The sequence below is a fragment of the Acidaminococcus sp. HCP3S3_G9_1 genome, assembly GCF_052122455.1.
GTDB lineage: Bacteria > Bacillota > Negativicutes > Acidaminococcales > Acidaminococcaceae > Acidaminococcus.
This window is the reverse complement of record NZ_JBQKCH010000007.1, coordinates 1-115,343: the sequence shown is the minus strand read 5'-3', so window position 1 is coordinate 115,343 and position 115,343 is coordinate 1. Positions and strand designations below refer to the sequence as shown.

The 115,343-nt window shown below is 56.8% G+C and carries 92 protein-coding genes, 2 pseudogenes, 1 CRISPR repeat array and 1 other annotated feature; of the genes and pseudogenes, 8 read left to right on the top strand and 86 right to left on the bottom strand.

The genetic code is table 11. The features are described from left to right. Positions 1-144: 144 nt before the first annotated feature. Complete coding sequence (trpS, locus tag ACTQY1_RS06190) at positions 145-1,206, bottom strand: tryptophan--tRNA ligase (protein ID WP_288311403.1); 1,062 nt, start codon at positions 1,204-1,206, stop codon at positions 145-147. A gap of 201 nt (positions 1,207-1,407) precedes the next feature. Between trpS and sstT the strand changes: the two genes are divergently transcribed. Further along, positions 1,408-2,670, top strand: a complete 1,263-nt coding sequence (sstT, locus tag ACTQY1_RS06185; protein WP_022487764.1) for a serine/threonine transporter SstT — start codon at positions 1,408-1,410, stop codon at positions 2,668-2,670. A 36-nt stretch (positions 2,671-2,706) separates the two neighbouring features. Here the strand turns inward: sstT and ACTQY1_RS06180 are convergent, their stop codons facing one another. The 12 genes from ACTQY1_RS06180 to purE all read right to left on the bottom strand — a co-directional run bounded on the left by ACTQY1_RS06180 (position 2,707) and on the right by purE (position 15,516). Then, on the bottom strand, positions 2,707-3,717 hold the full coding sequence (locus tag ACTQY1_RS06180) for a bile acid:sodium symporter family protein (protein WP_022487765.1): 1,011 nt from the start codon (positions 3,715-3,717) through the stop codon (positions 2,707-2,709). Between the two features lie 47 nt (positions 3,718-3,764). Continuing rightward, positions 3,765-4,008, bottom strand: a binding site (T-box leader). Positions 4,009-4,119: 111 nt separating this feature from the next. Continuing rightward, positions 4,120-5,514, bottom strand: a complete 1,395-nt coding sequence (gene mgtE, locus ACTQY1_RS06175; protein ID WP_022487766.1) for a magnesium transporter — start codon at positions 5,512-5,514, stop codon at positions 4,120-4,122. Positions 5,515-5,604: 90 nt separating this feature from the next. Continuing rightward, positions 5,605-5,937 carry a hypothetical protein gene (locus ACTQY1_RS06170; RefSeq protein ID WP_022487767.1) on the bottom strand — a complete coding sequence of 111 codons (333 nt, stop codon included), beginning with the start codon at positions 5,935-5,937 and terminating at the stop codon, positions 5,605-5,607. Positions 5,938-5,973: 36 nt separating this feature from the next. Next, positions 5,974-7,203 (bottom strand): class I SAM-dependent rRNA methyltransferase, encoded by a 1,230-nt coding sequence (locus ACTQY1_RS06165; RefSeq protein ID WP_279126028.1) that lies wholly within the window; start codon positions 7,201-7,203, stop codon positions 5,974-5,976. Positions 7,204-7,623: 420 nt separating this feature from the next. After that, positions 7,624-7,953, bottom strand: coding sequence for a hypothetical protein (locus tag ACTQY1_RS06160; RefSeq protein ID WP_308664379.1), 330 nt, complete (start codon positions 7,951-7,953; stop codon positions 7,624-7,626). A gap of 356 nt (positions 7,954-8,309) precedes the next feature. Next, on the bottom strand, positions 8,310-9,821 hold the full coding sequence (locus tag ACTQY1_RS06155; protein ID WP_302158094.1) for an IMP dehydrogenase: 1,512 nt from the start codon (positions 9,819-9,821) through the stop codon (positions 8,310-8,312). Between the two features lie 148 nt (positions 9,822-9,969). Then, positions 9,970-11,253, bottom strand: a complete 1,284-nt coding sequence (gene purD / locus ACTQY1_RS06150) for a phosphoribosylamine--glycine ligase (RefSeq protein WP_022486991.1) — start codon at positions 11,251-11,253, stop codon at positions 9,970-9,972. Between the two features lie 13 nt (positions 11,254-11,266). Beyond that, positions 11,267-11,866: an IMP cyclohydrolase gene (locus ACTQY1_RS06145; RefSeq protein WP_441369188.1), complete on the bottom strand. Its 600-nt coding sequence runs from the start codon at positions 11,864-11,866 to the stop codon at positions 11,267-11,269. Positions 11,867-11,881: 15 nt separating this feature from the next. Then, a complete protein-coding gene (gene purN, locus ACTQY1_RS06140; RefSeq protein ID WP_022486989.1) occupies positions 11,882-12,493 on the bottom strand; it encodes a phosphoribosylglycinamide formyltransferase in 612 nt (203 codons plus the stop codon). Next, positions 12,486-13,541, bottom strand: a complete 1,056-nt coding sequence (gene purM / locus ACTQY1_RS06135; RefSeq protein ID WP_441369179.1) for a phosphoribosylformylglycinamidine cyclo-ligase — start codon at positions 13,539-13,541, stop codon at positions 12,486-12,488. Before purM ends, purN begins: the two co-directional genes overlap by 8 nt. Before the next feature lie 12 nt (positions 13,542-13,553). Further along, positions 13,554-14,996, bottom strand: coding sequence for an amidophosphoribosyltransferase (gene purF / locus ACTQY1_RS06130; RefSeq protein WP_022486987.1), 1,443 nt, complete (start codon positions 14,994-14,996; stop codon positions 13,554-13,556). Between the two features lie 16 nt (positions 14,997-15,012). Next, on the bottom strand, positions 15,013-15,516 hold the full coding sequence (gene purE / locus ACTQY1_RS06125; protein WP_022486986.1) for a 5-(carboxyamino)imidazole ribonucleotide mutase: 504 nt from the start codon (positions 15,514-15,516) through the stop codon (positions 15,013-15,015). A 374-nt stretch (positions 15,517-15,890) separates the two neighbouring features. On the opposite strand from purE, the gene ACTQY1_RS06120 reads away from it, so the two are divergent. Further along, positions 15,891-16,364: a hypothetical protein gene (locus ACTQY1_RS06120; RefSeq protein ID WP_441369178.1), complete on the top strand. Its 474-nt coding sequence runs from the start codon at positions 15,891-15,893 to the stop codon at positions 16,362-16,364. Between the two features lie 205 nt (positions 16,365-16,569). Here the strand turns inward: ACTQY1_RS06120 and ACTQY1_RS06115 are convergent, their stop codons facing one another. Further along, a complete protein-coding gene (locus ACTQY1_RS06115) occupies positions 16,570-18,942 on the bottom strand; it encodes an endonuclease MutS2 (RefSeq protein ID WP_022486726.1) in 2,373 nt (790 codons plus the stop codon). A gap of 2 nt (positions 18,943-18,944) precedes the next feature. Continuing rightward, positions 18,945-21,410 carry a DUF3656 domain-containing U32 family peptidase gene (locus ACTQY1_RS06110; RefSeq protein WP_441373925.1) on the bottom strand — a complete coding sequence of 822 codons (2,466 nt, stop codon included), beginning with the start codon at positions 21,408-21,410 and terminating at the stop codon, positions 18,945-18,947. Positions 21,411-21,699: 289 nt separating this feature from the next. Here ACTQY1_RS06110 and ACTQY1_RS06105 point away from each other — a divergent pair, with 289 nt between their 5' ends. After that, a complete protein-coding gene (locus tag ACTQY1_RS06105) occupies positions 21,700-23,364 on the top strand; it encodes an EAL domain-containing protein (protein ID WP_441369176.1) in 1,665 nt (554 codons plus the stop codon). A 271-nt stretch (positions 23,365-23,635) separates the two neighbouring features. Here ACTQY1_RS06105 and ACTQY1_RS06100 read toward each other — a convergent pair whose 3' ends face one another. The 22 genes from ACTQY1_RS06100 to mraZ all read right to left on the bottom strand — a co-directional run bounded on the left by ACTQY1_RS06100 (position 23,636) and on the right by mraZ (position 44,227). Then, positions 23,636-24,496, bottom strand: a complete 861-nt coding sequence (locus ACTQY1_RS06100; protein WP_154487258.1) for a protease inhibitor I42 family protein — start codon at positions 24,494-24,496, stop codon at positions 23,636-23,638. Positions 24,497-25,186: 690 nt separating this feature from the next. Then, positions 25,187-26,050, bottom strand: coding sequence for a hypothetical protein (locus tag ACTQY1_RS06095; protein WP_441369175.1), 864 nt, complete (start codon positions 26,048-26,050; stop codon positions 25,187-25,189). Further along, positions 26,040-26,552, bottom strand: coding sequence for a hypothetical protein (locus ACTQY1_RS06090; protein ID WP_022488215.1), 513 nt, complete (start codon positions 26,550-26,552; stop codon positions 26,040-26,042). Before ACTQY1_RS06090 ends, ACTQY1_RS06095 begins: the two co-directional genes overlap by 11 nt. Then, positions 26,530-26,856 carry a hypothetical protein gene (locus ACTQY1_RS06085; protein ID WP_022488216.1) on the bottom strand — a complete coding sequence of 109 codons (327 nt, stop codon included), beginning with the start codon at positions 26,854-26,856 and terminating at the stop codon, positions 26,530-26,532. The genes ACTQY1_RS06090 and ACTQY1_RS06085 overlap by 23 nt, the downstream gene beginning before the upstream one ends. After that, positions 26,843-27,310, bottom strand: coding sequence for a hypothetical protein (locus tag ACTQY1_RS06080; protein ID WP_022488217.1), 468 nt, complete (start codon positions 27,308-27,310; stop codon positions 26,843-26,845). Before ACTQY1_RS06080 ends, ACTQY1_RS06085 begins: the two co-directional genes overlap by 14 nt. Next, positions 27,307-27,726 carry a type II secretion system protein gene (locus ACTQY1_RS06075; protein WP_022488218.1) on the bottom strand — a complete coding sequence of 140 codons (420 nt, stop codon included), beginning with the start codon at positions 27,724-27,726 and terminating at the stop codon, positions 27,307-27,309. The genes ACTQY1_RS06080 and ACTQY1_RS06075 overlap by 4 nt, the downstream gene beginning before the upstream one ends. A 48-nt stretch (positions 27,727-27,774) precedes the next feature. Continuing rightward, a complete protein-coding gene (locus ACTQY1_RS06070; RefSeq protein ID WP_154487270.1) occupies positions 27,775-28,968 on the bottom strand; it encodes a type II secretion system F family protein in 1,194 nt (397 codons plus the stop codon). Positions 28,969-29,119: 151 nt separating this feature from the next. Further along, complete coding sequence (gene nrdR / locus ACTQY1_RS06065) at positions 29,120-29,584, bottom strand: transcriptional regulator NrdR (RefSeq protein ID WP_154487272.1); 465 nt, start codon at positions 29,582-29,584, stop codon at positions 29,120-29,122. Between the two features lie 19 nt (positions 29,585-29,603). After that, the gene (gene ftsZ, locus ACTQY1_RS06060; RefSeq protein WP_022488222.1) at positions 29,604-30,725 is read right to left on the bottom strand and encodes a cell division protein FtsZ; all 1,122 of its coding nucleotides are present in this window, start codon (positions 30,723-30,725) and stop codon (positions 29,604-29,606) included. Between the two features lie 144 nt (positions 30,726-30,869). Continuing rightward, entirely contained in the window at positions 30,870-31,196 is a 327-nt protein-coding gene (locus ACTQY1_RS06055) for a small basic family protein (protein ID WP_022488223.1), read from the bottom strand. Further along, the gene (locus tag ACTQY1_RS06050; RefSeq protein ID WP_154487274.1) at positions 31,193-31,885 is read right to left on the bottom strand and encodes a DUF881 domain-containing protein; all 693 of its coding nucleotides are present in this window, start codon (positions 31,883-31,885) and stop codon (positions 31,193-31,195) included. Before ACTQY1_RS06050 ends, ACTQY1_RS06055 begins: the two co-directional genes overlap by 4 nt. Before the next feature lie 13 nt (positions 31,886-31,898). Continuing rightward, positions 31,899-33,092, bottom strand: coding sequence for a cell division protein FtsQ/DivIB (locus tag ACTQY1_RS06045; RefSeq protein WP_154487276.1), 1,194 nt, complete (start codon positions 33,090-33,092; stop codon positions 31,899-31,901). Position 33,093: 1 nt separating this feature from the next. After that, complete coding sequence (locus ACTQY1_RS06040) at positions 33,094-34,026, bottom strand: D-alanine--D-alanine ligase family protein (protein ID WP_441369174.1); 933 nt, start codon at positions 34,024-34,026, stop codon at positions 33,094-33,096. 2 nt (positions 34,027-34,028) lie between these two features. Then, a complete protein-coding gene (gene murC, locus ACTQY1_RS06035; protein WP_022486901.1) occupies positions 34,029-35,414 on the bottom strand; it encodes a UDP-N-acetylmuramate--L-alanine ligase in 1,386 nt (461 codons plus the stop codon). A gap of 13 nt (positions 35,415-35,427) precedes the next feature. Beyond that, positions 35,428-36,537, bottom strand: a complete 1,110-nt coding sequence (murG, locus tag ACTQY1_RS06030) for an undecaprenyldiphospho-muramoylpentapeptide beta-N-acetylglucosaminyltransferase (protein WP_022486902.1) — start codon at positions 36,535-36,537, stop codon at positions 35,428-35,430. After that, positions 36,534-37,907, bottom strand: coding sequence for a UDP-N-acetylmuramoyl-L-alanine--D-glutamate ligase (gene murD, locus ACTQY1_RS06025; RefSeq protein WP_302157333.1), 1,374 nt, complete (start codon positions 37,905-37,907; stop codon positions 36,534-36,536). The genes murG and murD overlap by 4 nt, the downstream gene beginning before the upstream one ends. A 266-nt stretch (positions 37,908-38,173) precedes the next feature. After that, complete coding sequence (gene mraY, locus ACTQY1_RS06020) at positions 38,174-39,136, bottom strand: phospho-N-acetylmuramoyl-pentapeptide-transferase (RefSeq protein ID WP_308664425.1); 963 nt, start codon at positions 39,134-39,136, stop codon at positions 38,174-38,176. After that, a complete protein-coding gene (locus tag ACTQY1_RS06015) occupies positions 39,130-40,512 on the bottom strand; it encodes a UDP-N-acetylmuramoyl-tripeptide--D-alanyl-D-alanine ligase (protein ID WP_288311203.1) in 1,383 nt (460 codons plus the stop codon). Before ACTQY1_RS06015 ends, mraY begins: the two co-directional genes overlap by 7 nt. Next, positions 40,505-41,998 carry a UDP-N-acetylmuramoyl-L-alanyl-D-glutamate--2,6-diaminopimelate ligase gene (locus ACTQY1_RS06010; protein ID WP_441369173.1) on the bottom strand — a complete coding sequence of 498 codons (1,494 nt, stop codon included), beginning with the start codon at positions 41,996-41,998 and terminating at the stop codon, positions 40,505-40,507. Before ACTQY1_RS06010 ends, ACTQY1_RS06015 begins: the two co-directional genes overlap by 8 nt. 118 nt (positions 41,999-42,116) lie before the next feature. Further along, positions 42,117-42,533, bottom strand: coding sequence for a septum formation initiator (locus ACTQY1_RS06005; RefSeq protein WP_022486907.1), 417 nt, complete (start codon positions 42,531-42,533; stop codon positions 42,117-42,119). A gap of 28 nt (positions 42,534-42,561) precedes the next feature. Beyond that, a complete protein-coding gene (gene rsmH, locus ACTQY1_RS06000; protein ID WP_022486908.1) occupies positions 42,562-43,491 on the bottom strand; it encodes a 16S rRNA (cytosine(1402)-N(4))-methyltransferase RsmH in 930 nt (309 codons plus the stop codon). Positions 43,492-43,807: 316 nt separating this feature from the next. Then, on the bottom strand, positions 43,808-44,227 hold the full coding sequence (mraZ, locus tag ACTQY1_RS05995; protein WP_229778381.1) for a division/cell wall cluster transcriptional repressor MraZ: 420 nt from the start codon (positions 44,225-44,227) through the stop codon (positions 43,808-43,810). 468 nt (positions 44,228-44,695) lie between these two features. On the opposite strand from mraZ, the gene ACTQY1_RS05990 reads away from it, so the two are divergent. Next, complete coding sequence (locus ACTQY1_RS05990) at positions 44,696-44,917, top strand: DUF1858 domain-containing protein (protein WP_022486910.1); 222 nt, start codon at positions 44,696-44,698, stop codon at positions 44,915-44,917. 84 nt (positions 44,918-45,001) lie between these two features. Here the strand turns inward: ACTQY1_RS05990 and pyrE are convergent, their stop codons facing one another. The 18 genes from pyrE to cas3 form a co-directional block, all read right to left on the bottom strand. Next, complete coding sequence (gene pyrE / locus ACTQY1_RS05985; protein WP_154487286.1) at positions 45,002-45,574, bottom strand: orotate phosphoribosyltransferase; 573 nt, start codon at positions 45,572-45,574, stop codon at positions 45,002-45,004. Continuing rightward, complete coding sequence (gene pyrF / locus ACTQY1_RS05980) at positions 45,575-46,294, bottom strand: orotidine-5'-phosphate decarboxylase (RefSeq protein ID WP_022486612.1); 720 nt, start codon at positions 46,292-46,294, stop codon at positions 45,575-45,577. 12 nt (positions 46,295-46,306) lie between these two features. Further along, positions 46,307-47,245 carry a dihydroorotate dehydrogenase gene (locus ACTQY1_RS05975; protein WP_022486613.1) on the bottom strand — a complete coding sequence of 313 codons (939 nt, stop codon included), beginning with the start codon at positions 47,243-47,245 and terminating at the stop codon, positions 46,307-46,309. After that, entirely contained in the window at positions 47,239-48,006 is a 768-nt protein-coding gene (locus ACTQY1_RS05970) for a dihydroorotate dehydrogenase electron transfer subunit (protein WP_022486614.1), read from the bottom strand. Before ACTQY1_RS05970 ends, ACTQY1_RS05975 begins: the two co-directional genes overlap by 7 nt. A 3-nt stretch (positions 48,007-48,009) precedes the next feature. Beyond that, positions 48,010-51,216, bottom strand: coding sequence for a carbamoyl-phosphate synthase large subunit (carB, locus tag ACTQY1_RS05965; RefSeq protein WP_022486615.1), 3,207 nt, complete (start codon positions 51,214-51,216; stop codon positions 48,010-48,012). A gap of 1 nt (position 51,217) precedes the next feature. Continuing rightward, on the bottom strand, positions 51,218-52,294 hold the full coding sequence (carA, locus tag ACTQY1_RS05960) for a glutamine-hydrolyzing carbamoyl-phosphate synthase small subunit (RefSeq protein WP_154487292.1): 1,077 nt from the start codon (positions 52,292-52,294) through the stop codon (positions 51,218-51,220). Next, entirely contained in the window at positions 52,282-53,574 is a 1,293-nt protein-coding gene (locus ACTQY1_RS05955) for a dihydroorotase (RefSeq protein WP_154487294.1), read from the bottom strand. The genes carA and ACTQY1_RS05955 overlap by 13 nt, the downstream gene beginning before the upstream one ends. After that, a complete protein-coding gene (locus tag ACTQY1_RS05950; RefSeq protein WP_075580585.1) occupies positions 53,558-54,514 on the bottom strand; it encodes an aspartate carbamoyltransferase catalytic subunit in 957 nt (318 codons plus the stop codon). Before ACTQY1_RS05950 ends, ACTQY1_RS05955 begins: the two co-directional genes overlap by 17 nt. A 228-nt stretch (positions 54,515-54,742) precedes the next feature. Beyond that, the gene (locus ACTQY1_RS05945; protein ID WP_441369172.1) at positions 54,743-54,937 is read right to left on the bottom strand and encodes a DUF3298 domain-containing protein; all 195 of its coding nucleotides are present in this window, start codon (positions 54,935-54,937) and stop codon (positions 54,743-54,745) included. 90 nt (positions 54,938-55,027) lie between these two features. Then, positions 55,028-55,321: a PdaC/SigV domain-containing protein gene (locus tag ACTQY1_RS05940; RefSeq protein ID WP_441369171.1), complete on the bottom strand. Its 294-nt coding sequence runs from the start codon at positions 55,319-55,321 to the stop codon at positions 55,028-55,030. 2,071 nt (positions 55,322-57,392) lie between these two features. Next, positions 57,393-60,594: direct repeats of the CRISPR family, unit length 29 nt; unit sequence AGGATCATCCCCGCATGCGCGGGGTCCAC. A gap of 38 nt (positions 60,595-60,632) precedes the next feature. Then, a complete protein-coding gene (gene cas2e / locus ACTQY1_RS05935; protein ID WP_302575741.1) occupies positions 60,633-61,514 on the bottom strand; it encodes a type I-E CRISPR-associated endoribonuclease Cas2e in 882 nt (293 codons plus the stop codon). Further along, a complete protein-coding gene (gene cas1e, locus ACTQY1_RS05930) occupies positions 61,511-62,464 on the bottom strand; it encodes a type I-E CRISPR-associated endonuclease Cas1e (RefSeq protein ID WP_441373924.1) in 954 nt (317 codons plus the stop codon). The genes cas2e and cas1e overlap by 4 nt, the downstream gene beginning before the upstream one ends. Further along, complete coding sequence (gene cas6e, locus ACTQY1_RS05925; protein WP_441369169.1) at positions 62,461-63,132, bottom strand: type I-E CRISPR-associated protein Cas6/Cse3/CasE; 672 nt, start codon at positions 63,130-63,132, stop codon at positions 62,461-62,463. The genes cas1e and cas6e overlap by 4 nt, the downstream gene beginning before the upstream one ends. Further along, the gene (gene cas5e, locus ACTQY1_RS05920) at positions 63,129-63,818 is read right to left on the bottom strand and encodes a type I-E CRISPR-associated protein Cas5/CasD (protein ID WP_441369168.1); all 690 of its coding nucleotides are present in this window, start codon (positions 63,816-63,818) and stop codon (positions 63,129-63,131) included. Before cas5e ends, cas6e begins: the two co-directional genes overlap by 4 nt. Further along, positions 63,815-64,900 carry a type I-E CRISPR-associated protein Cas7/Cse4/CasC gene (gene cas7e, locus ACTQY1_RS05915; protein ID WP_302575735.1) on the bottom strand — a complete coding sequence of 362 codons (1,086 nt, stop codon included), beginning with the start codon at positions 64,898-64,900 and terminating at the stop codon, positions 63,815-63,817. Before cas7e ends, cas5e begins: the two co-directional genes overlap by 4 nt. Next, the gene (gene casB / locus ACTQY1_RS05910) at positions 64,893-65,486 is read right to left on the bottom strand and encodes a type I-E CRISPR-associated protein Cse2/CasB (protein ID WP_279126113.1); all 594 of its coding nucleotides are present in this window, start codon (positions 65,484-65,486) and stop codon (positions 64,893-64,895) included. Before casB ends, cas7e begins: the two co-directional genes overlap by 8 nt. Then, positions 65,483-67,144, bottom strand: coding sequence for a type I-E CRISPR-associated protein Cse1/CasA (casA, locus tag ACTQY1_RS05905; RefSeq protein ID WP_441369167.1), 1,662 nt, complete (start codon positions 67,142-67,144; stop codon positions 65,483-65,485). The genes casB and casA overlap by 4 nt, the downstream gene beginning before the upstream one ends. Continuing rightward, on the bottom strand, positions 67,141-69,879 hold the full coding sequence (gene cas3 / locus ACTQY1_RS05900; protein WP_441373923.1) for a CRISPR-associated helicase Cas3': 2,739 nt from the start codon (positions 69,877-69,879) through the stop codon (positions 67,141-67,143). Before cas3 ends, casA begins: the two co-directional genes overlap by 4 nt. A 1,028-nt stretch (positions 69,880-70,907) precedes the next feature. On the opposite strand from cas3, the gene ACTQY1_RS05895 reads away from it, so the two are divergent. Then, positions 70,908-71,855 (top strand): Abi family protein, encoded by a 948-nt coding sequence (locus ACTQY1_RS05895; RefSeq protein ID WP_022486610.1) that lies wholly within the window; start codon positions 70,908-70,910, stop codon positions 71,853-71,855. 617 nt (positions 71,856-72,472) lie between these two features. Here ACTQY1_RS05895 and ACTQY1_RS05890 read toward each other — a convergent pair. The 3 genes and pseudogenes from ACTQY1_RS05890 to ACTQY1_RS05880 form a co-directional block, all read right to left on the bottom strand. After that, positions 72,473-72,670 carry a hypothetical protein gene (locus ACTQY1_RS05890; protein WP_154487304.1) on the bottom strand — a complete coding sequence of 66 codons (198 nt, stop codon included), beginning with the start codon at positions 72,668-72,670 and terminating at the stop codon, positions 72,473-72,475. 810 nt (positions 72,671-73,480) lie between these two features. Further along, positions 73,481-73,783, bottom strand: a pseudogene (locus ACTQY1_RS05885) (sugar phosphate nucleotidyltransferase); the annotation flags it as partial. A 52-nt stretch (positions 73,784-73,835) separates the two neighbouring features. After that, positions 73,836-73,907 (bottom strand): annotated as a pseudogene (locus tag ACTQY1_RS05880) (hypothetical protein); the annotation flags it as partial. A gap of 513 nt (positions 73,908-74,420) precedes the next feature. Here ACTQY1_RS05880 and ACTQY1_RS05875 point away from each other — a divergent pair. Next, positions 74,421-76,475 carry a transglycosylase domain-containing protein gene (locus ACTQY1_RS05875; protein ID WP_022488164.1) on the top strand — a complete coding sequence of 685 codons (2,055 nt, stop codon included), beginning with the start codon at positions 74,421-74,423 and terminating at the stop codon, positions 76,473-76,475. Positions 76,476-76,607: 132 nt separating this feature from the next. Here the strand turns inward: ACTQY1_RS05875 and ACTQY1_RS05870 are convergent, their stop codons facing one another. The 21 genes from ACTQY1_RS05870 to ACTQY1_RS05770 form a co-directional block, all read right to left on the bottom strand. Beyond that, positions 76,608-77,984: a pyruvate carboxylase subunit B gene (locus tag ACTQY1_RS05870; protein WP_022488163.1), complete on the bottom strand. Its 1,377-nt coding sequence runs from the start codon at positions 77,982-77,984 to the stop codon at positions 76,608-76,610. Between the two features lie 120 nt (positions 77,985-78,104). After that, positions 78,105-79,280, bottom strand: a complete 1,176-nt coding sequence (locus tag ACTQY1_RS05865) for a M20 family metallopeptidase (protein WP_022488162.1) — start codon at positions 79,278-79,280, stop codon at positions 78,105-78,107. A 13-nt stretch (positions 79,281-79,293) separates the two neighbouring features. Then, complete coding sequence (locus ACTQY1_RS05860) at positions 79,294-79,836, bottom strand: hypothetical protein (RefSeq protein WP_441369165.1); 543 nt, start codon at positions 79,834-79,836, stop codon at positions 79,294-79,296. A 31-nt stretch (positions 79,837-79,867) separates the two neighbouring features. Further along, a complete protein-coding gene (mmuM, locus tag ACTQY1_RS05855) occupies positions 79,868-80,818 on the bottom strand; it encodes a homocysteine S-methyltransferase (RefSeq protein ID WP_441369164.1) in 951 nt (316 codons plus the stop codon). Positions 80,819-80,861: 43 nt separating this feature from the next. Next, a complete protein-coding gene (locus ACTQY1_RS05850) occupies positions 80,862-82,253 on the bottom strand; it encodes an alanine/glycine:cation symporter family protein (RefSeq protein WP_399508478.1) in 1,392 nt (463 codons plus the stop codon). A 110-nt stretch (positions 82,254-82,363) separates the two neighbouring features. Continuing rightward, positions 82,364-83,554 carry a Zn-dependent hydrolase gene (locus ACTQY1_RS05845; protein WP_154487306.1) on the bottom strand — a complete coding sequence of 397 codons (1,191 nt, stop codon included), beginning with the start codon at positions 83,552-83,554 and terminating at the stop codon, positions 82,364-82,366. Between the two features lie 447 nt (positions 83,555-84,001). Next, complete coding sequence (locus ACTQY1_RS05840; RefSeq protein WP_441369163.1) at positions 84,002-87,574, bottom strand: PolC-type DNA polymerase III; 3,573 nt, start codon at positions 87,572-87,574, stop codon at positions 84,002-84,004. Positions 87,575-87,595: 21 nt separating this feature from the next. Beyond that, complete coding sequence (locus tag ACTQY1_RS05835) at positions 87,596-88,273, bottom strand: MgtC/SapB family protein (protein WP_441373922.1); 678 nt, start codon at positions 88,271-88,273, stop codon at positions 87,596-87,598. An 82-nt stretch (positions 88,274-88,355) separates the two neighbouring features. Beyond that, positions 88,356-90,071, bottom strand: a complete 1,716-nt coding sequence (locus ACTQY1_RS05830) for a proline--tRNA ligase (RefSeq protein ID WP_154487308.1) — start codon at positions 90,069-90,071, stop codon at positions 88,356-88,358. 2 nt (positions 90,072-90,073) lie between these two features. Further along, on the bottom strand, positions 90,074-91,141 hold the full coding sequence (gene ispG, locus ACTQY1_RS05825) for a flavodoxin-dependent (E)-4-hydroxy-3-methylbut-2-enyl-diphosphate synthase (protein WP_022487001.1): 1,068 nt from the start codon (positions 91,139-91,141) through the stop codon (positions 90,074-90,076). Between the two features lie 8 nt (positions 91,142-91,149). Continuing rightward, complete coding sequence (gene rseP / locus ACTQY1_RS05820) at positions 91,150-92,166, bottom strand: RIP metalloprotease RseP (protein ID WP_022487000.1); 1,017 nt, start codon at positions 92,164-92,166, stop codon at positions 91,150-91,152. 12 nt (positions 92,167-92,178) lie between these two features. After that, positions 92,179-93,333, bottom strand: a complete 1,155-nt coding sequence (locus ACTQY1_RS05815; RefSeq protein ID WP_022486999.1) for a 1-deoxy-D-xylulose-5-phosphate reductoisomerase — start codon at positions 93,331-93,333, stop codon at positions 92,179-92,181. Between the two features lie 11 nt (positions 93,334-93,344). After that, positions 93,345-94,175, bottom strand: a complete 831-nt coding sequence (locus ACTQY1_RS05810; RefSeq protein WP_441369162.1) for a phosphatidate cytidylyltransferase — start codon at positions 94,173-94,175, stop codon at positions 93,345-93,347. Positions 94,176-94,187: 12 nt separating this feature from the next. After that, positions 94,188-94,979 (bottom strand): isoprenyl transferase, encoded by a 792-nt coding sequence (locus ACTQY1_RS05805; RefSeq protein WP_441373921.1) that lies wholly within the window; start codon positions 94,977-94,979, stop codon positions 94,188-94,190. Between the two features lie 66 nt (positions 94,980-95,045). Beyond that, positions 95,046-95,219 carry an indolepyruvate ferredoxin oxidoreductase subunit alpha gene (locus ACTQY1_RS05800; protein WP_075579919.1) on the bottom strand — a complete coding sequence of 58 codons (174 nt, stop codon included), beginning with the start codon at positions 95,217-95,219 and terminating at the stop codon, positions 95,046-95,048. 232 nt (positions 95,220-95,451) lie between these two features. After that, positions 95,452-96,015, bottom strand: a complete 564-nt coding sequence (frr, locus tag ACTQY1_RS05795) for a ribosome recycling factor (RefSeq protein WP_022486996.1) — start codon at positions 96,013-96,015, stop codon at positions 95,452-95,454. Further along, the gene (gene pyrH, locus ACTQY1_RS05790; protein WP_279126187.1) at positions 96,016-96,741 is read right to left on the bottom strand and encodes a UMP kinase; all 726 of its coding nucleotides are present in this window, start codon (positions 96,739-96,741) and stop codon (positions 96,016-96,018) included. Positions 96,742-96,939: 198 nt separating this feature from the next. Further along, on the bottom strand, positions 96,940-97,821 hold the full coding sequence (gene tsf / locus ACTQY1_RS05785) for a translation elongation factor Ts (RefSeq protein ID WP_022486994.1): 882 nt from the start codon (positions 97,819-97,821) through the stop codon (positions 96,940-96,942). 42 nt (positions 97,822-97,863) lie between these two features. Further along, the gene (rpsB, locus tag ACTQY1_RS05780; protein ID WP_022486993.1) at positions 97,864-98,613 is read right to left on the bottom strand and encodes a 30S ribosomal protein S2; all 750 of its coding nucleotides are present in this window, start codon (positions 98,611-98,613) and stop codon (positions 97,864-97,866) included. A 670-nt stretch (positions 98,614-99,283) separates the two neighbouring features. Continuing rightward, a complete protein-coding gene (locus tag ACTQY1_RS05775; protein ID WP_441369161.1) occupies positions 99,284-100,477 on the bottom strand; it encodes an alanyl-tRNA editing protein in 1,194 nt (397 codons plus the stop codon). Next, a complete protein-coding gene (locus ACTQY1_RS05770; RefSeq protein WP_308664210.1) occupies positions 100,458-101,456 on the bottom strand; it encodes an elongator complex protein 3 in 999 nt (332 codons plus the stop codon). Before ACTQY1_RS05770 ends, ACTQY1_RS05775 begins: the two co-directional genes overlap by 20 nt. Before the next feature lie 204 nt (positions 101,457-101,660). Here ACTQY1_RS05770 and ACTQY1_RS05765 point away from each other — a divergent pair, with 204 nt between their 5' ends. Further along, entirely contained in the window at positions 101,661-102,686 is a 1,026-nt protein-coding gene (locus ACTQY1_RS05765) for a branched-chain amino acid aminotransferase (RefSeq protein ID WP_288310628.1), read from the top strand. Positions 102,687-102,789: 103 nt separating this feature from the next. On the opposite strand, the gene ACTQY1_RS05760 is transcribed toward ACTQY1_RS05765, so the two are convergent. Genes ACTQY1_RS05760 through ACTQY1_RS05730 form a run of 7 tightly spaced genes read right to left on the bottom strand, consistent with a single transcriptional unit; the run spans position 102,790 to position 113,084 of the window. Continuing rightward, positions 102,790-103,860, bottom strand: coding sequence for a glycosyl hydrolase family 18 protein (locus ACTQY1_RS05760; protein ID WP_441373920.1), 1,071 nt, complete (start codon positions 103,858-103,860; stop codon positions 102,790-102,792). Between the two features lie 4 nt (positions 103,861-103,864). Then, the gene (locus tag ACTQY1_RS05755) at positions 103,865-105,751 is read right to left on the bottom strand and encodes a glycoside hydrolase (protein WP_441373919.1); all 1,887 of its coding nucleotides are present in this window, start codon (positions 105,749-105,751) and stop codon (positions 103,865-103,867) included. Continuing rightward, complete coding sequence (locus ACTQY1_RS05750) at positions 105,741-107,606, bottom strand: glycosyltransferase (RefSeq protein ID WP_441373918.1); 1,866 nt, start codon at positions 107,604-107,606, stop codon at positions 105,741-105,743. Before ACTQY1_RS05750 ends, ACTQY1_RS05755 begins: the two co-directional genes overlap by 11 nt. Before the next feature lie 2 nt (positions 107,607-107,608). Beyond that, positions 107,609-109,555: a polysaccharide deacetylase family protein gene (locus tag ACTQY1_RS05745; protein WP_441373917.1), complete on the bottom strand. Its 1,947-nt coding sequence runs from the start codon at positions 109,553-109,555 to the stop codon at positions 107,609-107,611. A 23-nt stretch (positions 109,556-109,578) separates the two neighbouring features. Then, positions 109,579-110,469 carry a polysaccharide deacetylase family protein gene (locus ACTQY1_RS05740; protein WP_441373916.1) on the bottom strand — a complete coding sequence of 297 codons (891 nt, stop codon included), beginning with the start codon at positions 110,467-110,469 and terminating at the stop codon, positions 109,579-109,581. Position 110,470: 1 nt separating this feature from the next. After that, positions 110,471-111,775: a nucleotide sugar dehydrogenase gene (locus ACTQY1_RS05735; protein WP_441373915.1), complete on the bottom strand. Its 1,305-nt coding sequence runs from the start codon at positions 111,773-111,775 to the stop codon at positions 110,471-110,473. Positions 111,776-111,788: 13 nt separating this feature from the next. After that, entirely contained in the window at positions 111,789-113,084 is a 1,296-nt protein-coding gene (locus tag ACTQY1_RS05730) for a hypothetical protein (protein ID WP_441373914.1), read from the bottom strand. Between the two features lie 398 nt (positions 113,085-113,482). Between ACTQY1_RS05730 and ACTQY1_RS05725 the strand changes: the two genes are divergently transcribed. Continuing rightward, positions 113,483-115,156, top strand: coding sequence for a sensor domain-containing diguanylate cyclase (locus ACTQY1_RS05725; protein ID WP_441373913.1), 1,674 nt, complete (start codon positions 113,483-113,485; stop codon positions 115,154-115,156). Positions 115,157-115,343 lie beyond the last annotated feature (187 nt).

Genomic DNA, 115,343 nt, shown 5'->3' with positions numbered 1-115,343 from the left:
CCATCTGACAGCAACGGTGTAGGGGCGTGCCGCAGGCCCGCCCTTCCCGGCCGCCGGTTTTTATACGTTCCCAGGAACCCGCCCGAGCGGGTTCCTTCCATCAGCCAGTGACCAGTGACTGTAAACTGGCCCGAAGGGCACTGCTTACTTCAGCAGATTGTCATCCTCGAAGTAGTTGATTTTCATGGCGGCGCGGACTTCGGACAGGGTCTGGGCGGCTTTGGCCTCGGCCCGGGCGGTGCCTGCCTTCAGGATGTCCACCACTTCCGGCTTCCGGGCTTCCCAGTATTCCCGGCGTTCCCGGATGGGCTTCAGTACGGACTGGAGCACTTCGTTCAGGAACCGTTTGATCTTCATGTCTCCCAGGCCGCCCCGCTGGTAATGGGCTTTCAGCTCATCCAGGTTGGCGTAATCGGGCAGGAAGGCGGCAAAATGTTCCGGTTTGCTGAAGGCGTCCAGATAGGTGAACACCGGGTTCCCTTCCACATGGCCGGGATCGCTGACCTGGATGTGGGTGGGATCGGTGTACATGCTCATGACCTTCTTCTTGATGGTGTCCGCATCATCGGACAGGTAGATGCAGTTCCCCAGGGATTTGGACATCTTGGCTTTCCCGTCCAGCCCGGGCAGCCGCAGGCAGGCCTTGTTGGAGGGCAGCACAATATCCGGTTCCGTCAGGGTTTCCCCGTAGACGCTGTTGAACTTGTGGACGATTTCCCGGCACTGTTCCAGCATGGGTTTCTGGTCTTCCCCAACGGGCACGTGAGTGGCATGGAAGGCAGTGATGTCCGCCGCCTGGCTCACCGGGTAGCAGAAAAAGCCCAGAGGCACGCTGGCTTCAAAGTTCTTCTGCTGGATTTCCGCCTTCACAGTCGGGTTCCGCTGTACCCGGGCCACGGTCACCAGGTCCATATAATAAGTAGTCAGTTCAAACAGTTCCGGGATCATGCTCTGGATGAAGATGGTGGCCTTCTCCGGATCGATGCCCACTCCCAGGTAGTCCAGAGCCACCTGGAGCACGTTCTGCCGGACTTTTTCCGGGTTTTCCGCATTGTCGGTCAGGGCCTGGGCATCGGCGATCATAAAGTAGATTTCGTCGAATTTGCCGCTGTTCTGGAGCAGCACCCGTTCCTGAAGAGAGCCTACAAAATGGCCCACATGGAGATGACCGGTGGGACGGTCCCCGGTCAGGATGATTTTCGTCATAATGATTCCTCGCCTTCTGCTGTGATCAAAAGCTGCGCTTTTTTTTGAATACTATGTATAACTATACTATGAATGGCGCTTTTCTTCAAGGCCCCGGCTTCAGTCCACCCCGAAAAAACACTTGTGTTTTGATTGTGAATTCATTATACTTATGTACGGTGATTTGTCATTATTTTCTAAAACCTAGAAAGGAAGTCAACTATGAACTCTACAATCCGTAAACTTCGTAAAATCCCATTGATCAACCAGATTGCCGTAGGCCTTGTGATCGGCATCCTGATTGCTGTGTTCCTCCCTGGCGCCGTGCCGGTGGTGGGCATCTTCGGCGACCTGTTCGTCCGTGCCCTCAAAGGGGTGGCTCCCCTGCTGGTCTTCATCCTGGTGATGAACGCCATGGTCCAGCGGAAAGAAGGGGGCGAAACCCAGATGAAACCCATCATCACCCTCTATGTGATCGGCACTTTCGCCGCTTCCATCGTCGGGGTGACCCTGTCCTTCCTGTTCCCCCAGACCCTGATGCTCCAGCTGGGGAATTCCAAGGTGAATCCCCCCAGCGGCATTGCGGAAGTGGTCCACAACCTGGTGCTGAACATCGTGGACAATCCTCTGAACGCCATCCTGAACGCCAACTACATCGGCATCCTGGCCTGGGCAGTGATCATCGGCCTGGCCCTCCACAAGGCTGCCAGCCCGGAAACCAAGCATGTGCTGGAAGACCTGTCCGCCGGCATCACCAAAGTGGTCACCTGGGTGATCCATTTCGCTCCGTTGGGGATCATGGGCCTGGTGACCCAGTCCATCAGCGCCAGCGGCCTGTCCGCCCTGATTTCCTACTTCAGCCTGCTGGGGGTGCTGCTGGGGTCCTATTTCCTGGTGGCCCTGGTGATGAACCCCATCATCGTGTACCTGAACGTCCGCAAGAACCCCTACCCCCTGGTCTGGGCCACCCTGAAGGAAAGCGGCATCTACGCCTTCTTTACCCGTTCTTCCGCCGCCAACATCCCGGTGAACCTGACCCTGTGCAAACGGCTGGGGCTGAACCCGGATACCTACACCATTTCCATTCCCCTGGGAGCCACCATCAACATGGCCGGGGCTTCCATCACCATTTCCGTGCTGAGCCTGGCAGCCGCCCATACCCTGGGAGTAGCCGTGGATCTGCCCACCGCCCTGCTCCTGTGCATTGTTTCCACCGTGGGGGCCTGCGGAGCATCCGGTGTGGCCGGAGGTTCCCTGCTGCTGATCCCCGTGGCCTGTGCCTCCTTTGGGATCAGCAATGACATCGCCATGCAGGTGGTGGGGGTTGGCTTCATCATCAGCATCATCGAAGACGCCTGCGAAACCGCTCTCAACAGCAGCAGCGACGTACTGTTCACCGCCACCGCCGAATACGCCAGAAGGGCCCGGATGGGGACTCTCAAGGCGGAGGATATGGTGCCGAAAGAGATTGAAGAGGAAGAATAAAAAATTGGGGTGTGAAAGAATTCACACCCCAATTTTTTATTTTGCTCTCACCATGGCCGGCTTCAATTCCCCTTCCTCTTCGTACTGGGAATCGAACCGTTCATTCAGGTAATTGGTGTACAGATAAGCCAGGACAGCACCGGAGATGTTGTGCCAGGCGCTGAAGATGGCTCCCGGTACCCCGGCCATGGGCATGGAGGCGAAATGGGCCTTGGCCAGGCCGGTGGCCAGACCGGAATTCTGCATCCCCACTTCGATGGACAGAGCCACCATCTGTTTCCAGCTCATGCCGGTAAGTTTCCCAATGGCAAAGCCCAGCAGGTACCCCAGCACATTGTGGAGCATCACCACCAGCAGGATCAGTCCGGCACTGCTTAAGATGGCGTTCCGGCTGGCCCCGATGATCCCGGCGATCAGGAAGCTGATGACCATGCTGGAAACGGCGGGCAGGTAATCCACCGCTTCTTTGGCGAACTTGGGGAAGAAGTTCTTCACAGCCAGGCCCACCCCGATGGGTACGAACACGATCTGAAGGATGGAAACGAACATGCCCACCGGATCAAAGGAGATCTGCTTGCCCACCAGAAGCCAGGTGAGCAGCGGAGTCATAAGAGGGCTGAGCACCGTGGAGCAGCTGGTCATGGTCACAGAGAAAGGCACATCCCCATGGCTCATGAAGGTGATCACGTTGGAGGAAGTGCCTCCCGGGCAGGTGCCCACCAGCACCACCCCAACGGTCAGAGCCGGATCCAGATGGAAGGCTTTGGACAGCAGGAACGCCAGGAAGGGCATAACGAAATACTGGGCGCAGACCCCGAAGAAAATGTTCTTGGGCTGTTTCAGCACCAGGGCAAAATCATGAAGGCTGGTGGTCATCCCCATGCCGAACATAATGATTCCCAGCATTACACTGAGAATGGACACCCCGTAGGCCTTCCCCAACACCCAGGCAAAAGCGTGGGGGGCAAAGATCCCGATGCCCAGGAACACCACGGCGATAACGCCGAAATACTTGCCGATCAATCCGCATACTTTCTTCAAATCCATTTTCCTCATCCTTTCTGTTTCCGGAAACAAAAAAGCTCCGTCCCTGTAAAAGGGACGGAGCATGCTCCGCGATACCACCCATATTCCCCCGGGCCTTCCGGCCTGGGAGCACTCTGCAACGTACCAACATACGCGTTTCCACTAACGGGGATCAGCCGTCCGGACTTAATTTTGCTTCAGTCCGTCTCTTCCGGGAGGATTTTCCTTTCGGCCAGGCCGCCGGTTCACACCATCCACCGGCTCTCTGGAGGCACGCATCCAGAAAGTACTCTTTCCCATCATCAGATTTATTTATGAAGTTGTTTTGCTCTTCCTTGAAAAGCATGCCCTTATCTTACGAGGATAAGGGCATTTTGTCAAGAAAATATCCACGATATAAGAAAAACTTTTTAAGAGCAGGGATTATTGTAACAAATATGGCAAAAACAGTTTGGCCAGGCCCAGGAAAATGAAGAACCCGCACACATCGGTAAAGGTGGTGATGAAGATACTGGAGGCCACGGCCGGGTCGTAGTTCAGGGCCTTCAAAACCACCGGCACCAGGAAACCCACCAGGGCCGCGATCATCAGGTTGCAGATCATGGCCACCAGGATAATGAGCCCCAGGGCCAGGTTGTGGTTCATCCACACGATCACCGCTCCGGCGATCACCCCGTTTACCAGGCCGTTGATGAAGCCCACGGCAATCCCCCGGAGGATCCGGAGCCCGTTGCCGTGGAGCTTGATGTCCCCCAGAGCGAGGCCCCGGACCACCACAGCCAAAGTCTGGGTCCCGGCATTGCCCCCCATGCCGGCTACAATGGGCATGGCGGCAGCCAGAGCCACCACCTGGCTGATGGTGTCTTCGAACAGAGAAACCACCGAGGATGCCAAAAACGCCGTCACCAGGTTGATCAAGAGCCAGGGAAGCCGGAGCTTCACGCTTTCCAGCACCGTGCTGTCCACGTCTTCTTCCTTGCTGACACCGCCCATTTTCAGCATATCTTCGGTGTTTTCTTCTTCGATGACATCGATGATATCGTCAACGGTGATGATCCCCAGCATCCCTTTCCGTTTGTTCACTACCGGGATGGCATGGAGGTCGTATTTGGATACCAGACGGGCCACGTCTTCCTGGTCCGCTTCCGGCTCCACGGAAATCACATTGTCCTCCATGATGTCGTTTAAGGTGTCATAGTTCTTGGCCACCAGCAGTTCCCGGAGGGACACGGTACCCACCAGCTGTTTTTTCTCATTGAGCACATAGAGGATGTTGAGTTCTTCCGTCTTGGGGGCGATTTCCTTGACCTTTTCCAGGGCCTGGCTCACCGTAAGAGAATTGCGCATGGAAATGTATTCGGTGGTCATGATCCCGCCTGCGGTGCTTTCCCCATAGCCCAACAGGTTTCGGATCACTTCCTGGTCGCTGGATTTCATCAGCTTGACCAGTTCCTTCCGCCGGTTGGCGGGCATGTCTCCCAGGATATCCACGATATCGTCCTTGGACATGTGCTGGAAAATCCGGATGATCTTGTTCAGATCGAACAGTTTCATGATCCGGACCTGGAGTTCATCATCGGCCTGTTCGATGATTTCAGCCATCTGCTGGTCCGGCAGGATGGTGGCCAGGAACACGATATCGCTGTCGCTGGCTTCTTCCAGGGCATAGGCCAGGTCGATGGGGTGGGAATCTTCCACCAGCTTCAGGACCGCGTCCTTGTCTTTCCGGTTCAGGGCGGAAATCAGTTCATTTTCTACCCGTTCTTCCAGTTCTTCCTGTTTTTCTTCTACAGAATGGTTTTCTTTCTGTTCATCCATGCTGCACACTCTCCCCTCATGAGTCCCCGTCCTCCCCGGGGCCTTTATGGTGGGAAAGGCTGACCTTCCCCGGTCAGCGTTCCCCCGCTTTTACTTCCGCGTCAATGCCACGTCGTCCGACGAAAGCCATCCCACGGCGCCGTCAAAGCGGATGCATAGATTGTAGACTTTGTTTTCCACCGCGTTCCGGGTCTGGTTGATGGGTACAAAAATGGTCCCTTTGGGATAGAACCCCAGGGTCAGGCTGTCCTTGCCCGGCTCTGCGTAAAAGGGGACCCCGTTGCGGGTGGTCATCATGATGATTTTAGACTGCTGGAACCGTTCTTCCGTGGTGGAAGCATGGGCGGTGCCGGACAGTACCGGCAGGGCACCCACACTGACCAGGGAACAGAAGGCCAGAGCCAGGGTGATTTTCTTGAACATGGGACACCTCATTTCTCAGGAGGATGCCGCAAGGGCTTACACCACCTGGAAGATATAGAATTTCAGATAATCGGTTTCCGGCACATTGTACAGGATCGGGTGATCCGGAGCCTGCTGCCGGGCTTCCACCTGGCGCAGGGAAACCGCTGCATCCCGGGCCGCTTCGTGGAGCATTTCCACAAACAGCTCGCTTTTCATGAAATGGCTGCAGCTGCAGGTGGCCAGATAGCCTCCCCGGGGCAGCAGCTTCATGGCCTTCAGGTTGATTTCCTTGTATCCCCGGAAGGCGCTTTTCACTGTGTGGCTGCTTTTGGTGAAGGCCGGGGGATCCAGGATGATGAAGTCGAAGGGATGCTGCTTCTTTTCCTCCAGCTCCGTGAGATAGTCGAACACATTGGCTTCCACAGTCTGGATTTTGTCTTCCAGGCCGTTGAGGGCAAAGTTTTCCCGGGCCCGCTTCAGGGCTTCTCCGGAAATATCCACCGCCGTAACGCTGGCCGCTCCCCCTTTGGCTGCATTGAGGGCAAAGGGACCGGTGTGGGTAAAGCAGTCCAGTACATGTTTGCCGGCACAGATCCGGGATACCGCCAGCCGGTTGTATTTCTGGTCCAGGAAGTAGCCGGTTTTCTGGCCGTTCACCACATCCACCCGGTACTTGAGGCCGTTTTCCGTGATGATGGGCATCAGGTCCTTTTCCGTCAGGGTGCTACCAGGGATATCCGCAATGCCCTGGCCTTCCGTCAGGCCTTCCAGTTCCCGGATTTTCACATCGTTCCGTTCGTAGATGCCCTTTACCTCTTCTCCCATGGCCCGGAGCAGCTTCAGCAGCAGGGTGAAGATCATGGTTTTCCGCTGTTCCATGCCAAGGGAAAGCACCTGGGCCACCAGCACGTCATTGAACCGGTCCACGGTGAGCCCCGGGAATCCATCCGCTTCTCCGAAGATCAGCCGGCAGTCTTTGAAATCTTCACCGGGCATGACGGTTTTCCGGTAATCCAGGGCGTACTGGATCCGCCGTTCGAAAAAAGCTTCGTCGAACCGGTCATTGGCGTTCCGGGAAAGGAGCCGGACCCGGATCTTGGAATGGTCGTTGTAGAAGCCGGTGCCGATGTATTTGCCCTTCTTCTCGCTGACCACGTCCACCAGGTCCCCGTTTTCCACAGGGCCGGCAATATCCAGCACTTCGTCTCCGAACACCCAGGGATGCCCGCCCCGGGCCATTTTTTCCCCTTTGCGGGTAATGGTCACTTTCGTATAGTCACGCATGCGCTTCTCCGTCCTCCCGGTAAATGTCGTATAGTTTATTGTACCATATGTAACGGGTGATGGGAACGGGTTTTGGTATGCAAAAAAGGTGCTGTTGCAGGAGCAACAGCACCTTAGTCAGCGGTCCACGGTCAGCTGTCAGCGGCCAAAGGAAGGCAAACCCATCCGCATTTGCCTTTGAACACAGCCCTCCGGGCGGCCGGGATGGGCTCGCCTGCGGCAAGCCCCTACGCCGTTGGGGTCAGGGGATTTCCTTCGGTCCCCAGGGCCCTTTGTTCTCCCACACTCCGACTCTGACGGCGTAGGGGCGCGCCGAAGGCACGCCCTTCCCGGCCTCCGGTTTTCTCCATTCAACAAAAATTTGCCTGCAAATTTTTTTCATCCGGCTGTTGACCGTTGACGGGGCTGCCAGACATCCCTTTACCTCCCAAATATCCTGTCGATCAGCCCCTGGATCCCGCTGGGGTCCTTTTTGGGCTGGGGCTGGGGCGCCGGGGCCGGGGCGGCCGGGGTCTCCTGTTCCCGGGCCTTCCGGGTGTTTTCGTCCAGCTTCCCCACCTGCTTTTCCAGGCTGGCCAGGCTGTTTTTCAGATTGGTGTCATCGTACCGGGTGCCCACAATGTCCCGTTTCATGCTCCGGACTTCCTTTTCCAGCAGCAGCTGCTGGCTGTCCAGCCGGAGATACAGCCCGAAAGTGCACAGCAGATTCCCCGCCAAAAGCCCCACCACGATTTTCTGGAACCCAGTCATACCACGCCTCCTGAAAAAATTTTCCCCATTGTAGCACAATGGACGGTCAACGGTCAACAGCCAAAGGAAGGCAAATGCATCCGCATTTGCCTTTGAACACAGCCCTCCGGGCGGCCGGGATGGGCTCGCCTGCGGCAAGCCCCTACACCGTTGGAGTCAGGGGATTTTCTTCGGTCCGCAGGACCCGTTGTTCTCCCACACTCCGACTCTGACGGCGTAGGGGCGCGCCGAAGGCACGCCCTTCCCGGCCGCCGGTTTTCTCCATTCAACAAAAATTTGCCTGCAAATTTTTTCATCCGGCTGTTGACCGTTGACAAAAAAGGGCTGTTGCTCACGCAACAGCCCTTTCACCCGCATCATTTCGGATAATTGGAAGAAGAATTCTCTTTCAGCAGCACATCGTGTGCCCCGCCTTCCACCAGGCTGGTGGCGGATACCAGGGTCAGTTTGGCCTTTTTCTGCAGTTCGGGGATGGTGAGAGCCCCGCAGTTGCACATGGTGGACCGCATCTTGGAGATGGTCAGGTTCACGTTGTCTTTCAGGCCGCCGGCGTAAGGAACGTAGGAATCCACCCCTTCTTCGAAGGACAGCTTCTTGTCCCCGCCCAGGTCATACCGCTGCCAGTTCCGGGCACGGGCGGAACCTTCGCCCCAGTATTCCTTCATGTAGGTGCCGTTGATGTTCACCTTGTTGGTGGGGGATTCGTCGAACCGGGCGAAATACCGGCCCAGCATCAGGAAGTCGGCGCCCATGGCCAGAGCCAGGGTCATGTGGTAGTCGTACACGATACCGCCGTCGGAGCAGATGGGCACATAGATGCCGGTTTCCTTGTAGTATTCGTCCCGGGCCTTGGCCACTTCGATAACGGCAGTAGCCTGGCCCCGGCCGATCCCCTTCTGTTCCCGGGTGATGCAGATGGAGCCGCCGCCGATACCGATCTTCACAAAGTCAGCACCGCATTCTGCCAGGAACCGGAAGCCTTCCGCGTCAACCACGTTGCCGGCCCCTACCTTGACGGAATCACCGTATTTGTCCCGGATCCATTTCAGGGTCCGTTTCTGCCATTCGCTGTAGCCTTCGGAAGAGTCGATGCACAGTACGTCCGCACCGGCTTCCACCAGGGCCGGTACCCGCTGTTCATAGTCACGGGTGTTGATGCCGGCGCCTACCACATGGCGTTTCTGGCTATCCAGCAGTTCCAGGGGATACTGTTTGTGGGTGGAATAGTCTTTCCGGAACACCATGTACATCAGGTTGCCCTCTTTGTCGATAATGGGCAGGGTGTTCAGTTTGTGTTCCCAGATAATATCGTTGGCCTGTTTCAGGGTGATGTCGCTGCTGCCGACCACCATGTCAGCCACCGGAGTCATGAAGTTCTTGACCTGATCTTCCATGTTCATCCGGCTGATCCGATAGTCACGGCTGGTAACGATCCCTTCCAGATGGCCGTTCTTGCTGCCGTCGCTGGTAACAGCCATGGTGCTGTGACCGGTTTTTTCCTTCAGAGCCAGTACATCGGCCAGGGTGCTGTCCGGACGCAGGTTGGAATCGCTGACCACGAACCCGGCCTTGAAGCTCTTGACCCGGGCCACCATGGCGGCTTCGCTTTCGATGGTCTGAGACCCGTAGATAAAGGAGATGCCCCCTTCCCGGGACAGGGCGATGGCCATGTTGTCGTCGGAAACGGACTGCATGATAGCGGAAACCAGGGGAATATTCAGGGTCAGAGCCGGTTCTTCACCCTTTTTAAATTTCACCAGCGGAGTCTTCAGACTCACATTTGCCGGAATGCATTCGCTGGAAGAATATCCAGGAACTAAAAGATACTCGCTGAAAGTATGGGCAGGTTCATCATAGATAAAAGCCATTGTATATCCCCCTTTGAAATATTTTTCTCATTTTAGCACCAGTCTGTCACAAATGCAACAGGTTTTTCTGGTCTTTTCCTTCAGAAGTCTATCTGTTACGGAAACAGACCGCAGGGGCTGGAATACTTCTGCGGTCTGTAACATCATCTTATTTCGTCTTCAGCCGGCGGAGGGCTCTCCAGGCAATGTCCTGGCGGAAATGGGCCCCGTCGAAGTGGATCTTGTCCACCGCGTCATAGGCTTTCTGCTGGGCGGCAGGGATGCTGTCAGCCACAGCAGTGACTCCCAGCACACGGCCTCCGTTGGTGAGGATCTTCCCGTCCTCTTCCCGGGTGCCGGCGTGGAACACCACCACGTCTTCCATGGCTCCTGCAGCCTTCAGGCCGGTAATGGGCAGACCCTTTTTGTAGGATCCGGGATAGCCGCCGCTGGCCATGACCACGCACACGGCGGACTTGTCGCTCCATTCCACCATTTCAGGCTTCAGGGTGCCTTTGGCGCAAGCCACCATGATCTCTGCCAGGTCGCTTTTCAGCAGGGGCAGCACCACCTGGGTTTCCGGATCCCCGAACCGGGCGTTGAATTCCACCACCTTCACGCTGTCCCCTTTAATCATGAGACCGGCGTACAGGCAGCCGGAATAAGGCCGTCCTTCCTTGGCCAGGGCGTCCACAATGGGCCGCAGCACTTCCTTCACGGTCTTTTCCTTCAGGGCGTCGGTCATTACCGGTGCCGGGCAGTAAGCCCCCATGCCCCCGGTGTTGGGCCCCTGGTCTCCGTCGTTCACCCGTTTATGGTCCTGGGCAGCCAGCATGGGCACAATAGTCTTCCCGTCGGTGAAAGCCAGGAGGGAGGCTTCCTCCCCTTCCATGAACTCTTCGATGACCACCCGGTTGCCGGCGCTGCCGAACTTGTGGGCACCCATCATTTCATCCAGGGCATCCAGGGCTTCGTCCTTGGTCATGGCCACCACGACCCCTTTGCCGGCAGCCAAGCCGTCTGCCTTGATCACAATGGGGGCGCCTTTTTCTTCCACAAAGGCTCTGGCATCTGCCAGGTTGTCGCATACTTTAAAGAAGGCGGTGGGCACTCCGTACTTCTCCATCAGTTCCTTGGAGAAGATCTTGGAGCCTTCGATTTCCGCCGCTTTGGCACTGGGCCCGAAAATGGTCAGACCCCGGGCGTTGAACACATCCACGATGCCGGCCACCAGAGGAGCTTCCGGCCCCACCACCGTCAGATCGATGGCGTGCTTTTCCGCCCAGTCCGCCAAACCGTTCAGATCCGTAATGTCCAGGTTCACACATTCCGCCAGGTCCTTCATGCCCGGATTCCCGGGGGCTGCGTAGAGTTTCGTCACCTTTTTGCTTTGGGCCAGCTTCCAGACCAGGGTATGTTCCCGGCCGCCGCCGCCAATTACCAGTACCTGCATGCTAAGGCCTCCCTTATTTTTCGCTGTCCAGCTGCTTCTTCAGATAGGCTGCAATGGCCGTATCGTATTCCGCCGTATGGGCAAAGGCTTCCTGGGCCAGCATTTTCCGGGTGTGGAGATCGATGTCCCCTTTTTCCTTCAGCAGGTGGATCAGGTCTTCATACCGGTCCGGATTGGTGATGATCACCACATCGTGGAAGTTCTTGGCAGAAGCCCGGACCATGGCCGGACCGCCGATGTCGATGTTTTCGATGGCTTCGGCTTCGGTTACATCCGGTTTGGCAATGGTCTGCTGGAAGGGATACAGGTTCACCACCACCAGGTCAATGGGCTGGATCCCGTTCTTCTTCATGTCTTCCATATGTTTGGGATTGCTGCGCACAGCCAGGATGCCCCCATGGATCTTGGGATTCAGGGTCTTTACCCGGCCGTCCATCATTTCCGGGGTCCCGGTTACGTCGCTTACGTAGGTCACCGGCACGCCAGCTTCCTTCAGCACCTTCATGGTGCCGCCGGTGGAGATGATTTCCACCCCATTGTTGTTCAGGAAATAGCCCAGCTTCACAATGCCGGTCTTGTCAGAAACGCTCAGTAATGCTCTGCGAATTTTCAGCATGGATTGTTCTCCTTATTTACGGATTTTCACTTTCCGGCCGTTTACAGTCAGCCGGTCTTCCGCCCACAGCTTCACCACTTCCGGCAGGATGGTATGTTCCTGGACCAGGATCCGGGCGGCCAGGGTGTCATGGGTATCTTCGTCCAGCACAGGTACGGCGGCCTGCATGATGATGGGGCCGGTATCCATCCCTGCATCCACAAAGTGGACGGTGCAGCCGGCGATCTTCACCCCGTAGTTCAGAGCCTGTCCCTGGGCATCCAGTCCCGTAAAGGACGGCAGCAGGGCCGGATGGATGTTGATGATCTTGTGGTACCAGGAATTCACGAAATCCCCGCTGAGGATCCGCATGAATCCGGCCAGCACCACCAGTTCCACCCCTGCTTCCCGGAGGGTCTTGTCAATGGCGGCTTCGAAGGAAGCCTTGTCCACAAAATCCTGACGGGCAATGGCGCAGTGAGGGATCCCCATCTTTTCCGCCCGCTGGAGGGCATAGGCTTCCGGACTGTCGCTGATCACCACGGCGATTTCGATGGGCAGGTTTTCTTTTTTGATTTTGTCGGCCACGGCCTGGAAATTGCTTCCCCGGCCGCTGACCAGTACCCCGATTTTCCGTTTAGTCACCGAAAACCCCGCCTTTCATCACGGTCTTTTTGGTGCCGGGCACCACATGGCCCAGTTCGTAGAAGGTTTCCCCGTTTTCTTTCAGATGAGCCCGGACGGCGTCGGCTTCGGAAGGATCCACCACCAGCACCATGCCAACCCCCATGTTGAAGGTCCGGTACATTTCCTTCACCGGAACATTGCCCCATTCCTGGAGCTTTTTGAACACAGCGGGCACTTCCCAGGCGTCTGCATGGACTTCCGCGTCACAGTTTTCCGGCAGGATCCGGGGAATGTTGTCATAGAAGCCGCCCCCGGTGATGTGGACCATACCGTGGAGATCGAATTTTTTGATCATGGGCAGGATGGTCCGGGGATACAGCCGGGTGGGAGTCAGCAGTTCCTCACCCAGGGTTTTGCCGAATTCCGGAATGTAGGTGTCCACCGTGAAGCCCTGAGCTTCGAAGCAGATTTTCCGTACCAGGGAGAACCCGTTGGAATGGACCCCGGTGGAAGGCAGACCCAGGAGGACGTCCCCGGCCTTCACCTTGTCCCCGGTGATCATCTTGCTCCGTTCCACCACGCCTACGCTGAAGCCGGCGATGTCGTATTCGTCATTGGCATAGAACCCGGCCATTTCAGCGGTTTCCCCGCCGATCAGGGCACAGCCGCTTTCCTTGCAGGCATTGGCCACCCCTTTGACGATGTCGGCGATTTTCTGGGATTCCACCTTGGCGGTGGCGATGTAATCCAGGAAGAACAGAGGTTCCGCCCCCTGGACCAGGATATCATTGACGCACATGGCCACGGCGTCCTGGCCGATGGTGTCGTGACGGTCCATCATAAAGGCGATCTTCAGCTTGGTGCCCACACCGTCGGTACCGGAAACCAGCACCGGATCCTGGTATTTGTTCCCCAGGGCAAACAGGCCCCCGAAGCCCCCCAGGTCCCCGATGACTTCCGGACGGTAGGTGGCCCGGACGCTGTCCTTCATCAGTTCCACGGCTTTGTTGCCGGCGTCGATATCCACCCCTGCATCTGCGTATGTAATGACCTTTTTCTCGCTCACGCTGTTTCCTCCTTAGCAACCCAGTTCAAACTGTAATTTGGATCCTTTTTTCATTTCTTTATCTGCTCCATCCGGATAATGGGAATTGAAGCAGGCATAGCACATATCATCGGGTTTCAGCACGGACAGGCTGGCCCGGAGTCCTTCCATGGTAATGTAATGGAGGCTGTCCGCCTTGATGTACTGGCGGATCTCTTCTTCCGTCTTGCTGGCGGCGATCAGTTCTTTCCGTTCGGAAGTGTCGATGCCGTAGAAGCAGGAATCCATTACAGGGGGCGAACTGATGCACACGTGCACCGCCGTGGCTCCCGCATCCCGGAGCAGCTGGACGATCTTGCCGCTGGTGGTGCCCCGGACGATGGAGTCATCCACCATCACCACGGATTTCCCTTCCACCAGGCTCCGGTTGGCGTTCAGTTTCAGCCGCACCGCATTGAGGCGCTGTTTCTGGGTGGGCTGGATGAAGGTCCGGCCGATGTATTTGTTCTTGGTGAGCCCTTCCACAAAGGGGATCCCGGCTTCCAGGCCGTAGCCGATGGCTGCAGGGGTGCCGGAATCGGGCACGGAAATCACCACATCCGCCTTGATCCCCCTGGTTTCCCGGGCCAGGATCCGTCCCATGTTCAGACGGGCCTGGTATACGCTTTCCCCGTCGATGATGCTGTCGGGACGGGCGAAATACACGTATTCGAAAATACAGTGGGCACAGTGGGCCGGTTTGTGGGTGCTGTACATGATGCTTTTGGGTTCTGTTTCCTCGTTGTCGATGACGATCATTTCCCCGGGCTTCACGTCCCGCACATAGTGGGCCCCCACCAGATCCAGAGCGCAGGTTTCACTGGCCACCACCCAGCCGTGGTCCAGCCGGCCCAGGCACAGAGGCCGGAAGCCGTAGGGATCCCGGAAGGCGATCAGCTGGTCATCGTTCATGATGAGGATGGCAAAGGCACCCCGGATGGTGTCAGCCGCTTCCGCCACCCGTTCCGGCAGGGTCTTTTTCCGGCTCCGGGCGATCAGGCTCAGCACCACTTCGCTGTCGATGGTGGTCTGGAACACCACCCCGTCGTTGGCCAGTTCCTTCCGGAGCTGGGCGGCGTTGGTCAGGTTGCCGTTGTGGCTGAGGGCCAGGTTGCCCCCGTCATAGAACACCTTCAGCGGCTGCACATTGTAGGGCATGCTGGCCCCGGTGGTGGAATACCGTACATGGCCGGCGGCAATGCAGCCGTCCAGGCCCTTCAGTCCGTCCTTGAACACATCGTTCACCAATCCCATGCCCTTTTTGATGTGCATGTGCCGGCCGTCGGTGACAGCGATGCCGGCGCTTTCCTGGCCTCTGTGCTGGAGAGCGAACAGCCCCCAGTAGGTATTCAGTGCCACGTCGTCTTTCTTGGAATAGATGCCGAAGACCCCGCATTCTTCATGGAGCTTGTCTTCCGCAAAAAACTTGTCCCCCATAGTTCCTCCCGTTTCCTTATGCTTTGGCAGCGGCGGCTCTGGCAGCAGCCAGTTTTTCCCCTTTGGCTTTCACTTCTTCCTTCATCTTGGCCCGGGCTTCCGCCAGTTTGGTCACCAGTTCCGGATACTTCACCGCCAGGATCTCCACGGCGAAGATGGCGGCATTCTTAGCCCCGTTGATGGCCATGGTGGCCACGGGAATGCCGGAAGGCATCTGCACGAAGCTCAGGAGAGAATCCATCCCGTTGAGAGGGGTGGCGTTGATGGGAATCCCGATCACCGGCACCGTGGTGAAGGCGGCGATGAATCCGCCCAGATGGGCCGCTGCACCGGCGGCGGCAATGATGACTTCCACACCCCGGTCACGGGCGCCGGCGGCGAATTCCTGTACCAATTCCGGAGTCCGGTGGGCGCTGGCCACCACTACTTCCACCTCTACCCCGAATTCCTTCAGAGTTTTTTCCGCAGGTTCCAGCACCGGCCAGTCCGAATTGCTTCCCATGATAATTGCTGCTTTCATTCGTGAGCACCTCCAATAAAAAAGGCCCTTGATACCGCCCGCACAGCCAGTGTTCAAGTTTCTCAGAGCCAAACCACCACAATAATTTATACTCCTATTCTATCAACGGACCGGGGCTCTGTCAATGTTTTATCGAACTTTTATAACATAAGTTACACTATCGTTCGAAAAGGGAGAGGCAGCCAGGTGGGTAAGTGGCTAGGTGGGCGGCAGGATGGGAGACTCTGCTCCAACCGTAGGGGCGGCAGGCCCGGCCGCCCGCAAAATGAGCCGCCAGCCACCGGATGAGCGGGCAGCCCGCCCAGGACCGCCGTACCCCCTTTTGTGCAGCAGCCCCTCCAATATGCTATAATAGGACCAAAGAGGTGATTCCCATGAAACAATCCATTTGGAAACGGTTTTTCCTGACCATCCTTACGGCCTTTTCCGTCTGCGGTTCGGCGCTGGCGGCCGGGGCCATTCCGGTGCCCAAACCCGGGCGGATCGGCTCTCCTGTGCCCCGGCCCACGGTGCCGGTGGGCGGCTTCCAGAATCACAGTCCCATTCCCACTCCCGTTTACACTCCTGTAACCCCCTCCCGTCCCATCCAGGTCCAGAAGATCCCCCTCCGGCCCATTGTCCAGCCCATGACCGAGTCCCTGGCTCCCACCGGGAAACAGGTGGGGGTGTTCAAACCCAACCTGACCCTGTTTTCCTGGGCTTCTCCCCGGGATATCGGAACCCCCTTCGGCCGGACCTTCCTGAACAATCCCAAGGATTCTCTGGCCTGGTGGAAGCCTGCCAGCGCCATCACCCAGGGAGACATCTTTCAGAGCCGTCTGGCAAGGCTGGTGGAAGAGGTGAAGTGAAAAAAATCCTGCTGCAGCCTGCAGCAGGATTTTTTTGTCAGCGGTCAATGGTCACTGGACGAAGGAGAGCATCTGCCAAAGGCAGATGCTCCTGAAGGGAAACGCAGCCCTGAGGGCTGCGTTTCCCTTCAAAGAAACCCGCCAGCGGCGGGTTTCCTCCTCCGGCCGCCGACCGTTGACAGCGCGGCGCCCAGGCACCGCGCTTTTATTTCACCCACACAATGGTGGCCCCGAATCCCCCTTCATTCAGGGGGGCCATTTCGGTTTTCAGCACATTGGGATGCTGGTCCAGGTATTCCAGGAGGCCTTTCCGCAGCATGCCGGTGCCTTTCCCGTGGACCAGACGGAACCGGTCCATCCCGGCCAGCAGGGCATCGTCAATGGCCTTGTCCACATAGGGGATGGCTTCATCCACGGTCTTGCCCCGCACATCGATCTGCACCGTGGCGTCCTGGGCCTTCTTCACAAACAGGTTGTGGCCCTGGCTGGTGCTCTTCTTCAGGGTCCGGTGGGTGCTCCGGGGCTGGCTGGGCGCTTCCTTCAGCAACAGGCAGTCCTTCAGCTTCAGATTCATCTTCATGATCCCGATCCGCACGGTGACTTCCTTGCCGTTCAGGGCCACAATGGTGCCGCTCTGGCCGATTTTCTTCACATACACCTTCTTGCCCACCGCCGCATTGCCGCTGGTGAGCCCCTGACCTTCCGGCATGGGCTTCCCGTCAATGGAGAAGTTCTTGTTCAGCACCTTCCGGGACAGTTCCGCCAGCTGTTCCACCTTCCGGCTTTCCACCATGTCCTGGTTGGCCCGCAGTTCCTTCAAAATGGAAGTGGATTCCCGCCGGGCGTTCCGGTACAGTTCGTCCGCCTGTTCCCGGGCCTTCCGTAAAATGGCGTTCCGGCTCTTTTCCAGGTCCTGCTTCTGACGGGTCAGTTCGTTCTTCAGGTATTCCGCTTCCCGCTGGAGGGAGGCGATTTCGTCCTTCCGGCTTTCATATTCCCGGCGCTCCCCTTCCAGGTTCTGGAGCACCCGTTCCATATTGCTGTGGCCTTCTCCGATGAAGGTCTTGGCTTCGTCCAGGATCTCCTGGGGCAGCCCCAGCCGTTTGCTGATGTAGAAGGCGTTGGAACTGCCGGGCACACCCATGAGCAGCTTGTAGGTGGGCCGGAGGGTTTCCGGATCGAATTCCACACTGGCGTTTTCCATACCCTCATGCTCGTAGGCAAAGGTCTTCAGTTCGCTGTAGTGGGTGGTCATGATGGTAAGCACCTTTTTGTTGTACAGGTACTCGATCATGGCCATGGCCAGGGCCGCCCCTTCGGTGGGATCAGTCCCTACGCACACTTCGTCCACCAGCACCAGGTCCCCTTCCCGGACTTCATCCAAAATGGAGATCATGTTCTTCATATGGCCGGAGAAAGTAGACAGGCTCTGTTCAATGCTCTGTTCATCCCCGATATCCGCATAGACACCGCCGAACACCGGCAGGATGGCTTCTTTGGCCGGGACGAACATCCCTGCCTGGGCCATGAGGGCGAACACCCCCACGGTCTTTAAGGCCACGGTTTTCCCGCCGGTATTGGGGCCGGTGATCAGCAGGGTGGTGAAATCGTCCCCCAGGTTGATGTCCAGAGGCACCACCTTTTCCTGGTCCAGGAGAGGATGGCGTCCCTGGGTAATCCGCAGCCGCTGCTGGAGGATCATCATGGGCCGGCAGCAGTGGAGCTTCTGGGCCAGGGCGGCCTTGGCACCGATGAGATCCACCTGGGCCGCCACTTCCAGGGAGCTGAGGATGTTTTCCGCCTCGCTGCCCACATGGCCGGTGAGAGTCCGGAGGATCCGTTCCACTTCTGCCTGTTCCTCCAGCCGGTATTTCTTGATGTCGTTGTTCAGGTTCACCACTGCCATAGGTTCCACGAACAAGGTGGCCCCGCTGGCGCTCTGGTCATGGACCACCCCGGGGAAGTTCAGCCGGTATTCCTGTTTGATGGGGATTACGTACCGGTCTTCCCGCATGGTCACCAGGGCATCCTGGAAGTATTTCTGGTTGTTGGGATCGTGGAGGATATTGGTGAGTTTGTCCTTCACCCGGTTCTTGGCCGCCAGGATCCCGGTGCGCAGGCCCTGGAGCTTTACGGAAGCGTTATCCTTGATGTTCCCCTTTTCATCCAGGGCGCTGGACAGCTGCTTGCTCAGCCGGGTGAAATCCCCCAGCTGGGGACCATAATCCCGGAGGGCCGGAGCGTTTTCCGTGTCTTCCAGCAGGAACTGCTTCAGATGCCGGAGCCCGTCGATGGTGTCTCCGATGGCCTTGAAGTCTTCCGGCTCCAGGATGCTCCCTACCCGGGTCCGTTTCACCAGGGGACTGATATCCGTCATGCCCCCCAGGGGCAGCCGTTTCCCTTCGTCCAGCAGCTGGACGGCTTCGGCAGTTTCCTCCTGGGCCAGTTTCACCTGTTCGAACCGGCTGGAGCTCACCAGGTCCAGGGCCAGTCTCCGGCCCAGAGAAGTCCCTGCCTGGTCCGCCAGGAGCGCCTTCACTTTATCGAATTCCAATGTATTGACAGCAAATTTCCCCATGCTTACAAAACTCCTCTGAAATAATGTCCCCGGGTGGTGTGGGGCCGGTTCTCTTCCACTTTGGTGTCCCCGTCCAGCACGCCCCGGTACAGGGCGGTCAGTTCACCCAGCTCTTCGGCGGTATAGCCCCGGCCATCGATCCGCAGCCGGGCGATCCCGGCCTTTTCCATATCCGGCACATTGGCCAGCATGGACAAGGGATGGCCGTTGAGCACGTGCATCCGGCCGAACTGGTCCTGCTTCAGAGGGAACTTTTCCTTCTTCCGGTCTTCCAGGAATCCCTGCTCTTTGCAGTGGAAGCTGCAGGATCCTTTGTGCAGGTTCCCCAGGAAACTCCCTTCCACACAGTATTCGCTGACCATCATTTCCAGGGCCCCTTCCGCCAGACACTCAATGGGGAGCGGGCTCTTCTTCACCAGGGCCCCCACCTGCTGGAGGGTCAGTTCCGGAGACAGGGTTACCCCGGCAAAGCCCTGTTCCTGCCAGAACAGGATGCTCTGGCTGTTGTAGGCGTTCATGTCATAATCCAGCCACAGAGGCAGCCCCAGCTCCTGGGCCATTTCCACCAGCCCGTTGTTGGCGATCAGGAACCCGTCGGGCTGGAGAGCCGCCCACTGGGCCAGGGCGCTCCGGAAGTACTTCAGCTGGCCTTCGCTGACGATCCGGCTGGTGGCCGCCATCCACTGTTTCCCCCGGGCCCGGGTCCAGCCGCTGATGGTGCTGTAATCTTCCAGGGTAAGGAGAGGCAGGGTGTAGCTGTCCCCTCCCACCAGCAGCACATCGGCTCCGGCTTCCAGGGCCACTTTGGCCTTTTCCAGGGTGTCCACCTGGACGCTGAGCTGGCTGTGTTTCCGGGTGCCGTGGTTTTCCCGCTGCCGGAGCACTTCCCTGTGCCACACAGCCTTTTTCCGGGGAGGCAGGAAGGCGTCCAGCCGCTTCTGGGTCAGTTCTTCCACGGCTGCCCGGCGGGCTTCGTTGATTTCGCTCATGGGGACCATGACCCCTTCATCCAGGCGGCAGACCAGTTCTCCCAGGGAGAATTCCGTGGTCCCCAGCCGGTCCAGCTGCTTTTTCACCGCAGCTTCATCCAGGGCATGTTTCCGGGCTTTTTCCACAATGAACCCGGTTTTTGCAGAGCCGGTATTCCCTTCTTCGTCGGTCACTTTCACTTCCATGGGCTGGCCCAGGCGAGCGGTGACTTCTGCATACAGAGGGATCCGTTTCTTGTGGTCTTCTCCAAAATACTGGGCGGCATACTGCATCAGTTCATTGTCATAGGTCCGGAACACCCGGTCGTTGAGCCGGATTCCCCGGGGTACGGGAATGGTGACGCTGCTGCCTGCCCGGGCCACCGGCACCTCTTTCCCGTTTACGGTCATATGTTCCACGGAGGTGCCCACCCGGCCCCCTACGCTGACCCAGAATTCCAGTCCGTCTCCCAGGTGCAGGTCCCGGTCCAGCTTCAGGGTGCCGGCGGTATGATCCTTGGCAAGGCTCTGGACCCGGCCCAGGAGCACTCCCCGGTTGTTGGGCCGCCGGTCGCTCATCATGGTCCGTCCAGGCCGGTTCACCATATAGGCAGTGGTGAAATCCCGGTTGAAGATCTGTTCGATGTTATCCCGGTCTTCCTGGGGCACTTCATAATGGCCGGCCAGGTAGCTGTCAATGGCCCGGCGGTAAATGTCCGTCACCACCGCCACATATTCCGGCCGCTTCATCCGGCCTTCGATCTTGAAAGAATGGATCCCCGTTTCGATCAGCTGGGGCAGCACATCCAGGGTGTTCAGGTCTTTGGGGGACAGCAGGTAATGGCCGGCATCCACCTTGGCCAGCAGGTCCTTCCCGTCCTTGTTCACCAAAGTGTAGGGCAGCCGGCAGGGCTGGGCACACCGGCCCCGGTTGCCGCTGCGGCCTCCGATCATGCTGCTCATGAGGCACTGGCCGCTGTAGCACACGCACAGGGCTCCGTGCATGAATCCTTCAATCTTGCCCGGGGTGATATTACAGATGGTCTTCAGATCCTTCAGGGAGGTTTCCCGGGCCATCACCGCCTGTTCCATACCATTGTGGTATGTAAACAGAGCCCCGGCGGAATTGGTCACCGTCATCTGGGTACTGGCGTGAAGGGGCAGTTCCGGCGCCACCTGCCGGGCCACCCGGATCACCCCCAGGTCCTGGACGATGATCCCGTCCACCCCGATATTGCTCAAAAAGCACAGGTATTCCCCCATATCAGGCATTTCCCCGTCATCCACCAGGGTGTTCACCGTTACATAGATCTTTACCCGGTGGAGATGGGCGAACCGGATGGCCCGGGTCATTTCCTCCGGTCCGAAGTTTTCCGCATAGGCCCGGGCGCCAAAATGGCTGCCCCCCAGGTACACCGCGTCGGCACCGGCAAACACAGCCGCTTTCAAAGCTTCCCAGGTGCCTGCCGGGGACAGCAGTTCGATATCTTTTCTTTCCATTAGAGACTCCTTTATGATCCAGCAGGGATGATCCCTGAATACGTACAATCCATGACTTTTTATTTTATCATATTCCTCCGGAGATGGCCAGAAGGAGGAGGCTCCCGGTTCCCTCATGAACAATTAAAAAAAACTCTGTGAAAAGTGCAGAAATCTGTTGTATTTTTTTACAGTCCGTATATACTTATAAAAGTGTTTTGCGCGCAGGGACAGGATTCTTCCGGATTGCTCCGTTAGCGGGGAGCCTGGACGGTCCTGTCCGGTGAGAAAATAAGAAAAGAGGTGCCTCATGGCTCCAGATACCCGTGCTTCCCAATTCCATACCCCGGACCGGACCGCTCTCCAGGAGTACGTCTGCGCCCATTTAGATGAAGCCATTGCCAAAGGCTGGATCCGACTGTATTTCCAGCCCATTGTTCGGAGCCTGTCCTATACCCTCTGCGGTTTCGAAGCCCTGGCCCGTTGGCAGGACCCGGTCCACGGGCTGATTTCCCCGGGCATCTTCATCCCTGCCCTGGAAAAATCCGGCACCATCCACAAGCTGGACCTGTGCATGGTGGACCAGATCTGCGCCCATTACCATCCCCGGGCTGATGAAGGCATGGCCATGGTGCCGGTTTCCTTCAACCTGTCCCGGCTGGACTTTTTTGCCTGCAATTTATTTGAAGAGATCAACGGCCGGGTGGACCGGGCCGGCATCCCTCACAGCCAGCTGGCTCTGGAAATCACCGAAAGCGTCTTTGTCCAGGACATGAGCTCCATTGCCCCGGTGCTGGACCAGTTCCGGTCCGCCGGTTACGAGATCTGGATGGACGACTTTGGCAGCGGCTTTTCTTCTTTGAACGTACTGAAAGACTATGGTTTCGACACCATCAAGCTGGACATGGCCTTTCTGGACAGTTTCACTGACCGGGCCCGGACCGTGGTGAAAAATGTGGTCCGGATGGCCAAAGAGCTGGACATCTTTACCCTGGCGGAAGGAGTAGAGACCCCTGACCATGCGGAATTCCTCCGTTCCATCGGCTGCGACCGGCTCCAGGGATTCCTGTTCAGCCGTCCCCTGGAAGTGGTGGATTCCCGCTGGGTGGCAGAAAAAGTGGGGCTGTTCCACGAAACAGACGCCATGCGCCGGTATTTCGATGAGGCAGACCGGGTGAATCTGATCACCGACAGTCCCCTGGCCCTGGTGGAATTTAAAAAAGATCAGGCTGACAGACACCAGTTCCAATTCTTCTTTTCCAACAGCGCCTATCAGAAGGTGACCCGGTCCATGGGCTTCCCCAATCCGGAAGCCGTGGCTGCAGACATGAGCCGGCCGGACAGCTTTTTGTGGAAGACCCTGGCCCCCTGCATCCAACAGGTAGCGGAACCGGGCCAGAAAGGGTCCGTCACCTTCCAGAGTCAGAGACAGTTCTTCTGGCTCCAGATACACCTGATTGCCCAGGCCAATGACTATTACCTGTACAAATGCCGGCTCCAGAACATCACTACCACCATGGACCGGCTCCAGGCAAACAAACTCCAGGGACTCCAGGACCGGGTCTATGAACTGTACAACACAGTGACCCTGCTGGATATGGACAAAAAAGAGGCCCGTCCCCTGGCCTTCTGGTACAAAAACTCCCCCTTCCAGCCAGGGAGGACCTTCGACAGCCCCAAAGCCTGGGACTACTACATCAGCAATTTCATCCATCCAGACGACCAGGACCGGTTCCGGGAATTCAGCAACGTGAACACCCTGGAAAAGCGGTGCGACCCCAAAGATGGAATCCTGGCGGACTACTTCCGGTCCCGGATGCCCAATGGGATCTACCAGTGGAACATGCACGGGATGATCCTGCTGCCGGAAAGATTCGGCCGCAAAGCCCTCCACGTGGCCCGGATCTGCCGCTACGGAGATGCCGCCACCGCCCGCCAGCTGATACGGGTGTATGAGGAGTATTTTGGGAAGTGAAAAAGGGGCTGTTGCATAAGCAACAGCCCCTAGCTATAGAGCCGCATAGCGGCTCAAGTCGGGAGTCTGAAGTCTGGAGCCGAATGATAAATTTGCAGGCAAATTTTTGAATGTGTAGAACCTTTGGATGAAATGATATCCCAGGTCGATTTCGAGTCTGGTTCTATACAATCGAAAGGATCCGTCCAACCAGGCGGATCCTTTCCTGAGGCTTCCGACTCCCGACTCCTGACTTCCGACTAAAAGGGCTGTTGCTCATGCAACAGCCCCTCTACCTCACCCTGAACCGAAACACCCGCTCCCTTAAGGGGGCGGTCATTTTTTTTGCGTAGACCGCTTTGATCTGGTAGTCACCGGGCTGGCTGAAACCGGCAAACAGGATGGTCACCCCGGGAGAGCCTGCCTGGCCGGTGGGGTTCAGCAGAGGCAGGGTAAAGGAATGGCCCAGGTTTACAAACCCTGGCTGGGCGCTCTGGTCCACCATCACCCACTGGTTGCCGCTGGTGGGGTTGGCATCCATGTACAGGGCCACCAGTTCACCGGGCTTCAGGTCCAGAGTCATGTCTTCCCCATTGCTGTCCAGTTTGTAGCTGGTAAGCAGCCGGGCCCCTTCCGCCACGTTGATGGCCTTCAGCAGTTTCGTATAAGGGATGGTGGTGTCCAAGGGCCCTTCCGGCTGGGAAGCCACCCGGATCCCCTCTTCGGCGAACACGTAATTTTTCCCCTGGATATACTGGGCATATTCCGTGGAATTGGTATACAGCAGATCCTGGTCTTCCAGGACCTTCCCCCCGGTTACGTCCAGGTTCATGCCGGCATACACCGTCCGGTCCCCTTCCGCCTTCAGGATGATGCTGAACAGGGTAGGCCGGTTCATGGTCACTTCATAAGAAAGCACCGCCTTGCCCCCGGCTTTTTTCCCCAGGGCATTGGCCTTTTCCTTGATCAGGTGGTTCAGGTTGGCCTGGAGATTGGCCTCCTTCAGCCCGTCCACAAAGGGCACCTGGCCTGCCGCCTTCCCGTCCGAATAATCCTGCCGGAGCAGAGTGGTATGGCCAAAAGCAAAAGCGGACAGAGGCAGAGCCAGAGAAAGCCCCAGAGCCAGCGCCGCCGCAGATTTTTTCAGATGCATGGATATTCCTCCTTCGTATCACTTCCCTTCTATTCTACACGATAAAAGAAGGAAGAAACATGAAATTTGTGAAAAAAGGGGGGCTATGTATCTATCAACAAATTCTCAGCGAACCCTTCATCGCCGTATAGTTATTCAGAAATGGGGTCAAAAATTTTTTATCGCTGCTTTGAGGTCGACGACGCAGGGGTTTCGCCGCAGGCAAACCCGTCCCGGCCGCCCAGAGGGGAAAAACTTCAATACCCATACACCCGCGAGGACTCTCCGCCGGGAGGGCAAGTCCGCCCTGCAGGGGCGGGGGACCGGGCTTGCCCGGTGGTGGGGGCATGAGGTCCTTAAAGGACCGAATCCCTTGACGGTGGTACGGAAACTATCTACCTAAGAGACAGCAATGGATACTGCTGTCATCATATTTCTGCTTCTGCCAGACACTCCCTTGTTTTCGGCCGGCCCTGCAAAGGATCGGCTGTCGCCGATGCCCCCACCACCGTGCTCCGCATGGTCCCCCTCCCCTCCCGGGGCGGACTTTTTGTTGGTGAAATCCGTCCCTCCGATTCCCTGCCAGGCGCACGAGATGGGTCCAGATGCGCGAAAGCAGCGAATTTTGGCTGGGGCATAGTACACGGACGTACATGCCCCAGTCAAAATCCGCTGCTGACAAAGCAGATGGGCCCATATCGTGCGCCTGGGTTATGCGATAGCCTTTGTGCGGAAAACCCCCACCACCCCCTCGCTCTTCACAAACTCCGCCCCCTTTTTCACCACGATGGGCCCCCGGCAGGCCAGGATCCCGGTTACGTGGGAGCCTGGTTCCAGGGTCAGGGTTCCGGTGGCGTAAAGGTAGGCATCTTCCAGGCGGGCGCCTTTTTCCACGGTAATATCCCCGTTGGCCAGGAACCGGAAATCCCCCTTGCAGCGGAAGCCCTGACGGAACCGGATGCTCCCCCGGTTCACCAGCACCCCGCTGCCCTGGAGCAGCACTGTCCGGCCTGTTTTTTCCGGCCACTGGAGGGTTTCCCGGCCATAGCAGAACACTTTTTCCACCGGGGCTTCCATCCGCCGGGAATCAGGCAGGGACCAGGCAGGCTTCCGCCCGAACAGGGACCAGTCCACAAACAGCTTCCCCTCCTTCCGTCCCTCCGCCCAGATGCCGGTTTCTGGAAAGATCTCCCCAGGCTCTGTACCGGGCATCCGGATTTCATACCGCCGGCCTTTCATCAGTTCTTCTCCGGTTTCCCGGTGGAGCCGGAGGACTTCTTCCCGGATCCGGCCCTCCTGGATGGTTTCCAGGGAAGCATAGACCAGCGGTCCCTCCGGCTGGAACCGGACCGGTTCCAGCTGCCGCTTTTCTCCCGGTGCCAGGAAGGGCTCTCCCTCCCGGATCCCGCACAGGCTCCGGAACAGGACAGCGTCCTGCCGGGCCTCCTGCTTCAGCTGCCAGTCCTTCAGAGCCTGGCGGGTCACCCCCAGAAGCCCGGCCCACACCGTGCCCAGGAGCCCCAACCCCACCAGCAGCACCAGGCTGATCATCCCGGGAGATTTCTTACCGGCCATAGGGCAGCACCTCCTTCCACACTTTCTCCTGACCGGTTTTCCGATCCCGGAGGGTCAGCTCCCAGGCCAGTTTTCCCGGCTCTGGAAGGGAAGCGGAAAAATTCTCCACCTGCACATGTTCCGGAGAGACCGCCAGACTCACCGGGTTGTGCTTCCGGGGTTTCCAGATCTTTACGTACAGGGTGGGCCAGGGCCGTTTGGCGGTGGTCATGACGAACCAGGATTCCCAGGCGGCATCCGGCCTTCCGTAACACCGGACTTCCGTGCCATGGTCCCCCTGGAACACCCGGACCTGTTCCACTTCGTAAAAGAACCGGCTTTCCAGCCGGGAGTGGAGGTCCTGTTCCAGCCGGTCCAGTTCTCCCTGGGTCCAGCAGCTTTCCATGAACCGGCACAAGTTGGGCAGTCCCTGGAGCAGCTGGCACAGCACCAGGGTAAAAAGGGCCAGGGCCCCCAGCCCTTCCGCCAGCAGGCTTCCTTTACTTTTTCTCATACCGGGCATAGCAGCAGCGTCCTTTCCCCCGGCGGGTGAGGCAGATTTTCCGGAGCATCACCCCGGGCAGCTGGGGCACCGGTTCCAGAACGGTTTCTGTCTCCCACTCCGGGTCCGGGAAAGGCGGATTTTCCCCCTCCTCCAGGAGCCGGACCGCCAGCCGGCTTCCCGTTTCCAGTTCCCGGCGGAGCCGGACGCCCTGGAGAGCCAGCCGGGAGCCCGCTGCAAAGGACAGGGCCGCCGCCCCCAGAAGGAACACCGCCAGGATTCCGTCCAGCAGGAAGAACCCGGGCTGCCGTTTACCGGAATCCATGGTATTCCATCCGTCCCACAAAGTGGGAAAAGGAAAGGAGCTGGTACCGGTCAGGATCCGCCTGTTGGCAGACGGCCACCGCAAACCCCTCTTCCCCGTTGCCGGTGGGGGTGAAGCCTCCTTCAAAGGTCCGGACCCGGAAATCCTCCAGACCCAGGGAAGGATAATCCAGCACAGTCCGCTGCCTGGTCCCGTATTGGCCATACACCTGGCTGCCCTTTGGATTCATGGAAAACCGTACATGGTTGCTGTGGAGGTACTGGGCCCGCTGCTGGAGGGCGGTAAAGGTGCTGCCGGCGGCCCGGGCTCCCAGCTGGAGCCGGAACCCATTGGCAAGCTCCTGCCACCGGGACAGGCAGGGCAAAAGAGCCAGGACCAGCCCCAGACAAAGCCCCAGCACCAGGAGCAGTTCCGTCAGCACAAAGCCGCCCTGCCGACGGGCCCTGGGATTCATGCCTCTGCCCCTTTCTTTTCTCCCAGGGTGTCGCTGGACACTTTCTCCCCGTTGCTCAAAGTGGCGGTGAACACGTACTCCCCGTCGGTTTCGCTCATGGAGATCTTGCTGTAGTCCCGGTTGGGCACGTATTTCTTGTCCACCAGGCTCTGGATGTCTCGGGGCTTTTCCGCCAGTTCCAGTTCGTACAGCTGGGCGCCGCTCTGGAGCAGGGCCATGTCGGAAATCAGCTGGCTGTCCCGGGACCGGTCCATGGCGCTGCGGATGGAGGGCAGCAGGAAAGCAGCCAGGCCCCCTATGATGGCCAGGACGGCAATCAGTTCGATGAGGGTGAAACCGGGCTGCTTCTTCCGGCGGATCGTGTTGGCAGGTTGGGTTGCTTTCAGGATACAATTGGTTTTCATCGTTGTCTGCATTTCTTTCTCCTTTCGTGAGACAGAGCATAGATTCAATAGGTCAATGAATCAGGGCACCAGGGGCAGTCCCTGGAGCAGGGCAAAAAGCGGGGACAGGAGCAGCACCAGCATGGCCGTACAGCCCCCGGCCAGGACCAGGAGCAGCACCGGTTCCAGCAGGGTTTTGGCCTGTTTCAGCCGGTTCTGGAAATCCTGGTCCAACAAATGAGCGGCTTCCGTCAAAAGAGCCGGCAGGTGGCCGCTTTCTTCTCCCAGGGCGGCAAATTCCACCGCCAGGGGACTCAGGAGCAGAGGCTGCTGCCGGGCGGCGCCTGCCAGGGACGATCCTGCCACCACCGCCTGTTCCATGGCCCTGGCACAGGTCCGGCAGGGCCCTTCCGGCAAAATCTGAGCCGCCTGAGGCAGGGCCCGGTCCAGAGGCAGGCCGCCCCTAAGCAGCAGGGCCAGGAGCCCCAGGAAACGGATTTCCCAGAAGGTCCGGACCCAGTTCCGGATCAGGGGCAGCCGGGGCAGCCACCGGGACTTTTTCCGCCACACCAGAAGGAGCCCGGCTCCCTGGAGAATCAGAAGACCCAGGAACACCAAAGGATGCGCCTGGAAGCTACGGACCACCGTAAGGAGCAGCCGGAAGCCCGCCGCCGGTTCCAGCCGGAGGGACTGGTACAGGTCCCCCAAAAGGGGCACCACCAGCCAGCAGAACACTCCGGTAAGCACCAGGGACAAGCCCAGCACCAGCGCCGGATACAGACAGGCCTGGAGCACTGCTTTCTGATTCTCCCGTTTTTTCTGATAAAATACCGCCAGCTGTTGGAATACCAGAGGCAGCTGACCGCTGTTCTCCCCGGCTGCCGCCAGAGGGCCTGCCAGCTTGCCCACCTGCTTTTCCTGCTGCCGGAGGGCCTGGGACAGGGAAAAGCCCCGGCCCAGGGCGTGGTCCAGTTCCCGGCACAGCTCCTTCACCGCAGGGGAACTGTGGCCTTCCAGAGCCCGGAGGGCCCGGAGGATGGGCAGACCTCCCTGGAGCAGCAGTCCCAGCCGGCGGAAGAAGGTTTCCCGGTCCAGGTCTCTCAGAGAACGCTTCCCCTGGAACTGTTTTTCCAGGAAGTTATCCCTCCGTAGCTGAAGGATATAGGGATACTGCCGGGCCAGTTCCTTCCCGGCCTCCTCCAGGGTGGCTGCAGAAAGGGTCCCCTGGCACAGCTGTCCTTCCCGGGTACGGGCTTTCCAGTGAAACTGTTCCATCTGTTTCACCTCCTTTCCCTGTTACCCTTCGAGGTCCAAAGAAAAATTCCTTCCCCAGTGGAAAAATCGGGCTATTAACGGCAAAAATCGGCAGCGAACAAAAAAAAAGCTGTGAAAAAATGATTTCTCATTTTTTCACAGCTTTTTTTATTTACTTTCCTTTTCCCTTATCCAGCATATTCTGGATTTCCTGCATGAAGCTGTTCACGTCGGCGAACTGGCGGTACACGGAGGCGAACCGCACATAGGCAATCTGGTCGATCTTTTCCAGACGGGCCATGACCACTTCTCCGATTTTCGTGGATTTCACTTCATTTTCCCCGGACGCCCGGATCTCGTTCTCGATCTGACTGGTGAGAGACTGGATCTGTTCGTAGGTAAAGGGCCGTTTTTCAAAGGCCCGCAGGAGTCCGGCCAGGATTTTCTTGCTGTCGAACATTTCCCGCCGGCCATCCCGTTTGATGACCAACAGAGGGATCTGTTCATATTTTTCGTAAGTCGTGAAACGCCGTCCGCAGCGGGGACATTCTCTACGCCGCCGGATGGACGCCCCCTCTTCAACGGAACGGGAATCGATGACACGGCTATCTTCGCAGCCACAGAATGGACATTTCATAACCTACACCCCCAGTTCCTTATTTGTTGCGGATCCAGGGCGGAATCTCCGAAGTGGGAGAAGTAAAGCTGCTCACCTTGGAACCGGCAGCTTCTTCAGCAGCCTTGGTGATCCGGCTGGTGGAAGTCTGGGGTTTTACAAAGGAAGCAGGTTTCGGGGTAGTGGTACCGGCAGCCGGTTTCCCTTCGTCGATGCCGGTGGCGATGACGGTGACACGGATTTCGTCTTCCATGCTTTCGTCGATGTTGGCCCCGAAGATGATGATGGCATCAGGATCCACCACATCGGTGATGATCTTGCTGGCTTCGTTCACATCCATCAGGCTCAGGTTGGGGCCGCCGGTGATGTTCAGCAACACCCCTTTGGCGCCTTCGATGGTGGAATCCAGCAGGGGGCTCTTCACAGCGTTTTCAGCTGCAGCCGCAGCGCCTTCGTCACCCTTGGCGGTGCCGATGCCCATCATGGCGGAACCGGCGTTGGTCATAACGGCCTTTACGTCGTTGAAGTCCACGTTGATCAGACCGGGGACACTGATCAGGTCAGAGATTCCCTGTACGCCCTGGCGCAGCACATCATCGGCCAGTTTGAAGGCATCTTTCATGGAAGTCCGTTTATCCACAACCTGGAGCAGACGGTCGTTGGGGATGGTGATCAGGGCATCCACCTTGGCTTTCAGGTTGGCAATCCCCTGTTCAGCCACGTTGAAACGACGGCGTCCTTCAAAAGAGAAAGGCTTGGTCACAACGCCAACGGTGAGAGCACCGGCCTGTTTGGCCATTTCTGCCACCACATGGGCTGCACCGGTACCGGTACCGCCGCCCATACCAGCGGTAATGAAGACCATGTCAGCACCTTTCACGCATTCTGCCAGTACGTCTTTGGATTCTTCTGCAGATTTTTCCCCTACTTCCGGGTTGGCCCCTGCACCCAGGCCTCTGGTTTCGTCCTCACCGATCTGGATCTTGGTGGGGGCGCTGGATTTTTTCAGCTGCTGCGCATCGCAGTTCACAGCGACGAATTCCACACCCTGGAGTCCGGCCTCGATCATGCGGTCCACGGCGTTGTTGCCGCCGCCGCCCACACCGATGACCTTGATTTTTTCCAGGGGCTGATCCATCGTATCTTTGTCTGCCTCAAACATGTTTCATGGTCCTCCTCATCTATTGTGTGATTGGATAGTTTGTTTCTTCGTACACTATATCTAGTATACCATTTAACAGATAATATTTCATCCCCATTTTGGGGAAAATTTTGCCTTCTTTACCGGAGATTGTTCACCGAACCATCAGCTCCCCATCAGCAGCCGCCGGATAATGGCGATGTTGTTGAAGATCCGCAGACCGAAGGCGATCAGGGCCACATAGTACAGGTCGATCCCCAGCCGGTATCCGAAATAGCACAGGAACACGGCGAAGATCCCGTTGGCAAAGAAGCCGCTGAGGAAGATCCGGTGGTCGAAATGACCTTCCAGGGAAGATCGGAAGCCGCCGAACGCCGCATCCAGGCAGCCCATGAAAGCCACGGCCACCAGTTTGCTGTACATGGGCGGCACCACCGGGAAATAGGCTCCCAGAGCAATGCCCGCCGCCAGTCCCAACAGGGCATAGATCATTTGGCTCCCCCCTCTTCCAGCTTGGCATATTCAAAATGACGGGTTCCCTTGTAGGCAGGGATCTCCACGCTGTCCTTTTTCTTCACGTCCACGGAAATCCCCCAGAACTTCAGGGTTTCCACCACTCCGCCCCGGAGCCGCAGGGCGCTTTCCAGAGTCTGGGGATCCCCGATGGCCCGGATCTCGTAGGGCGGGGTGAACCGGGTGTTGTTCACCGAAACAGTGGGCCCGGCGCACCGGACTTCCGATACATCCAGCAGCCGTTCCTTGTTGATGGCCAGGGCTTCCGCCCCTGCGGCCCGGAGTTCGTTCAAAAGCCGCAGCAGATCATCATCGTGGATCACATACAGGTTGGGGTTCTCCCCGGCCTTGGGTTTCACCTGGCTGTCGTTCACCGTGACCACCACCCCGGGGCCTTTCAGGGCCACTTCCCCGGATTTGATCTTCAGGTCGTTAAGGACTTTCTTGTCCCCGCCGGCTCCCTGGGTCTCCAGTTCTTCCAGCCGGTTGGCCAGTTCCTTGTTTTCCTTTTCCGCGTTCTTCAGTTTCTCCACCAGATCTTCCGCCCGCTGCTGGTTCACAGACTGTTTGGCCTGTTCCGCGCTGCGGAACTGGGTGGATATCATGGTGCCCACGATCAGGCACACCAGAAACAGGAAGAACTTCTCTCTATGACTGCGAAAGACCATGGCATTCTCCTTGTTACAGTTTAATATACGGTTTTTCGTAGGTCAGGTCGATATACTGCGCCTTGATTTTCTTGGCTTCCAGTTCCTGGCAGATGGCCTTGAAGGTCTTCAGCTTGCTCTGGGCATTTTCATAGGTGCCCAGGATCACCGGGATCCCGTTGTGCAGGTAGATCTTCAGGCTCTTGTTTTCGTCCACATGGATTTCCATGATCCGTTCCTTCAGCTCCGGATCCAGTTTCCGGAGGAAGCTCAGGATCCCCTGGATTTCTTCATCTTCCGTCATATCCCCCAGTTCCCCCTGGGCAATGTGCCAGCCGGACACAAAGGGAGCGTCTCCCCCGGTGATTCCGTCTGCCAGGCCGATAATGTGGCCGGTAGGATCCAGCTTGGCATACTGGGTCCCTTCCATGGCCACATACAGAGCCGGCTGCCGGTCCGTGATCACCACCCGGAGGATGTTGGGCCAGCCCAGGGCCAGGTCGGCCTTTTCCACCCGGTAGTCACTCCGGAGACTGGTAAGGAGCTTCTTCCGGTTGATGTTGAAGATGTTCAGCGGATCACCGGCGTCCCCCATTTCCTTCACTTCATCCAGGGTCACCACTGTGTTCCCGGTGACTTCCAGCCGGCCAAAAGCCAGCCAGGGCTGGTGGAGGGTCACATAGGAGGCAATCAGGAGAGCCACGGAACCCAGGAGCAACAGCACCCGGGGCCAGTTCAGCCGGCGTTTTCCACGGCGCCGGGTCCCTTTTTTGCCTGTTTTTTCAGATCCGGCAGGTGCTGCCGCCTTTTTCCGCCTCCGGAACCGGCTGGTCCCCGGTTCCTTCTGTTCCAGGGCTTCCGCCTTCTGTTCCTGCCGGAGCCGGAAGGTTTCCCGTCCAACCGCCCGGTCTTCCAGGGCTTTCCGTTCCGCCTCTTCCGTCCGGCCGTAAATATAGGCCTGGGCTTCCTGACGGACTTTTTCCCGTTCCTTCTGCCGTTCCTGCTCCTCTTTCCGCCGCTGTTCCTGGCGGAGCCGGGCTGCCCGCATTTCCTGCCGGAAGGTGCTGGTTTCCCGGTGTCCTTCCGAAGGGTTCCGGGAACTGCTGCTCCCATCCCCCTCCTGCCGGCTGCTGTCCCGGCTCAGCCGCCGGGTCCTTTCCTGCCCTGGCTGCCGGCTTTCCGGCCGCTTCCGGCCGATCTTGGGCTGGAACCAATTGGGCCGTTTCATGTCAGTGGGCCGTCTTCAGGATCTTTTCACACAGATCCGGGAAGGAAATACCCATGGCGGCAGCGGCCTTGGGGATCAGGCTGGTGGCAGTCATCCCGGGGATGGTGTTCACTTCCAGGGCGATGCAGTCCCCGTTGTCCGCCAGCATCAGGTCCGTCCGGGCCACACCGCTGCAGCCCAGGGCTTCGTAAGCGGCCACGGCGATCTTCTGGAGCCGCTTGGTGGTTGCTTCCTCAAAGGGAGCCGGGCAGGTGTAGGTGGTGGCCCCTTTGGTGTACTTGTTGTGGAAATCGTAGAAGTTCACATGGGGTTCGATGAGCACCAGCGGCATGGGGATGGCCCGGCCGTCTTCTTCCATCATCACCCCGGCGGCCACTTCCTTGCCGGTGAAGAAGGCTTCGCACAGCACACGGTCCCCGTACTGGAAGGCTTCCTGCAGGGCATCATCCAGCTGCTTTTCATCCTTTACGATCACTACCCCGATGCTGGAGCCCTGGGTGGCCGGTTTTACCACACAGGGGATGCCGATTTCCTTCAGGATCCGGTCCTTGGGGTCCTGGTCCCGCTTCTTGTCCAGAAAGATGCATTTGGCGGTAGGCACATGGTTGTTCTGGAACAGATGCTTGGTGTACACCTTGTCCATGGCCAGGGCGCTGGCCAGTACTCCGCTGCCCGTATAGGGGATCCCCAGCATTTCCAGGATGCCCTGGAGCCGGCCGTCTTCCCCGTAGAGCCCGTGGACGGCGTTGAACACCACCTTGGCGCCGGAGGCCTTCAGCTGGTCCACGATGTGTTCCGGATCCAGGTCGATGGCCACTGCATCATAGCCTTTTTCCTTCAGGGCATTCAGGATGGCGTTCCCGGTATTCAGGGACACTTCCCGTTCTTTGGAAGGTCCGCCCATGACCACTGCCACACGATCTTTTTTATCCATTGTCAGTTCCTCCGTTCCAGTGCCTGTACCAGATGTTCTCCCAGTTTGTAGATGTCCCCGGCCCCGATGGTCATGATCAGGTCCCCGCTCTGGGCCTCATGTTCCAGATGGTCCAGGATGGTGGGCTGGTCAGCCATGTATTCCACTTCCTGACCGGTGGTGGTCCGTACCTTGTCCGCCAGCATTTTTCCGGTGACCCCGGGAATGGGATCCTCACTGGCTGCATAGATGTCGGTGACGATCAGCCGGTCCGCATCTTTAAATGCCACGGCGAATTCGTCCAGGAGCAGCTGGGTACGGGTGTACCGATGAGGCTGGAACACCACGATCAGCCGTTCCGGATGGGTCTGCCGGGCCGCCTTCAGCGTGGCCATGATTTCCGTGGGATGGTGGGCATAGTCGTCCACCACCCAGACGCCGTCCACTTTCCCCTTGGTTTCGAACCGGCGCTTGGCTCCGCTGAATTTTTCCAGGGAAGCCAGGATGTCCGGCAGGGGCAGTCCCAGTTCCCGGGCAGCGGCAATGGCCCCCAGGGAATTGAGCACATTGTGCCGGCCGGGGATGATCAGATGGCCCTGACCGATGGTCTCTCCCTGGTACACCACATCGAAATGGGTACCGTCCGTGCCGTAGATGATGTTCCTGGCCTGGTAATCTGCATCCTGGCTATCGATGCCATAGCTGATCACCTTTTTGTCCGTGGCTTCCCCGATGGTCCGCACCCGGTCGTTGTCATAGCACAATACGGCGCAGCCTTCGTCCTTGATCTGGGAAACGAACTGAGCAAAGGCCTTCTGGATGTTTTCCTGGCTGCCGTAATGGTCCAGGTGGTCGTCTTCGATGTTGGTGACCACCGCAATGTAGGGATTGAACTTCAGGAAGGAGCCGTCGCTTTCATCGGCTTCTGCCACCACATAGTCGCTTTTGCCGTTGGCCGCATTGGACCCCAGGTTGTTTACGATGCCCCCCACCACAATGGTGGGATCCAGGCCGCAGTCGCTGGTGATGCAGCTGAGCATGGAGCTGGTGGTGGTCTTCCCGTGGGCCCCGGCCACCGCAATCCCCTTGTGCTTGTTCATGAGATACGCCAGCACGTCGCTCCGGTGGATCACCGGCACCTGGCGCCGGTGGGCTTCCACCAGTTCCGGGTTGTCAGGATGGATGGCAGTGGACACCACCACCACTTCCGCCCGTTCGATCTGACAGGCAGCGTGGCCGATGAATACCAGGGCCCCTTCCTTGGCAAGCTTGGTGGCCATGTACCCGGGTTTGGCATCGGAGCCGGACACATGGTACCCCCGTTTGATCATCACGTAGGCCAGGGCACTCATCCCCGCTCCCCCGATGCCGATGAAATGTATGTTTTTGATTTTATCCAGATCAACCAATGGTCTCTTCCTCCTATTTGTTCCCTTCGGCCAGTGCCAGTGCCTGTTCCGCAATGGCATCCGCCGCCTGGGGCATGGCGCACCGCAGGGCGCTCCGGTGCATGGTCTCCAGCCGTTCCGGTTCCTGGAGCAGTTTTTCCACTTCTCCCAGCAGCCAGTCCCCGTTCAGGTCCTTGTCCAGCACCACCAGGGCCGCTCCTTTGGCCGCCAGGGCCCGGGCATTGTATTCCTGGTGGTTGGCTGTGGCATAGGGATAGGGAACCAGGATGGAGGGGATTCCCTTCACCATCAGTTCCGCCAGCCCGATGGCTCCCGCCCGGGAAACCGCCAGATCCGCCGCTGCCAGGGCCAGGGGCATATCGTGGAGATAGGGCACCACATGGATGTTCCCGGCATGGAGCACCTGGTCTCCCAGGGCTTCCGCATGCTTTTCATACCCTACGGTGCCGGTGGCGTGGAGGATCTGGATCCGGGGATTCCCGGCCAGCTGCTGTTCCACAGTCACCATGGCCTGGTTGATGGTCCGGGCCCCCCGGCTGCCCCCGAAGGCCAGCAAGGTGGTCTTGTCCGGATCCAGGCCAAACTTCTTCAGGCCTTCTTCCCGGCTGGCATCCAGGATCTCCTGGCGTACCGGGTTGCCGGTATAGACTTTCTGGGCATGGGAGGCGAAATACCTGGCTCCCTCTTTATAGCCCAGGAACACCCGGTCCACAAACCGGGACAGGATCTTGTTGGTGACCCCGGGCATGGCGTTCTGTTCCTGGATGCAGGTGGGCACCCGTTTCATGGCCGCCCAGAACAGAATGGGGCCGCACACGTAGCCCCCGGTGCCGATCACCAGGTCCGGATCGATCCGGTTCAGCAGGGTGTAGGCTTCCTTCAGCCCCAGGAGCAGTTCTCCGGCGCTTTTCAGGGTGCCCAGGCCCAGATGCCGTTCAAAGCCTGCCACTTTGATGAATTCCAGGGGATATCCGTACCGGGGGATGATGTCCTTTTCCAGCCCTTTCCGGGTCCCCACAAAAGTGATTTCACAGTCAGGGTCCAGCCGCCGCAGCGCCCCGGCAATGGTCAGTGCCGGATAGATGTGGCCGCCGGTGCCCCCGCCGGACAGTACGACTTTCACGCTTCCGCCTCCTTGGCCAGATCATGGACGATCTGCTTGAATACCCGGCCCCGTTCCGGGAAGTTGGCGAACATGTCATAGGAAGAGCAGGCCGGGGACAGGAGCACCACCTGAGGGGCTTTTGCTATGGCATAAGCCTTCCGCACTGCATCTTCAAAGGTGCCGTCGATCATGATGATGTTCTGGACTCCGTGTTTTTTGGCTGCTTCACAGAACCGCTGCCGGGCTTCTCCCAAAAGGATCAGGGCATCGGTCTTGGCCTTTACCGCTTCCATCAGATCATCCAGGCTGGTCATTTTGTCGTGGCCTCCTGCCAGCAGGATCACATGGCCGTCTTTGAAAGCTTCCAGGGCCTTGATGGCGGAATCGGTGTTGGTGGCCTTGGAATCGTTGTAGTATTTCACCCCGTTGATGGTGGTCACATATTCCAGCCGATGTTCCACACCCCGGAAGGCTTTCAGCACCCGGGCCATGTTTTCCGGAGTGACTCCGGCGAAATGGGCGGACAGGCAGGCCGCCAGCACGTCCTGTTCGTTGTGGGCCCCGAAAATCTGGAGATCGGACACCTGGCAGATCTTTTCCTTCTTCCCGTCCAGGGCCAGGGTGAACCAGCCGTCTTCGATGAAGCCCCCTTCCGGCAGTACCTTCTGGGTGCTGAACCAGACCACCCGGCTTCTGGCCTTGTCCCCCAGTTTGCTGGAAACCGGGTCGTCAGCGTTGAGGATCAGGATCTGATCCGGAGTCTGGAAGGCGAAGATCTTGGATTTGGCGGCCACATAGCCGGCCATGTCCCCGTGCCGTTCAAAATGGTCCGGAGTGATGTTCACAATGCAGGCCACATCGGGGGCCAGGCTGGTGGTCCCTTCCAGCTGGAAGCTGGACAGTTCCGCCGCCACCCAGGAATCTGCGTCCAGGTCCTGGAGTTCCTTGCTGAGGGCAAAGCCGATGTTCCCGGCTACGGTGGTCTTCACCGGCAGGGTGGCCAGCATTTCTCCCAAAAGGGTGGTGGTGGTGGTCTTCCCGTTGCTGCCGGTTACGGCGCACCAGTGGCCTTTGTACAGCCGGCTGGCTTCTTCCGCTTCGGCGATGATTTCCATTTTCAGGTCCCGGGCCTTCTTCACCGTTTCCGTAGTAAAGGGGATCCCGGGAGAGATAATGAACAGATGGCACTGTTCCAGATAGGGTTCCGGGTCCGTCTCCTGGACATATTCCCCGCCCCGGGCTTCAAAAGCCTTCAGCCAGGCCGGATCCAGGTCCTTTTTGTCATCGTTGTATAAGATTACGGCAGAGCCCTTCTGGGCCAGGACTTCTGCAACGCCCTGGCCGCTGATTCCGGCCCCGTACACAAAGATTTTCTTTTTGTCATCCATGATGATGCCCCCCAAGTTTATGCTATTTATCGTTCATCGTGAATCGTTTATTGAGTCGGAAGTCAGAAGTCGGAAGTCGGAAGCTCCAGGATGAATTTGCAAAGCAAATTCTTTGAATATGTATAACCTTTGTACGAAATGGTCATCATGAGAATTTCGTTACCGGTCCACATATTCAGTAGAATCCGTCCAGCCTGACGGATTCTGTCCTGAGGCTTCTGACTCCAGACTTCCGACTACGGGCTGCTGTTCAATCAGCAGCCCTGTTACTTCATCAGATACAGCCCCACCCCCAGCAGGGAGAACAGGCAGCTAGCCAGGAAGAACCGCTTCACTACAGTGACTTCCTTCCAGCCTCCCAGTTCAAAATGGTGATGGAGAGGAGCCATCCGGAAGATCCGCTTCCCGTGGGTCATTTTGAAATACCCCACCTGGAGCATTACAGACAGGGCTTCCAGCACGTAGATACCCCCGATCACCACCAGGAGCAGTTCCGTATGGGTCCCGATGGCCACGGCAGCCACCGCCCCGCCCAGAGCCAGGGAACCGGTGTCCCCCATGAAGCACTTGGCCGGGTGATGGTTGTAAATGAGAAAGCCCAGGCAGCAGCCCACAATGGACAGGGCAAACAGGGCTTCCGGCAGGAGATGGCTGGCAAAGCCGATATAGGCAAAAGCCAGCATCACCGGAATGGTTACGCTGGAAGCCAGTCCGTCCAGGCCGTCGGTCAGGTTCACCGCATTGGTGGTGCCCACCAGGAGCAGCAGCAGGAACAGGTAATACCCGGCTCCCAGGTCCACAGTGGCGTTCACCACCGGTACCCAGATCCGGGTGCTGTATACGGTCACGTCTCCGGGATACAGCAGGTAGACAGCCGCCACCAGGATCTGGAGGGCCATCTTCTGTTTGGAGGTAAGCCCCAGATTCCGCTTGAAGAAGATCTTCAGGCCGTCATCGATGAACCCGATGACACCGTATCCCACAAACAGCCACAGGGCCACAATGGTCCGGGAATCCAGCGGGATCCACACCAGAGAAGCCACAATGGCCGCGGCGATCATCATCAGGCCTCCCATGGTGGGAGTACCGTTTTTCTTCAGATGTTCCTTGGGCCCGCATTCCCGGATGCTCTGGCCGAAATGCCATTTGTGGAGCAGCGGCAGCAGGAACCGGCCGAAAATGGCCGTCAGTACAAAGGAAGTGACCAGGATGCCCACACCGCTCAGCATGTTTTGGCCCCCTTCCGGAACACCGTATCAATAAGGGAAAAGACTTCCATCCCATGGGAGCCCTTCAGCAGCACCACATCGTCGGGCCGGACCAGATTGGCCAGTACGGGAGCCGCTGCCTCCTTGTTTTCCACATAGTGGACGGGAACCCCGGCTTTTTCGGCCGCTTCCGCCGTGTACCGGCTTTCCGGTCCGTAGCAGATCAGTTCTTCCACCCCGTATTTTCCGCACCATTCCCCCACCTGGGTATGGCCGCTCTGGGAATGGGCCCCCAGTTCCAGCATATCCGCCAGCACTGCAACGGCCCGGCCTTTCCCCTGGTTCTTCACCACATCCCGGAGGGTCTGGAGCGCCACTTCCATGGAAGCCGGACTGGCGTTGTAGGCGTCGTTGATCACCGTCACCGGGCCGAAATGGAGGATTTCCTGGCGCATGCCCGTCATCTTCAGGTTTTCCAGGCCCCGGGCGATGGCTTCGTCAGGGACGCCGTACACTTCCCCTACCGCCACCGCAGCCAGGGCGTTCATCACATTGTGCCGTCCCAGCAGAGGCAGCTTCACTTCCTGGGTATTCCCGGTGATCCGGCTCCGGTACACGAACCGGGTGGCCAGACCGTCGGCGGAAATCTCCACCGCCTTTACGTCTGCGTCGCTGTCGATGCCGTAGGTGTGGACCGTGGCTCCCGTTTTCATGACGCTGACCCGGGGATCATCCCCGTTCAAAAAGGCATGGTTTTGGGGCGTAAAATCCTCCAGGATCTCACTTTTGGCTTTGGCGATGTTTTCCAGGGATCCCAAAAGTTCCAGATGGGTATCCCCCACATTGGTGATCACCGCTGCATCGGGAACGGCAATGTGCTTCATGGCCCGGATCTGTCCCAGGCCCCGCATGCCCATTTCCACCACAGCCATTTCCGTATCCTCCCGGATGGTGAGCAGGGTCTTGGGCAGGCCGATTTCGTTGTTGAAGTTGGCCTGGGTCTTGATCACCCGGTATTTTTCTCCCAGCACCGCCGCAATACAATCCTTGGTGGAGGTCTTGCCGTTGCTGCCGGTAATGGCGATCACCGTCAGTCCCTTTTTGTCCAGCCGGTACCGGCTGGCGATCTTCTGGTAGGCTTCCAGGGTATCCGGCACCAGGATGCACCGGTCCGCCGGCACCCCTTCCGGCACTTCCGAGACCACCGCTCCCCGGGCTCCGTCTTTCAGGGCCTGGGCCACGAACCGGTGGCCGTCGAATTTTTCCCCTTTCAGGGCCACAAACAGGCACCCGGGCACAATGGCCCGGGAGTCCGTAGTAACATCCGTGAACTCTTCTCCGTCCTCAAAGGCCATGGGCACCTGGAGGGCGTTTTTCAGCAAAGCAGCATCAAGCATTGGTCTTCCCCTTCTGGAAAAAGTCACGTACCACTTCTCCGTCGTCAAAATGGATGGTCCGGTCCTTCAGGATCTGATAATTTTCGTGACCTTTTCCCGCTATCATCACCACATCTTCCGGTTTGGCATGGGCCATGGCATAGTCGATGGCTTTCCGCCGGTCGGTGATCTTGTGGATTTCTTTTCCTTCCGGATTTTCTTTCAGTCCTTCTTCAATATCCCGGATAATGGCTTCCGGGTCCTCGGTCCGGGGATTATCGCTGGTGACGATGACAATGTCCGCCAGATTGAGGGCAATCTGCCCCATAATGGGCCGTTTCTTCCGGTCCCGGTCTCCCCCGGCTCCGAAGATCACCCACAGTTTCCCTTTGGTGATCTGCCGGGCGGTCTTCAGCACGTTTTCCAGGCCGTCCGGGGTGTGGGCATAATCCACCACCACCGTAAAGGGCTGGCCTGCATGGATCAGCTGGAACCGGCCGGGGACCCCGGCGAAATCGTCCAATCCCCGGATAATGTCCTCCCGGGTCAGGCCTTCTGCAATGGCGGCGCAAATGGACCCCATTACATTGTACACGTTGAATTCCCCGGTAATGTGGAGCTTCAGGTCCATTTCTCCCACCGGCGTATGGAGGTTCAGTTCCATATGGGTGGCGGCCACGTGGAAGGTCAGGGGGTACACATCGTTGTCCTTCCCCTTCCCGTAGGTCATGATCTTTGTCTTCACCCGGGGCATGATCAGGGCAGAGCTTGGGTCATCGCTGTTGAACACCGCCGTCTTGTTGGGCTTTACCCCTTCATGGAGACGGGTGAACAGCAGGGCCTTGGCTTCCCGGTAGTTTTCCATGGTCTTGTGGAAATCCAGATGGTCCTGGGTGATGTTGGTCAAGACCGCCGTATCATATTCAATCCCTGCCACCCGGTCCAGGGCCAGGGCATGGGAAGAAACCTCCATGACACAGGTGTCACAGTGGCTTTCCACCATTTCATAGAGCATTTTCTGCAGATCCACCACATCAGGGGTGGTGTTGTGGCTGGTGCGGACCTGGTCACCGATCATCACGTTGATGGTGCCGATGAGCCCCACCTTGTGGCCGGTCCGGGTCAGAAGGGTCCGGAGGATATTGGTGGTGGTGGTCTTCCCGTTGGTGCCGGTGACTCCGATCATCCGCATTTTCCGGGCAGGCCAGTCGTAGAACCAGGGTGCCAGGGTCTTCACCGCTTCCTGGGTGCTGGGGACCCGGATCACCGTCATCCCTTCCGGCACTTCCGTGTCTGCTTCCGTCAGGGCCGCCACCGCGCCCTGGGCTGCGGCCTTGGCAATGTATTTGTGGCCATCGGTGTTGACCCCTTTGATGCATATAAAAAGGCTGCCGGGACCGGCGGTCCGGGAATCGATGGTCAAATCGCAAACAGTCCGATCTGCCCCATTCCCTGCAACCACGGCACCAGGCAGCTGTCTGATTACATCCTGCAGTTTTCTTTCCATGTTGATCCCCCTTATGATTGGCAGACAACTGGAAAACAGGCTGTCTGCCAATGGCTATGTGGGCCTTTCGGGCCCGGTTCGGGCAGGCTGCCGCCCAAATCAAAGGCAGCTCCGCTGCCTACTCTCTTACATAAATGTTGCTCCGGGCGGTCTGCATGCCCAGTTTCTTTTCGGCTATGCTGGTGATCCGCTCCGGGCTCCGGAGCCGTTCCACGTCGATTTTCAGGGTCTCGTTCTCGTCCAGGCACTGGGCCTCCACGGCCTTGAGCTTTACCAGATCGTCAGAACGGGCGAAGAACAGCTGACTGAGAGCCACATTCACGAATATTAATGATAATACCAAACAGGCATAAAATGCAACCCGACGCAGCACAATATTTTCCTTCTTTACGGTTTTTTTCGGTTTGGACGTCTGCTGCCGCTGCCGGGGACGGGAAGGCGCAGGAGTCTCCTCTTCCTGCACGGCTGCAGAACCGTAGGTATAGTATTTCTGAGACGGCCACTCCATGGGTCGGCTGTTTTTCCTGGTATCCATGCTGCCTCTCCTTCGTTGGTTTGTTGTTTCAGATCTTCACGGCCCCCCGCAGCCGGGCGCTTCTGGCTCTGGGATTTTCCGCCAGCTCCCCTTCGCTGGGAGTGAATTCCTTCAATTTTTTCAGTTCCGGCTTCCGTCCGCAGACGCACACCGGCAGTTCCGGCGGGCAGATGCATCCCCGCTGGAGCCGTTTGAAGGCCTGTTTGATGATCCGGTCTTCCAGAGAATGGAAAGTGATCACCCCGATATGGCCCCCCGGTTTCAGATGATGGACCGCCGCTTCCATGGTGGCATCCAGGATCTTCAGTTCGTCATTCACTTCGATCCGGATGGCCTGGAAGGTCCGTTTGGCCGGATGGGGTCCGTCCTGACGGGCCCCCTTGGGAATGGCCGCCTTGATGATGTGGACCAGTTCCCCGGTGGTCCGGATGGGATGATCCTTCCGGGCTGCCACAATGAACTGGGCGATCCGTTTGGCCCACCGTTCTTCCCCGTATTTGTAGATGATCCCGGCCAGGTCGTCTTCCTTGTACCGGTTCACCACCTGTTCCGCCGTCAGGCTGGCCTCCTGGTCCATCCGCATGTCCAGAGGCCCGTCATGCATGTAGGAGAACCCCCTCTCCGGGGTATCCAGCTGATAGGAGGACACTCCCAGGTCGAACAGGATCCCGTCCACCTGGGGGATTCCCAGGTCTTCCAGGATGGCATCCAGGTTCCGGAAATTGTTGTGGACGATCTTTACCTGGCACGGGGCGTCCTTCAGCCGCTCGGTGGCTGCTGCAATGGCGTCCTCGTCCTGGTCGATGCCGATCAGCATCCCCTCCGGGTCCAGAAGTTCCGTAATCCGGTGGGAATGGCCGGCCCCGCCCAGCGTGCAGTCCACATAGATCCCCTTGGGATCCGTGACCACCCACCGGACACTTTCTTCCAATAATACACTTTTATGGACAAATTCCATGACAAACCCCAATCTATTCATTCTTGCCATGCGTACCTGCCTATCCGCCCTTTTCAAGGGGGCGGCAAGCCGGACATGGCTATCCCCCATTTATATCCGCCCTTTTCAAGGGCGGCAAGCCGGACATGGCTGTCCCCCATTTATATCCGCCCTTTTCAAGGGGGGCAAGCCGAACATGGCTGTCCCCCATTTATATCCGCCCTTTTCAAGGGCGGGGGACCAGCCGTCAGGCTGGTGGTGGGTTAGCAGCGCCAGCTGCGTTTCCAAGCAGGCCAAATTCCTTCAGCGTTTGGCATCCATCGGCCGTTGACCGCTTTTATTCAAAATCCAATTCTTCGATCAGTTCCGCCACATCGCTTTCCACGGCCTTGGTGTAATCCGCATAGCGCTGGGCATCCCAGATTTCCGCCTTGCTCCCCACCCCCACGATCAGGGCCGTTTCCCCGATCTGGGCATAGGTCCGCAGGTTGGCAGGCAGCAGGATCCGACCCTGTTTGTCCGGCTCCACCTCACAGGCGCCGCCGAAAATGAACCGTGACACATCCCGCATCTTCTGCTTGGGCATCATTTTCTGGGCAAAGCTGTTCTTCAGTTTTTCCCAGGCTTCCAGAGGGTACACGTCCAAACAGCCGTCCACTCCTTTGGTAACAACAAAGGAAGGGCCCAGGTTCTCCCGCATCTTTGCCGGGACGAACAGACGGCCCTTGCTGTCCAGCGCATGTTCAAATTCGCCCATCAGCATCGGCCATCCCACCCTTCCCAAAAAAATTCGCCACTTTCCACCACTTTTCCCCATTATAGAATGTTTTCCATGAAAAAGCAATGAAAAACCGGTCAAGACACCCGGAGGGCAGGGTCAGGTGGTTAGGTCGCTCACGGGTCCGTAGGGGCGGCAGGCCCGGCCGCCCGCCCCCATTTCCCGCCAGGCGCGGAAGATGGGTCGAAATTCACGAGTCTGGATGGCATGAGCCAGTCCATTCCTTCCAGGCGCGGAAGATGTACCCAGATACGCGAAAGCAGCGGATTTTGACTGGGACATAGTACAAGGACGTACATGTCACAGTCAAAATCCGCTGCTGACAAAGTAGATGGGTGCATATTCCGCGCCTGGGTTATGCGTTAGCCATTGCGTTAGCCATATTGTTCCTTGACAGACTATGGTATAATAAATCATACCCATTAAATGTAATTGAGGAGGATTCAGATGGAAAAGGTTACTGCTGATTCCAGCATTATTGAAACGGTGCAGATGCACCCTGAAATCGTCAACATTTTTATGCAGTATGGTCTGGGCTGCATCGGCTGCATGGCCGCCAACTTCGAAACCATCGGCCAGGGCGCCGCTGCCCACGGCATCGACGTAGATGCCCTGATCGCCGACATCAACGACTGCATTGCAGAAGTTGAAGGGGAAGAAAAGAAATAAGGAAAAAGGGGCTGTCCTTCCGGACAGCCCCTTTTTTGTCACTGGTCAGTGACCGGGGGTGTGAATTTTTTCACACCTCTTTTTTTATTTCCCCGTCCGTCCCCGCTGGGTCAGAGGCACACCCTGTTTGCACAGAGGGCAGTCTTCCGGTTTGTAGGCTTCCACGTCCAGGCGCAGCAGAGGCTCGGTGCGGACGCCGAAATCCACTTTGCCGCCGCTCCGGTCCACCAGGAGGCCTACGCCCACCGGTACGCCTCCTTCGCTTTTCACCACGTCCAGCACTTCCCGTACACTGCCGCCGGTGGTGACGATGTCTTCCACGATCAGTACCCGGGTCCCCGGTTCAATGTGGAACCCTCTCTTGAAGGTCATCTTCCCATTCACCCGTTCCGTAAAGAAGAACCGGGTGCCCAGGTTCTTGGCCACTTCATAGGCCAGCAGGATGCCGCCGGTCATGGGGCCCACCACCAGTTCCACGTTGTCGTTGACGAACCGGGCAGCGATTTCCTTGCACAGGGCTTCCGTGTACCGGGGCTGCTGCAGCACATTGAATTTTTCCACATAGGTGGGGCTGTGGAGGCCGCTGGTCAGCAGAAAATGACCATGCATCACCGCGTTGGTTTCTTCCAGCATATGCAGTACCGTTGTATCGTTCATTTAAAAAGCTCCTTCCATTTCTTCCAGGATCTTCCGTACAGCTTCCTGTTTGTTTTCCGCCTGGGTAATGGGCCGTCCCACCACCAGATGGGTGGACCCGTTGCCGATGGCAGCCGCCGGGGTGGCAATCCGGCTCTGGTCGTTGGTGGCAGCCCAGGCCGGCCGCACCCCAGGGGTCACAATGAGGAAATCTTTCCCGCATTTTTCCCGGATCCCGGCCGCTTCCCGGGGCGAAGCCACCACCCCGTCCAGGCCGCTTTCTTTGGTAAGGGCCGCCAGGTCCAGTACCTCTTCCCCAATGGGTTTGGCATAGTTCAGAGGCTTCCACTGGGCTTCATCCATGCTGGTGAGCACGGTGACGGCAATCAGTTTGGGTGCAGGCCGGCCCAGTTCCGCCGCCGCTTCCTTCACCGCCTTCATGCCTTCCGCCATCATCTTGGGGCCGCCCACCGCGTGGACGTTCATGATATCCGCTCCCAGCCGGGTCAGCACGGCCAGGCTGTGAGCCACCGTATTGGGGATGTCCTGGAGCTTCAGATCCAGGAACACTTTTTTGTCCTTGTCCTTCAGGTACCGGATGATGTCCGGACCGGCCCCGTAGAACAGTTCCATCCCCACTTTGTAAAAGGTCACTGCATCCCCCAGTTCTTCCACCAGGGCTTTGGCCCGGTCAAAGGTGGGGAAATCCAGGGCCGTGATCAGTCTGTCTCTTGCATCCATGGGTTCCACTCCTCAGTTCCGTCCCGGCAGGGCCTGTCCCCGGAGTTCCTCCAGAGAAGCCGCCCCGCTGGCGTCCAGATAATCCTGGATCCCCTGGCTGATGGTTTCCGCCAGGCTGGGATCCGTAAAGCTGCAGGTGCCCACAGCCACTGCCGTGGCCCCAGCCAGGATGAATTCCACCGCATCCTGCCAGCAGCTGATACCCCCCATGCCGATAAGAGGCACCTTCACTGCCTGGGCCACCTGGTACACCATGCGCACGGCCACCGGGTGCACCGCCGGGCCCGAAAGGCCTCCCACGATGTTTCCCAGCACCGGCCGCTTCTTCTGGATGTCGATCTTCATCCCCACCAATGTATTAATGAGGGAAATGGCGTCGGTGCCGGCGGCTTCCACCGCCCGGGCAATTTCCGTAATGTCCGTCACATTGGGAGACAGCTTGGTGATCACCGGCTTATGGGTATGGGACTTGGCCGCCTGCACCACTTCTCCTGCCGCATGGCAGTCGGTACCGAAAGCCAGGCCTCCCTGGGCCACGTTGGGACAGGAAATGTTCAGCTCGATGGCGTCCACTCCGTCCACATCCAGCAATTCCGCCAGGGTGCCGTAGTCTTCCGCACTGTCCCCGTCGATGTTCACGATCACCGGGGTATTGGTTACCTGCCGGAGATGGGGCAGGGTTTCCTTCAAAAAGTATTCCACTCCTGGGTTTTCCAGCCCCACACAGTTCAGCACTCCCGCCGGGGTTTCCACCAGCCGCTGGCCCTTGTTTCCGGGCCGGGGCTTCAGGGTGGTCCCCTTTACGGTAATGGCGCCGATATGGTCCAGGTTGAGAAAATCCGTAAATTCCAGACCGAACCCGAAAGTGCCGGAAGCAGTGGTCACCGGTGTCTTCATGATCACCCCCGCCAGGTTCACCTGCATCCGGGGATCTTCATAAGGCTTCACCATTCCACCACCTCCTGGCTCCAGAACACCGGGCCGTCCTTGCAGATCTTCATCCGCTTGCCGCCTTTTCCTTCGCAGGAGCAGGACAGACAGGCACCCAGGCCGCAGCCCATGTATTTTTCCAGGGATACCTGGCAGGGCACCCCGTACTGGTCCACCACTTCCACCACAGCCTTCATCATGGGGCTGGGGCCGCACACGTACACGCAGTCATACTGTCCCGTGGCCAGAAGCCCGGGCAGCACCGCGTTCACCGTGCCCTTCACCCCGTAGGATCCGTCATCGGTGGTTTCATACTGTTTGGCGGTTTTGTCCTTGAACAGGTCCGCCCAGAACACTTCCGCTTTGGTCCGGCCCCCTACGATCACTTCCATTTTGTGATCCGGGTCCGCCTGGGCCAAAAAGTGGAGAGGGGCCAGGCCCATGCCGCCGCCCACCAGGAGACCCCGTTTGGCCCCCAGATGGAACCCGTGGCCCAGGGGCCCCACCACACTGATGGGGTCCCCGGCCTCCATGGCATCCATAAGTTCCGTGGTTTCTCCCACGATCCGGTACATCAGGGAAAAAGTCCCGGCCGCCCGGTCCACCCCGGCCACCCCGAAGGGCCGCCGGAGCAGGGGCTGATGGAGCTTGTTCACCCGTACCGTCACAAACTGTCCCGGCTGGGCCGCTGCCGCCACTTCCGGACAGCGGATTTCCATGAGCCGGATGTCCCCGGAAAGTTTCTCCTGCCGGACAATGGTTCCTTCCATATATACTGCCATGGCTTACTCCGTCTTCAGATCCTGGAGAGCCACCACGCTTACCACGTTCCGCCGGCGCATGGCACCCATGGCCTTGTACAGGGCCCGGGCGGTATCCAGGCTGGTCAGGCAGGGAATGGCGTGTTCCACCGTGGACCGGCGGATCTTGAAGCCGTCCCGGGTAGCGTCGGAACCGTGGGTCAAAGTATTGATCACCATGCAGATCCGGCCTTCCTTGATGTCATCCAGCAGGTTGGGGGTACCGGCGCTGGCCTTTTCCACCCGGCCCACATGGATGCCTTTTCCTTCCAGGAACTTGGCGGTACCGGCGGTAGCCACCAGTTCATAGCCCAGGTTTTCAAACCCTTCCGCAATGGGCACCACTTCTTCCTTGTCCTGGTCCGCTACGGTGATCAGGATGGCACCGCTCTTGGGGATGTGGGTGCCGGCGGCAATGCAGGCTTTGTACAGGGCTCTGGGGAACTGGGCATCGATGCACATGACTTCCCCGGTGGATTTCATTTCCGGCCCCAGGGTGATGTCCACGTCGGTCATCTTGTTGAAGGAGAACACCGGCGCTTTCACCGCATAGTAGTCCGGGAAGAGCTTCAGGCCCGGTTCCAGGCCCTGTTCCCGGATGGATACGCCCATGGCGCATTTGGTGGCTACATCCACCATGGAGATGCCCGTCACCTTGCTCAGGAAAGGCACTGTCCGGCTGGACCGGGGGTTTACTTCGATCACATACAGCTTGTCATCCCGGACAATGTACTGGATGTTGATCATCCCATGGACTTCCAGGCCCAGGGCCAGTTTGGTGGTGTAGTCGATGATCTGTTCGATTACGTGCTCGCTGAGGGTCCGGGGCGGGTACACCGCAATGGAGTCCCCGGAATGGACCCCGGCCCGTTCGATGTGTTCCATGATCCCGGGCATCAACACGTCCTTGCCGTCGCAGATGGCATCCACTTCCACTTCCGTACCCATCAGGTAGTGGTCCACCAGCACCGGGTGTTCGTGGGAAGCCTTTACGGCGTTGTTCATGTAGTATTTCAGTTCGTCGTCGTTGTAGACGATTTCCATGGCCCGGCCGCCCAATACATAGGAAGGACGTACCATTACAGGGTAGCCCACATCGTTGGCAGCCCGCAGAGCCCCGTCGATGTCAAACACCGTGTGGCCTTTCGGACGGGGAATCCCCACACTGGTCAGCAGTTCGTCGAACCGTTCCCGGTCTTCTGCCCGGTCGATGCTGTCTACGGAAGACCCCAGGATCTTCACCCCGCAGTCATGGAGCGGACCGGCCAGGTTGATGGCGGTCTGGCCCCCGAACTGGACAATGACCCCTTCCGGTTTTTCCCGGTCGATCACATTCAGCACGTCTTCCAGGGTCAAGGGTTCGAAATACAGCCGGTCAGCGGTATCGAAGTCCGTGGATACGGTTTCAGGGTTGTTGTTTACAATGATGGTTTCGTAGCCCAGATCCTTCAGAGCCCATACAGAGTGGACGGAGCAGTAGTCGAATTCCACCCCCTGGCCGATCCGGATGGGACCGGAGCCCAGTACCAGCACCTTCTTGTTGGGGGTGTCTTCCACTTCGTCTTCCACCCCGTAGGTGGAGTAGTAGTACGGAGTTTCCGCGTCGAATTCCGCGGCGCAGGTATCCACCATCTTGTAAACAGGGGTAATGCCCCATTCCTTCCGGATGGCACGGATTTCCAGACCGGTCTTCCCTACCAGTTTCCCGATGGTCACATCGGCAAAGCCCCGTTTCTTCACTTCCCGGAGAAGTTCCGGCGTCAGTTCTTCGCTCTTCAAACGCACTTCCAGTTCCACAATGTGGCGGATCTTCCGCAGGAAGAATTCGTCGATCTTGGTGATGGCATGGGCCTGGTCCACGGTCATCCCTCTCCGGAAGGCTTCGGCGATGGTAAAGAGCCGTTCGTCGTCCACTTTCCGGACCTTTTCAAAGACTTCCTGGTCCGTCAGCTTGTGGAGTTCCGGCATGTCCATATGAGTCAGGCCGATTTCCAGGCAGCGGACCGCCTTCAGCAGACCGGCTTCGATATTCCGTTCGATGGCCATCACTTCCCCGGTGGCCTTCATCTGGGTCCCCAGGGTGTGGTCCGCATTGACGAACTTGTCAAAGGGCCAGCGGGGGATCTTGATGACACAGTAGTCCAGGGTGGGTTCGAAGCAGGCGGAGGTTTTCTTGGTTACCGCGTTTTCGATTTCGTCCAGGGTATACCCGGCAGCGATCTTGGCGGCCACTTTGGCAATGGGATAGCCTGTTGCCTTGGAAGCCAGGGCAGAAGACCGGCTTACCCGGGGGTTCACTTCGATGACGATGTATTCTTCACTGTCCGGATTCAGGGCATACTGCACGTTGCAGGCCCCTTCCACCCCCAGTTCCCGGACGATGTCGATGGCGGCGGTCCGGAGCATCTGGACTTCCCGGTCAGTCAGGGTCTGGCAGGGAGCCACCACGATGGAGTCCCCGGTATGGACCCCCACCGGGTCGATGTTTTCCATGTTGCAGACGGTGATGCAGTTGTCTTCATGGTCCCGGACCACTTCATATTCGATTTCCTTCCAGCCGGCTACGGACCGTTCGATCAGGGCCTGACCGATCAGGGAGTACATGAGCCCTTTGGTGGTAATGTCATCCAGCTGATCCATGTTGTGGGCAATGCCGCCCCCGGTGCCCCCCAGGGTGTAGGCCGGCCGCACGATCAGAGGGAAGCCCACCTTCTTGGCAAATTCCTTGGCCGCATCCACGCTTTCCACAATGGTGCTCTGGGGAATGGGCTGGTGGAGTTTCTCCATGGTTTCTTTGAACAGTTCCCGGTCTTCCGCCTTCATGATGCTGGAGATCTGGGTGCCCAGGAGCTGCACATTGTATTTCTTCAGAATGCCTTTTTTGTCCAGTTCAATGGCCAGGTTCAGGCCGATCTGGCCCCCCAGGGTGGCCAGCAGGGAATCCGGCCGTTCCTTGGCGATGATGGCTTCCAGGAATTCCACATCCAGGGGTTCCACATACACCCGATCTGCAATGTGCACATCGGTCATGATAGTGGCCGGGTTGGAGTTCACCAGCACCACTTCCAGCCCTTCTTCCTTCAGGGCCCGGCAGGCCTGGGTGCCGGAATAGTCGAATTCAGCAGCCTGACCGATGATGATCGGGCCGGAACCGATGACCATGACTTTCTTTACATTCTCTTTTTTTGGCATATCAGTGCCCTCCCATCATTTTGATAAACCGGTCGAACAGATAAGCGTTGCCGCTGGGACCGGGGGATGCTTCCGGATGGTACTGCACTGTGAAGGTGGGATGGTTCAGATAGCGCAGGCCTTCGATGGTGTTGTCGTTCAGGGACCGGTTGATCACTTCCACCGGCAGTCCCTTCAGGGAATCCTCATCCACCATGAACCCATGGTTCTGGGAGGTGATGCAGATCTTGTGGTCCACCAGATCCCGGACCGGCTGGTTGATGCCCCGGTGGCCGAAAAGCATTTTCTTGGTCTTGGCCCCGTTGGCCAGCGCCATGACCTGATGCCCCATGCAGATGCCGAAAATGGGTTTCTTGCCGATCATCTTTTTGATGTTGTCGATTTCCACCGTCAGATCCGCCGGATCCCCAGGGCCGTTGCTCAGGAAAATCCCGTCCGGATCCATGGCCAGTACCTCTTCCGCCGGAGTTTCCGCCGGGAATACGGTCAGTTTGCAGCCTTTTTCCACCAGGCATTCCAGGATGTGCCGCTTCACCCCGTAGTCCATGACGGCTACGGAATATTTGGCGTCGTCCGGTCCCATGGTGTACACCTTTTTGGTGGTTACCTGGGCCACCTGGTCATGTTCTTCGGGAGTGGCCAAAAGAGCCTGGACTTCGTCGTCCGGAGTATCTGCCGGCACCAGCACCCCCTGAAGGGTCCCGTAGGACCGGATCCGCCGGGTCAGCGCCCGGGTATCCACACCGGCCAGCACCGGGATATCGTTCTTTTCCAGGAATTCCAGCACCGTGCCTTCATCCCGCCAGCTGGAGGGTTCGTCACACAGTTCGCTGACGATCAGCCCCTTGTAGCAGCAGCCGTCACTCTGGCAGAACAGGTCGTTGCAGCCGTAGTTCCCGATCAGGGGATAGGTGAAGATGACGATCTGCCCGCAGAAAGAGGGGTCCGTCAGGGTTTCCTGATACCCGGACATGCCGGTGGTGAACACCACTTCCCCCACTGCCTTATGGGTGCTGTACAAAGTTCCTTCATAGACGCTTCCGTCTTTCAATACCAACTTGCCTTTTACTTTTTGCATACTACACCGTCTTTCATCACAAACCGGCCATCGACCATGGTCGCCACTGCCATGCCTTTGCAGTGTTTTCCGTTGAAAGGAGTCACCTTGCCCCGGGTATAGAATTTTTCACTGTCCACCGTCCATTCCCGGTCCAGATCCAGGATGGTGATGTCCGCATTCCGGCCTACCTTCAGGCTGCCGGCGTCCAGATTCATGATCCGGGCCGGGCTGGTGCTCATTTTGTTGACGATTTCATTGATGGAGAATTCTCCCGTATGGTACAGCTCCGTCAGGATCACCCCTACGGAAGTCTCCAGGCCGCAGAACCCGTTGGGAGCATACCGGAATTCCACATCTTTTTCTTCCGGCGCATGAGGAGCATGGTCCGTTACGATGGCATCGATGGTGCCGTCCTTCAACCCCGCCCGCATGGCTTCCACATGATCCCGGCTCCGGAGAGGAGGAGAAACCCGGGTGGCCGTATTGTAACCGGCGCAGGCTTCATCGGTAAGGGTCAGGTGGTGGACCGTCACTTCGCAGGTGATGTTCACCCCTCGGGCCTTGGCCTTCCGGACAATGTCCACAGCCCCCTTGCTGGCAATGTGGGCAATGTGGATGTGGGCCCCGGTGTATTCCGCAATGGCCGCATCCCGGGCCACACAGATGTCTTCGGCGATGGAAGGGATGCCGGGCACACCCAGACGGGCGGAAACGGCCCCTTCGTGCATGAACCCTTCGTGGTTCATCTCTTCGTCGATGTCGTGGCAGATCAGGGGCTTGTCAAAAGCGCTCACATACTGGGCTGCCAGGTTCATTACATAGGCACTGGACACATAGTGGCCGTCATCAGAGAAGCCCATGACCCCGTGCTGGGCCATGTCCCCCATTTCAGACAGTTCCTTGCCTTTTTCCCCTTTGGTAATGGCCCCGATCACTTCCACATGGACGTACCCTTCCTTTTGGGCCCGTTCCTGGATGCCGCTGACCACAATGGAGCTGTCGATCACCGGTTTGGTGTTGGGCATGCAGGCCACCCGGGTGATGCCCCCGTGAGCCGCTGCCATAGTGCCGGTGACCAGATCTTCCTTGGCTTCCAGCCCCGGTTCCCGGAGATGGGTGTGCAGGTCGATGAACCCGGGAGCCACCACCAGGCCCGTAGCGTCGAACACTTCGTTCGCCGCTGCATCAATGTGAGGTGCCGCTTCCGCGATTTTCCCGTCTTCCACCAGAAGGTCCATCACCTGGTCCAGCTGCTGGCTGGGATCTACGATCCGTCCGTTCTTAATTAGCGTTTTCAACTGGCTTTCCTCCCATAATCGTCAAGAATAACACGGCCATCCGCACCGCGACCCCGTTGGTCACCTGTTCCCGGATCACAGCCTGGTCACTGTAGCCCGTATCCCAGGAGATTTCCAACCCCCGGTTCATGGGACCGGGATGCATCACCAGACAGTCCGGTTTGGCCAGTTTCATCCGTTCTTCGTTGACCCCGTAAATCCGGGCGTATTCCCGGGGAGTGGGGAACATGGCCTTGTCCTGGCGTTCCAGCTGGATCCGCAGCACATCCACCACATCCGCCCCTTCAATGGCGTCTTCCACCCGTTTGTGCACCGTGACCCCCAGTTCCTGGATGTCGTGAGGAATCAGGGTCATGGGACCGGCCACATGGACATCCGCTCCCAGCTTGGTCCAGGCCGCAATGTTGCTCCGGGCCACCCGGCTGTAAAGGATATCCCCGATAATGGCCATTTTCAGGCCCTTGAACTGTTTCCCATGTTCCAGGATGGTGAACATGTCCAGGAGACCCTGGGTGGGATGGGCATGGGCCCCGTCCCCGGCGTTGATCACAATGGGGGCTGCAATGTCCGCTGCGTACTTGGCTGCCCCTTCCACCGGGTGACGCATGACAATGGCATCACAGGCCATGGACTGCATGGTCAGGATGGTGTCCTTCAGGCATTCCCCTTTTTTCACACTGGAAGTGCCGGTGCTCAGGTTGATTACGTCCGCCCCCAGATACTTCCCGGCCAGCTCGAAAGAGCTGCGGGTACGGGTGCTGTTTTCATAGAACAGGTTCACAATGGATTTGCCCCGGAGAGACGGGAGCTTCTTGATGTCCCGTTTCATGACCTTCTTCATCTCCGCCGCCGTTCGCATGATCAGATCGTACTCTTCCACGGACAGGGAGGAAAGATCCAGGATATCCCGTCCGGACAGGCTGACTGCCGCCTTTGTCATGTTGTAGCCTCCTATAATAAACTGCAGGTTGAAAAAATAAGCCTTCTCGTCCTAAGACAAGAAGGCTTCTAATAACTGCTTCTGGATAAAAGTCCCTTTCTTAGTCTCACAGGACTAGGTTAAAAGGTGATTCTTTGAAGTTTTTTCTAGTGTAGCACGGGGGAAAAGAAAAGTCAAGGCGGGAGAAAAATCACACCCGGCCCCTCCGGGCCTGTCAAAAGTCAGACGTCAGTTTTTCCGGTTCAAGTAAGCAATGACCTTGGGCGACAGTTCCACCCGCAGGGTCCCCAGGGCGTAGCACCCCAGTTCATAGGGCCGGTAGATCAGGGCGATTTTTCCTCCGCCCTCCAGGAAATAATTGTCGCTGATCTTCAGCTTGTCCCACATGAAAGAATCATTGGCAAAGGTCTTGCTCAGCGGCACCGGCTCATTTCGGCTGTTGTAAATGGGCTGGGACAGGATCAGGCTCTTGTCCGCCGTACTGATCCGGACAAAATAAGGAAGAGGCAGCTTCTACCCTGTCACCTTGCTGTAAGTCAGCCCCCGGGTATTGGTGTACCCATGGGCCGCCCCCTGGCTGTACCGGAAATCCGCCAGCGTGAGAGAAAGCAGCGTCCCGTCCTCATACTGCACCTGGTAAGAAAACCTCCCCCGGGTGAATTTTCCGGCCGCATAATCATCCCGGAACCCGGCTATATATTGGTAGATATCCGAATTGATCCGGTCCTGGGCCTCCTGATTGCGGTCCACATACACAATGGGGTAGCTCATCTTGTAATTGGCCTCGTCCGCCACATGCTTCTCCACGCTGGCCTCCCCCATCCCCAAAGGCAAAGCCAGCAAACCCGCCAACACAATCCAAGTCAGAAATTTCCCACTCTTTTTCATGATCAATGCCCCCATTTCAGGATAAACACTCACATACCACTTCGTCCATACCATTATTCTACCATAATATATGCCAGTAGGACGGTGAAAAGCAGCCAGCCGCTTTTCAGTCTCACGCCTTTGCCACCGACAAAAATGCCGCCAGAGCCGTCCGTTCCCCCCCTGGACCCCGTCCATCCGATTGAAAAATGCCGTCTCCGCCGGACTGATGACAACAACGATATTCTCCGCCTAATCAACGACAACCTCCTCCAATCGGTCGAACAAACAACATCCGATCCCAACGCGGTAGGGGTGCGCCGCAGGCACACCCTTCCCGGCCTCCTGGCTGTTTTAATCCGACTGAGATTGGCGATTTTAACCCGACTTCAAGAAGTAACCTGGTTTCATAACCACTTAGCCACCTAACCATTCAATCACTTTTCACACCCTATAAACTGATATTGATTAAACCTGCAATTCCAAAATATATATAAATAGTTCCCGATTACTCTTTGAAGTACCAGCCGTTCATCCCCGCATACGCGGGGTACACGGATAACAACGATGTTTTCCTCCATGTGTATATCGTACACCTCAAAATCTCCAAAATTTGCGGTCAGAAAATAGGTTAACCTCAAAAATTGCAATTTTTAAGGCTTGATAACTATCTTTACATTCATATTATAATGGCATCGTCCATAAACAACAATACAGACGCAGATGTCTCCCTTGTCCCTTTCTCTCCGTTCCCGTAGGGGCGGCAGGCCCGGCCGCCCGCATTTGTAAGCACCTCCTCACGCTCAACGTCTCCCGTCTCACGCCAAAGGATGCCAGATGCCGGGCATCTGCCTTTGAACACAAAAAAACGGAGGCCGGGAAGGGCTCCCCTCCGGGAAGCCCCTACACCGTCTCCGTCGGACTGATGATAACAACGATATTCTCCGCCTGGTCAACGACAACCTCCTCCAATCGGTCGAACAAACAACATCCGATCCCAACGCCGTAGGGGTGCGCCGCAGGCACACCCTTCCCGGCCTCCTGGTTGTTTTTTATCCGACTGAGATTGGCGATTTTATCCCGGCTCTAAGAAGCAACCTGGTTTCATAGCCACTTAGCCACCTAACCACTCAATCACTTTTCACTCCCTATAAACTGGTATTGATTAAACCCGTAATTCCAAAATGTATATAAATCGTTCCCGATTATTCTTTGAAGTACCAGCTGTTCATCCCCGCATGCGCGGGGTCCACTTTGTCATGGGCATGTGGGCAGGCATGGCCCTGGGATCATCCCCGCATGCGCGGGGTCCACGAATAACAACGATGTTTTCCGCCAGGTGTATATCGTACACCTCAAAATCCCTAAAATTTGCGGTCAGAAAATAGGTTAACCTCAAAAATCGCAGTTTTTGAGGTTTGATAATTGTCTTTACATTCATATTATAATAGCATTGTCCATAAACAACAATACAGATGCAGATGTCCCCCTTGTCCCTTCCTCTCCGTTTCCGTAGGGGCGGCAGGCCCGGCCGCCCGCATTTGTAAGCACCGCCTCACGCTCAACGTCTCCCGTCTTACGCCAAAGGATGCCAGATGCCGGGCATCTGCCTTTGAACATAAAAAACGGAGGCCGGGAAGCCCCTACGCCGTCTCCGTCGGACTAATGACAACAACGATATTCTCCGCCTGGTCAACGTAATTGCAGGGTGTGGCCCACACAGGCCGCCTGCATTCTCCGGTCCAACGACAACCTCCTCCAATCGGTCGAACAAACAACATCCGACCTCAACGCTGTAGGGGTGCGCCGCAGGCACACCCTTCCCGGCCTCCTAGTTGTTTTAATCCGACTGAGATTGGCGTTTTTAACCCGACTTCAAGAAGTAACCTGGTTTCATAACCACTTAGCCACCTAACCACTCAATCACTTTTCACACCCTATAAACTGATATTGATTAAACCTGCAATTCCAAAATGTATAAAATAGTTCCCGATTGCTCTTTAAAGTACCAGCTGTTCATCCCCGCATACGCGGGGTACACGAGTTTTCTTTGTATCTCCCTTTCTTGTCTATAGGATCATCCCCGCATGCGCGGGGTCCACATTACAACGCACCGGAAGCATACACCAACGTAAGGATCATCCCCGCATGCGCGGGGTCTACGGGCTTGTAGTGTAATCTATTTCCTGTGTCGCAGGTTCATCCCCGCATGCGCGGGGTCCACATTTCATCCATCGCATCAAGCAGCAGTCCGGCGGGTTCATCCCCGCATACGCGGGGTCCACTTTTTGGAGCCGGTGTGCAGGACCTGGCCGCGGGGTTCATCCCCGCATACGCGGGGTCCACTTTTTGTCTAATCTGGCATTGGCTGCCGTAATGGGTTCATCCCCGCATACGCGGGGTCCACGGTCTGGTGATGCTTTTGCCGCGTCTGTACAGAGGTTCATCCCCGCATACGCGGGGTCCACGTAATCTGGGGTTCTGTACCGTTCATTACCCAGGGTTCATCCCCGCATACGCGGGGTCCACCAGACTGGACCGAGCAGGTGGCAAGCGGAACTAGGTTCATCCCCGCATACGCGGGGTCCACATGTCCTTAGGGTGCGGATGGGGGTGTGGTGAAGGTTCATCCCCGCATGCGCGGGGTCCACAGCTGGGCTTGTCTTGCTCCAGCCTGCCGTAAGGGATCATCCCCGCATGCGCGGGGTCCACTATCAGGCGGGGTCACCTTGGGGATAGGGATCAGGATCATCCCCGCATGCGCGGGGTCCACTCCCGGCACTCTATCATATCCGCCAGCGCCAGAGGATCATCCCCGCATGCGCGGGGTCCACGCCACCAGGGCGGTGCCCCGCTTATGGACGTTGGGATCATCCCCGCATGCGCGGGGTCCACTATTTGATTTTTGTTAAGTCCTAGCTTCTTTAGGGATCATCCCCGCATGCGCGGGGTCCACAACTGTCTCTGCTGGCGTTGAATGAAGGATTGGGGATCATCCCCGCATGCGCGGGGTCCACTGGCTGAACGTAGAATGATGGCGAAATCCGTTAGGATCATCCCCGCATGCGCGGGGTCCACTTGAGAATACTAACGGCCCGGACGTTATACCCAGGATCATCCCCGCATGCGCGGGGTCCACAGGGCAAGGGGGACCTGTGGGGCGGCTGTGAGGGGATCATCCCCGCATGCGCGGGGTCCACAAGCAGAGGAGGAAACAAAATGAAATTTATCGAGGATCATCCCCGCATGCGCGGGGTCCACACCGCTGATTGTGACACTGATCCTGATGCCGTAGGATCATCCCCGCATGCGCGGGGTCCACGTATCCAACTGGGGACATCATAGTCTGGGTTTAGGATCATCCCCGCATGCGCGGGGTCCACAGACTGGCGCAAATTGGAAACAGCCATTGACCAGGATCATCCCCGCATGCGCGGGGTCCACCGAATTCCTGGACAGTGTGGACCGACTGCTTGAGGATCATCCCCGCATGCGCGGGGTCCACGGATTTGTTCAATACGGTTTTTTCGGTTTTCTGGGATCATCCCCGCATGCGCGGGGTCCACGGAAGCGGTTTCATTTCTTCCGTTGCCTGTTCAGGATCATCCCCGCATGCGCGGGGTCCACCACACTGGGAGTGATATTTTTGTTGAAAGACAAGGATCATCCCCGCATGCGCGGGGTCCACCTTGTAGATGGGGTCGATGATTACCGCCATGTAGGATCATCCCCGCATGCGCGGGGTCCACGGAAGGCGCTCCACGTTAGGCAAGGGCAAGACAGGATCATCCCCGCATGCGCGGGGTCCACTTTTTTAAAATCTGGAAAACACTCATTATTTCAGGATCATCCCCGCATGCGCGGGGTCCACAGCTGGGACGGGTATACCGGGGATGCTGTCCTGGGATCATCCCCGCATGCGCGGGGTCCACCCAAGCTCTGGACTATCTTTTCCCCGAAGATAGGGATCATCCCCGCATGCGCGGGGTCCACCCTGTAGGCTATATCTTAGCGAACGAGGAGGAAGGATCATCCCCGCATGCGCGGGGTCCACTGGTGAAGCATATGGACACGCCTAGAAAAATGAGGATCATCCCCGCATGCGCGGGGTCCACCCACCTCATAAGAAGCAACTTGCGAAATGGTAAGGATCATCCCCGCATGCGCGGGGTCCACCCTCCTTTTACAGTTCAATTACCGCTAACACAGGGATCATCCCCGCATGCGCGGGGTCCACTGTGTATCGTGTGAATGGTTGCAATCTCAAGTAGGATCATCCCCGCATGCGCGGGGTCCACCTATCTGTTTTTTGCTATATAATGAAGGAAAAAGGATCATCCCCGCATGCGCGGGGTCCACCATTCCTCCTAGTCTTTTAAAGGTAAATCAATAGGATCATCCCCGCATGCGCGGGGTCCACGATGCAGTTGTTCAAAACTTTCTTGTACATTCAGGATCATCCCCGCATGCGCGGGGTCCACGTTCAACCCGGGGGGAACTCTACCTTTTATCCAGGATCATCCCCGCATGCGCGGGGTCCACCAAAAGATATACAGTTGAAATAAAAAAAGGGTAGGATCATCCCCGCATGCGCGGGGTCCACAATCTCCAGTTCTTCGAGGAATTTGTCACCATAGGATCATCCCCGCATGCGCGGGGTCCACTGATACGACTTGTAGTGCTCTTTACACTGTCTAGGATCATCCCCGCATGCGCGGGGTCCACCTACTCATCCTCTTCCTCCGGTGGGGGTGGTGGGGATCATCCCCGCATGCGCGGGGTCCACTTATTGGCTGCGTGATGCTTCTGGTCATCCCTAGGATCATCCCCGCATGCGCGGGGTCCACTTCGCTCGCAAGGTCACCCATATGAGGAGCAGAGGATCATCCCCGCATGCGCGGGGTCCACCATTACGTCGGCTTCCCAGTCCGTGAAATCATAGGATCATCCCCGCATGCGCGGGGTCCACATTAATCAGAAAAGGAGTGAGACAATGGCTGAAGGATCATCCCCGCATGCGCGGGGTCCACCCTACCAAATTAATGCTACGCACGCTCATACGAGGATCATCCCCGCATGCGCGGGGTCCACTCTCGAACAGCACGTTGGCCACCGGGTTCCACAGGATCATCCCCGCATGCGCGGGGTCCACTCGTCAGGAATGATTTGTAAATTAGACACAGTAGGATCATCCCCGCATGCGCGGGGTCCACACTAAAAAAAGCCCGAAAAAACGCCATTCTTGAAGGCATCACGATCCCTTTTCATTTAACTTCACAAACACAGCCTTTGTCAACAGGCAATCTGCCAATGCCCGATGTTCCTGTTTCTCCAATCCCAAATGATTGGCAACAGTGGACAATTTGTAATTGGGCATAAGCCGGATTTTCTTCTTGGCCAAAGGAAGCACATCCATACAGTGATTTTCCGGCGTTGGATATCCATATCTCAAGCAGGCCTGTATAAGGAAATTCATATCAAAGGATGCATTATAAAGCAGCAGCTGGTCCTCTCCAATAAATTCCAAAAAAGCGTCCAGCCCATCTTTTTCCGACACTCCCTCTTTTTCCAGAAGTTCCACAGTAATTCCTGTCAGTTTTTCAATTTCCTGGGACAACGGCTCTGTAATACGGATAAGTTGCGAATAGGTTTCTGTTACCCTGCCATTCCGTACCTGTACTGCACCAAACTCCATGATCCGGTTTTCCAGCGGATTCAGACCTGTCGTCTCCAGATCTATGACAGTATAATTCCTCATTGCGTCAAACTGATTTTGCTTCAGTGCTCTTTTCCTTGCCATAAGGTGTATCTCAGCATTGCTCTTCGTTCCGGAATCATCCACATTTGCAGACTGATTCCCCAAAAGAGGATGGAGCATCAGCTTGATTCCATCCAGATCAACAGGCTCCCAGGCTGAATGCCAGGTGTAAAAATCCATGCCCTGTTCATTGGCAGCATTAAATACCATTGTAGCCTGTCCATCTTTCACATGGTTGCAGATCCGCTTCCACAACTCTTCCCTGACTCTGGCCGAAACACGGCCCACATAGACTCCCGTGTTGATTTCAAAAAGCCATTTCGTCAAATCTCCCCGCAAACTGGGAGGGCAATTGGTAACCGTAACTACAATCATGAACGGTCACCTGTTCCCTCATGATACTGCTTTCCATTTTCCACAGTTCCCAGTTTATTGTCCCATAGATAAACAGCATTGACCAATTCACTGTTGGGAGCTCCATCATCTTTTAACAGACACTGGATATCATGGACCATTCTTTCCAGGATATGAGACTTCACCATTGCATCCCGCACATGATGACGGACTGAGCGTTCCAGATCATCCGGGTTTTTCGCCGCTTCCTCAAAAGCAATGGGAATGGTTATCTCCGCTTTGTACAGATCGGCAATATCATAAACAAAAGAACAGTCATGTCCCACATGTACAAAGCCAAGGCCTGGAGAACACCCCAGCGCCGCTATGACGGCATGGGCCAACCCGTAAAGGCAGGCATGTCCCATGGAAAGAGCTTTGTTCACTGGATCCCCGGCTTCGAAATTCTGGGGATCATAGTCCCTGCCGTTCCATGGAACATTCCATTTTTTGGAAGATTGCCGGTAAACATTGCGGATCCGGCTGCCTTCCCGTCCCCGCAGCTGCTGCAGTGTCAATTTGGACACATCTTCATCCGGGAACCTAAGCTGATACATTTTACGGACTACTTCCAAATGAAGTCGTTGGTTATTGACCCTCCTGGCCTGTTCCATCAAAAGTCCGGATCTGTGAGTCAAAGACTGTCCGCTGGCATAATACCGCACGCCATGTTCTCCGGTCCAGATAACGGTAACTCCGGCATCCCCTATCAGCTCCATGGCCCGGTGAGATACATCCGTTCCCGGGCCTAAAATCAGTACGGATACAGCAGCCGCAGGGATATGGATGATTCCCTCCTTGCGTGCAGCGGTAATCGCACTGTCTTTCCGGCTGATAGTGCAGTGTTCCAGATAGATAAAGGTCATCCGGTCCCCGACTTGGGGCAAGGCGTTCAATTCCGGCTGTTTGATACCGGGGATCTTTTCCGTCATCTGAGACGCCCTGCAACAGTCAGCAAGCCCATGCCATAGGCTTTCCCTCTTCCGATGCCTTCAATCAGAGTCTCCCTGAACAGATCAGGATTCACTACCTTCAGGACTCCTTCAAAAGTAACCGCCAAAAGAGAAACCCGGCGTCCCTGATCACTGCTCTTCCGAAAGAAGAAAGAATGATCTTCTACAACCTGGAACGCTTCTTCTGAAAGTTCAAATCCATGTTTTTCCGCCCGGTCCAGCAGCCATTTTTTCTGATACCGGGGCGTAACATGGGGATATACTTTTCCCCTTTGTCCCGGAACATCTTTCTTTTCCATTACACTGTGGGTAGGATAGGCAACCAGGCGAAAATGCCATTGGCTGCCGGCATCCAGCTGCTCCAGCAGCGGATTATAGCAGCGGGTCTCCCATTTTTCCTTTGCTTCCGGGAATCCAAACTGCTCCGCAGCGCTGGTAAGATCAGGTTCTTCCCGACTGACGATCAGCAAATACGTTTTCCCACGAAGCGGATCCACTCTCCACAGCTTTTTCTGTTTCCTGACAGGGAAAGACTGTTCCAACGCACCATGGAAAAGATTTGGGTTGGCCAAAGCCTGCATGGTTTTCCGTTTGGAAAGATCCAGCTGCATCCTCGTCATGTATATGGGGTTATCTGCCAGGTTCACTTTCCATCACCCCCCAGTTCTCCAAAAGCATCATGATCCGTAGCCCGGATATCTCCTTTGTCCACATAGCCCGCTTCTTTCACATACCGATACCGATACCTGCGGTAAGCCGAATTGAATGATACCGGTTCGTCCTTCAAACGATGCCGGATAGATGCAGGTTCCCCGTCATCGTCTAAAATCAGGCGCAGATGATGATCCAGTCGTTTTTGTCTCCATTCTGCAGACAGCCAGGGTTCCTTCAGAAGCGTTTCCTTCAATCCGGTTTGACGGATGCCAAGTACCAGGGGAAAACTGGGAGGGCAGGACCGCCGCCCCAGAAAAAGCGGATATACAGGGTTTTCCAAAGCCAGTTGGATTTTTTCCAAAAAAGCTTGATCAGGATGTTCCAAGCCAACAAGGAACACTGCATCACTGAGATAAAACCTTCTGGTAAGGTCCGCCTGTTTGGTTCCGTGGACCATCTGGAAATCTTCAAGAGATTCTCCCGGCTGGTCCACACGCACTCCCATATGGAGCGCACACAAGTCCTGATTTTCTTCATTTCTTTTTCTGCCCAAAGCAGAAGCCAGCAGCCCGATTACGCCGCTCTTTGTGGGAATGGAATAAGACCTCCTGATGCTGAACCTGGAATCATCACCCCACGCCTGCAGCGGGGCAGCAAGCCGCAACAGCAGCGTACTCATTTTTCATCCTCCAATTGTTTTGCCAGAGCGTTTTCCAGAGCATCCAGAAGATCAGGTACCGAATATGCCGGAACATCCAAGCCCTCCTCATTCAGTAATTCCATGGATTTCCCGGAGCCAAAAGAAAGGACAGGGGCATTTCCATACTGGCGGTAAAGGTCTTTGGTGTACTTTGCAAAAGCTTTTTCCGATGCATCGATATACCCTTCCGTTCCAGCCGGTACCGCTTTTTCAAAAGCACCGCATAAATTGACGGGCTGATCCCGCCGCAGGGTGATATAGATATCGCTGGGCAGGGTACGGTTGGCAAATGTGTTTTCCTTCCCGGTAGGCATCGTATATACAAACGATTCCACAAAATTCCGGGTTGCCCTGGCTGCCTTTTCGCCGGTGAAATTTGCCAGTTCCCGCACATTCACAGTGGCATACCGGTACAAAACGGCAGAATTGAATTCTACAGTTCCCAAATGACCAGCTCCTGCATTGTCATCCCGGGAGCAATCATCAACAGCCGTAAAATAATCATATTCATTATGGACAATGTGGGTAGAAATGCTGTGGGCCACCTGTACCGTTGCATCATAATTTAAAGACGGATCGCTGGCGGCCATTCGCCCGAACATGATCATATCCACAGAAGGATTTTCTTTTAACGCTTCTTTATAGGCTTTTTTGTCTTTTTCATCGTCGATAACCAGTCTGGCCAGCGCCTGGACTTGGCTTGCACTGATGAAAAACAGGGCATCCGTTCCTTTTTCCGCATCCTTGATCTTAAGGCCGGCATTGGTCAAGGCCGTAATGGCCAATTTTTCTGCTTTCTCTGGAGACAAATCGGTTCTTTCCTGCAATACAGCATTTTTCACCAGTTCAACAATGTGCTTTGTTCTTTTCCCCAGTTCCCCTTCCGGAAAAAGTCTTTTGAAATCCTCCCGGATTACCCGTTTCCACGCCTGGGAAGAAACTCTGGCCCGTGGAGTTCCCCCGTAAACTGCCATTTTAGGGCTTCCGGTATCATCCCGGTTTACACAGCTGGGCGGTACATTCTGCAGAACATGGATATCCACATACAAATTCTTATTCATGATTTTCCTCCTTCACGGTTTCCTGTTGATTGTCAAAAGCATAAAAACCACGGCCCCATTTCAATCTGACCTGGTTCTGATTTTCCACTGCCTGATACAAGTACAGATCTCCTGCCAAATCAATGTAGTCCAGCGGAATTCCCTTACTTCGCAGCAGCTCAACGATTCCCCGCAGATGATATGTCAGCTCTTCCATATCAGTGGCTGTTGCCATCTGGTTGAATCTCCTCAGGATCCGGTTCTCCGCGTCCTGATCTCCTTTGGGAACCAGTCCTCGAAGCGCTTTTCCCAGGGAGGCTCCCTTTTTCTGCATGGATTGGCTTTGTCCCTGCTGATGCAGCGCATATAAAGTAAGTGCAGCATAGACCGCCCACTCGCCCCGGCTGGCAGTTTTCCCTTTTCCCTGCAGTTCTTCCGGCAGTTGGTTTAAAAAGCTGCCATAGAGCAAAGGAATCTCTCCAGGGTATTTTCCTACGCCCTTCCTCAACAACGCCAATTCAGCTTTCCCATTCCCTTTGTCGCTGACTTTTTGCAGATACCCGATTTTCAGCATCACATACTTTTTCACTTCATCCAGTCTGCTCACTTGGCATCACCCTCTTTCGGATAAATTTTGGCCAATTCCAGTTTAAACCACATGTCTGCCCGGGGCACCGAATAAAATTCCCGGGTATTCCTTTTTTTGTCTTCAAGGATACGCCCCGAAAAAGCAGCCACACCGGCCCGCTGTTCTTCCGCATTCCCGATTTGGTTTGCAATGGCTTTTGCCTGTTGCTCCCAGTCCCGGTATGCATTTTCCAACTTCTTGGGATCTTTCAGCAAATCTCCCCGGAACTGGAGCAGCCACTTTCTGAAAGGTTCATCAACAGCCCGATAAAAAAGCGACTCCCCTTTCCTGCTTTTTTTCTCCGGATCTCCCCCCTCTGCCAAAAAAATATTATAAAACAGGTGATTGACAGCCCGGGCGGCTTCATCACACTTGGCAATCTGTTGTTCAATGGTTTCCTGGACTCCTATCTCTTGTTCAGAAAGAAGTTCCGGATACAAAGTCAGTGTATCGCTGCTGAAATCATTAATGAAAAAGTCCTTATCACCATACTGCATGGCAACAATCCGAAAACGGATAGTTTCTGCAGAAGGAAGCAAATCCAGTTCCTGCAAAGACCGCAGCCAACTGATGATTCCAGGAACATGCCTGTTCTGATGGGTTTCTTCCGATGACTGGTTTACAAAATAATTGCCAAAATCACGCCACATTTGCCTTCCAGGTGAAATTCTCTGAGGATGGAAAAACTGCTTTTTCAGATCTTTAGGCTCATTCCATACAGTCATCTGTTCATTGAAAGCGCCATCTTTACCATTATTACTGAAAAAGTCACCACCCAGCAGATGATATCCTGTTACTCTTCCATTTTCCCGTTCCAGCAACAACCTCCTGGATTGTAGGGTAAGCAAGCTGGCCAAATTATCCGGAACAGAGATCTCTGTCCGTTCGTCCTCTTTAGGCAGATGTTCCCAGTTGGGATTGGCCTTTTCGCCCCATAATTCTTCTCCGTCTTTTAAAAAAGTCAGATTCAGGAGTATGGTTTCAAACAGGTTCTTTCCCACACTCTGGATCATTCCCAGTTTCCCCACCCAGCCAGCGCCTGGTGAAGGCAATCCCTTTTGTTTGGGTTTGGCTGACGTATCATCAAAGGCATTGACAAACAGGAGCCACCGGGCGGCTTCCGGATAGGAAAGGGTGTTTTTCTCTTCCCCGGCACGATTGGAAAAGAGCCGGATCTTATTGCTGCTTTCTGAAATATCACCAATCAGTTTGGAAGCACCATACTGGGTTCCCTGAACGGCGCCGGGAGCCTGACCAAAAGGTCTTTCCGGATCAAAAAGCCAGAAGCAGTCATGGTACTGCTCCAGATACTGCAAAACAGGCTCCTGGGGAAACCGTCCATTTTCCCATAAGGCTCCCCAACGCCGCAGGATTTCATCTGCCGCTTCATCCGGATCAGTGATTTCCGCAATATCCATGGCTTTTCCATTTTCATCCACCCGGGAAAAAATGGTATATGCCAGAGCAATCAGCAGGCGGAGTACGGCAAAATTCTGGGGCTGATTCTCACCTCCCAGGTCAAGATAATCCTGTCCATGGAGGAATACGTCCCTCAAAGACAAGGTATCAACCTGCAGATCTTTACGCAGCACACAAATCCAGGGTTCATCCACAAGATTGAATTCTCGTTCGTTCATTCTCCACTCTCCTTTTCATAGATGAGTCCCAACAGCGGATCATAGGAAATCTCATACCCGGCAAGTTTCCCTTTGCCATTTTCTTCCAAAACCAAAAACAACTCTCCGGAAAGATAGGGATTCTTCAGCCATTGAGGAACCCATTGTTTAGTCTGTTTCTCCAGTTCCTGAATGACTTTCTGTACTATCCAAGGCTGGCCAAACCGTGCAGGCAGCCGTATTTTCTGCTGGTAGACACGCAGGGCATCAGCATTGTTCAACGGTTCATCCCAAGCAAACCGCTGATTTCCTGGCCAGACATCCTTCAGTGCATTTGCTGTCAGATCTTTTTCCAAAAGGATCACTTCAATGCTGTCCGGGCCATTGCGCACACTGGCTTCTGCCTGGATTTCATTCATGGCTGGCGTGTTGTCCAGCCAGCCTTCCAACGTGTTTCTTGCCTTGAATCTTGCTGTTTTCCTGGGAAGAGGCACACAGTTTGTTTTTGCAGCATTTTTTTCGTCAGCCATATGCTGGTCATATTTTACCTTCGCCTCCTTTTCTTTTTCAGGAGCGATGCTGTAGGACTCATCATACACGTCCTGCACATAGGGAGAAATATCATCCGGCAGGATGAATCTGTCCGGCAAAAGTTCTTTTGTCCGCAAAAGCAGATATTCCTCATAAACCGCTTTTGCTCCCTCATCCAGTTCTTCGTCTTCTTTGGCACCCAGAATCATACAGGTTGCCTGCTTCAAGCCATCCGGCCGTTTTCTGGCATGCCGATGCAACCGTCCGATTCTTTGGAACAGCAGATCCATGGGACAGAGGTCCGTAAGCAGCAAATCAAGATCTATATCCAGAGACTGCTCCATAACCTGGGTTCCAACGACCACCAGGTTGTTTCGGTTTTCGCCAGATTTTTTCCCGATCCGTTTCAGTATTTCCTTTTCCAAAGCGGTCTTTTGCCCCAGGATGAATCCAGCATGAAAGAGGATGATTTCATCCTCTGGAAGCGAATCTTTCAAATGTAACGCCAATTGTTGGGCTCTCTTTACCGTATTCACAATGATACCCGCACATCCCCCTGCGCCCAGCCGGTGTTTCAGGATATCCGGAATGTCTGCATCGGAAATCCGCTGCAACCGAACCTCTTTCGAAGTTCCTTCCACAGGAATCTTTTTCTGTTTGACCTGATTTCCGTCAGTCCATGTCAACAAGGGGTATTCTTTGCTGGTCATCCAGGGCTCCCCGGCTCCGCTGTCCGCATTGACAATTCCCTGATACGCCTGTATCAAAGCAGTCCTCCTGGCATAAGGCAGGGTGGCGGACAACAGGACAACAGGTACCTGATAGGCGCCCAACCAGGCCATTGCCCGTCCCAGGAACTGATTCATATATGCATCATACGCATGACATTCATCTACGATGACCACTTTTCCTGCCAGGCCCAGATGCCGCAGCATCACATGTTTTTGCTTCAGGGCAGCCAGGAGCAGCTGGTCTACAGTCCCAATCACAAAATCAGTCAACAGTGCCTGTTTTCTCCCTTCAAACCAGGGATGGACCAACAGCGGCTCTCCATCTTCATCCGTAGATGCTGTTCCATGGAAAATGGATCTGTAGTCGTCATTCATTTCTGCGGCGCCATGAGCAAGCCGTATTCCCAAACTGGCCGTCTCTGCCTGGGCTTCTTCAGCAGCCCAATCTGCAATCCGGGGGAAAATACCATTGGAGGTTGCCTGGGTTGGCAGCCCGAAAAACAGTCCACCGCTGCCCTTTCGGCTGGCCAGCAAATCGGCTGCGGCCAGCGCAGCTTCAGTCTTCCCAACTCCCATCTGCGCTTCCAGTACAAAGATCCCCGGATTTCTGGCCTGTTCCACGGCTTCAATGACTGCTTTCTGGACAGAATTGGGGAGAAAACCAAAGTGTTCGGCAAAAGTTTGATCAGAGAGGCTGTAACATTGTGAATTCCAGGGCGGTGGCAACTCCAGCTGCGAAAGGCCATTTTCAATTCGTTCGGCATAATCGATTTCTTCCCCACACTTATCAACGGAAATCAGGGGAAAGTAGATTTCGTTACTGGCAATCCAGTCAGCCATGATCAATAGACCTGTCAGCAGAACCTGGGCCGGCATGGAGATTTCAGGAATGTCCTGTGGAGAAGAAATGCCTGCCATCTGGAATCCCTGTTCTATGAACCGGCTGCGCATTTCTTTCCACTGTTCAGCCATATCCAGTTCCGACCGGTCATAATAATTGATATGATGGATGGAATAAGGTGAAAGCTGCTTCTTTTCCCATCCTTTTCCCTCTTTGGCATGGGGTTTTCCATGGTGGGCACCAACCATGGCAGCAAAACATAAAGGAAAATCTCTTGCCAGCAATACGGCTTCCCCAGCTATTGGATGCGGGGATGCTTTTCGGCTGGTGAATACTTTATATCCTGAAATCGGAAGGCCCTCTTCCTCCAATTGATTCTCTATTCCTTCTATATTTTGCAGGATCATACTGCAAAATGCGGGGGTCGCCTTTCCCAAATCATGAAGGGCACCCAGAAGCACAGCCATTTTCCAAAGCTGCTCTTCGTTTCCTGCAGGATTTATAGCCTTTTTCACTGAATCAGGCAGCCATACGGAAATCAGATAATCCATCACAGCGGCTGTATCCCGTAAATGCATCCATAAAGGGAGCCATTCGTCCGGATTTTTCCGATTTGCTTTTGCCGGTAAATCCCATACAGCCCGGATTGTCATGTCATTACCCCTTTCAGTTTATTCATCACTCTTTTATATTATCATATTTATTGTATTTTTACGACAATTTTTACTACTATTATCAGTCTACTTCCATCCCCTCCTTTTCTCCCTCTACTATACCACATCCCCTGTGTAAAAAAACTCCCAGTAAAAAAATAATCTCCCAACACAAAAAACCGGAGGCCGGGACGGGCTCCCCTCCGGGAAGCCCCTACGCCGTCTCCGTCGAACTAATGATAAACAACGCTATTCTCCGCCTGGTGAATGTCACTGCAGGGGCGCGGTCCACACGGGCCGCCCGCCTTTGCCGGTTCAACGACACCCCCGTCCACTCGATCGAACAAACAACATCCGACCCCAACGCTGTAGGGGTGCGCCGCAGGCACGCCCTTCCCGGCCTCCTGGTCAAGCAGACCCAATTATCCTTAAAGTGAAGAACGTTGCAGTCTATCACATCCGTATTCATTCCTGATTCTCCATTCTAATCCATGCCCCCGTATGGGGGCGACAAGGGATGTGTGTCGATTTCTCCATCCATGACGTATTTTCAATCTATGCCCCCTTGCGGGGACGACAGGCCCGGCCGCCCGCATCCGCAAACGCCGTCTCACGCCAAAGGATGCCAGATGCCGGGCATCTGCTTTTGAACATAAAAAACGGAGGCCGGGACGGGCTCCCCTCCGGGAAGCCCCTACGCCGTCTCCGTCAGACTTCGGTAGAATAAACAACATCCGACCCCAACGCCGTAGGGGTGCGCCGCAGGCACGCCCTTCCCGGCCACTTGTTGTTTTCATCCGACTGAAATTGGCGATTTTAACCCGACTCTAACAACGCTTGCATTTTCTCTGTCAATCCTATATGATTATATGAAATAATTTACTGAATTATGCATTAAATAAAATGGTCAATTTTTAGCACGTTGACATTGATATATAAATTCTATATAATGGAGAACAAAGGAGTGCTGAAATCTCTACGGGGATCAGTGCGAATACCTTCTCCATTGTTGGAGAGGGTATTTTTTTATGGGTAAACAAAAAACATTTAAAACAATAGAAGAACAAATTTCATTATTAAAAGCAAGAGGTTTAATCATTTCAGATGAAGCGTATGCTGCAAATTACTTGCTGAGTAACAATTATTACAACATTATAAATGGGTACAGTAAATATTTTATATCCAAAGGAGATACTTATTTACCTGGTGCAAACTTTGATGAAGTCGTCTGTTTATATTCATTTGACCGCGAAATCAAGCAGGCTTTCTTTAACAAAATTCTCAGCGTTGAGGGGCATTTAAAATCCATCTTTGCCTATCATTTTGCCAAAAAATACAGGAATACCCCCTATGCCTACCTGGATACCGCATGCTATGACTCTAGTAAAACACTATCAGTTGTAACAACCATTTACCACCTGTCTGGCATTATAAATCATTATAAAAAACAACCAAACAGCAGTATCGCCCATTATTTAAAAAATTATGGATCTGTTCCTATCTGGGTGCTCATCAACTATATGGATTTTGGCGAACTTCGCCACATGATATCTTCAGTATCTACCCAGCTTCAAAACTCAATAGCCCATGATATGGAAACTTTCATCCAGCAAAACCTTCAGAAATCTGAAATTTTCCCACCTGAAACGATGTTGAGTTTCATCGAAAATATCAATGATGTAAGAAATATCTGTGCCCATAATAACCGTTTGATTGATTTTAAATGCAGAAGGGACTGCAAATACTGGTTTCCTCTTCATTCATCAGCAGGCTTAACCGCAAATGATTATCGTAACACTATTTATTCCGTTTATCTATCCATGCAATGCTTCCTCAACAGTGGAGAGTTTAACGTTTTACACAATTCATTGGATTTTCTAATGCAAACTTTAAACAAAAATTTAAAGACAATCTCTGCCAACACGATTATTCAAACACTAGGTTTTCCAAAAGACTGGTTCACCCCCACAAGCTAATAACCCCGCATCTGCAAACGCCGTCTCACGCAAAAGGATGCCAGATGCCGGGCATCTGCCTTTGAACATAAAAACCGGAGGCTGAGATGGGCTCCCCTCCGGGAAGCCCCTACGCCGTCTCCGTCGAACTGATGATAACAACGATATTCTCCGCCTGGTCAACGTCACTGCAAGGGCGCGGTCCACACGGGCCGCCCGCCTTTGCCGGTTCAACGACAACCCCGTCCAATTGGTCGAACAAACAACATCCGACCCCAACGCCGTAGGGGCGCGCCGCAGGCGCACCCTTCCCGGCCTCCTGGTCAGGCAGACCCAATTATCCTTAAAGTGTAGAGATGGTCAGCCCGCTTAGGAAATATCCTGTTTGCCTCCGGCAAAATGTCGCCAGAACCACCCATTTATCCGGTTGCCCTGCCAGTGGAGGCACTGGATCAAAGTCAGCGGACCAGTTCCAGCGAAATATTCCCCTTTCCCAATAATATGTCTTTGGATCGATGGAAAAGCAGCCAACCGTTCTTCCATCTCACACAAGGTATCTCACGCTAAAGGGACCCGGCCCCAAGCCATGGTCACTCCATAGCGGCACACATGTCCCCGTACGCACAGGGTACGCCCAATTACTTCTCGGCTGTCTCTTCTGGCTCTTCCAGCCGTTTGTAAAACTTCTCATAACTTTTCCTTGCTTCTTTTGTGGCCTTGTCAGTGAGCTTGTATTTGCCCTCATACACATCATAGGTATACCACTCTGGATTTTCCAGAAACAGCGGCCGATTGTCAAAAATCATTACTTTATCATTCCTTTCTGCTTTAGCCATTTGGTCATGGCCTTGCCCAGATCAGATTCATCCCCGCATGCGCGGGGCCACCCAGTAAAGAAATAATCTCCAAATACAAAAAAACGGAGGCCGGGAAGGGCTCCCCTCCGGGAAGCCCCTACACCGTCTCCGTCGAACTGATGACAACAATGCTATTCTCCGCCATGTGTATATCATACACCTCAAAATCCCCAAAATTTGCGGTCAGAAAATAGGTTAACCTCAAAAATCGTGATTTTCGAGGTTTGGCATTTCTTCTCATGTTTATATTATAAAGGTATCGCCCATAAATAACAATACAGATGCAGGCCGCCCGCATCTGCAAACGCCGTCTCGCGCCAAAGGATACCAGATGCCGGGCATCTGCTTTTGAACATAAAAAACCGGAGGCCGGGATGGGCTTCCCTCCGGGAAGCCCCTACACCGTCGACCTCGGACTTATGACAACAACGATGTTCTCCGTCTGGTGAACGTCACTGCAGGGCGCGGCCCACACGGGCCGCCCTCCTTTGCCGGTTCAACGACATCCCCGTCCGCTCGATCAAACAATCAACATCCGACCCCAACGCCGTAGGGGTGCGCCGCAGGCACGCCCTTCCCGGCCACGGGCTGTTTTAATCCGGCTAGGGTTGGCGTTTTTTAACCGACTCTGACACAGGGAACTGAACTCATAAGCAATTGGCCACTTAATCACTTTACCACTCAGCCACCTAACCATCTTACCGGAACCCTTAGTCTGCTTATTAATCTATGATTACAGTGGCTCACTTTCGATGATATTCACAACTGGGTTTTAATAAGCTCCCTCAACTACTCCCTAAATCCCGGACCCAAATCATCTCTTCTCAATCCAAATTCCACCACAGCCTTCAAATATCCTAATTTATCCCCCGTATCATACCGTTTCCCCTGAAAATTGTACGCATATACATGCCCCATATGAGCCATGACCCGCAGGGCATCTGTCAGCTGGATTTCTCCGCCTTTGCCAGGCCGGGTCTCTTCCAGGATATCGAAAACTTCCGGAGTAATCACATACCACCCCAGAGCCGCAAAACGGCTGGGGGCTTCTTCCATTTTGGGTTTCTCCACCATATCCTGTACTTTCAGCAGGAATATACTGAATGGTAGGCTTATCCACAATAGGCAGCATTTCCTTGGGCATGGCTTTGGTTTCCGGCAGAAACCGGGTACCGAAGCCGGCTGCGGGGATTATGGCCTTACGGATTTTTTGCATGAGGAAGCTCCTTTTCGGCATAAATTTATGACTTTAGACTTCATCTGTTGATTATAACGTATAGTGTTAAATCTAGCTATCATAATTTACACAAAGGTGTGAATACTTTTCTTACTTTGTATTCAACTTCAGAGAGTCGGGAATTATGCTAATAAAACTACTATAAGTACAAATAAAAGCGCCCATAAGTCCAGTTTTAATGCAATGTTAAACATCTTATATTTATTAACAGCAATTCTGCTATTAATAATAATATCTTCAGCTAAATCTTGCACACATTTATTCGCTTTAGATTCTTTACGCCCGTAATTAAGATTTATACATTTTATATATTCTTCAGTAGCTTTAAATAATGCAATGCTTCTATAAAAAATCAAATTCTGAGTATTAGAATTCGATACGTCTAAGGAGAAGAGATAAAAGGGGAACTATACACCTCACAAAGCAAATGTGGTATAATATGCTGTAACTTATGGTCTCAATCTATTTCTATCTGTTATAGGAGCTGACGTGATGACAAGCAATAAAAACAGGAACTGGAGGAACCCCTTCGGTTCGTCTTCCCCCCACAAACGGAAAAAGCTGGGCGGAACAATCTTTTCTGCCCTGATGGCCCTGGTGCTGGTGGGCTTCCTTTCGGTGGCTGCCTTCTTTGCCGTGGCCAAATTCACCACCGCCAAGATCCTTACCAAGGATATGGCTCCCATGGCCTCTTCTCAGTTCTTCGATGCCAAGGGCAACCTGATCACCACGGTGGATTCGGAAGAAGACCGGATCCCGGTGACCATCGACAAGGTGCCCAAGAACCTGCAGAACGCGTTTCTGGCTGCAGAAGACATCCGGTTCTATGAACACGGGGGCATCGACTTCCGGGGCATCGGCCGGGCCATCTACACCTACATCCGGTGGGGCGAGGTCCAGGGGGGCAGTACCATTACCCAGCAGCTGGCCAAGAACTACTTCCTGACCCAGGAACAGACCCTGAGCCGGAAGCTCCATGAAGCCTTCATTGCTCTCCAGATCGAGCAGAAGTACACCAAGAAGGAAATCCTGGAAATGTACATGAACCAGATTTACTTCGGCCAGGGTGCCTACGGGGTGGAAACCGCCGCCAACACCTATTTCGGCAAGCATGTGGAGGATCTGGACCTGGCCCAGAGTGCCATGATTGCCGGGATTCCCAAGAGCCCCAACTACTACTCTCCCCTGTCCAACCCCAAGGCCGCCAAGGCCCGGCAGAAGACGGTGCTGGAGCAGATGGCCAAGTACGGGTTCATTACCAAGGAACAGGCTGACAAAGCCTATGCGGAACCTCTGACCTACAAGAGCCTGAATGAATCCCCCGGCTCCAAGAAATACTTCATTGATTACTGCATCCAGCTGCTGGTGGACAAATTCGGTCCGGATGCCGTATACAAACAGGGTCTGAAGGTGTACACCACCCTGGATCCGGAAATGCAGAAGGCGGCGGAAAAGGCGGCAGCCCTGACCCCCACCTATTACACTGACAGCAACAAGCTGAAGCAGCCTCAGAGTGCCATTGTGGCAGTGGATCCCAAGACCGGGTACATCAAGGCCATGATCGGAGGCCGGGGCACGGACCAGTTCAACCGTGCCGTCATGGCGGAACGGCAGCCTGGTTCTTCCTTTAAGCCTTTCGTTTACATGAACGCCATGGAACAGGGTGCCACTCCCAGCGATACCGTCCAGGACTCCCCCATCCCGGGAGACTGGAACCCCCAGAACTATGACCGGAGCTTCCATGGCACCGTGTCCTACCGGACGGCACTCACCTATTCCTACAACGTGCCTGCCGTCAAGGTGGCCATGAAGTACGGAACGGAAAAGACCCTGAAACTGGCCAAACGGCTGGGGATCACCACCCTGGTGGATGATGACGACAACGCGGCCATGGCCCTAGGGGGCCTGACCCACGGGGTGACGCCTCTGGAAATGGCCGGTGCCTATGCGGGCATCGCCAATATGGGGAAATTCAACAAACCCACTCCCATTGTAAAGATCCTGGACCGGAACGGCAAAGTGCTCTATGAACACAAAACCAATCCCACCCAGGCTGTGAAACCGGAAACTGCCTACATGATGATTTCCATGATGGAAGACGTTATGACCCGGGGTACTGGCCGGGGGGCCGCCATCAACCGTCCCTGCGCCGGGAAATCCGGGACCACTGACACTTACCATGATGCCTGGTTCGTGGGCTTTACGCCCAACCTGGCCTGTGCCGTATGGATCGGGGATGACAACAACGAATCCCTGGGCGGCATGACCGGTGGCGGTGAGCCGGCCACTCTGTGGCGGACCTTCATGAGCAACGCTCTGGAAGGGGTGCCGTCGGAAGACTTCGAGACTCCGGACGGGTTCAAGATGCCTGCTCCCAAGTATGAAGCTCCCAAGGCCCAGCCCAAGAAGGAAACCACCAAGAAGAAGGATACCAAGAAACAGAGCAGCAAAAAAGAAGACAGTCTGCCGGGAGACGGAAACGTTCCCCAGCCGCCCCGGTCCGGGAAGAGCTCCACACCCCCGCCCGTACGGCCGCCAAAGCAGTGATAATGAAAAAATCCCCGTCGCAAATGCGGCGGGGATTTTTTTGTCAATGGTCAGCGGAGGGCCGAGAACAACAAAGAACCCGTCCCCAAAAGGGGCGGGTTCTTTTCTTCGGCTGTTGCCGCGGCAGCAGCCTTACCGATTGTTCTTGAAGAAGGCCAGGGCCACTTCGGGGAACAGTGCATAGGACAGCACGTCTTCCACAGAGGCGTTGGGATAGCCTTTGGCGGCCAGGTCGGCTTTCATCTTGTCCATTTGCGGCGGAATGTCGTCGGCCGGTCTGTGGGTGATGGGAGCGATCGTGGTCTTGCCGGTCTTCTTGACGATCCAGCGGCGCACCACTTTCTTCAGATCTTCGCTGATAGGCCCCGGAGTCTTGCCGTATTTGCCCAAAACAATGTCCTGGATTTCTTTGGGGATCATTTTGTACCGTCCCATCATTACGTTCATGGTAGCCATGGTGCCAACGATCTGGCTGGAAGGAGTAACCAGCGGAGGATACCCCAGGTCGGCCCGGACTCTGGGCACTTCCTTCAGCACTTCTTCGTACTTGTCAGCCATACCCATCTGGGTCAGCTGGTTCAGCATGTTGGACAGCATACCGCCGGGGATCTGGAAGCTCAGGACCTTGGGGTTGATGCTGATGTTGCTGGGCAGGTTGAAGGTCTTCACCAGGTCAGCACGGACTTTCTTGAAGTGGTCCGCAATGGGCCCCAGTTTATCCATGTCGATGCCCGTATCTCTGGGAGTCCCTTTCAGGGTGTATACCAGGGATTCAGTGCAGGGATGGCTGGTGGTTTCCGCAAAGGGAGACAGAGCCGTATCCACAATGTCCGCACCGGCTTCGATGCCCTTCAGCAGAGCCATGGAAGCCATGCCGCTGGTGCAGTGGGAATGTACATCGATAGGAATATTGATTTCTTTCTTCAGGGCTTCCACCAGGGAAGAGCAGGCATAGGGAGCCAGCAGGCCGGACATGTCTTTGATGCAGATGGAGTCAGCCCCCATTTCCACCAGTTCCTTGGCCAGCTTCAGATAGTCGCTGTCCTTGTGGTACGGGCTGATGGTGTACACCAGGGTGCCCTGGGCATGAGCGCCGGCAGCCTTGGTGGCTTTCATGGCAGTTTCCAGGTTCCGGGTATCGTTGAAGGCATCGAAGATACGGATGATGTCGATACCGTTGTCCACGCTGCGTTTTACGAATTCGGTGACCACATCGTCTGCATAGTGGTTATAACCCAGGATGTTCTGGCCACGGAGCAGCATCTGCAGCTTGGTCTTTTTCACATGTTTCCGGATGGTGCGCAGCCGTTCCCAGGGATCTTCATTCAGGAACCGCAGGCAGGAGTCAAAAGTGGCGCCGCCCCAGGCTTCCAGGGCATAAAAGCCGCAGTCATCCAGTGCTTCCAGTACGGGCAGCATGTCGCTGGTGCGCATACGGGTGGCACAGAGGGACTGATGGCCGTCTCTGAGAACCGTTTCCACGATTTTAACGGGCTTCGGATTGTTCATTGCTCAACCTCCTATAGGTAAAGAACCGACTAATGGTTTTATACAATATCCATTATATCATACAACTGTCCTGGGGGGTAATACATTGTACTTTATTTTAATTATTAGAATGTTCTTATCTCAGTGTGAAGCTTTTCGTTTCCGGAATTCTTCCCACATGGCAGTAAGCCGGGCCGGATCATCCAGGATGGCGCCGCAGGCACCGGCCAGGATCCGGCTGCCGTACCCGATGGCTTCATGGGCGGCTTCCGTCTTCCCGGCTTTCAGATAGGCTTCGGAATGGGCCGGAGTTCCTTCAGGCACAAAGGCCACCCGGATGCAGGTGCCGGGCATATGGTACAGGATGATGCCGAAATCCGTGGAACCGGTTTTCTGCCGGGGTTCGGACAGCTGGGGCGCCCCGAAGGCCCGGGCCTGTTCCATCACCAGGTCGTTGAGGGTAAGGCAGGGAATCTTGGCGTAGAATTCGTGGGTTTCGGTGATGGTGTGGGTGGTGCCGGTCATAAGGCAGGCCCCTTTCAGGATGTCCAGGAACCGGGGTTCCAGACTCCGGAGATAGCCGGTGTCATAGGACCGGAGTTCATACTGGGCCAGGGTCCGGTCAGGGACCACATTGGCCGGTCCCCCGGCATCCCGGACGGTGTAGTGCATCCGGGTGTCGTCCTTCACATGTTCCCGGAGAAATTCCATGGCGTTGAAACTGAGGATCGCGGCATCAAAGGCGCTGCGCCCCTGTTCCGGACTCATGGCCGCATGGGCCCGGACCCCGTGGAATTCCACAGTGTAGCTTTTGTTGGCCATGCTCTTTATATCCACACAGGTATTGGGGGCGGCGTGCATCATCAGGGCAATGTCCATGTCCTGGAAGCAGCCGTTTTCCATCATCACGGTCTTGCCCCCGATGGTCTCTTCCGCCGGGGTCCCGTAGATTACCAGGGAGAAGGGCACCCCGGTGCCCTCATACTGGTCCCGGACCGCCAGGGCCGCCCCGATCACGGACGGGCCCTGGAGATGGTGGCCGCAGCCGTGGCCCATGCCTTCCAGGGCATCGTATTCACAGAGGAAGCCCAGCCGGGGTCCTCCCTCCCCCTGTTTCCAGGTGGCCCGGAAGGCGGTGGGCAGGGTCCCCACTCCCTTTTCAACAGTAAACCCCTGTTTTTCCAGGTAGTCTTCCAGCAGGGCGGAGGATTTCACTTCTTCCAGGCCCACTTCCGCCCAATCGTAGATACTGTCCGCCAGGCCGCACAGTTCTGCCCGGCGTTTCTCCCAGCTTTCGGTGATTTTCTTTTGATCCATGGTTTTCTCCTTTTTATCGGCTGTACCGGCGGTACCAGTCCAGATATTCCCGTTCCACGTCGGCAAAGGGCCGCACCTGGTAATCCACAGTCAGGTGCAGGGTCCCCTCCTGTTCCCGGTTTTCCGGATGGTCCATCAGATGATGGAGATCGCTGAACATAAGCGCCCGGTCGATCTGCTCCACTTCCGCCGCCTCTTCCCGGGTAAGGGGCCCTCCCAGGAACCGGTCCAACACCGCCTGGAGCAGGGTGTTTTCCAGTTCCCGGTACCGGGGCATGTTTACCTTGTAGGGATGGGGCACATCGGACAGGTAACATTCCGTGGCGTCGTGGAGCAGGGCCGCCAGGATCACCCGGCGGCTGTCTTCCCGGGCGGCCGCTTCTTTGGCCGCCGCCAGACAGTGATGACCCACGGAATAAAAGGTCCGCACGTGGCCGTTGCCCCGGCACAACAGGCTCAGGGCATGGGCAATGTCTTCGATCCGGATCTTCTCCGGGTCCGGATGGAGGGGATCGAACTGGATCCCGGTATAGGTGGTGATTTCCCCGTCACTCATGGAGTGAGGCCTCCTTTGCTTGTTTTCCGTTTCACCGCTTCAGGAACTGGTCCCGTGCCGCCGCCACCTGGCGGATATGGTCCGCCACCGTGGTGCAGCAGCCTCCTACAGCCACTGCCCCGGCCTTCATGTAATCCAGGGCGTAGTCACCGAATTTCCGGTCCGTCCCCACCCCATGCCAGGTCTTGGTCACCGGGTCGTATTCTTCTCCACTGTTGGGGTAGACGAAGATGGGACGGTCGGAAGCGGCTTTCAGTTCTCCGATCAGGCTCACCAGGTATTCCGGTTTGGTGCAGTTCACCCCCAGGGCCTCCACTTCCGGGAACTGGCGGACCACTTCTGCCGCAGCTTCCCGAAGGGGCGTCCCTTCGCAGATGTGGTGCCCGTCCCGGCAGGAGAAGCTCACCCAGAAGGCAGCTCCCAGGTCCCGGGCAATGGCGGCTTCCACCAGGGCTTCTTCCAGGGAGGGCTGGGTCTCGAACAGCAGTACATCGGCCCCGGCCTGCCACAGAAGCTCTGCCCGGCGGCGATGGAATTTTTCCAGATCACCCTGGGAAACCCCATAATGGCCCCGATATTCGGACCCGTCTGCCAGATAAGCCCCGTAAGGCCCTACCCCGGCCAGGCACAAAGGCCAGGCCCGGCCGGCGGCTTTCCCTTCCTGGTCCCACCATTCCTGCCGGGCTTCCTGGAAAATGGTTACAGACCGGGTGATCAGATTTTCCGCTTCCTGCTCTGTAAAGCCGTTGGCCGCAAGACCGGGAATGGACGCCTGGTAGCTGCAGGTGATCCCGGCATCAGCCCCAGCCCGGAAGTAGTCCAGATGGACCTGCTTCACCAGTTCCGGCCGGTCCGCCAATACCCGGGCGGTCCACAGGCTGTTGTTCAGGTCGGCTCCCAGATTTTCCAGGGCTGTGCCCATGGAGCCGTCAATGACCAGGATCCGGTTCCGGTCCAGGATATTCTGCAATGTCTGTCTCATACTTTCTCTCCTTCTCCCCTCTTCACTCTTCTCTTTGTACTCTTCACTCTTCACTCTGCACTCTTCCCTCATCTTCCAGGGTCCCATAGGACACCACCGGAGGATTTTCTCCCTGTTCTTTGGCCGGCAGGAACCGGAACCAGAAATCGTTGAACAGCCGGAAAATCTCCTTCTGCTGGGTCACAATGAACAGGATGGTGATCATCACATAAATGGCGGACAAAATGTCCGTCATGGCCCATAGGGCGTCAGCCCGGGCATGGTAGAGCACCACACAGGGCACCATGTAGTAGAACATATAGAGCCGGGTGCCGATTTTGTTCCGCTGGGTATCTCCAAAGGCGTAGTTGACGGATTTTTCACAGCTGTAGTACATGCCGATGATGGTGGTCCAGGCAAAGACCGTAATGGCCAGGGCCAGGAACCAGGCCCCCGGCTCCCCGAAAGACACCCGGAAGGCGGCGGTGGTGAGCCGGGCGCTGTCCAGGCCGGGGAAATCCGTATAGGCGTGGGTCAGGATCAGGGAAAGGGCCGTCACGGAACACACCACAATGGTATCCAGGAACACTTCTCCCCACCCCCAGGAGGCCTGACGCACCGGGTGATCCGTCCGGGCCGACGCATGGGCAATGATTCCATAACCGGTGCCTGCATCGTTGGAATACAGCCCCCGGGCGATGCCATAGCGCATGGCGTCCTTCATGGTGGCTCCGGCAAAGCCTCCGGCAGCAGCCGTGGGACTGAAGGCACTGCGGAAGATCAGGGCCAGGGCACCGGGGACTTCCTGCCAGTTCTGGATCAGGATGGCCAGGCCCCCCAGGATGTACAGCAGGGCCATGACCGGCACCACCCGTTCCATCACCCGGGAGATCCGCTGGAGTCCCCCGAAAATGGTGGCAAAGCAGGTGATCCCCAGAAAAGCCGCCGCATATTCCGGAGGGATCCCGAAAGCTTCCTTCAGGGCCCCCACCACAGATTCGGTCTGGACGCTGCAGGTCCAGGGACCCAGGGTAAAGCAGGCCACGGACAGGAGCAGCGCCCCCCGTTTCCACCCCAGGGCGTTTTTCATCACAAAGGACCGGTCGCACATGTATTCGTCCATGGATTGGGAATATTTCACCCGGAACCGCTGGCCCAGGATGATTTCACAGGCCTTGGTGGACATGCCCAGGCAGCCGGACACCCACATCCAGAACACGGCCCCCGGTCCCCCGGACACAATGGCCGTGGCCACCCCGCCGATGTTCCCCACCCCGATGGTGTTGGCCATGGCGGTACAGGCAGCGGCAAAGCCGGAAACCGTGCCGTGGCCTTCTCCCTTCTGGAACATTTTGCCGAAGGTATTCCGGAAATGGAACCCCCAATGGCGGAAATTGTAATAGAAATGGAACCGGAAACTCAGATACAGCCCCATGCCCACCAGGATCACCGTCATTGGTGTCCCCCACAAAGCATCTGCAGCCCCCTGCAGCAAAGAAAGCAGCAATCCCTTCAACTCCTTACAAGTAATTTACATTCTATAATATCAGTTGGAACAGACCCTCTTCACTGGATTTCCTCGTCCAGCTCCAGGAGGGTCCGGTAAAGCACTTCTCCGCCCCGTTCCACGTCTTCGGCCGGAGTGTATTCCTGACCGCTGTGGCTGATGCCTTTGTGGCTGGGGATGAACAGCATGGCTACCGGGATCCGGTGGGCGATGGAATCGGCGTCGTGGCCGGCGCCGCTGGGCATCACCTGCCAGGTGGCTCCCAGGCTGTCCGCCGCTTTTTCAAAGGCTTCCATCAGCTTGGGGTCGCAGACGGCGCTGTCCTTGTAAATCAGCTGTTGGATGGTGAACCGGCCGTCCGGAATCAGTTCGGTGGCCGCCTGGATCTCCCGGATCAGTTCGTCGGTGTACTGCCGGTCCACATTCCGCATTTCAAAGGTGCAGGTGACCTTCCCAGGGACCACATTGGCCGCATTGGGCCAGCACTGGATCTTCCCGGCGGTGAACACCAGGCTGTGGCCGATTTTCCGGCAGGCGGCGTCGGCAAAGACAATAAGCTTGGCCATGGCCACCATGGCATCCTGCCGGTCCTCCATGGGAGTGGTCCCCCCGTGGTTGCTCTGGCCTTCTGCAGTCACCAGGTACCGGACGATATTGGAAATACCGCTGACGATACCCAGCTGGACACCGTCCTTTTCCAGTTTGCCTCCCTGCTCGATGTGGGTTTCCAGGTAGCAGGCCGCATCGGAAAAGTCCCGACGGCAGGCCAGGATTTCCTCCACCCTGCGGCCGAACCCTTCCAGAGTTTCCTTGAGAAGGGGCTGGTCCGGGTCCGTAAGCCCCGCCAGGGCCCGGCTGCCGAAGGTGCCTCCCAGGGGGCTGGCTTCTTCCCCGTTGAAGGCGTACACCTCCACCGTGTGCCGGAGCCGCCGGCCTTCTTCCTGCAGACGCTGGACACAGCCGATAGCCGCCGCCACCCCGTAGGCCCCGTCGTAGAGGCCCCCGGAAGGCACCGTATCCAGATGGGACCCCATAAGGATGTGCCTGGCGTCCGGGTCCGTCCCGGGCAGCACGGCCCGCAGGTTCCCGGCAGCATCCCGGCTGGTGGAAAGCCCCGCCTTTTGCAGCAGATTTTCCGCCGCCTCCAGGGCCTGGAAGAATTCCGGGCTGTACAGCCGGCGGGTATAGGACCCATCGGGATTTTTCCCGAAATGGGCAATGGTTTCAAGGATGTCCATGATCCGTGGCATGGTGTGATTCCCTCCTTTTTTGTCAATGGTCAAGGGCAGTCGGAAGCCAACCGCCCCAGGCGTTTGGCCTGAAGAGAAACGCAGCTGACGCTGCTAACCCACCACCATTGCGCAGGCGCAATGGTCCCCCGCCCTTGAAAAGGGGCGGATAAATTGCACAGCAGGCTGAACGCCCTTGTGCATAAAGCAGCGGGCGCAGCCCCAAACGGTATATCCGTCCTTTCTAATGGCAGGAATACGCTTCGTCAGGCCGACGCCCTGGTGCATAAACCAACGGGGCGCAGCCCCGAACGTATATCCGCCCTTTTCAAGGGCGGGGGACCGGCCGCTAGGCCGGTGGTGGGTTAGCAGCCTACGGCTGCGTTTTCCTTCAAAGGAACCTGCCCCCCCGCAGGTTCCTTCCTGCTTCCAGTGACAGGGGCTGTTGCCCCTGCAACAGCCCCTCTTTTAAAACAGCTCGATCTGGTCCGTCTTGGGCATCCCTTCCAGGACACCCAGGTCTTCCAGGATCTCCACGTTGCTGGTACTGATCTTGGCCCGGTTCCGCAGGTCTTCCTGGGAAATGAAGGGGCCTTTTTTCCGGGCCTCCACGATCCCTTCCGCGGCCACGCCCCCGATGCCTCCAATGGCACCCAGAGGCGGCAGCAGCCCGTGTTCCGTCACCAGGAACTTGTGGGCGTCGGATTTGTACAGGTCCACATCATCAAAGGTGAAGCCCCGTTCCAGCATCTCCACACACAGTTCCATGTAGGTGGCCGTATCCTTGTCGTTCACCGAGGCCTTGGTGCCCTGGGCGTTCACGTTCTGAATGAACCGCTTCATGTAGTCCAGGCCCTTGTGGACCAGGGTGAAGTCGAAATGGGGAGCCCGGACCGTAAAGTAGGCGGCGTAGAACTCCTTGGGATGGTGCACCTTGCAGTAGGCAATCCGGTAGGCGCTGAGCACGTAGGCCACGGCATGGGCCTTGGGGAACAGGTACTGAAGGGTGGTACAGGCCTTGATGTAGAAATCCGGGATGTGGGCCTTTTCGAAGGCTTCCAGCTGGTCCGGTTTGAACCCTTTCTTGTGGGCCTTCCCTTTCCGGCTCCATTCCATGATCCCGAAGGCCATGCTGGGCTCCATGCCCTTGTTGATCAGCCAGTTCATGATGTCGTCCCGGGTGGAAATGGTGTCTTCCGTGGGGGTCCCGCTTTTGATCAGGTCCTGGGCATTGTTCAGCCACACATCGGTGCCGTGGGAATACCCGGAAATACGCAGCAGGTCGGAAAAGTTCTTGGGCTTTACGTCGGAAATCATCTGGCGTACGAACCGGGTGCCGCATTCAGGCACCCCGTAGGTGGCCACGTCCGTACCGATCTGCTCCGGGGTCACCCCCAGGGATTTGGTGGACAGGAACAGTTCCATGGTGTCCGGATCCCCGATGGGGATGTTCCGGCAGTAGTCCTCTCCCAGCATCCGGTCCAGCATCTTGATCACCGTAGGATCATCGTGGCCCAGGATATCCAGCTTGACGATCCGTTCGTCAATGGAGTGGAAATCGTAATGGGTGGTGATGGTGCCGCAGCTGGGATCATCCGCCGGATAGGACACGGGGGTGATGTAGTGGACATCCAGGTTCCGGGGGATAACCACAATGCCCCCGGGATGCTGTCCGGTGGTCCGTTTCACCCCGGCCAGTTTGGGGATCAGCCCTTCGATGAAAGCGGTCCGTTTGGGCTCCCCGCGGGTTTCGTAGTACTTCTTGATGTACCCGTAGGCGGTCTTGTCCTTGATGGTGCCCAGGGTACCCGCCCGGAACACATTGTCCCGGCCGAACAGTTCTTCGGTGTATTTGTGGGCCCGGGGCTGGTATTCCCCGGAGAAGTTCAGATCGATATCCGGCACCTTGTCCCCGTGGAACCCCAGGAATACGGCAAAGGGGATGTTGTGCCCGTCCCGGATCATGGGAGTCCCGCATTCGGGACAGTTCTTTTCCGGCAGGTCGAACCCGGACCCTACGGACCCGTCCGTAAAGAATTCCGTATGGTAGCAGTGAGGACACCGGTAATGGGGCACCAGAGGATTCACTTCCGTAATGTTCAGCATGGTGGCCACAAAGGAGGACCCTACGGAACCCCGGGACCCTACCATGTACCCGTCGTCGTTGGATTTTTTCACCAGCAGATGGGCGATGTAGTACAGCACCGAGAACCCGTTGCCGATAATGGAAGACAGTTCCTGCTTCAGCCGGTCCTCCACGATTTTGGGCAGCTTGGGCCCGTACCATTCGTGGGCCTTGGCATAGCTGAGGGATTCCACTTTTTCCTTGGCACCGGGGATGGTGGGCGAATACAGCTGGTCCCGGTCGGGCACCGGTTTGAAGTGCTCCACCTGGCCGCTGATTTTGTTGGAGTTCTCCACCACCACTTCATAGGCCCGGTCCCCCAGGTAGGAGAATTCCTCCAGCATCTCTTCGGTGGTCCGCAGATACAGGGGCGGCTGTTCCTCGTCGGGATAGCCCATCCCCGCCTGGAGGATCTTCCGGGCCAGGGCGTCTTCCGGATTCAGGAAATGGACGTCGCAGGTGGCCACGGTCAGTTTCCCCAGTTCGTCCCCCAGGGCCAGGATCTTTTTGTTGATGGCCTGGAGGTCTTCCACGGTCTTGATCTCCGGGAACCGGGGATCCCGGATCAGATAGTTGTTGTTGCCGATGGGCTGGATTTCCAGGTAATCGTAGTAGGAGGCGATTTCCCGGAGTTCGTCTTCCGGCACCCCTGCCAGAATGGCCCGGTACACTTCCCCGGCAGCACAGGCGGAGCCGATGATCAGACCGTCCCGGTACTGGTCCAGGAGCCCTTTGGTAAGCCGGGGCCGCTTGGGTTTGCCCCCGAAATACTGCAAATGGGACAGGGACACCAGCCGGTACAGGTTCCGGAGACCTTCCACATTTTTGGCCAGGAGGATGATGTGGTAGTTCTTCTTGTCTTCCCGGCTGTGGCACAGGTACCCTTCCACCCCGTAGATCAGCTTCAGTTCCCAGCCATTCTTTTCCTTCAGGGCTTTGGCTTCGTCATAGGCAAAGGGGAAGGCCTGGACCACCCCATGGTCCGTCAGGGCCAGGGATTTGTGGCCCCAGCGCACGGCGGTGTCCACCAGTTCCTTGATGGGGGTGAGCCCGTCCATCTTGCTCATTTTGGTGTGGCAGTGGAGCTCCACCCGTTTCACGTCCGCCTTGTCTTCCCGGCGTTCCACCGGTTCCTGCATAATGCCTTTGACCCCCACCATCACCAGTTCCGAGTTGGCGTACTTGTCCACGGTGATGTTCCCCTGGATCTTCACCAGGGATCCTTCCGGGATCTTTTTCTGGAGATCGGCACATTCCTTCATGTTCTTTTTCGGGTCGTTCCCCTCGTTCCGTTCCCCAAACCGGATCTTGGCAAAAAGCCCTTCGGTATCGTCACTGAGCTTGATGGTGAGCATGACGGCTCCCGTCCGGAGTTCCCGTACATCGAACCCCACCACGGTGCCTTCCACCACCACATTGTTCTCTTCTTCCACCACTTCCGCCATGGTCCGGGCCTTTTTGGTGATTTTCCGGCCGTAGACCACTCCGTCGGTCCGGTTCCCGCCGCCCCGGCTGGCTTCCACCGCTTCCAGGGCCTTCAGGTATTCCTCGCTCTGGAAGAAGTCGTCCTCCTGGGGCTCCTCTTCCGGCTCTTCCGGTTCCGGAGGCAGGGGGATTTCCTCATCCTCCAGACAGGGAGCCGCCACCTGGTCCGCATTCACGTTCACGAAGGTCACCTGGGCAACAGAACAGGCAGCGGCCAGCTTTTTCGCCACCGCTGCCAGTTCCTGCTGTTCCAGAGCCGTCGCTGCCGCATCGTAGGAGATCTTCCAGGTATTCCTGGCTTCATCCACTTCCACGTACCGGATGGGAAAGGTTTCCACACAGTGCCGCTGTTCCGGGCTCAGGTCCAGAGTGACCATAAAGTCCAGGAACACGTGTCTGTTGGGTACGATCTTATAGCAACTTGCGCTCATTCCAACCTCTTTGTTCCTTTGTCAGTCATCCACCAGGACGACCTTTTTCACCGCTTCGGCGTTTTCCAGTCCGCTGATGATGGCATTGGCATTGTAATATTTGCCGATTTTCACCAACAGATCCACTTCGATCACACTCCGATGGGGATCATTCCGGATCCCCAGGATCCGGGTCTTGATGTTCCGTTTCTGGAGATACTCCATAACGTCCATCATGCTATCCGGATTTTTGCTCAGGATCACATGGAGCTTGCACCGGGTGGGTTTCCCCGCCGGAAGCACCTTCTTTTCCAGCCCCCGGATCAGGATCAGGGTGATCAGGGCGATCCCAGTGGCAAAGATGCCCAGGGCCATCATGCCGCAGCCCACTGTAAGGCCGATGGCCGATACGATCCACAGACTGGCGGCGGTGGTAAGCCCCTTGACGGTGAGCCCTTCGTGGAGAATGGTCCCGGCCCCTAAAAAGCCGATGCCGCTGACCACCTGGGAGGCGATCCGGGAAGGATCCCGGGCCTGGGGATGGCCGTCGATGCCGTAAATGGACACCACCATCAAAAGGGCGGAACCGGTGGCCACCAGCACATGGGTCCGCAGCCCCGCCGGCCGGTCCCCGCTGCTCCGTTCCAGACCGATGAGCCCGCCCAGGAACGCAGCCATCAGGATCCGCAGGGTAAGCTGGGCCAGCATTCCGTTATCCATGCCTTTGTCTCCCTTCCTGGATTGTTACCGGTCAACGGTCAGCAGGCCTCCACTGGCCATTGACCGTTGACAAAAACAGTGATTACAGTGCCTTGTCCAAAATGTCCCGGATGGCCTGGATCCAGTCTCCTTCGAAGGACACGTCGGCCATTTCGCCGCTGCACCGGAGCTTGGTTTCCATAGCGCCCCGCTTCATGGTCTTGGGTCCGATGACGATCCGCAGAGGGCAGCCGATAAGGTCCGCATCCTTGAACTTCACCCCGGCCCGTTCGTCCCGGTCATCCAGCAGGGTGTCGATGCCGGCAGCGTTCAGGGCATCGTGGACTTCCACAGCCTTCTGCCAGCTTTCTTCATCCTTTACGTTCATGGCCAGCACCATCACCTGGTAGGGGGCGATGTTTTTGGGCATGATGATCCCGTCTTTGTCGTGGTGCTGTTCGATGGCAGCAGCCAGGGTCCGGCCCACGCCGATGCCGTAGCAGCCCATGACCAGGGGATGTTCCTTTCCGTCCACGTCCAGATAGGTGGCATGGAGGGCTTCACTGTATTTGGTGTTCAGTTTGAACACCTGGCCCACTTCGATGCCCCGGGCTTCCTTCAGATGGCCGTCACAGTGGGGGCATTTGTCCCCGGCCACGGCGGTGCTGATGTCCGCCACCTGGGTGTACACGAAATCCCGGGAGGGTTCCGCATTCACATAGTGGACGTCCTTTTCGTTGGCCCCGCAGCACACATTGTGCATGTTCATGACGGAATGGTCGATGAGGATGATGGCCTTGTCCTTGTCAAGGCCGATGGGTCCCATGAATCCGGGCACCGTGCCGGCTTCCCGGATCAGGTTGTCGGGAGCCATGTCCACTTCGTTGCAGCCTACGGCGTTCACCACTTTGGTGTCGTTGACTTCCTTGTCCCCCCGGACAAAGCACAGCACCAGTTTCCCTTCGTCGGTGACAAAGGCCACGGCCTTCACGCTTTTTTCCACAGGAGCCTTCAGGAAGCTGCACACGGCTTCAATGGTATTGCACCCAGGGGTTTCCTTCTTTTCCAGTGCTTTGGGTTCTTCCGCAGGAGCTGCGATGGCGGCACATTCGGCCTTTTCCACGTCGGCGGCATAGTCGCAGGTGTCGCAGTACACGATCCCCGCTTCCCCGCTGTCTGCCAAGGCCATGAATTCATGGCTGCCCTTGCCGCCGATGGCCCCGCTGTCCGCTTCCACCGGCCGGTAATCCAGGCCGCACCGGGTGAAGATCCGGGAGTAGGCATCGTATTCGTCCTGGTAGGATTTGTCCAGGCCTTCCATATCCTTGTCAAAGGAATAGGCGTCCTTCATGATGAATTCCCGGCTGCGCATCAGCCCGAACCGGGGGCGCTTTTCGTCCCGGAACTTGCTCTGGATCTGGTACAGGGTCACAGGCAGCTGCCGGTAGCTCCGCAGGTCGTCCCGTACCAGGGTGGTCACCAGTTCTTCGTGGGTGGGCCCCAGGCAGAAGTCCCGGCCGTGCCGGTCTTTCAGTTTGAACATTTCCGCCCCGTAAGCCGGCCACCGGCCGCTTTCCTGCCAGATTTCAGAAGGCTGGACAATGGGCATCATGATTTCCTGGGCGCCGGTGGGGACCATTTCCTCCCGGATGATCTCTTCGATCTTCCGCAGGCTCCGCCAGGCCAGGGGCAGATAGCTGTACAGGCCGCCGGCCACCTTCCGGATGTATCCGGCCCGGAGCATCAGCTTGTGGCTTTCAATGACGGCTTCTGCCGGTACCTCTCTGAGAGTGGGTGCATACAATTGGGAAACGCGCATGTTTACAACTTCCTTTCGTCTATGATCTTGTGGATTTCTTCAAACAGCTCTTCAACCAGCCGGTCTTCCGGCACTTTCCGGAGGATCTCTCCTTTCCGGAACAGCAGGCCTTCGCCTTTGCCCCCGGCAATGCCCACATCGGCTTCCCGGGCTTCTCCCGGCCCGTTCACCACGCAGCCCATGACGGCTACGGTAATGGGATCCGGGATCTCTTCCAGACGGGCTTCCACTTCATGGGCCACTTTTTCCAGGCTCCAGCAGGTGCGCCCGCAGGTGGGGCAGGATACCAGGGTAGGTCCATGCTGGCGCAGGCCCAGGGATTTCAAAATCTCGAACCCGGCATCGATTTCCGCCAGGGGATCCCCGGTAAGGGAAACCCGGATGGTGTCCCCGATGCCTTCCGCCAGGAGGGTACCGATGCCCACGGCACTTTTAATAAGACCGCTGTGGATGGTCCCGGCTTCGGTGATCCCCACATGGAGGGGATAGTCACACTCTTTGGCCATGAGCCGGTAGGCCGCCAGGGTCAGGGGCACATCGTGGGCCTTGAGAGAAATGACGATATTATTATAATCCATCTCTTCCAAAATATGAATATGGCGCCAGGCGGCTTCCACCAGAGCTTCCGCCACAGGGTGCCCGTATTTTTCCAGCAGGTCCCTGGGCAGGGAACCGGCATTCACCCCGATCCGGATGGGCACCTGCCGCTCCCGGGCAGCAGCCACCACTTTTTCCACCCGGTCCCGTCCGCCGATGTTCCCCGGGTTCAGCCGCAGGGCGTCCACCCCGCTGCGGAGGGCCTCCAGGGCCAGCCGGTAGTCGAAATGGATATCCGCCACCAGGGGGATGGCGATCTGTTTCCGGATTTCTTTCAGGGCCTGGGCCGCTTCCAGCGTGGGCACGGCGCACCGGATGATTTCACAGCCCCGTTCCGTCAGCCGGTGGATCTGGTCCACGGTGGCGGCAATGTTTTCCGTCTTGGTATTGGTCATGGACTGGACGGCCACCGGATGGTTCCCTCCAATGGTGACGCTGCCAATGGTTACTTCACGGCTTTTTCTTCTTTCCATATTCCCTCCTACTGCAGCAGATCATGCATGGTGGCGAAAATGGTCAGGGCCACGATGCAGGCCACCCCGATCATCTGGATGATTTCCTTGGCTTTGGGCGCCAGGGCATGGCCCAGGAGCCCTTCCACCACCAGCACCAGGAACTGGCCTCCGTCCAGGGCCGGGATGGGCACCAGGTTCAGTACCGCCAGGTTCAGGCTCAGGAAGGCCATGAACTCCAGATAGGGCACCGCCCCCTGGGCCGCCACGTCTCCTGCCATATGGGCCACACCGATGGGCCCGGCGATATCCGCCCGGACCTTCCCGGTGATCATCTTCCGCAGCCCGTCCACCATGGCCACGGTGGTCTTCCCTACGGCCAGGCCGGCAGTCTTCAGGCTTTCCCAAAGAGACAGCTGCCGGTGTTCCAGGGGAGGCCGGACCCCGATCAGGAACCGCTTGGATTCCCCGTCGAACCGGGGCTGGAGAGTCAGGGTCATTTCCCGGCCGTCCCGCCTGATCACCACTTTCCCTGGTTTGGGGCCGTTCTCCTGGACCAGGCTGTTGATGTCATTCCATTTCTCCAGTTTCCGGCCGTTGATGCTCACCAGCCGGTCCCCAGCCTGGAGCCCGGCAGCGGCTCCCGGGTATCCTTCCATCAGGGACCCTACCACCGGCTTGTTCACCGGCAGGGTCAGGCCGCTGACCGCAAAGATCCCGAAAAACAGCAGGAAGGGCAGCAGGAAATTCATGAAGGGCCCGGCCAGGATCACCAGCATCCGGGCCCACAGGGGCCGTCCGTTGAACCCCCGGGGAGTCACTGCTTCTCCCGGCTCCATGCCGGCGATCCGGTTGTACCCTCCCAAAGGGCACAGCCGGAGAGAATACAGGGTCTCCCCCACTTTTTTCTGGATCAGCTTGGGCCCGAAGCCGATGGAAAACTCCGTCACCAGCATACCGGTGCCCTTGGCCGCCAGAAAATGGCCCAGTTCATGGACCGTAATCAGCACACCGAACAGTACGATGGCTGCCAGTATCGTTGTCAAAACACAATCCTCCTACACTCCCTGGGCAACCAGGGCTTCTGCCTTCTGCCGGGCCAGACGGTCCGCTTCCACAATGGTTTCGTACCCGTCCACTTTGGCCGGCACCGTTGCATCCAGCACCTTTTCGATGAGATCAGCAATGTCCAAAAAGGACAGCCGGCCTTTCAGGAATGATGCCACCGCCACCTCATTGGCGGCGTTGAAGGTACAGGGCAGGGTGCCTCCCTGTTTCCCGGCGGCAATGGCCAGGGCCAGGGCCCGGAACACTTTGGTGTCCGGTTCATAAAAAGTCAGAGGCCCGGCCTTCACCAGGTCCAGCTGGTCAAAGGCCACCGGCCACCGGTCCGGCCAGCTGAGGGCGTACTGGATGGGCAGCTTCATGTCCGCCACCCCCAGTTGGGCCATCACGGCCCCGTCACTGTATTCCACCAGGCTGTGGACGATGCTCTGGGGATGGATCACCGGCACGATCTTTTCGTATGGGGCGTCAAACAGCCAGTGGGCTTCGATCACTTCCAGCCCCTTGTTGGCCAGGGTGGAGGAATCGATGGTCACCTTGGTGCCCATGGTCCAGGTGGGATGATGGAGGCACTGCTCCACCGTCACGTTCTGGAGCTCTTCCCGGGTCTTTCCCCGGAAGGGGCCCCCGGAGGCGGTCAAAAGGATCCGTTTCAGGTCCTTGTGGGCGTTCCCCTGGAGGCACTGGAAAATGGCACTGTGTTCGCTGTCCACGGGAGTCAGCCGGACCCCGGCCTTCTTCACCGCTTCCATCACCAGGCTGCCGGCGGCCACCAGGGTCTCCTTGTTGGCCAGGGCGATGTCCTTCCCGGCCCGGATGGCCGCCAGGGTGGGCTGCAGGCCTGCGTATCCCACCATGGCTCCCAGTACCGTATCCGCCTGGCTGCAGGTGGCTGCGGCCATGATCCCTTCAGGACCGGCGAGGATTTCCGTAGGGCCCTCATACCGTTCTTTCAGCCTGCGGGCCGCTTCCGGATCGGACAGGGCTGCCAGGGCCGGATGGAATTTCCGGATCTGGGCTTCCAGCAGCTGGTCATTTTTATGGGCCGCCAGGGCCACCACCCGGATCCGTTCCGGATTGGCCGCGGCCACTTCCAGGGTCTGGGTACCGATGGACCCGGTGGACCCCAATACTGCAATGTTCTTCATGGCAACCTCCTTCAGCCCAACAGGACCAGGGTGATGAAATAATAGGCAAAAGGCACCGAGAAAATCAGACTGTCGCACCGGTCCAGCACGCCCCCATGGCCGGGGAAGAAGTTGCCGGAATCCTTGATGTCACAGGACCGTTTCAGGATGCTTTCCACCAGGTCCCCCAGAGGGGCAAAGAACCCGATGCCCACCCCCAGGAGCAGCACCGGCACCAGAGGATACTGGAGCCACAGGCTGCCCAGGAGCCAAACGGTGGCCACACAGCCCAGGAACCCGCACAGGGCTCCTTCCCGGGTCTTTTTGGGACTGACTTTGGGCAGCAACTTGGTCTTCCCGAAGGCCCGTCCCCCGAAATAGGCAAAGGTGTCACTGGCCCAGGTGGCGAACATCACCGTCCACAGCAGGGCTTCCCCCAGGCTCACCGTCCCCCATCCGGGGATGGTGTGGAAGGGACCGGAAAGTTCCCGGAGCAGGATGAAATGGGCAAAGGGCAGCCCCAGGTACACCAGAGCCATGCAGGTCAGGCCGGTGTTTTCCGGAAAATGGCCCTGGGCATAAAAATAGAGCCCTTCCAGCAGCACCAAAAGGGAAAACAGGGTCACCAGGGGCAGCAGCCAGTCCGGTCTCCCCAGCCCGGTCGCCCCGATGAGAAGAGCCGTACCCACAAGTCCCGTGGCCCGGTACACCTGGATCCCGTCCCGGGTCAGCATGTTCCGGTATTCCCGGAAGCCCACCAGCCCCAGGATCAGTACTCCCAGAGCAAACAGCAGGCCCCCCATCTTGATCAAAAACAATGCAATGGGGATGGCGACAATCGCCGTCCGTATTCTCTGTCCCATAGTCAGCGCCTCTTATTTCTGATTCAGGCCGCCGAACCGGCGGTCCCGTTTCTGATAACTGAACACCGCTTCCGTCAGCAGTTCCTCGGAAAAGTCCGGCCAGAAAACAGGCGTGGTCCAGAATTCCGAATAGGCGATCTGCCAGAGCATGAAATTGCTCACCCGCAGGTCACCCCCGGTGCGGATCAAAAGATCCGGTGCCGGCAGGCCCCGGGTATACAGATGTTCTTCGATGGTCTTTTCATTTATGGCATCCGGAGACAGGGTCCCTGCCTGGACGGCCCGGGCGATGTCCCGGACGGCGTCCACCATTTCCCGCTGGCCTCCGTAATTGATTGCAATGTTAAGGATGATCCCCGTGTTGTCTTTGGTGACTTCCAGGGCATGGTCCATTTTTTCCTGGACAATGGCAGGCAGCCCTTCACGGGATCCCATGAAACGGATGCGCACATTGTACTGGTTGAATTCTTCCAGTTCACTGGTAAGATACTGACACAACAAATCCATGATGAACCGGACTTCCGTCACCGGCCGTTTCCAGTTTTCCGTGGAAAAGGCGTAGACGCTGAGGGCTTTGATGCCCAGATGATCGGCAAATTTCACGATCCGCCGCAGGGTACGGGCGCCGGCTGCATGGCCGAAGGTCCGGGGTTTCCCCTGGGCTCTGGCCCACCGTCCGTTGCCGTCCATAATGATGGCCACATGGCGGGGGATCAGGTCGGGCTGAAGCATGGAGGTATCCACCCCGTCGATTTCGGGGATGGGCTCCGGTTTGGAAGTGAGGCCTAAAAGTTTTTTCAGCATTGGCATACCCCTATAAAAAAATTTGCGCAGCCTGCTTACGCGGGCTGCGCAACAACGCCAGAAAGCTTATTCAGCTTTGATAGCGCCTACCGGGCAAGCGCCGGAGCAAGCATCGCAATCGATGCAGCTGGCTTCGTCAACCTTGTACTTGCCGTTGTCTTCAGCGATTGCACCTACCGGGCAGGTCCCAGCGCAGGAACCGCAGCCGATGCATTCGTCTTGGTTAATTTTGTGTGCCATTGGTCAGTACACCTCCCTTCGAATTTGCAACCAACAATAATTTGTAATGTATGGTCAGACAGGACGGTCTGCTTAAGGACATAAGCAGATTCATCTTGCCAGACTTGCGCAGGATGGTGAATAGAAGGTTCCGCCCGTACGATCCTGGCCTGCCAGCCTGCCGCCTCCAGCTTTTTCAGAGCCAGGGCCAGGGGCCGTGCCAATACGTCGGGGGCCTGGGAAGCTGCCGTCATCACACCGACATGACTTCCTTTTCTTTCTGGGCCAGGACATCATCGATTTTCTTCATGAATTTGTCCGTCAGCTTCTGGGAAAAATCCGTTGCGTCCTTGGCATCATCTTCGGTGATTTCTTTGGCTTTGACCTGTTTTTTCACAGCGTCATTGAAATCCCGACGGATGTTCCGGATTTCCACCCGGCTGGCTTCGCCCTTTTTGTTGACCACTTTTACCAGTTCCTTCCGGCGTTCTTCCGTCAGGAGAGGCAGGTTCAGGCGAATCACCGTGCCGTCGTTGTTGGGATTCAGACCCAGGTCACTGGTCATAATGGCCTTTTCAATGACCTTCAGCAGGCTCCGGTCCCAGGGTTGGATCACAATCATCCGGGGTTCCGGCACGGACACGTTGGCCACCTGGGTCACCGGAGTGGGAGCCCCATAGTAGTCCACCTTCACCTGATCCAGCAGGGACGGGGTAGCCCGCCCGGTGCGAATGTTGGTCAGTTCGTTCCGGAGCGCATGGAGCGCTTTATCCATCTTTTCTTGGGTTTTGTTCTGTAATTCTTCGATCGTTGCCATTTAGAATCCTCCTACCAGGGTTCCGATTTCTTCACCGGCAGCGGCCTTCAGGATGTTCCCTTCCTCATCGATGTTGAAGACCACGATGGGGATGTGGTTGTCCATGCACAGGCTGATGGCGGTGGAATCCATGACACCCAGATTTCTCTGGATCACTTCAATGTATTCCAGATGGTCGAACTTCACTGCATTGGGGTTCACCGCAGGATCGCTGTCGTACACCCCATCCACGCCTTTCTTGGCCATGAGGATGGCGTCGGCTTCGATTTCTGCTGCCCGCAGGGCTGCGGTGGTGTCCGTGGAAAAGTACGGGTTGCCGGTGCCGGCTGCGAAGATCACCACACGGCCCTTTTCCAGGTGCCGTACCGCTCTCCGGCGGATGTAAGGTTCCGCAATGGCCCGCATTTCAATGGCCGTCTGTACCCGGGTAGGTACCCCACGGTTTTCCAGAGCATCCTGGAGCGCCAGGGAGTTGATTACCGTGGCCAGCATCCCCATGTAGTCCGCCGTTGCCCGGTCCATGCCTTTGGAAGCGCCGGCCAGGCCTCTCCAGATGTTCCCGCCACCGTTGACCACAGCCACGTCCAGTCCGCTTTCCCGGACTGCCTGGATCTGGGCCGCAATGGCGTCCACCGTTTTGGGATCGATGCCGTAGCCTTTTTCACCGGCCAGGGCTTCCCCACTGAGTTTCAGAATCACGCGCTTGAACTTTCTTTTACCCGACACTGACAGTACCTCCTACAGAGTTCCGCAGATCTTGAACAAGAAGTCATCCACAGTTCTACAATGCTTTTGGGGGCCCTGTCTCCAGGTGCTCCCGTTCCTTATCATTATAGGTGAAAATGTTCGTTCCTGCAAGACTGAATCTAAAATGTCTCATAAAACAAGGGGCTGCCGCACAAGCGAGAGCCCCTTGCAAGAGTGTTATTTTACGAAGCTGGCAACTTCAGCAGCGAAGTCTTCCTTCTTCTTTTCAATGCCTTCGCCCAGCTGGAAGCGGACGAATCTCTTTGCTTTGGCATTGTGTTCCTTCAGCAGGGCGCTGATGGATTTATCCGGATCTTTGATGAATTCCTGATCCACCAGGCAGATTTCCTTATAGAATTTCTGGATACGGCCCAGCACCATCTTTTCGATGATTTTTTCAGGTTTGCCTTCGTTCTTGGCCTGTTCGGACAGGACTTCTTTTTCATGGTCCAGTTCGCTGGCAGGAACCTGGGTCCGGTCCAGATAGGACGGGTTGGCAGCAGCGATGTGCATGGCCACGTCTTTGGCCACTTCCGCATCCCCGCCTTCCAGTTCAACCAGGACGCCGATCTTGCCGGCCCCATGGATGTAATGGCCCAGGGTGTCGTTGCCGTATTCATACACGGCGAAACGGCGGACATCGATCTTTTCGCCGATCTTGGCGATGGCTTCGGTAATCACTTCGCTGACTTTCTTGTCAGTGCCGTCGAAGGTCTGATCGTTCAGTTCAGCCACATCAGCCGGTTTGTGGGCGGCAATGTGTTTGGCAACGCTCAGCACCAGTTTTTTGTATTCGTCAGTGTTGGCCACGAAGTCGGTTTCGCAGTTGACTTCCACCAGGACAGCCACTTTGTTGGCTTCGTCCACATAATCAGCCACCAGGCCTTCAGCAGCCACACGGCTGGCCTTCTTGGCAGCCTTGGACAGGCCTTTTTCTCTCAGGAAGTCGATTGCCTGGTCCATATCGCCGTTGGTGGCGGTCAGGGCCTTTTTGCAGTCCATCATGCCTGCGCCAGTACGTTCACGCAGTTCTTTTACCATGCTAGCAGTAATTGCCATCAGTATTCCTCCTGTAACTTTATGGAATTGGGAAAGGACGGCTTATTCAGCGTCCTTGGCTTCTTCTTCAGCAGCAGCTTCGTCAGCGGCGGCAGCTTCTTCATCCACAGCGCTGGCTTTGCCTTCCAGGACGGCATCAGCCATTTTGCTGGTCAGCAGACGGACGGCACGGATGGCGTCGTCGTTGGCGGGCATCAGGTAGTCCACTTCATCGGGATCGCAGTTGGTGTCAACGGTGGCCACGATGGGGATGTGCAGTTTCCGGGCTTCCAGGATGGCGTTGTGTTCCTTCCGGGGATCGATGACGAACAGAGCGCTGGGCAGCTTCTTCATGTCTTTGATACCGCCCAGGTATTTTTCCAGTTTGGCCATTTCATGGCGCAGGACGATGACTTCTTTCTTGGGCAGCAGATCGAAGGTGCCTTCTTCTTCCATTTTTTCCAGGTCATGGAGTCTCTTGATCCGGGTCTGGATGGTCTTGAAGTTGGTCAGCATACCGCCCAGCCATCTTTCGTTCACATAGAACATGCCGCAGCGTTCAGCTTCTTCTTTGATGGCAGCCTGAGCCTGCTTTTTGGTGCCTACGAACAGCACGGTGCCGCCCTGGGCAGCCAGTTCACGCAGGAAGCTGTAGCATTCTTCCACCTTTTTCACGGTCTTCTGCAGATCGATGATGTAGATCCCGTTCCGTTCGGTGAAGATGTAGGGAGCCATCTTGGGGTTCCAGCGGCGGGTCTGATGACCGAAGTGTACGCCTGCTTCCAAAAGTTGTTTCATGGATACAATTGCCATTTTTGTTTCCTCCTGTTTTTTCCTCCGCAGATCATTTTTCGCTTAACCTTGCCGGCAGCCAGCAAGGACAGCCGCGTCCTGACTCTGCGTGTGTGGTATAGTGGGCTGTGCAATCACAGCCGATAGAGATTATATCATATTTGTTACAAAAGTTGCAAGAGGGTATTGCACGGAACGTGCCATACCCTCTTGCTGTCAGCGGTCAGCAGCCGGTGGAGGGAACCTGCAGCCGCAGGTTCCTATGAAGGGAAACGCATTCCCGGGGGAATGCTAACCCACCACCATTGCGCAGGCGCAACGGTCCCCCGCCCTTGTAAAGGGCGGATATGTGCATCTTGGGTTGGCGCACTGGTGCATAAGCCATGGGCCGCTGGTCCCGGCGTATTCCCTCCCTTTTCGAGGGTGGATATGTGCACCTTGGGCTGGCGCACTGGTGCATAAGCCATGGGCCGCTGGTCCCGGCGTATTCCCTCCCTTTTCGAGGGCGGATATGTGCATCTTGGGCTGACGTCCTGCTGCACTGGCCATGGGCCGCTGGTCCCAACGTATATCCGCCCTTTTCAAGGGCGGGGGACCAGCCGTCAGGCTGGTGGTGGGTTAGCAGCCAGCGCTGCGTTTCCATCAGGAGGGCTGCTGCCCAGGCAGCAGCCCCTCTTTTCCCCTGCTATTTTTATCCCCTGATTCCTTCCACCAGTTCCTTTACCTTTTCCTCCCAGTCCGCTCCGGCGGTGCCGCCGCCCTGGGCGCTCTGGGGACGGCCTCCCCCCCGGCCTCCAAACAGTTCATTGGCTTTGGCGCAGCAGGCCCTGCAGTCCCCTTCCGCTCCTTCGCTTAAGGCGAACTGGTACATAAGCCGGTCCCCCTCTTTGGTGAACACTGCCGCCAGCACCCCGGGCTGGGCACTGGCCAGCTTCATGGCGCTTTTTCCGTCCGCCGCCGTGCCTTCCAGGGTGAGCACCAGGAGTTTGGTGCCGTTGGGCAGCACCGGTGCCTGGGCCATTTTTTCCGGCAGCTGGAGCCGGATCAGTTCCTGGGTCTTTTCCCGTACCTTTCCCCGGAGATCCAGGATCTCCTGGTGGAGTTTTTCCACCGCCGGCAGCACGTCTTCCGCCTTCACCGACAGGAAATTGCTGGTGTCTTCCAAAATCCGGTTCCGTTCATGCATGGCCCTGAGGGCCCGGTTGCCGCAGAGGAATTCGATCCGGCTGCCTCCCTTGTGCCGGACGAACCGGATGATCTGGATGGACCCTACCATGCCCGTATAGGGGGGATGGGTGCCGCAGCAGGTGCAGATGTCCCCGTTTTTGATGTCCACCAGCCGGACGGTGCCTTTGAGCTTTTCGTTCTTTTTCCGCAGGGGATAGTTCCCCAGTTCTGAAGCATCTACATAATGAAGGGAAATGGGTTCATTGGCCCAGAGGCATTCGTTGGCCATCCATTCCGCCTTTTTGGCCTTTTCCTCGTCGATTTCCTGGTCCAGGTCGATGAATACGCTGTCCTCATTCATATGGAAGCCCACATTGTTAGCCCCGCAGGTTTTCCAGAAGGCATAGGACAGGATGTGTTCCCCGCAGTGCTGCTGCATCCGGTCCAGTCGCACCGGCCAGTCCAGTTTCACTGCCACGGTCTTCCCCGGTTCCAGGGGTTCCCGGGTCCAGTGGCGCACGTCCTGACCCTCTTCGCTGGCGTAGAATACGGGCACTTTGTCCAGCCAGCCCTGGTCGGACAATTGGCCGCCCCCTTCCGGGAAGAGTACTGTCCGGTCCAGGATCACTTCATAATGGTCCTCCTTTTTCTCGCAGCTGACCACTGTGGCCTGGCAGCTTTGCAGGAGAGAATCGTTTTCATAGAGTTTTTCTGTCATGGAACATCACCTCAAAGGTTTTTCCCGTCTGGAAAATGACCCGGACCTTTCCCGTCTGTTCCCACAGACGGACATTGCTCCGGTGCTGGCCCCGTACCACCGAGGCCATCCTGTCCGGACAGGTGATAACCATATTATAATCCCCACCGGGAAGCTCTGCAATCTCCTCCAGCACCTGGCGGCCGATGCCCCGGCTTTTCACCACTTCCCCGAAAGCGGGATGGAAGGGACCGGCCAGGATGTGGCCCGGGGCGCACAGTTCCCGGTCCGGCTGGAGGCCCATGCGGATCACCTGGATCCCGGCGGCGGTAAAGTCCCGGTACAGGGTCCAGCAGGCATCCGCCGCCTGTTCCACGGTCTGGGGCGCATAATCCCCCCGGCGCCACTGGTCCGCCAGAGGAGTACCTTCGATCACCAGCACCGGATAGATCCGCACCAGGTCCGGATGGATGGCAAGGACCTGCAGTTTGGTGTCTTCCAGGCTGGCTGCGTCCTGGCCCGGGAGCCCGGTCATCAGCTGGAGCCCCAGACGGAAGCCGCAGGCCCGGATCAGCCGTGAGGCAGCATGGACCTGGGCGGCTGTATGCCCCCGGCGGGCCTGGGCCAGTACCCGGTCATCCAGGGACTGGGCCCCCAGTTCGATGGTTTCCACCCCATGATTCTGGAGACGGTCCAAGATGGGGGGAGTAATGGCATCAGGCCGGGTGGACAGCCGGAGGGGGCCGAAAAATCCCCGGGCCCGCCAGGTTTCCGCCAGATCCAGCAAAGCCTCCTGGATGGAATCAGGGAGCGCCGTAAAAGATCCCCCGTAAAAAGCCAGTTCATTGGAAGGGGAGGGCCGGACCCAGGCGGACAGTTTCTCCATCTGCCGCCGGGCCCCGGCCAGGCCCCCCTCCCCTTCACCGCTGATGGTCCGCTGGTTGCAGAAGGAACACTGGTGGGGGCACCCGGCGTGGGGGATGAAAATGGGAAGGATCATGGAATCGGGCTCCTTTCAAATTACGGATTTTACAGCCATCTGTTTCTATTGTACCAAATGGTTCAACTTTCGTGTGCAGGTCAGCGGAATTTTTACTATTTCATTGACAAACCCATTGCAAGTGAGTAATATATTGAGGTATACAAAATTCATTTTTGTAACATAATCTATAGCAGATCTATAGGAAAGAAATGAGGGGTTTGTATGTCTAATGTAAACATCGATTGGTCCAAACTGGGATTCGCTTATCAGCCCATTGCCCAGCGGTATGTTGCCAACTACAAGGATGGCAAATGGGGCAAAGGCGGCCTGACCGGTGACGCCAACGTGGTTCTCAATGAATGTGCCGGCATCCTGCAATACTGTCAGGAAGTATTCGAAGGGCTGAAAGCCTACAAGACCAAAGACGGCCGTACGGTTACCTTCCGTCCTGACCAGAATGCAAAACGGATGATTGATTCCGCCAAACGGCTGGAAATGCCTCCTGTATCTGAAGAAATGTTTATGGAAGCCGTGGACGAAGTGGTCCGGGCCAACAAAGACTACATTCCTCCTTTTGAAAGCGGCGGCGCTCTGTACCTGCGTCCCTACCTGTTTGCCACCGGCCCGGTGATCGGGGTGAAACCCTCCGATGAATACCAGTTCCGTCTGTTCGGGACTCCTGTGGGCAACTACTTCAAAAACGGCGTAAAGCCCATCACCATCTGCGTGTCCGACTTTGACCGTGCGGCACCCCGAGGCACCGGCCACATCAAGGCTGGCCTGAACTACGCCATGAGCCTCCATGCTTACATCACCGCCCACAACAACGGCTTTGATGAAAACATGTACCTGGATCCGGCAACCCGGACCTACGTGGAAGAAACCGGCGGCGCCAACTTCCTGTTCGTCAAGAAAGACGGCACCCTGGTCACCCCGAAATCCGACTCCATCCTGCCCTCCATTACCCGCCGTTCTCTGATCACCATCGCAACGGATATGCTGGGTATGAAAGTGGAACACCGTCCAGTGAAATTCGCTGAAGTGGCTGATTTTGCCGAAGCCGGCCTGTGCGGCACCGCTGCCGTTATCTGCCCGGTGGGCAAGGTTGTGGACCACGGCAAGGAAATCTGCATCCCCAGCGGGATGGAAAAAATGGGCCCTGTGCTGACCAAGCTGTACAAGACCCTGAGAGGCATCCAGATGGGCGAAATCGAAGGTCCGGAAGGCTGGATCCACGAAGTGAAATAATTGCTAGTAGTAAAAAAGACTGTCGCTCCCGCGGCAGTCTTTTTTTTTCAGCGGTTTAAAAGAAATCAGACCGGCCCTTTGGGCCGTGTCTGACATCTTCCCCCTACTCCTCCAGCCCTGGGTAATACTCCCGGATCTTTTCGTTGCCTCCCAGGCGCCAGAGGCTGATGCCGTCCACGCCTTTTTCCAGGGCCCGGTGCTTCCAGGCTTTCAGGGTCGCTGCATCGGCGTACCAGCATTCCAAGCTCTCCGTTCCTTTCTTTGCGGAAAAATGGAGGGCCTGGCTTTTTTCGTCCCGTTCCGGCCGGCTTCCTGTTTTTTCCGCCAGGGCCCGGGCTTCCCGCTCCGTGACGAACCGAGGCTGCTTGCCCGGTTCCCACACGCAGCCTCCGGTGGCGAAGGCGATGCTGTGGGGCCGGGGCATCTTTTCCACTTTTTCCAGCATCCGGTCCACAAAAGCCAGGTCCGCCTTGGGGCCCGGGGTGCTGCTGTGGGTGCCGTACAGGTTGTAGGCCATGATCACATATTCCGGACCTTCCGGGAATATCAGGCTGTTGGCGGGCACCTCCGGCTCCAGGATCACCCGGAGGGGCACCTTCTTTTCTTCTGCCAGCTGGTTCAGCTCCTGGAGAAACTTCACATACCGGTAAGCGGTGAAGGGATCCTTCCACACCTGCTCATAATCGATTTCCAGGCCGCTGCAGCCAGTGCCCTGGAGGGCCTGGAGCAGAGCCTCCCCATGGGCCTTCCGGCTTTCCCCGGTGGCCAGCAGACCACCCAGCAGCTCCGTGTCCTTGGGCTTCTTATCCTTCACCTTCACCCCATAGGGATACACATCATTGGTCACGGTCAGGAACTTCCGCACCGGAGCCCGGAACCGGGTGAACTTCTCTCGCCGGAAATCCCGCCAGGGGCCGGTAACCAAAATCCGCCCCTGGCCGTCCAGCACCCCGCCGAAATAGCTGACGCTGTTCAGCTGGCTCTGGACCTTCCGGGCTTCCCGGATGCCGTCCCTGTAATCCCAGCTGGCCACCCAGGCTCCTCCGTCGAACACGGGCTGGGGCCGGGGCCGGGCCGAAGTGATCCGGGGTGGCAGCAGGGAGATCCCCACGGCAGCGGCCCCCAGCAGCAGCCCCGCCAGGATTCCGCCGCCGATTTTCATCATCTTGTCCATATCTTTACCTCATCCTGTATTTTACCGTACTCAGTGCCCAGTCCAGCAGCCGGTTCCCCTGTTTTTCCACTTCATAGCGGAACTTCTTCCAGCCGGTGTACCGGAGGCTGTACCGCTCTTTCCCGGCTTTGTCCCGGCTGACGTCCCAATCCCGGACGGTGAACCCGGCAAAGACCCCGTCGTACACATCATCCGCCAGGTTGGTCTGGCTGTAGCCGTACCCGGGCCAGCGGCTTTCCAGGAACAGGCTGCCCCCATCCCCCACTGCCACGGTGAGACCCTCCAGGGCTTTCCGTCCGTCCACCAGTACCGTCAGTTTGTCCCCGGCCAGCCGGATGTCCAGCTTCCGTTTACCCCTTGCGTGGTAGCTGAGCACCGGATGGAACTCCGGCGCCCCTTCCTCCACAGTCCGGGCGTCCTGTCCCTGGACTTCCTGGAGCTTTTCCAGCCGGGCCCGGGCCGTTTCCGTATTGGGAGCGTACCGGGCAAACACCTTTTCTTCCTGTTCCGCCACTTCTTTCCGGTCTTCCTCTTCCGAAGGGTAAGGATTCCCGTCAAACAGCCGGAGATCCACATCCCCCAGTTTCTCTTCCTGTCCCTGGGGCCCTTTCTGGGAGGCCACCAGGTGGTTGTTCACCAGGGCTACCGCCACATATTTTTCCAGATTTTCTCCGGCCCGGAGATAGATCTTCTGGGTGCCGAACTGGTTCCCCAGGAGTTCCGTCTCCACCTGGATGTCCTTCAGGTCCGGCTGGTCCTTTAGCTTCAGGAGGCCATTCTTCAGGCTGTTGGTGGTGAGGATCACGCTCTCGTCCTTGAACTGGGCGACACCTTTCTTTTCGTCCCACTGCCGGTACTGTTCCCGGTCTCCATGCTCGAACCGGAGGTTCCAGAACCCGTCGTCCCGGATCCTCATGAGAAGGTGGTTCACCGGCCAGTAGGCTCTGGGTTCCATCCGGGTCAGGTCGTAGATGCTGCTTTTCCGGTTGTTCACACTGTACCCTTCCCGGTTGAAGTTCATCACAAACAGCTTCCGGATCCATTGTTCGTTCACAGCGCTTACATCGGCCTGGTTCCCGAACTGTCCCATATTGGCGTGCATCAGGGTGTAAATGGGAGGCACCTGGCCCAGATCGTCCGTGTACACCTGCTGGAGCAGGGCATAGTCCCCGGAGATCCGGTTCTTCATGGCCTGGTAGCTTTCCAGGGGGAAGTCCCGGTCATCCCGGAGATAATCCATCAGGTAATGGTTGTACTTCCGTCCCAGCACCGGAGTCAGATGGGCATAGACCACCGGGTTCATGTTCCCCAGGTAATGGTCCCACCGGTCGAACACATTGATGTAGTACAGCCTGTACCCGTTGGTGCCCAGCTCCCAGTACCCGTGCTCCGTCAGCTTCTTCAGTTCCGCCGGCCGGAGGAATTTACTGTCGTCCCCCTTCAGGTTGTCCCCATAGGTGGACACGATGCCATGGTAATTGTGCTTTTCCAGGAGTTTTTCCGCAAACACCGCCGTATCCCGGCGGCCGTCCTCGAAATTCAGCAGCAGGGCGTGTTCCGGCAGCATCCGGCCGCTCCGGTAGTATTCTTCCACATCTTTCCCGGTAATGGTCACGAACCCGTTCTTTTCCAGGGCGGAAAGGTGCTCATCCAGGAGCCGGGTGCCGATCAGGTCATGAGTCCCGGTCCGGTCCACACCGAAATAGGACAGGGCCACAAAGCCCCGGTCCACTCCGGTCACCTGGTCTGGCCGGTAGGGACGGTACCGGGAGAACACAAACAGGGCGTCGATGCAGATCCCCAGGAGCAGGGCCAGCACCAGCCCCTGGAGAATGGCCCGTCTTTTTTTCCGTTTGTCCTTTTGCCGGGTGTAGATTTCATCAGCCAGCATGGCCCTCCCCCTTTCCGCTCTTTTCTTTCCGGGCCTTCTTTTCCGCTTTCCGCCGGGCCTCTTCCACATCCGCCGGAGTCATCCGGGTGCCCCAGGTGGATTTCCAGAAGGTGAACCAGGCCACAGGCATCTGCCACAGGAGCACCAGCTCATAATAGAGGCAGAACCACAGGCCGTAGAGCCAGGTGGTGCTCCGGCGCAGCAGCAGCTGACAGGCGCTCATGAGCCCCGCCATCAGGAACATCCCCAAAAGGAAGGTAAAAGGGAACACCCGGTGGATGAGAGGGATGTAGAGCAGGTTGTACAATACGCACACCGGCGCCACAATGGGCACCAGCACCCCCATGTAGAAGGACACCGCCGCAAAAGGCTCCTTCCGCCACATAAACCGGGAGGCCACCAGAGATTCCCGGAGCCAGCTCCGTTTCCACCGCATCTGCTGCTTCAGGAACACGTCGTAGTCGCTGGGCACGATGGTGTAGCAAAGGGCCGTATCCTGATAATCCGTCCGGTGGTGCCGGAGGATGAAGTTGGTCATGGACCGGTCGTCCCCGAAGGTGGCCTTGTGGCCCAGGAACCGCTGATTCACCCATTTCTGGGAATACTGGAGCACCAGATCCTTCCGGTAGCAGGACAGGGGACCGGACAGGCAGGTCACCGCATCGAACAGCCCTTCCGCCGCCTTCATCACCCGGAAGGCGATGTAGTACCGTACCGACTGCATTTTGGTGAGAGAATTGGTGAAGGTGTTGGCCACGTCCGTCCGGCCGGATACCCCTCCGCAGTGGGCATCCTTGAAGGGCTGGACCAGGTTCCGGATGGCATAGGGATCCAGGAAACTGTCGCTGTCCACAAACACCACCAGTTCATGCCGGGCCGCTTTGGCACCCCGGGCCAGGGCTTCCCGTTTTCCCCGGTTCACCGGCTGGACCAGCAGCTTTACCCGGTCCGCGGTCTCCGGCCCCTCTTTGGTCCGGATTTCCTCCAGGGTCTCCCGGATGTTTTCCACCGAACGGTCCGTAGAATGGTCGTCCACCACGATCACTTCCAGCTGCTCCGGAGGATAGTACTGGTCCAGGGCACAGAGGATGGTCCTGCGGATCCATTTTTCTTCATTGAAACAGGGCACCAGGATGCTCACCCCGGGGGTATACCGGGGATCCACAGGCACCGGCCGGTAGAAGGCTCCGAAGATGTACTTCACCAGCAGGAAGGTACTGGCGATGATGCTGTACAGGTACAGATATTTGTTGAATTTGAAATAGACCACCGATTCCGTCCGCATGAGCAGGATGCACAGGCAGATGATGGCCAAAAGAGAGGACACGAAAGGCACGTCGAACCGGCTTTTTTCCTGGGAATAGTCCAGGAGATCCTGATCGAAGGCCAGCCCCAGGAGGATGTTTTCCGGCTTGTCCCGGAGCTGATTTTCCAGTTCCTCCAAGGACGGACGGACACAGCGGGCCTCCACCTTCACCTTCCGTTCCAGGCCTTCCGGCATGGTGCCGGGAATGATTTCGAATTCCAGTTCCATTCTTCCTGCCCGGACCAGGGCCTGTGCTGTGGCAGGATCCGCCGCCAGTCCCATGCCCGTGACGGAAATGTCCCGGGCCCGGCCCTGATGAATCCTGCCCCCGGCGGTGATTTTCACCGGGTAATCCACCAGGTACCGGGCATTGGCTTCTTCCCCATTGGTAAAGTGGAGGTAATCGTATTTTTCCAGCACTTTGTCCGGCAGAGCCCGCCGGCTGCGGCCGCTTCTCTGACGGGAAGGCACATGGGGAAGGAGCCGCCGGTCCGGTTTTTCCCGGGTCAGCACCTCTTCCAGCTTTTCTCCCTGGATTTCTTTTGCCATGTTCACCACCACTTGATCTGTCTCCGTTCTTTCCGCTCTTCTTCCGGACTTTTGGCCTGGGAATAGGTGTCCGTCAGGTAATCGGACAGCAGGCCCACCTGGAATCTGGTGGGATCCCCCTCCGGTTTCTTCTCATTTTCCGTCAGCAGCACATCCAGAGCTGCCGGAGTGAACCGGGCCGAACTGGTCATGTGGATCACAAAGACCGCCCCCTTCCGGACTTTCCCCTGCCGGTAAATGGCATCCCGGAACCGTTTCAGTTCCGTCTCCAGGTCCGGTGCCGCATAGTCATCGATGGCATGGCCGCTGATGATGTACTGGAACCCGTTTTCCAGGATGGCCCGGGTGCCCACGGCGCTGATGGTCAGGGTGGGCGGACGGAGGAATTTGGTCAGCACCGGCCGTCCGTTGGGCCGCTGGATGTCCCCCACCGCCTGTTCCAGACGCCGGTAGGATTCCTTCACATCCTCATAGATTTCCTCATAGCTTTCCATGGACCGTTTGTCATGGTGCTTGTCCCGGACAGTCATGGGTTTGTGGAAATTGGTATGGCTGCCGATATCGTGGCCTTCCAGCGCGATGGCCCGGAGCAGATTGGGGTTGTAGACCATGTTCCGGGTCAGGATGAAGAAGTTCCCGGGCACGTGATGCTTCCGGAGCACATAGAGGATATGGTTCACCGAATCATCATCCCCCCAGTCGTCGAAGCCGAAAAAAATCACCGGATCCTGAGTTTTTACACAGGCACTGGTGTCCAGCTCCTTAAAGTCCCGGGCGGTGAACCCCAGGCTCTGGTTCTCCCGGGTGGAAGGTTCCCCGATGTACCGCTTTTCCAGTTCCTCCACCAGCTGCTTATGGGCAGCATCCGGCGGCAGCAGCGGCGTCATCTTCACCTGGGGCAGGATGGCTTCTTCCGGCACCGGATACTGCCACAGATGGTCCCGGTCTCCCAGCACCTCCCCCACGGACACGATCCGGTAGGCAGAATCGTTGGCCGGGTTCACCCCGCTCACATCTCCGAAACCATTATAAGCGATGTTGTCGATCTTTTTCCGTTTCAGGTACAGGAACAGCTCCGCCGCCAATTCTGGTCGGCTATACCAGTCCAGGCGGATCTGGATGATGCCGCCCCGGGCAGCGGATTTCACCCCCGGTCCGTAAATGTCCGGGAGAATTTCCTCCGGAGTCCGGCAGTCCCGGTGCCGGCTCTGGACCAGGTTCACCCGGGCACCGATGAGCCGGCAGCCGGTGGCTGAGACCGCCTCCCGGGTTTCCGGCAGCACGGCACCGGAGGCCTGTTTCACCAGCTGGGTCTCCACCTGGAAATTTTTCCGCAGGGCCTCCCGGGTCCGCAGGATGTCGGCGGTGATATCCGTGACTGTTTCCCCTTTCAGGGGATAAAAACAGATGCCCACTTCCTGCCCGGCATCCAGGATGGCCCGGACGGTTTCCGGGGAAGTGCGGATTTCCCGGTCCGTGACGAAAAAAGTACCCTGGCTCCCGGTTTGTTTCAGGGCGTTCAGCATGGCATCCACACTTTCCCTCCGGGAAAGCCCGGTAAAAGTAAAGGGAATCACCTGAGCCGTGGTGGGGAGGGTGCTTTCCTCCACCGCCAGCTGTCCCTGGTTGGCCCGGATCAGCCTGGCAACATCTTCCTGTTTCATCCCTTTGGGCAGTTTCCGATGGGCAGCCGGCAGGGGAACATCAAGATCCCGGGGCTGGAGCGTCCCGGGGAGCACGGTCCCTTCCAGTTCCCCAGGCACATCCGCCGGCTGAGGCCGTTCTACCGGTCTTCCCGGCACCCTTTCCCGGCTGATCACCGGGGTGTCTCCCCTTCCGGAAAAAGCTCCCGGGGTGCCGGCTTCTGCCGAAGCCATTCCCCATCCCGCCGCCTGCGCTAGGAAAAGAGAAGCCAGGATCAGTGTTTTTCTTTTGGACAAGTACTCCATGATTCTTCCTCCTTTCCCTGCATTCAGGGCAGCAGCACCGTCACCGGCACCACATCCCAGCCCTGGAGGGCCAGCCAGTCGCAGAGAGCTGCCACCCCCTGGACCAGGGGAAGGGCCGGTACCGCCGGTTCCTTTTTGTCTTCGATTGTGGGCATTTTGTCAATGGCCGGGGTCCCCACCGGCACTTTCTTTTTCACCACAGGAGGTACCGGATGATCCAGCCGGATGGACAGGATCATCCCGGAGTGGATCCGGCTTTCCGCCTGGGCCATTTTTTCCGGGTCCGTCAGGTCCCCGGGCTTCAGCTCCAGGTCACTTTGAACCAGGGCTTCCAAACCGCAGGCCGCAGCCGCCCGGAGGATTTCCGGAGTGTACCGGGTGTCGGCCAGTTTCCCCACCCGGCCCGGCTGCCCTGCCGCCACAGTCAGCACCTTCTGGGTACGGACCAGCTGTTCCAGTACCTGATCCGGTGCCAGCTGCTCCCCGTGCGCCAGGCCCACAAAGCTGTAATTCCCCAGCACCTGCCCATCCCGGGCCAGCTGCTGGAGCCAGGAACTTTCCCGGGCTCCGTTGGATCCTTCCACAAAAAAGGCGGCTTTCCAGCCTTTCTGCTGCAGGATCCGGAGAATGGCCTCCTGGTCTTCCCGATTCCCCAGTCCGTCAAAGGTGAGCACCAGTGCCCGGGTCTCCCCCAGGTCCCGGCCGGTGAGGATCCGGGCTTCCCGGGCGGTGGGGTACGCCTTCCGGGCCTGTTCCAGTTCATCAGCGGCTTCGTACTCCCTACCCAGTTCCGTGGGATTCTCATACCGGGCCACCTGTTTGGGATGGAAGAAGCTGGAGATGGCGTAAAAATAGAACAGGCCCAGAGCCAGCAGCCCCAGGAAAATATAGAAAAGATGCTTTTTCAGATGCATACTACAGCCTCCAGTACCGGAACCCGGCCTGTTCCATCTCTTCTTTTCCATACATGCCCTTCACATCGATGAGGATCCGGCTGGGGGTATCCACGGCATACAGGCTGGCCAGACGGTCCGCGTCCCAGGCCCGGAACTGCCGGTGCCGGACCGTAAAGAGCAGCGCATCGGCTCCCTGGATTTTTTCCACAGGAACAAAGACGTCCCGGACGTCCGCAGGCAGACGAGCAGGATCCGCCACCGGGTCCGCCACCTGTACGGGGATTTCCAGCTGCCGCAGCTTCCGGAAGATCTCCAGGGCCTTGGAATTCCGCAGATCCGGACAATCCTCCTTGAAGGTGATGCCCAGCAGGAACACCCGGGCCCGGCGGATCCGGAGATCCCCCAGAATCATTTCCCGGATGGTCTCCTTCACCACATAGTCCGCCATCCCCTCGTTGATATGCCTGCTGAGGGCCGTGAGGGTGGACAGATACCCTTCCCGTTTGGCCTCGTAAACAAAGTAGTAGGGATCCACCCCGATGCAGTGCCCGCCCACCAACCCGGGCCGGAAATGGAGGGCGTTCCATTTGGTGTCCATGGCATCCGCCACTTCCCCGGTATCGATGCCCATGGCATGGCAGGCCATGGCCACATCATTCATGAAAGCGATGTTCACGTCCCGCTGGGTGTTTTCGATGAGTTTCGCCGCCTCCGCCACCTTGATGGAGGAAGCGGGGAACAGGTCCGCCTGGATAATGGTCCCGTAGAGAGCCGCCACCTTGTCCCGGGTCTCCCGGTTATCTCCGGAAACAATCTTGCAGATGTTCCGGAGCCGGTGGACCTTGTCTCCCGGGCTGATCCGTTCCGGAGAATAGGCCAGATGGAAATCAACCCCCGCCTTCAGCCCGCTTTCGGCCTCCAGGATGGGGCCGCAGATCTGTTCCGTCACCCCGGGATACACGGTGGATTCATAGCAGACAATGGTGCCCGGAGAAAGGTTCCGGCCGATGGTCCGGCTGGCCTCCTGGACAGGGGACAGATCCGGCAGCTTGTCCCGGCTTACGGGAGTGGGCACGGCCACGATGATGAAAGCCGCCTCCCGAAGCCGGGCCGGGTCCGAAGTGAATTCCAGAGCGCTGCTCCTCAGCGCTTCGTCTCCCACTTCCTTTGTCACATCCCGACCCTGCCGATAGCTTTCCAGTTTGGCTTCATTGGTGTCATAGCCCACCGTGGGGAAATGGTCCGCCAATGCCACCGCCAGGGGCAGCCCCACATAGCCCAGACCCACTACGGCCACTTTTGTTTTTGCATCCAATTTTACCATAAGGCAACAACCCCTATCCCATAAACCAGGTCACATCCAGCCACAGGGTCCGTCCCCGGTCACCGGTAGCCAGTTCCTTCAGATCATAATATTCCGCATTCAGGACGATATTGGGCACCAGGGTGTACTGGTACTGGAACCCCAGGCCCCGGAAGCCGGTCATGTAATCCGCCAGGCCGCTCATGGTGTGGGCGATGTAGGTGCCGGAAGGCTGGTAGTAATACCGCAGATCCCATTCCTGGCTGCCCCGGATCCAGCTTTTGATCCGGCCCCGGACCAGTTTGGCCACGAATCCCATATGTTTCCCGTCCCCAAAGGATTTGTCCGCCCCCAGGAGCATGAGACCTGCCTGGAGGTCCGGTTTCAGATTGTAATTGTAATACCCATCCCAGATGATCCGTTTCTGATGATCCCAGTCATCCTTATCAAAAAGATAGACAGCGGCCCCGTAAAAGACCGGGTCCCGTTTCATGGCCACCCCATAACTGGCGAACTTCCCGTCCGCCTTGGTTTCCCCGGCAGAGGCTTCGAATTCCGGCCGGTCCCCCCAGTTGACAGTCACCCCTTTGGCGGTGGAAGAATAGATGTTTCCTTCCCCCAGTTCCAGACCGTACATCCCGGCGGTGACAATGGCGTCTCCCATCATGCCTCGGACATAGATCCGGCGGTTTTCCAGCCAGTCATCCTGTTTGTGATGACTGAGGAAATGATGGTTGATTTCTCCCATCCCATAGGCATGCCATTTGTCGTTGAGTTTGGCTTCCAAAAAGAGACGGGCCCGGAGACAGCTGTCCCGCCAATCCCACCGGGGGCTGCCGCTGTGTTTCACGTAATTGTACCGGAGTTCGGCACTGAATTTGTATTTCCGGTCCTCGTCCTTTCTTTCGTCAGAGGCTTCCGATGAGGGTTTCATGTCCGTCAGCAGGGTCCCGTCTTCGATCATCCCCCGGTTCCGGAGTTCCCGGTAAAATTCCTGCCGGAGGGCCAGTGTCTCTTTTCCCCCGGGGACGGTGTCTCCCGGCTGTCCCCCAATTTTACCATGGGCATCCATCCCCAGCCGTTCCATGGCCTGGAGGGTCAGGTCCGTCATTTCTTCCCGGGTAAAATGAGCGTTCTCCACATCCTGATACCCGGCCGGCAGCCGGATGAACCCCCGTTCCGCCAGGTTTTGGATCTGGCGGCAGGCCCCGGCGGATGGGGCCGGAAGCGGCGGCACCGGCTGTTTCACCGCTCCTTCGCCGGCCAGAGGAAGGCCCAGTGCCAAAAGAACCGTCCCCCACACCGTTCCCTGCCATCGTCCCCGTTCCATGCAATCCCCTCCAATATATTTCCCACAGCCAAAGGGAAAAATGTTTTATTGCAAAATTGTAATTCCTTCCTTTTGTTTTACAACCTGGATTGAACAGTTGACAATATGGAAGATTATTTTAGTATCTGGCTGTATATATATGGTATTATGGGACAGGTGATAAGAACGAAGGGGAGCGGGGGCGGCCGTCCCCGCCGTCCCGCTCTTCACTCTGCACTTTCAGCCCATTTCTGCATAACTATACTATGATGAAGGGTTCACCGAGAACTTGTTGACACATCCCTCTTTCCCCCTTTACTGGACAAATACTCCTATACTTCCTATAATGTAATTGAAAATTTATGACTCTTGTCCTGTCTCTGCTGCAGACAGTATCCCATAGAAGGAGTTATGCACCTATGGCGAAACTTCGCAGTCTCCGGTACCAGTTCATCTTCATCATCGTCACCATTACGGTGGTACTGACCCTGATCATGGGGATGATGAACATCCGGAGCATCAACATCTATTCCACGGAAGTGGCCAATACCGGACTCAACTGGCAGACCCAGAAAACCGCCGGCAGCCTGAACCGTATGCTGATCAAGACCCAGGATGCGGTGGATTTCATTGCAGGCACGGTCCAGCAGGATTTTACCACCATTTCCCAGGTCCAGGACCCGGACTTCCGGGAAGACCGAAAGGAACGGATCCGCCGCCGGTTTGAAGCAGCGGCGGACACCATTCCCATTATCGATGGGTTCTACATCCATTTCAATGAAGACCTGATCCAGGCGTCTGACGGGTTCTGGTACAAACGGAAAAACGACCAGCCAGTTTTTGAAGAGCAGCCTTTTTCCCATCCCCGAAAATCTTCCAACCCAATGCTGGAGGAAATGTACCGTTGGTATTATGGCCCTCTGGAAAGTCTTTCTCCCCAGTGGATCCCACCCTATCGGAACCGGGAAGGCGGCCCATTGCTGATTTCCTATGTAAAGCCGGTTTTCGTCAACCGGCGATGTGTGGCTTTGGTGGGCATCGATATCCGGATGGTCAACCTGGTGGATCAGGTGAAAAATGTGCGGATCTATGACAGCGGATATGCCCTGTTGTTTTCCGACACTGGAGTCCTGTACTATCACCCCAACTATGCAAAAGGGACCCAGATCACCACCCTGAAGGATTTTGGCCTGGACCACTCGCCGGATGTGTTCCGCCAGCATGATACTGGTTCCCGCACCATTCCGGTGTCCTATCAGGGGAAAAAGAAACAGCTGGCCTTTACCACCCTGGCCAATGGCATGAAACTGGGGGTGGTGGCTCCGGGAAACGAGATTTACGCCTTCCAGAAGGAGGCCATTTACCGGGCCTTTTTCCTGCTGCTGCTGTTTGCCATCATCACCTCCGCCATTGCCATCTACCTGGCCAACCGGATCCTCCGGCCCCTGGAGGAGATCAACGAAGCGGCCTCCCGGATGGGCCGGGGAAATTATGACGTCCCCATCAAGGAATCTTCCCGGGACGAAATCGGCCTGTTGGCCAAGAACATGAACCGGACCATGGACCTGATGAAGATCATGGTCCGGGATCTGAAGACGGAAGCCTTCCAGGACAAACTCACCGGAGTGAAGAATGTATCCGCCTTTGAAAAGCAGGTGCTGGAACTGAACCGGGAAATTTCCGACCCCCTGAACCACCTGGCCTTCGGATTGGTAATGGTGGACCTGAACGGACTGAAAGGGGTCAACGACACCTACGGCCACGAAAAAGGCAATGTGGTGATCCAGCTGACTTCCAAAACCATCTGCCAGCTGTACCAGCACAGTCCGGTGTACCGGATCGGCGGAGACGAATTCCTGGTGCTGCTCCGGCATGGGGATTATGCAAACCGGGAAGCCCTGTGGCAACAGCTCCTCCCCTATCTCCGGAAACGGGACTATACCCTGGAAAAGCCCTGGGAACAGATTTCTTTCTCTGCCGGCCATGCAGAATACCTGCCAGGGACGGATACGTCTTTCGAAGAAGTGTTCCGCCGGGCGGATGAGGCCATGTACCAGCTGAAACGGTCCATTGAAAGAGACGCAGCCCGCTGACCCTGTTCAACATGGGTATGGACAAATGAGCATTCATCCTTTATAATAATAATTGATATCAAAAAAAAAAAAAAATGGCTATGTCACAACAAACAGTTGATAAATAGCCATTTTTATAGGGGAGTATCAGAACTCCCCTACAAACTGTTATTTGCAGTTATCTATACTCATTTGGAATTTCGATATG

What these genes read in the sequence shown, in the direction of transcription:
- trpS (WP_288311403.1), bottom strand. Translation starts at nt 1,206, where the DNA reads ATGACGAAAATCATCCTGACCGGGGACCGTCCCACCGGTCATCTCCAT.
- sstT (WP_022487764.1), top strand. Translation starts at nt 1,408, where the DNA reads ATGAACTCTACAATCCGTAAACTTCGTAAAATCCCATTGATCAACCAG.
- ACTQY1_RS06180 (WP_022487765.1), bottom strand. Translation starts at nt 3,717, where the DNA reads ATGGATTTGAAGAAAGTATGCGGATTGATCGGCAAGTATTTCGGCGTT.
- mgtE (WP_022487766.1), bottom strand. Translation starts at nt 5,514, where the DNA reads ATGGATGAACAGAAAGAAAACCATTCTGTAGAAGAAAAACAGGAAGAA.
- ACTQY1_RS06170 (WP_022487767.1), bottom strand. Translation starts at nt 5,937, where the DNA reads ATGTTCAAGAAAATCACCCTGGCTCTGGCCTTCTGTTCCCTGGTCAGT.
- ACTQY1_RS06165 (WP_279126028.1), bottom strand. Translation starts at nt 7,203, where the DNA reads ATGCGTGACTATACGAAAGTGACCATTACCCGCAAAGGGGAAAAAATG.
- ACTQY1_RS06160 (WP_308664379.1), bottom strand. Translation starts at nt 7,953, where the DNA reads ATGACTGGGTTCCAGAAAATCGTGGTGGGGCTTTTGGCGGGGAATCTG.
- ACTQY1_RS06155 (WP_302158094.1), bottom strand. Translation starts at nt 9,821, where the DNA reads ATGGCTTTTATCTATGATGAACCTGCCCATACTTTCAGCGAGTATCTT.
- purD (WP_022486991.1), bottom strand. Translation starts at nt 11,253, where the DNA reads ATGCAGGTACTGGTAATTGGCGGCGGCGGCCGGGAACATACCCTGGTC.
- purF (WP_022486987.1), bottom strand. Translation starts at nt 14,996, where the DNA reads ATGGGGGACAAGTTTTTTGCGGAAGACAAGCTCCATGAAGAATGCGGG.
- purE (WP_022486986.1), bottom strand. Translation starts at nt 15,516, where the DNA reads ATGAAAGCAGCAATTATCATGGGAAGCAATTCGGACTGGCCGGTGCTG.
- ACTQY1_RS06120 (WP_441369178.1), top strand. Translation starts at nt 15,891, where the DNA reads ATGAAACAATCCATTTGGAAACGGTTTTTCCTGACCATCCTTACGGCC.
- ACTQY1_RS06115 (WP_022486726.1), bottom strand. Translation starts at nt 18,942, where the DNA reads ATGGGGAAATTTGCTGTCAATACATTGGAATTCGATAAAGTGAAGGCG.
- ACTQY1_RS06110 (WP_441373925.1), bottom strand. Translation starts at nt 21,410, where the DNA reads ATGGAAAGAAAAGATATCGAACTGCTGTCCCCGGCAGGCACCTGGGAA.
- ACTQY1_RS06105 (WP_441369176.1), top strand. Translation starts at nt 21,700, where the DNA reads ATGGCTCCAGATACCCGTGCTTCCCAATTCCATACCCCGGACCGGACC.
- ACTQY1_RS06100 (WP_154487258.1), bottom strand. Translation starts at nt 24,496, where the DNA reads ATGCATCTGAAAAAATCTGCGGCGGCGCTGGCTCTGGGGCTTTCTCTG.
- ACTQY1_RS06095 (WP_441369175.1), bottom strand. Translation starts at nt 26,050, where the DNA reads ATGGCCGGTAAGAAATCTCCCGGGATGATCAGCCTGGTGCTGCTGGTG.
- ACTQY1_RS06090 (WP_022488215.1), bottom strand. Translation starts at nt 26,552, where the DNA reads ATGCCCGGTATGAGAAAAAGTAAAGGAAGCCTGCTGGCGGAAGGGCTG.
- ACTQY1_RS06085 (WP_022488216.1), bottom strand. Translation starts at nt 26,856, where the DNA reads ATGGATTCCGGTAAACGGCAGCCCGGGTTCTTCCTGCTGGACGGAATC.
- ACTQY1_RS06080 (WP_022488217.1), bottom strand. Translation starts at nt 27,310, where the DNA reads ATGAATCCCAGGGCCCGTCGGCAGGGCGGCTTTGTGCTGACGGAACTG.
- ACTQY1_RS06075 (WP_022488218.1), bottom strand. Translation starts at nt 27,726, where the DNA reads ATGCAGACAACGATGAAAACCAATTGTATCCTGAAAGCAACCCAACCT.
- ACTQY1_RS06070 (WP_154487270.1), bottom strand. Translation starts at nt 28,968, where the DNA reads ATGGAACAGTTTCACTGGAAAGCCCGTACCCGGGAAGGACAGCTGTGC.
- nrdR (WP_154487272.1), bottom strand. Translation starts at nt 29,584, where the DNA reads ATGAAATGTCCATTCTGTGGCTGCGAAGATAGCCGTGTCATCGATTCC.
- ftsZ (WP_022488222.1), bottom strand. Translation starts at nt 30,725, where the DNA reads ATGTTTGAGGCAGACAAAGATACGATGGATCAGCCCCTGGAAAAAATC.
- ACTQY1_RS06055 (WP_022488223.1), bottom strand. Translation starts at nt 31,196, where the DNA reads ATGATCTATGCCCTGTTGGGACTGGCGGCGGGCATTGCTCTGGGAGCC.
- ACTQY1_RS06050 (WP_154487274.1), bottom strand. Translation starts at nt 31,885, where the DNA reads ATGGTCTTTCGCAGTCATAGAGAGAAGTTCTTCCTGTTTCTGGTGTGC.
- ACTQY1_RS06045 (WP_154487276.1), bottom strand. Translation starts at nt 33,092, where the DNA reads ATGAAACGGCCCAATTGGTTCCAGCCCAAGATCGGCCGGAAGCGGCCG.
- ACTQY1_RS06040 (WP_441369174.1), bottom strand. Translation starts at nt 34,026, where the DNA reads ATGGATAAAAAAGATCGTGTGGCAGTGGTCATGGGCGGACCTTCCAAA.
- murD (WP_302157333.1), bottom strand. Translation starts at nt 37,907, where the DNA reads ATGGATGACAAAAAGAAAATCTTTGTGTACGGGGCCGGAATCAGCGGC.
- mraY (WP_308664425.1), bottom strand. Translation starts at nt 39,136, where the DNA reads ATGCTGAGCGGTGTGGGCATCCTGGTCACTTCCTTTGTACTGACGGCC.
- ACTQY1_RS06015 (WP_288311203.1), bottom strand. Translation starts at nt 40,512, where the DNA reads ATGCTTGATGCTGCTTTGCTGAAAAACGCCCTCCAGGTGCCCATGGCC.
- ACTQY1_RS06010 (WP_441369173.1), bottom strand. Translation starts at nt 41,998, where the DNA reads ATGGAAAGAAAACTGCAGGATGTAATCAGACAGCTGCCTGGTGCCGTG.
- ACTQY1_RS06005 (WP_022486907.1), bottom strand. Translation starts at nt 42,533, where the DNA reads ATGGATACCAGGAAAAACAGCCGACCCATGGAGTGGCCGTCTCAGAAA.
- rsmH (WP_022486908.1), bottom strand. Translation starts at nt 43,491, where the DNA reads ATGGAATTTGTCCATAAAAGTGTATTATTGGAAGAAAGTGTCCGGTGG.
- mraZ (WP_229778381.1), bottom strand. Translation starts at nt 44,227, where the DNA reads ATGGGCGAATTTGAACATGCGCTGGACAGCAAGGGCCGTCTGTTCGTC.
- ACTQY1_RS05990 (WP_022486910.1), top strand. Translation starts at nt 44,696, where the DNA reads ATGGAAAAGGTTACTGCTGATTCCAGCATTATTGAAACGGTGCAGATG.
- pyrE (WP_154487286.1), bottom strand. Translation starts at nt 45,574, where the DNA reads ATGAACGATACAACGGTACTGCATATGCTGGAAGAAACCAACGCGGTG.
- pyrF (WP_022486612.1), bottom strand. Translation starts at nt 46,294, where the DNA reads ATGGATGCAAGAGACAGACTGATCACGGCCCTGGATTTCCCCACCTTT.
- ACTQY1_RS05975 (WP_022486613.1), bottom strand. Translation starts at nt 47,245, where the DNA reads ATGGTGAAGCCTTATGAAGATCCCCGGATGCAGGTGAACCTGGCGGGG.
- ACTQY1_RS05970 (WP_022486614.1), bottom strand. Translation starts at nt 48,006, where the DNA reads ATGGCAGTATATATGGAAGGAACCATTGTCCGGCAGGAGAAACTTTCC.
- carB (WP_022486615.1), bottom strand. Translation starts at nt 51,216, where the DNA reads ATGCCAAAAAAAGAGAATGTAAAGAAAGTCATGGTCATCGGTTCCGGC.
- carA (WP_154487292.1), bottom strand. Translation starts at nt 52,294, where the DNA reads ATGCAAAAAGTAAAAGGCAAGTTGGTATTGAAAGACGGAAGCGTCTAT.
- ACTQY1_RS05950 (WP_075580585.1), bottom strand. Translation starts at nt 54,514, where the DNA reads ATGACAAAGGCGGCAGTCAGCCTGTCCGGACGGGATATCCTGGATCTT.
- cas2e (WP_302575741.1), bottom strand. Translation starts at nt 61,514, where the DNA reads ATGATTGTAGTTACGGTTACCAATTGCCCTCCCAGTTTGCGGGGAGAT.
- cas1e (WP_441373924.1), bottom strand. Translation starts at nt 62,464, where the DNA reads ATGACGGAAAAGATCCCCGGTATCAAACAGCCGGAATTGAACGCCTTG.
- cas5e (WP_441369168.1), bottom strand. Translation starts at nt 63,818, where the DNA reads ATGAGTACGCTGCTGTTGCGGCTTGCTGCCCCGCTGCAGGCGTGGGGT.
- cas7e (WP_302575735.1), bottom strand. Translation starts at nt 64,900, where the DNA reads ATGAATAAGAATTTGTATGTGGATATCCATGTTCTGCAGAATGTACCG.
- casA (WP_441369167.1), bottom strand. Translation starts at nt 67,144, where the DNA reads ATGAACGAACGAGAATTCAATCTTGTGGATGAACCCTGGATTTGTGTG.
- cas3 (WP_441373923.1), bottom strand. Translation starts at nt 69,879, where the DNA reads ATGACAATCCGGGCTGTATGGGATTTACCGGCAAAAGCAAATCGGAAA.
- ACTQY1_RS05895 (WP_022486610.1), top strand. Translation starts at nt 70,908, where the DNA reads ATGGGTAAACAAAAAACATTTAAAACAATAGAAGAACAAATTTCATTA.
- ACTQY1_RS05890 (WP_154487304.1), bottom strand. Translation starts at nt 72,670, where the DNA reads ATGGCTAAAGCAGAAAGGAATGATAAAGTAATGATTTTTGACAATCGG.
- ACTQY1_RS05875 (WP_022488164.1), top strand. Translation starts at nt 74,421, where the DNA reads ATGACAAGCAATAAAAACAGGAACTGGAGGAACCCCTTCGGTTCGTCT.
- ACTQY1_RS05870 (WP_022488163.1), bottom strand. Translation starts at nt 77,984, where the DNA reads ATGAACAATCCGAAGCCCGTTAAAATCGTGGAAACGGTTCTCAGAGAC.
- ACTQY1_RS05865 (WP_022488162.1), bottom strand. Translation starts at nt 79,280, where the DNA reads ATGGATCAAAAGAAAATCACCGAAAGCTGGGAGAAACGCCGGGCAGAA.
- ACTQY1_RS05860 (WP_441369165.1), bottom strand. Translation starts at nt 79,836, where the DNA reads ATGAGTGACGGGGAAATCACCACCTATACCGGGATCCAGTTCGATCCC.
- mmuM (WP_441369164.1), bottom strand. Translation starts at nt 80,818, where the DNA reads ATGAGACAGACATTGCAGAATATCCTGGACCGGAACCGGATCCTGGTC.
- ACTQY1_RS05850 (WP_399508478.1), bottom strand. Translation starts at nt 82,253, where the DNA reads ATGACGGTGATCCTGGTGGGCATGGGGCTGTATCTGAGTTTCCGGTTC.
- ACTQY1_RS05845 (WP_154487306.1), bottom strand. Translation starts at nt 83,554, where the DNA reads ATGCCACGGATCATGGACATCCTTGAAACCATTGCCCATTTCGGGAAA.
- ACTQY1_RS05840 (WP_441369163.1), bottom strand. Translation starts at nt 87,574, where the DNA reads ATGAGCGCAAGTTGCTATAAGATCGTACCCAACAGACACGTGTTCCTG.
- ACTQY1_RS05835 (WP_441373922.1), bottom strand. Translation starts at nt 88,273, where the DNA reads ATGGATAACGGAATGCTGGCCCAGCTTACCCTGCGGATCCTGATGGCT.
- ACTQY1_RS05830 (WP_154487308.1), bottom strand. Translation starts at nt 90,071, where the DNA reads ATGCGCGTTTCCCAATTGTATGCACCCACTCTCAGAGAGGTACCGGCA.
- ispG (WP_022487001.1), bottom strand. Translation starts at nt 91,141, where the DNA reads ATGGAAAGAAGAAAAAGCCGTGAAGTAACCATTGGCAGCGTCACCATT.
- ACTQY1_RS05815 (WP_022486999.1), bottom strand. Translation starts at nt 93,333, where the DNA reads ATGAAGAACATTGCAGTATTGGGGTCCACCGGGTCCATCGGTACCCAG.
- ACTQY1_RS05810 (WP_441369162.1), bottom strand. Translation starts at nt 94,175, where the DNA reads ATGGGACAGAGAATACGGACGGCGATTGTCGCCATCCCCATTGCATTG.
- ACTQY1_RS05805 (WP_441373921.1), bottom strand. Translation starts at nt 94,979, where the DNA reads ATGCTGAAAAAACTTTTAGGCCTCACTTCCAAACCGGAGCCCATCCCC.
- ACTQY1_RS05800 (WP_075579919.1), bottom strand. Translation starts at nt 95,219, where the DNA reads ATGGCACACAAAATTAACCAAGACGAATGCATCGGCTGCGGTTCCTGC.
- frr (WP_022486996.1), bottom strand. Translation starts at nt 96,015, where the DNA reads ATGGCAACGATCGAAGAATTACAGAACAAAACCCAAGAAAAGATGGAT.
- tsf (WP_022486994.1), bottom strand. Translation starts at nt 97,821, where the DNA reads ATGGCAATTACTGCTAGCATGGTAAAAGAACTGCGTGAACGTACTGGC.
- rpsB (WP_022486993.1), bottom strand. Translation starts at nt 98,613, where the DNA reads ATGGCAATTGTATCCATGAAACAACTTTTGGAAGCAGGCGTACACTTC.
- ACTQY1_RS05775 (WP_441369161.1), bottom strand. Translation starts at nt 100,477, where the DNA reads ATGACAGAAAAACTCTATGAAAACGATTCTCTCCTGCAAAGCTGCCAG.
- ACTQY1_RS05770 (WP_308664210.1), bottom strand. Translation starts at nt 101,456, where the DNA reads ATGATCCTTCCCATTTTCATCCCCCACGCCGGGTGCCCCCACCAGTGT.
- ACTQY1_RS05765 (WP_288310628.1), top strand. Translation starts at nt 101,661, where the DNA reads ATGTCTAATGTAAACATCGATTGGTCCAAACTGGGATTCGCTTATCAG.
- ACTQY1_RS05760 (WP_441373920.1), bottom strand. Translation starts at nt 103,860, where the DNA reads ATGGACAAGATGATGAAAATCGGCGGCGGAATCCTGGCGGGGCTGCTG.
- ACTQY1_RS05755 (WP_441373919.1), bottom strand. Translation starts at nt 105,751, where the DNA reads ATGCTGGCTGATGAAATCTACACCCGGCAAAAGGACAAACGGAAAAAA.
- ACTQY1_RS05750 (WP_441373918.1), bottom strand. Translation starts at nt 107,606, where the DNA reads ATGGCAAAAGAAATCCAGGGAGAAAAGCTGGAAGAGGTGCTGACCCGG.
- ACTQY1_RS05745 (WP_441373917.1), bottom strand. Translation starts at nt 109,555, where the DNA reads ATGGAGTACTTGTCCAAAAGAAAAACACTGATCCTGGCTTCTCTTTTC.
- ACTQY1_RS05740 (WP_441373916.1), bottom strand. Translation starts at nt 110,469, where the DNA reads ATGCATCTGAAAAAGCATCTTTTCTATATTTTCCTGGGGCTGCTGGCT.
- ACTQY1_RS05735 (WP_441373915.1), bottom strand. Translation starts at nt 111,775, where the DNA reads ATGGTAAAATTGGATGCAAAAACAAAAGTGGCCGTAGTGGGTCTGGGC.
- ACTQY1_RS05730 (WP_441373914.1), bottom strand. Translation starts at nt 113,084, where the DNA reads ATGGAACGGGGACGATGGCAGGGAACGGTGTGGGGGACGGTTCTTTTG.
- ACTQY1_RS05725 (WP_441373913.1), top strand. Translation starts at nt 113,483, where the DNA reads ATGGCGAAACTTCGCAGTCTCCGGTACCAGTTCATCTTCATCATCGTC.